This window comes from Demequina activiva, from assembly GCF_016862815.1.
Lineage (GTDB): Bacteria > Actinomycetota > Actinomycetes > Actinomycetales > Demequinaceae > Demequina > Demequina activiva.
The window spans coordinates 1-111609 of sequence record NZ_BONR01000001.1 but is presented as its reverse complement, the minus strand read 5'-3'; the positions used below and the strand labels follow the sequence as shown (position 1 = coordinate 111609).

110 protein-coding genes and 1 pseudogene are annotated in these 111609 nt (G+C 70.2%); 62 read left to right on the top strand and 49 right to left on the bottom strand.

All coding sequences use genetic code 11. From position 1 onward, the window contains the following. Window positions 1-101: 101 nt before the first annotated feature. The 4 genes from Dac01nite_RS12245 to Dac01nite_RS00535 all read right to left on the bottom strand — a co-directional run bounded on the left by Dac01nite_RS12245 (window position 102) and on the right by Dac01nite_RS00535 (window position 3409). Entirely contained in the window at window positions 102-221 is a 120-nt protein-coding gene (locus Dac01nite_RS12245) for a DUF8730 family Cys-rich protein (RefSeq protein WP_505706974.1), read from the bottom strand. 24 nt (window positions 222-245) lie between these two features. Continuing rightward, window positions 246-1073, bottom strand: coding sequence for a hypothetical protein (locus Dac01nite_RS00545; protein ID WP_203652838.1), 828 nt, complete (start codon window positions 1071-1073; stop codon window positions 246-248). A 248-nt stretch (window positions 1074-1321) separates the two neighbouring features. Then, complete coding sequence (locus tag Dac01nite_RS00540; protein WP_203652837.1) at window positions 1322-1939, bottom strand: DUF6318 family protein; 618 nt, start codon at window positions 1937-1939, stop codon at window positions 1322-1324. 129 nt (window positions 1940-2068) lie between these two features. Beyond that, window positions 2069-3409, bottom strand: coding sequence for an MFS transporter (locus Dac01nite_RS00535; protein WP_203653716.1), 1341 nt, complete (start codon window positions 3407-3409; stop codon window positions 2069-2071). 117 nt (window positions 3410-3526) lie between these two features. Between Dac01nite_RS00535 and Dac01nite_RS00530 the strand changes: the two genes are divergently transcribed. Beyond that, window positions 3527-4141, top strand: a complete 615-nt coding sequence (locus Dac01nite_RS00530; protein WP_203652836.1) for a nucleoside/nucleotide kinase family protein — start codon at window positions 3527-3529, stop codon at window positions 4139-4141. Between the two features lie 7 nt (window positions 4142-4148). Here Dac01nite_RS00530 and Dac01nite_RS00525 read toward each other — a convergent pair whose 3' ends face one another. The 4 genes from Dac01nite_RS00525 to Dac01nite_RS00510 all read right to left on the bottom strand — a co-directional run bounded on the left by Dac01nite_RS00525 (window position 4149) and on the right by Dac01nite_RS00510 (window position 6320). Continuing rightward, window positions 4149-4739 carry a short chain dehydrogenase gene (locus tag Dac01nite_RS00525; protein WP_203652835.1) on the bottom strand — a complete coding sequence of 197 codons (591 nt, stop codon included), beginning with the start codon at window positions 4737-4739 and terminating at the stop codon, window positions 4149-4151. Window positions 4740-4805: 66 nt separating this feature from the next. Beyond that, window positions 4806-5021 carry a hypothetical protein gene (locus Dac01nite_RS00520; RefSeq protein ID WP_203652834.1) on the bottom strand — a complete coding sequence of 72 codons (216 nt, stop codon included), beginning with the start codon at window positions 5019-5021 and terminating at the stop codon, window positions 4806-4808. Window positions 5022-5030: 9 nt separating this feature from the next. Beyond that, window positions 5031-5369: an ArsR/SmtB family transcription factor gene (locus Dac01nite_RS00515; RefSeq protein ID WP_203652833.1), complete on the bottom strand. Its 339-nt coding sequence runs from the start codon at window positions 5367-5369 to the stop codon at window positions 5031-5033. An 81-nt stretch (window positions 5370-5450) separates the two neighbouring features. Next, the gene (locus tag Dac01nite_RS00510; RefSeq protein WP_203652832.1) at window positions 5451-6320 is read right to left on the bottom strand and encodes an SDR family NAD(P)-dependent oxidoreductase; all 870 of its coding nucleotides are present in this window, start codon (window positions 6318-6320) and stop codon (window positions 5451-5453) included. A gap of 90 nt (window positions 6321-6410) precedes the next feature. Here Dac01nite_RS00510 and Dac01nite_RS00505 point away from each other — a divergent pair, with 90 nt between their 5' ends. From Dac01nite_RS00505 to Dac01nite_RS00495, 3 genes are all read left to right on the top strand, one after another. Further along, window positions 6411-7085, top strand: a complete 675-nt coding sequence (locus Dac01nite_RS00505) for an SDR family NAD(P)-dependent oxidoreductase (protein ID WP_203652831.1) — start codon at window positions 6411-6413, stop codon at window positions 7083-7085. A gap of 116 nt (window positions 7086-7201) precedes the next feature. Next, complete coding sequence (locus Dac01nite_RS00500; RefSeq protein ID WP_203652830.1) at window positions 7202-8332, top strand: N-acetyltransferase DgcN family protein; 1131 nt, start codon at window positions 7202-7204, stop codon at window positions 8330-8332. Continuing rightward, complete coding sequence (locus Dac01nite_RS00495) at window positions 8329-9408, top strand: alanine/ornithine racemase family PLP-dependent enzyme (protein WP_203652829.1); 1080 nt, start codon at window positions 8329-8331, stop codon at window positions 9406-9408. Before Dac01nite_RS00500 ends, Dac01nite_RS00495 begins: the two co-directional genes overlap by 4 nt. Before the next feature lie 18 nt (window positions 9409-9426). Here the strand turns inward: Dac01nite_RS00495 and Dac01nite_RS00490 are convergent, their stop codons facing one another. Next, window positions 9427-10740 (bottom strand): flavin-containing monooxygenase, encoded by a 1314-nt coding sequence (locus Dac01nite_RS00490; RefSeq protein WP_203652828.1) that lies wholly within the window; start codon window positions 10738-10740, stop codon window positions 9427-9429. Between the two features lie 139 nt (window positions 10741-10879). Here Dac01nite_RS00490 and Dac01nite_RS00485 point away from each other — a divergent pair, with 139 nt between their 5' ends. Then, window positions 10880-12097 (top strand): mechanosensitive ion channel family protein, encoded by a 1218-nt coding sequence (locus Dac01nite_RS00485; protein WP_203652827.1) that lies wholly within the window; start codon window positions 10880-10882, stop codon window positions 12095-12097. A gap of 82 nt (window positions 12098-12179) precedes the next feature. Then, window positions 12180-13136, top strand: a complete 957-nt coding sequence (locus Dac01nite_RS00480; protein ID WP_203652826.1) for a 5'-nucleotidase — start codon at window positions 12180-12182, stop codon at window positions 13134-13136. A gap of 29 nt (window positions 13137-13165) precedes the next feature. Here Dac01nite_RS00480 and Dac01nite_RS00475 read toward each other — a convergent pair whose 3' ends face one another. The 3 genes from Dac01nite_RS00475 to Dac01nite_RS00465 form a co-directional block, all read right to left on the bottom strand. Beyond that, window positions 13166-13603 carry a hypothetical protein gene (locus Dac01nite_RS00475; RefSeq protein WP_203652825.1) on the bottom strand — a complete coding sequence of 146 codons (438 nt, stop codon included), beginning with the start codon at window positions 13601-13603 and terminating at the stop codon, window positions 13166-13168. A gap of 27 nt (window positions 13604-13630) precedes the next feature. After that, a complete protein-coding gene (locus Dac01nite_RS00470) occupies window positions 13631-14299 on the bottom strand; it encodes a hypothetical protein (RefSeq protein WP_203652824.1) in 669 nt (222 codons plus the stop codon). Between the two features lie 214 nt (window positions 14300-14513). Next, window positions 14514-15941 carry a serine hydrolase domain-containing protein gene (locus Dac01nite_RS00465; RefSeq protein WP_239066503.1) on the bottom strand — a complete coding sequence of 476 codons (1428 nt, stop codon included), beginning with the start codon at window positions 15939-15941 and terminating at the stop codon, window positions 14514-14516. A gap of 201 nt (window positions 15942-16142) precedes the next feature. On the opposite strand from Dac01nite_RS00465, the gene Dac01nite_RS00460 reads away from it, so the two are divergent. Then, window positions 16143-17576, top strand: coding sequence for a DUF2252 domain-containing protein (locus tag Dac01nite_RS00460; protein WP_203652822.1), 1434 nt, complete (start codon window positions 16143-16145; stop codon window positions 17574-17576). 12 nt (window positions 17577-17588) lie between these two features. Here Dac01nite_RS00460 and Dac01nite_RS00455 read toward each other — a convergent pair whose 3' ends face one another. Beyond that, the gene (locus Dac01nite_RS00455) at window positions 17589-18038 is read right to left on the bottom strand and encodes a BLUF domain-containing protein (protein ID WP_203652821.1); all 450 of its coding nucleotides are present in this window, start codon (window positions 18036-18038) and stop codon (window positions 17589-17591) included. After that, window positions 18035-18253, bottom strand: coding sequence for a hypothetical protein (locus tag Dac01nite_RS00450; RefSeq protein WP_203652820.1), 219 nt, complete (start codon window positions 18251-18253; stop codon window positions 18035-18037). The genes Dac01nite_RS00455 and Dac01nite_RS00450 overlap by 4 nt, the downstream gene beginning before the upstream one ends. A gap of 293 nt (window positions 18254-18546) precedes the next feature. Between Dac01nite_RS00450 and Dac01nite_RS00445 the strand changes: the two genes are divergently transcribed. Beyond that, a complete protein-coding gene (locus tag Dac01nite_RS00445) occupies window positions 18547-19350 on the top strand; it encodes an endo alpha-1,4 polygalactosaminidase (protein WP_239066434.1) in 804 nt (267 codons plus the stop codon). A 57-nt stretch (window positions 19351-19407) separates the two neighbouring features. Here Dac01nite_RS00445 and Dac01nite_RS00440 read toward each other — a convergent pair whose 3' ends face one another. The 8 genes from Dac01nite_RS00440 to Dac01nite_RS00405 form a co-directional block, all read right to left on the bottom strand. After that, complete coding sequence (locus Dac01nite_RS00440) at window positions 19408-20598, bottom strand: RtcB family protein (RefSeq protein ID WP_203652818.1); 1191 nt, start codon at window positions 20596-20598, stop codon at window positions 19408-19410. A 1901-nt stretch (window positions 20599-22499) separates the two neighbouring features. Next, complete coding sequence (locus Dac01nite_RS00435; RefSeq protein ID WP_203652817.1) at window positions 22500-23546, bottom strand: sigma-70 family RNA polymerase sigma factor; 1047 nt, start codon at window positions 23544-23546, stop codon at window positions 22500-22502. A 51-nt stretch (window positions 23547-23597) separates the two neighbouring features. Continuing rightward, window positions 23598-23987: a hypothetical protein gene (locus Dac01nite_RS00430; protein ID WP_203652816.1), complete on the bottom strand. Its 390-nt coding sequence runs from the start codon at window positions 23985-23987 to the stop codon at window positions 23598-23600. Next, window positions 23984-25960: an AAA family ATPase gene (locus tag Dac01nite_RS00425; RefSeq protein ID WP_203652815.1), complete on the bottom strand. Its 1977-nt coding sequence runs from the start codon at window positions 25958-25960 to the stop codon at window positions 23984-23986. The genes Dac01nite_RS00430 and Dac01nite_RS00425 overlap by 4 nt, the downstream gene beginning before the upstream one ends. Window positions 25961-26200: 240 nt before the next feature. Continuing rightward, window positions 26201-28243, bottom strand: coding sequence for a DEAD/DEAH box helicase family protein (locus Dac01nite_RS00420; RefSeq protein ID WP_203652814.1), 2043 nt, complete (start codon window positions 28241-28243; stop codon window positions 26201-26203). 113 nt (window positions 28244-28356) lie between these two features. Next, entirely contained in the window at window positions 28357-29727 is a 1371-nt protein-coding gene (locus tag Dac01nite_RS00415; protein ID WP_203652813.1) for a DNA methyltransferase, read from the bottom strand. After that, window positions 29724-30590 carry a ParB/RepB/Spo0J family partition protein gene (locus Dac01nite_RS00410; protein ID WP_203652812.1) on the bottom strand — a complete coding sequence of 289 codons (867 nt, stop codon included), beginning with the start codon at window positions 30588-30590 and terminating at the stop codon, window positions 29724-29726. Before Dac01nite_RS00410 ends, Dac01nite_RS00415 begins: the two co-directional genes overlap by 4 nt. Then, window positions 30587-31402: a ParB/RepB/Spo0J family partition protein gene (locus Dac01nite_RS00405; RefSeq protein ID WP_239066502.1), complete on the bottom strand. Its 816-nt coding sequence runs from the start codon at window positions 31400-31402 to the stop codon at window positions 30587-30589. Before Dac01nite_RS00405 ends, Dac01nite_RS00410 begins: the two co-directional genes overlap by 4 nt. Window positions 31403-32366: 964 nt before the next feature. Here Dac01nite_RS00405 and Dac01nite_RS00400 point away from each other — a divergent pair. Together Dac01nite_RS00400 and Dac01nite_RS00395 are read left to right on the top strand one after the other, a co-directional pair. Further along, complete coding sequence (locus Dac01nite_RS00400; RefSeq protein ID WP_203652810.1) at window positions 32367-33281, top strand: M15 family metallopeptidase domain-containing protein; 915 nt, start codon at window positions 32367-32369, stop codon at window positions 33279-33281. Between the two features lie 37 nt (window positions 33282-33318). Further along, a complete protein-coding gene (locus Dac01nite_RS00395; protein ID WP_203652809.1) occupies window positions 33319-34620 on the top strand; it encodes an MFS transporter in 1302 nt (433 codons plus the stop codon). 55 nt (window positions 34621-34675) lie between these two features. Here the strand turns inward: Dac01nite_RS00395 and Dac01nite_RS00390 are convergent, their stop codons facing one another. Beyond that, window positions 34676-35248 carry a GNAT family N-acetyltransferase gene (locus Dac01nite_RS00390; protein WP_203652808.1) on the bottom strand — a complete coding sequence of 191 codons (573 nt, stop codon included), beginning with the start codon at window positions 35246-35248 and terminating at the stop codon, window positions 34676-34678. A 36-nt stretch (window positions 35249-35284) separates the two neighbouring features. Here Dac01nite_RS00390 and Dac01nite_RS00385 point away from each other — a divergent pair, with 36 nt between their 5' ends. From Dac01nite_RS00385 to Dac01nite_RS00370, 4 genes are all read left to right on the top strand, one after another. Further along, on the top strand, window positions 35285-35761 hold the full coding sequence (locus Dac01nite_RS00385; RefSeq protein WP_203652807.1) for a hypothetical protein: 477 nt from the start codon (window positions 35285-35287) through the stop codon (window positions 35759-35761). Between the two features lie 131 nt (window positions 35762-35892). After that, window positions 35893-36651: a hypothetical protein gene (locus tag Dac01nite_RS00380; protein ID WP_203652806.1), complete on the top strand. Its 759-nt coding sequence runs from the start codon at window positions 35893-35895 to the stop codon at window positions 36649-36651. A 90-nt stretch (window positions 36652-36741) separates the two neighbouring features. Beyond that, window positions 36742-37239, top strand: a complete 498-nt coding sequence (locus tag Dac01nite_RS00375) for an RNA polymerase sigma factor (protein ID WP_203652805.1) — start codon at window positions 36742-36744, stop codon at window positions 37237-37239. Beyond that, window positions 37236-38099 (top strand): hypothetical protein, encoded by an 864-nt coding sequence (locus Dac01nite_RS00370; RefSeq protein ID WP_203652804.1) that lies wholly within the window; start codon window positions 37236-37238, stop codon window positions 38097-38099. Before Dac01nite_RS00375 ends, Dac01nite_RS00370 begins: the two co-directional genes overlap by 4 nt. Window positions 38100-38163: 64 nt before the next feature. Here the strand turns inward: Dac01nite_RS00370 and Dac01nite_RS00365 are convergent, their stop codons facing one another. Beyond that, the gene (locus tag Dac01nite_RS00365; RefSeq protein WP_203652803.1) at window positions 38164-39789 is read right to left on the bottom strand and encodes a hypothetical protein; all 1626 of its coding nucleotides are present in this window, start codon (window positions 39787-39789) and stop codon (window positions 38164-38166) included. Window positions 39790-39924: 135 nt separating this feature from the next. Between Dac01nite_RS00365 and Dac01nite_RS12015 the strand changes: the two are divergent. After that, a pseudogene (locus Dac01nite_RS12015) lies at window positions 39925-41187 on the top strand (HNH endonuclease signature motif containing protein); the annotation flags it as partial. Between the two features lie 319 nt (window positions 41188-41506). Beyond that, complete coding sequence (locus Dac01nite_RS12010; RefSeq protein ID WP_239066433.1) at window positions 41507-42850, top strand: DUF2130 domain-containing protein; 1344 nt, start codon at window positions 41507-41509, stop codon at window positions 42848-42850. A 34-nt stretch (window positions 42851-42884) separates the two neighbouring features. On the opposite strand, the gene Dac01nite_RS00355 is transcribed toward Dac01nite_RS12010, so the two are convergent. Together Dac01nite_RS00355 and Dac01nite_RS00350 are read right to left on the bottom strand one after the other, a co-directional pair. Beyond that, window positions 42885-43220: a hypothetical protein gene (locus Dac01nite_RS00355; protein ID WP_203652801.1), complete on the bottom strand. Its 336-nt coding sequence runs from the start codon at window positions 43218-43220 to the stop codon at window positions 42885-42887. Window positions 43221-43312: 92 nt separating this feature from the next. After that, the gene (locus Dac01nite_RS00350; protein ID WP_203652800.1) at window positions 43313-43501 is read right to left on the bottom strand and encodes a hypothetical protein; all 189 of its coding nucleotides are present in this window, start codon (window positions 43499-43501) and stop codon (window positions 43313-43315) included. 49 nt (window positions 43502-43550) lie between these two features. Here Dac01nite_RS00350 and Dac01nite_RS00345 point away from each other — a divergent pair, with 49 nt between their 5' ends. Then, window positions 43551-44216 carry a DUF6226 family protein gene (locus Dac01nite_RS00345; protein ID WP_203652799.1) on the top strand — a complete coding sequence of 222 codons (666 nt, stop codon included), beginning with the start codon at window positions 43551-43553 and terminating at the stop codon, window positions 44214-44216. A gap of 20 nt (window positions 44217-44236) precedes the next feature. Here the strand turns inward: Dac01nite_RS00345 and Dac01nite_RS00340 are convergent, their stop codons facing one another. Beyond that, complete coding sequence (locus tag Dac01nite_RS00340) at window positions 44237-45547, bottom strand: MFS transporter (protein WP_203652798.1); 1311 nt, start codon at window positions 45545-45547, stop codon at window positions 44237-44239. Window positions 45548-45814: 267 nt separating this feature from the next. Between Dac01nite_RS00340 and Dac01nite_RS00335 the strand changes: the two genes are divergently transcribed. The 3 genes from Dac01nite_RS00335 (at window position 45815) to Dac01nite_RS00325 (ending at window position 47309) form a co-directional block, all read left to right on the top strand. Next, on the top strand, window positions 45815-46279 hold the full coding sequence (locus Dac01nite_RS00335) for a hypothetical protein (RefSeq protein ID WP_203652797.1): 465 nt from the start codon (window positions 45815-45817) through the stop codon (window positions 46277-46279). A gap of 68 nt (window positions 46280-46347) precedes the next feature. Further along, complete coding sequence (locus tag Dac01nite_RS00330; RefSeq protein WP_203652796.1) at window positions 46348-46809, top strand: hypothetical protein; 462 nt, start codon at window positions 46348-46350, stop codon at window positions 46807-46809. Beyond that, window positions 46806-47309 (top strand): aminoacyl-tRNA deacylase, encoded by a 504-nt coding sequence (locus Dac01nite_RS00325; protein ID WP_203652795.1) that lies wholly within the window; start codon window positions 46806-46808, stop codon window positions 47307-47309. The genes Dac01nite_RS00330 and Dac01nite_RS00325 overlap by 4 nt, the downstream gene beginning before the upstream one ends. Before the next feature lie 51 nt (window positions 47310-47360). Here Dac01nite_RS00325 and glsA read toward each other — a convergent pair whose 3' ends face one another. Both glsA and Dac01nite_RS00315 read right to left on the bottom strand, forming a co-directional pair. Beyond that, complete coding sequence (gene glsA, locus Dac01nite_RS00320) at window positions 47361-49157, bottom strand: glutaminase A (RefSeq protein WP_203652794.1); 1797 nt, start codon at window positions 49155-49157, stop codon at window positions 47361-47363. A 26-nt stretch (window positions 49158-49183) separates the two neighbouring features. Further along, complete coding sequence (locus Dac01nite_RS00315) at window positions 49184-49783, bottom strand: dienelactone hydrolase family protein (RefSeq protein WP_203652793.1); 600 nt, start codon at window positions 49781-49783, stop codon at window positions 49184-49186. 89 nt (window positions 49784-49872) lie between these two features. Here Dac01nite_RS00315 and Dac01nite_RS00310 point away from each other — a divergent pair, with 89 nt between their 5' ends. After that, window positions 49873-52197 (top strand): hypothetical protein, encoded by a 2325-nt coding sequence (locus Dac01nite_RS00310; RefSeq protein ID WP_203652792.1) that lies wholly within the window; start codon window positions 49873-49875, stop codon window positions 52195-52197. On the opposite strand, the gene Dac01nite_RS00305 is transcribed toward Dac01nite_RS00310, so the two are convergent. The 5 genes from Dac01nite_RS00305 to Dac01nite_RS00285 all read right to left on the bottom strand — a co-directional run bounded on the left by Dac01nite_RS00305 (window position 52194) and on the right by Dac01nite_RS00285 (window position 56090). Then, window positions 52194-53030 (bottom strand): anti-sigma factor, encoded by an 837-nt coding sequence (locus tag Dac01nite_RS00305; RefSeq protein ID WP_203652791.1) that lies wholly within the window; start codon window positions 53028-53030, stop codon window positions 52194-52196. The genes Dac01nite_RS00310 and Dac01nite_RS00305 overlap by 4 nt on opposite strands. Further along, window positions 53027-53686, bottom strand: a complete 660-nt coding sequence (locus tag Dac01nite_RS00300; RefSeq protein ID WP_239066432.1) for a sigma-70 family RNA polymerase sigma factor — start codon at window positions 53684-53686, stop codon at window positions 53027-53029. Before Dac01nite_RS00300 ends, Dac01nite_RS00305 begins: the two co-directional genes overlap by 4 nt. 18 nt (window positions 53687-53704) lie before the next feature. Continuing rightward, window positions 53705-53968 (bottom strand): hypothetical protein, encoded by a 264-nt coding sequence (locus Dac01nite_RS00295; protein WP_203652790.1) that lies wholly within the window; start codon window positions 53966-53968, stop codon window positions 53705-53707. 152 nt (window positions 53969-54120) lie between these two features. Then, window positions 54121-54270 carry a hypothetical protein gene (locus tag Dac01nite_RS00290; protein WP_203652789.1) on the bottom strand — a complete coding sequence of 50 codons (150 nt, stop codon included), beginning with the start codon at window positions 54268-54270 and terminating at the stop codon, window positions 54121-54123. A gap of 116 nt (window positions 54271-54386) precedes the next feature. Beyond that, entirely contained in the window at window positions 54387-56090 is a 1704-nt protein-coding gene (locus tag Dac01nite_RS00285) for a cytochrome c biogenesis protein DipZ (protein WP_203652788.1), read from the bottom strand. Between the two features lie 100 nt (window positions 56091-56190). On the opposite strand from Dac01nite_RS00285, the gene Dac01nite_RS00280 reads away from it, so the two are divergent. The 6 genes from Dac01nite_RS00280 (at window position 56191) to Dac01nite_RS00255 (ending at window position 60566) form a co-directional block, all read left to right on the top strand. Beyond that, a complete protein-coding gene (locus Dac01nite_RS00280; protein ID WP_203652787.1) occupies window positions 56191-57036 on the top strand; it encodes a patatin-like phospholipase family protein in 846 nt (281 codons plus the stop codon). After that, the gene (locus Dac01nite_RS00275) at window positions 57033-58151 is read left to right on the top strand and encodes a 1-acyl-sn-glycerol-3-phosphate acyltransferase (RefSeq protein WP_239066431.1); all 1119 of its coding nucleotides are present in this window, start codon (window positions 57033-57035) and stop codon (window positions 58149-58151) included. The genes Dac01nite_RS00280 and Dac01nite_RS00275 overlap by 4 nt, the downstream gene beginning before the upstream one ends. Before the next feature lie 85 nt (window positions 58152-58236). Further along, window positions 58237-58707 carry a methyltransferase family protein gene (locus Dac01nite_RS00270; protein ID WP_203652786.1) on the top strand — a complete coding sequence of 157 codons (471 nt, stop codon included), beginning with the start codon at window positions 58237-58239 and terminating at the stop codon, window positions 58705-58707. Window positions 58708-58738: 31 nt separating this feature from the next. Continuing rightward, window positions 58739-59119, top strand: coding sequence for a hypothetical protein (locus Dac01nite_RS00265; protein ID WP_203652785.1), 381 nt, complete (start codon window positions 58739-58741; stop codon window positions 59117-59119). Between the two features lie 38 nt (window positions 59120-59157). Then, window positions 59158-59913 carry an SDR family oxidoreductase gene (locus Dac01nite_RS00260; protein WP_203652784.1) on the top strand — a complete coding sequence of 252 codons (756 nt, stop codon included), beginning with the start codon at window positions 59158-59160 and terminating at the stop codon, window positions 59911-59913. 56 nt (window positions 59914-59969) lie between these two features. Further along, entirely contained in the window at window positions 59970-60566 is a 597-nt protein-coding gene (locus Dac01nite_RS00255; protein WP_203652783.1) for a helix-turn-helix domain-containing protein, read from the top strand. Here Dac01nite_RS00255 and Dac01nite_RS00250 read toward each other — a convergent pair. The 5 genes from Dac01nite_RS00250 to Dac01nite_RS00230 form a co-directional block, all read right to left on the bottom strand. Beyond that, window positions 60563-60934, bottom strand: coding sequence for a DUF1304 domain-containing protein (locus Dac01nite_RS00250; RefSeq protein WP_203652782.1), 372 nt, complete (start codon window positions 60932-60934; stop codon window positions 60563-60565). The two genes, Dac01nite_RS00255 and Dac01nite_RS00250, sit on opposite strands and share 4 nt — an antisense overlap. Window positions 60935-60962: 28 nt before the next feature. Beyond that, the gene (locus tag Dac01nite_RS00245) at window positions 60963-61280 is read right to left on the bottom strand and encodes a TM2 domain-containing protein (RefSeq protein WP_203652781.1); all 318 of its coding nucleotides are present in this window, start codon (window positions 61278-61280) and stop codon (window positions 60963-60965) included. A 103-nt stretch (window positions 61281-61383) separates the two neighbouring features. Beyond that, window positions 61384-62898: an MFS transporter gene (locus Dac01nite_RS00240; protein WP_203652780.1), complete on the bottom strand. Its 1515-nt coding sequence runs from the start codon at window positions 62896-62898 to the stop codon at window positions 61384-61386. 141 nt (window positions 62899-63039) lie between these two features. Continuing rightward, entirely contained in the window at window positions 63040-63645 is a 606-nt protein-coding gene (locus tag Dac01nite_RS00235; RefSeq protein WP_203652779.1) for a hypothetical protein, read from the bottom strand. Next, entirely contained in the window at window positions 63642-64523 is an 882-nt protein-coding gene (locus tag Dac01nite_RS00230; RefSeq protein WP_203652778.1) for a methyltransferase domain-containing protein, read from the bottom strand. The genes Dac01nite_RS00235 and Dac01nite_RS00230 overlap by 4 nt, the downstream gene beginning before the upstream one ends. Before the next feature lie 84 nt (window positions 64524-64607). Between Dac01nite_RS00230 and Dac01nite_RS00225 the strand changes: the two genes are divergently transcribed. Then, window positions 64608-66182 (top strand): FAD-dependent oxidoreductase, encoded by a 1575-nt coding sequence (locus tag Dac01nite_RS00225; protein WP_203652777.1) that lies wholly within the window; start codon window positions 64608-64610, stop codon window positions 66180-66182. A 22-nt stretch (window positions 66183-66204) separates the two neighbouring features. Here Dac01nite_RS00225 and Dac01nite_RS00220 read toward each other — a convergent pair whose 3' ends face one another. From Dac01nite_RS00220 to Dac01nite_RS00210, 3 genes are all read right to left on the bottom strand, one after another. Next, the gene (locus Dac01nite_RS00220) at window positions 66205-67434 is read right to left on the bottom strand and encodes a PQQ-dependent sugar dehydrogenase (protein ID WP_203652776.1); all 1230 of its coding nucleotides are present in this window, start codon (window positions 67432-67434) and stop codon (window positions 66205-66207) included. After that, window positions 67427-67810 (bottom strand): VOC family protein, encoded by a 384-nt coding sequence (locus tag Dac01nite_RS00215; RefSeq protein ID WP_203652775.1) that lies wholly within the window; start codon window positions 67808-67810, stop codon window positions 67427-67429. The genes Dac01nite_RS00220 and Dac01nite_RS00215 overlap by 8 nt, the downstream gene beginning before the upstream one ends. Window positions 67811-67872: 62 nt before the next feature. Next, complete coding sequence (locus tag Dac01nite_RS00210; RefSeq protein WP_203652774.1) at window positions 67873-69513, bottom strand: DUF885 domain-containing protein; 1641 nt, start codon at window positions 69511-69513, stop codon at window positions 67873-67875. A 262-nt stretch (window positions 69514-69775) separates the two neighbouring features. On the opposite strand from Dac01nite_RS00210, the gene ileS reads away from it, so the two are divergent. Further along, window positions 69776-73009 carry an isoleucine--tRNA ligase gene (gene ileS, locus Dac01nite_RS00205; RefSeq protein ID WP_203652773.1) on the top strand — a complete coding sequence of 1078 codons (3234 nt, stop codon included), beginning with the start codon at window positions 69776-69778 and terminating at the stop codon, window positions 73007-73009. Window positions 73010-73019: 10 nt separating this feature from the next. Here ileS and Dac01nite_RS00200 read toward each other — a convergent pair whose 3' ends face one another. Beyond that, a complete protein-coding gene (locus Dac01nite_RS00200) occupies window positions 73020-74183 on the bottom strand; it encodes a hypothetical protein (RefSeq protein ID WP_203652772.1) in 1164 nt (387 codons plus the stop codon). Between the two features lie 206 nt (window positions 74184-74389). Here Dac01nite_RS00200 and Dac01nite_RS00195 point away from each other — a divergent pair, with 206 nt between their 5' ends. After that, on the top strand, window positions 74390-75829 hold the full coding sequence (locus Dac01nite_RS00195; RefSeq protein ID WP_203652771.1) for a bifunctional folylpolyglutamate synthase/dihydrofolate synthase: 1440 nt from the start codon (window positions 74390-74392) through the stop codon (window positions 75827-75829). A 9-nt stretch (window positions 75830-75838) separates the two neighbouring features. Here the strand turns inward: Dac01nite_RS00195 and Dac01nite_RS00190 are convergent, their stop codons facing one another. Beyond that, window positions 75839-76492 carry a cyclase family protein gene (locus Dac01nite_RS00190; protein ID WP_203652770.1) on the bottom strand — a complete coding sequence of 218 codons (654 nt, stop codon included), beginning with the start codon at window positions 76490-76492 and terminating at the stop codon, window positions 75839-75841. Window positions 76493-76580: 88 nt separating this feature from the next. Between Dac01nite_RS00190 and Dac01nite_RS00185 the strand changes: the two genes are divergently transcribed. From Dac01nite_RS00185 to Dac01nite_RS00175, 3 genes are read left to right on the top strand one after another with little or no spacing between them, the layout of a single operon-like run. Further along, window positions 76581-77987 carry a bifunctional folylpolyglutamate synthase/dihydrofolate synthase gene (locus Dac01nite_RS00185; protein WP_203652769.1) on the top strand — a complete coding sequence of 469 codons (1407 nt, stop codon included), beginning with the start codon at window positions 76581-76583 and terminating at the stop codon, window positions 77985-77987. Continuing rightward, window positions 77984-78430 carry a DUF4233 domain-containing protein gene (locus Dac01nite_RS00180; protein WP_203652768.1) on the top strand — a complete coding sequence of 149 codons (447 nt, stop codon included), beginning with the start codon at window positions 77984-77986 and terminating at the stop codon, window positions 78428-78430. Before Dac01nite_RS00185 ends, Dac01nite_RS00180 begins: the two co-directional genes overlap by 4 nt. Further along, window positions 78427-78921 carry a hypothetical protein gene (locus tag Dac01nite_RS00175; RefSeq protein WP_203652767.1) on the top strand — a complete coding sequence of 165 codons (495 nt, stop codon included), beginning with the start codon at window positions 78427-78429 and terminating at the stop codon, window positions 78919-78921. Before Dac01nite_RS00180 ends, Dac01nite_RS00175 begins: the two co-directional genes overlap by 4 nt. Before the next feature lie 5 nt (window positions 78922-78926). On the opposite strand, the gene Dac01nite_RS00170 is transcribed toward Dac01nite_RS00175, so the two are convergent. Beyond that, window positions 78927-79433: an adenine phosphoribosyltransferase gene (locus Dac01nite_RS00170; RefSeq protein ID WP_239066430.1), complete on the bottom strand. Its 507-nt coding sequence runs from the start codon at window positions 79431-79433 to the stop codon at window positions 78927-78929. Window positions 79434-79501: 68 nt separating this feature from the next. Between Dac01nite_RS00170 and ndk the strand changes: the two genes are divergently transcribed. Both ndk and Dac01nite_RS00160 read left to right on the top strand, forming a co-directional pair. Next, window positions 79502-79924: a nucleoside-diphosphate kinase gene (ndk, locus tag Dac01nite_RS00165; RefSeq protein ID WP_203652765.1), complete on the top strand. Its 423-nt coding sequence runs from the start codon at window positions 79502-79504 to the stop codon at window positions 79922-79924. Further along, window positions 79921-80532, top strand: coding sequence for a TIGR00645 family protein (locus Dac01nite_RS00160; protein ID WP_203652764.1), 612 nt, complete (start codon window positions 79921-79923; stop codon window positions 80530-80532). The genes ndk and Dac01nite_RS00160 overlap by 4 nt, the downstream gene beginning before the upstream one ends. Window positions 80533-80562: 30 nt before the next feature. Here Dac01nite_RS00160 and Dac01nite_RS00155 read toward each other — a convergent pair whose 3' ends face one another. After that, window positions 80563-82617 (bottom strand): acyltransferase family protein, encoded by a 2055-nt coding sequence (locus Dac01nite_RS00155; RefSeq protein WP_203652763.1) that lies wholly within the window; start codon window positions 82615-82617, stop codon window positions 80563-80565. A 156-nt stretch (window positions 82618-82773) separates the two neighbouring features. Between Dac01nite_RS00155 and smc the strand changes: the two genes are divergently transcribed. After that, entirely contained in the window at window positions 82774-86334 is a 3561-nt protein-coding gene (gene smc / locus Dac01nite_RS00150; protein ID WP_203652762.1) for a chromosome segregation protein SMC, read from the top strand. A gap of 18 nt (window positions 86335-86352) precedes the next feature. Here the strand turns inward: smc and Dac01nite_RS00145 are convergent, their stop codons facing one another. Next, the gene (locus Dac01nite_RS00145) at window positions 86353-87600 is read right to left on the bottom strand and encodes a hypothetical protein (protein ID WP_203652761.1); all 1248 of its coding nucleotides are present in this window, start codon (window positions 87598-87600) and stop codon (window positions 86353-86355) included. Window positions 87601-87751: 151 nt separating this feature from the next. Between Dac01nite_RS00145 and Dac01nite_RS00140 the strand changes: the two genes are divergently transcribed. The 14 genes from Dac01nite_RS00140 (at window position 87752) to Dac01nite_RS00075 (ending at window position 100537) form a co-directional block, all read left to right on the top strand. Continuing rightward, a complete protein-coding gene (locus tag Dac01nite_RS00140; protein WP_203652760.1) occupies window positions 87752-88135 on the top strand; it encodes a hypothetical protein in 384 nt (127 codons plus the stop codon). A 73-nt stretch (window positions 88136-88208) separates the two neighbouring features. Then, entirely contained in the window at window positions 88209-89315 is a 1107-nt protein-coding gene (ftsY, locus tag Dac01nite_RS00135; protein ID WP_203652759.1) for a signal recognition particle-docking protein FtsY, read from the top strand. Beyond that, complete coding sequence (locus Dac01nite_RS00130; RefSeq protein WP_203652758.1) at window positions 89312-89671, top strand: nuclear transport factor 2 family protein; 360 nt, start codon at window positions 89312-89314, stop codon at window positions 89669-89671. Before ftsY ends, Dac01nite_RS00130 begins: the two co-directional genes overlap by 4 nt. 168 nt (window positions 89672-89839) lie before the next feature. Beyond that, window positions 89840-91096 carry an ammonium transporter gene (locus Dac01nite_RS00125; RefSeq protein WP_203652757.1) on the top strand — a complete coding sequence of 419 codons (1257 nt, stop codon included), beginning with the start codon at window positions 89840-89842 and terminating at the stop codon, window positions 91094-91096. 2 nt (window positions 91097-91098) lie between these two features. Further along, window positions 91099-91437, top strand: coding sequence for a P-II family nitrogen regulator (locus tag Dac01nite_RS00120; protein ID WP_203652756.1), 339 nt, complete (start codon window positions 91099-91101; stop codon window positions 91435-91437). Window positions 91438-91455: 18 nt separating this feature from the next. Further along, the gene (locus Dac01nite_RS00115; protein WP_203652755.1) at window positions 91456-93231 is read left to right on the top strand and encodes a [protein-PII] uridylyltransferase family protein; all 1776 of its coding nucleotides are present in this window, start codon (window positions 91456-91458) and stop codon (window positions 93229-93231) included. Between the two features lie 79 nt (window positions 93232-93310). Continuing rightward, window positions 93311-94900 (top strand): signal recognition particle protein, encoded by a 1590-nt coding sequence (gene ffh, locus Dac01nite_RS00110; protein ID WP_203652754.1) that lies wholly within the window; start codon window positions 93311-93313, stop codon window positions 94898-94900. 9 nt (window positions 94901-94909) lie between these two features. Further along, on the top strand, window positions 94910-96016 hold the full coding sequence (locus tag Dac01nite_RS00105) for an amidohydrolase family protein (protein ID WP_203652753.1): 1107 nt from the start codon (window positions 94910-94912) through the stop codon (window positions 96014-96016). A gap of 117 nt (window positions 96017-96133) precedes the next feature. Next, entirely contained in the window at window positions 96134-97489 is a 1356-nt protein-coding gene (locus Dac01nite_RS00100) for a ferredoxin reductase family protein (protein ID WP_203652752.1), read from the top strand. Window positions 97490-97493: 4 nt separating this feature from the next. Next, window positions 97494-98069 carry an FMN-binding protein gene (locus Dac01nite_RS00095; protein WP_203652751.1) on the top strand — a complete coding sequence of 192 codons (576 nt, stop codon included), beginning with the start codon at window positions 97494-97496 and terminating at the stop codon, window positions 98067-98069. After that, window positions 98066-98866, top strand: a complete 801-nt coding sequence (locus Dac01nite_RS00090; protein ID WP_203652750.1) for an FAD:protein FMN transferase — start codon at window positions 98066-98068, stop codon at window positions 98864-98866. Before Dac01nite_RS00095 ends, Dac01nite_RS00090 begins: the two co-directional genes overlap by 4 nt. A gap of 93 nt (window positions 98867-98959) precedes the next feature. After that, a complete protein-coding gene (locus Dac01nite_RS00085; RefSeq protein WP_203652749.1) occupies window positions 98960-99580 on the top strand; it encodes a hypothetical protein in 621 nt (206 codons plus the stop codon). Between the two features lie 172 nt (window positions 99581-99752). Continuing rightward, window positions 99753-100304: a 30S ribosomal protein S16 gene (gene rpsP / locus Dac01nite_RS00080; protein WP_203652748.1), complete on the top strand. Its 552-nt coding sequence runs from the start codon at window positions 99753-99755 to the stop codon at window positions 100302-100304. A gap of 2 nt (window positions 100305-100306) precedes the next feature. Then, complete coding sequence (locus tag Dac01nite_RS00075; protein WP_203652747.1) at window positions 100307-100537, top strand: KH domain-containing protein; 231 nt, start codon at window positions 100307-100309, stop codon at window positions 100535-100537. A 76-nt stretch (window positions 100538-100613) separates the two neighbouring features. On the opposite strand, the gene Dac01nite_RS00070 is transcribed toward Dac01nite_RS00075, so the two are convergent. Continuing rightward, window positions 100614-101036, bottom strand: coding sequence for a DUF7144 family membrane protein (locus Dac01nite_RS00070; RefSeq protein WP_203652746.1), 423 nt, complete (start codon window positions 101034-101036; stop codon window positions 100614-100616). Window positions 101037-101120: 84 nt separating this feature from the next. Here Dac01nite_RS00070 and rimM point away from each other — a divergent pair, with 84 nt between their 5' ends. The 11 genes from rimM to Dac01nite_RS00015 all read left to right on the top strand — a co-directional run bounded on the left by rimM (window position 101121) and on the right by Dac01nite_RS00015 (window position 109863). Next, the gene (rimM, locus tag Dac01nite_RS00065) at window positions 101121-101666 is read left to right on the top strand and encodes a ribosome maturation factor RimM (protein WP_239066429.1); all 546 of its coding nucleotides are present in this window, start codon (window positions 101121-101123) and stop codon (window positions 101664-101666) included. Further along, on the top strand, window positions 101666-102355 hold the full coding sequence (trmD, locus tag Dac01nite_RS00060; protein WP_203652745.1) for a tRNA (guanosine(37)-N1)-methyltransferase TrmD: 690 nt from the start codon (window positions 101666-101668) through the stop codon (window positions 102353-102355). The genes rimM and trmD overlap by 1 nt, the downstream gene beginning before the upstream one ends. A gap of 155 nt (window positions 102356-102510) precedes the next feature. Continuing rightward, window positions 102511-102858, top strand: coding sequence for a 50S ribosomal protein L19 (gene rplS, locus Dac01nite_RS00055; RefSeq protein ID WP_203652744.1), 348 nt, complete (start codon window positions 102511-102513; stop codon window positions 102856-102858). Between the two features lie 91 nt (window positions 102859-102949). Then, on the top strand, window positions 102950-103576 hold the full coding sequence (gene lepB, locus Dac01nite_RS00050) for a signal peptidase I (RefSeq protein WP_203652743.1): 627 nt from the start codon (window positions 102950-102952) through the stop codon (window positions 103574-103576). A gap of 3 nt (window positions 103577-103579) precedes the next feature. After that, a complete protein-coding gene (gene rnhB, locus Dac01nite_RS00045) occupies window positions 103580-104263 on the top strand; it encodes a ribonuclease HII (RefSeq protein WP_203652742.1) in 684 nt (227 codons plus the stop codon). Between the two features lie 54 nt (window positions 104264-104317). After that, window positions 104318-104644 (top strand): DUF2469 domain-containing protein, encoded by a 327-nt coding sequence (locus tag Dac01nite_RS00040; protein WP_203652741.1) that lies wholly within the window; start codon window positions 104318-104320, stop codon window positions 104642-104644. A 238-nt stretch (window positions 104645-104882) separates the two neighbouring features. Then, window positions 104883-105239: a YraN family protein gene (locus Dac01nite_RS00035; protein ID WP_203652740.1), complete on the top strand. Its 357-nt coding sequence runs from the start codon at window positions 104883-104885 to the stop codon at window positions 105237-105239. Then, window positions 105236-106753, top strand: a complete 1518-nt coding sequence (locus tag Dac01nite_RS00030) for a YifB family Mg chelatase-like AAA ATPase (RefSeq protein ID WP_203652739.1) — start codon at window positions 105236-105238, stop codon at window positions 106751-106753. The genes Dac01nite_RS00035 and Dac01nite_RS00030 overlap by 4 nt, the downstream gene beginning before the upstream one ends. Then, on the top strand, window positions 106750-107949 hold the full coding sequence (gene dprA, locus Dac01nite_RS00025) for a DNA-processing protein DprA (RefSeq protein ID WP_203652738.1): 1200 nt from the start codon (window positions 106750-106752) through the stop codon (window positions 107947-107949). The genes Dac01nite_RS00030 and dprA overlap by 4 nt, the downstream gene beginning before the upstream one ends. Window positions 107950-108084: 135 nt before the next feature. Then, window positions 108085-109023 (top strand): tyrosine recombinase XerC, encoded by a 939-nt coding sequence (locus Dac01nite_RS00020; RefSeq protein WP_203652737.1) that lies wholly within the window; start codon window positions 108085-108087, stop codon window positions 109021-109023. 9 nt (window positions 109024-109032) lie between these two features. After that, window positions 109033-109863 (top strand): FliA/WhiG family RNA polymerase sigma factor, encoded by an 831-nt coding sequence (locus tag Dac01nite_RS00015; protein WP_203652736.1) that lies wholly within the window; start codon window positions 109033-109035, stop codon window positions 109861-109863. Here the strand turns inward: Dac01nite_RS00015 and Dac01nite_RS00010 are convergent. Further along, on the bottom strand, window positions 109856-110380 hold the full coding sequence (locus tag Dac01nite_RS00010; protein WP_203652735.1) for a M23 family metallopeptidase: 525 nt from the start codon (window positions 110378-110380) through the stop codon (window positions 109856-109858). The two genes, Dac01nite_RS00015 and Dac01nite_RS00010, sit on opposite strands and share 8 nt — an antisense overlap. A gap of 358 nt (window positions 110381-110738) precedes the next feature. Between Dac01nite_RS00010 and rpsB the strand changes: the two genes are divergently transcribed. After that, on the top strand, window positions 110739-111609 hold an 871-nt coding region (gene rpsB / locus Dac01nite_RS00005; protein ID WP_203652734.1), incomplete at its 3' end, for a 30S ribosomal protein S2.

Genomic DNA, 111609 nt, shown 5'->3' with positions numbered 1-111609 from the left:
TACTCCCCGCCATGCGGGCGGTGGGGGCGGGGGAGCCGTTTCACCTGTTCCAGGATTCCTTGGAACAGGCGGATGGCCGATGCGCGGGTCCCGCCGTGCGGTCAGTTCTCGCAGGTGCAGCGGTCGCCTTCGGCGACGCCGGCGAGCGCCTCGTCGATGTGGAGGCCGCAGCCTGTCCAGGTGGCCTTGCCGCAGGCGCGACACGCGATGGGAGAGCACATGGGAGCCATTGTGGCATCACGTGCTCAGGTGCTGGACGGCTGGGTTCGCTCGCTGTCGGTCCACGTGCGGTCGTTCGCGCGGGCGTCCAGATATGCGCCGATGCGATGGTCGGGGATGAGGTGGTTGTCGATGCCGTCCGCGTCCGGGTCCGTCAACGTGAACGGGTTGTCCGAGGAGCCGCCGCTGAGGCACGTGCCCGTGGTGTCGCAGTTGACCAGGCGGGCGCGCGGGTTGAACACGTGGAGCGACTGGGGCGGCGTGGTGGTGGTCGCGGTGCCGGGCGCTGCGAGCCAGGTGCCACCGCCGTCGAGGCTGTAGTGGCCCTCCCATGTGGTGGTCACGCCCAGCTGGACGCGGTGCTCGCGGCGCTCGAACGTGACGGTCTGCGCGTTGGTCTCGATGGTGGCGGTGGCCTGGCCGGTGCCGAGCTCGGTGACGGTCCAGGCCGTGTCGATGGGGGTGGCGCGGAGCATGACGGGGGTGCCCAGGATCGTGACGCTGGCGGTCTGCGGGGCGTCGTCGATGGCGGTCGAGACGCCGAGGCCCGCGATCGCCCATCCGTAGTCCGGTGTGATGCTGATGGGTTGGGGTGCGATGGCCATCTGCTGCCATGCGGCGATGATCGCTGGCAGAAGCGGGTCAGCGGGGCATTCGTAGCCGGTGATCTGCTGCCAGGGGCCGTAGAAGGGGATGTCTGGGTCGATCACGCGTGACACCCAGAGCGGGTCGAGCGGCGTCTGGCCGGGGCACGGGTCCGTGGGAGGCACGTAGACCTCGTCGCACGAGGGGATCGCGCCGTCCCACTGGCTGTATCGCTGCATGCCGCCGGCCCGGTCCGAGTACCAGTCCATGCACAGCGGATGCCGCTGGTAGCGGTCCCGGGCTGTTGACGAGGTCGAGACAGCTCCAGTCTCCGTCCTCGGACCCCGGACCAATTCGTCATAACCTGCGCTGACGGTGTTGCCACACGTTAGGGACTGCCATGCGCCGGTGAACCCGTCCGCGTCGGGGCAGCCCTGACTGGCAGTCGACGGCGGGGAAGCCGCTAGCGTGCCAAGCGCTACTGCTAGCGCCACCCCGAATGCCTTTGCATGCATGGCTACACCGTGAGCTCCTGGGCATCGACATCGACCACAGCCCAGTGTCCAGAGTCCCAAGTCAACAAGACGGTCACGTTTGCCGACTGGGCTTCGTCAGTCGCCACGACCACGCCGTTCTCATCAAGAAACTCGCGTTGCGCTGTCTCCGATTCAAACTCGATTCGCCATAGACCGTTCTCCTGGAGACCGCCTGTGGGTAGGCCCTCGCCAAGATCCAGGTCGCCTCCGCGCACTGTGATGTTCTCGTCGACGGTCCGTGACACTAGTTCACGCAAGTTGGCGCAATAGACGCAACTCGAAGTTGCGAGTGCATCGACAACAACGCTCGAACCGTCTGCCATTGCGTCATTTGCCGCGACCAGGAAGAAGCGCGCAAACTCTTGAGCGCCTGGGAAGTCTTGCGACCGTGCCGCCTCGGGGATGGCGGCGAGGATCTCTTCCTCCGTCAGTGCGGTCGGCGTGGGACTGGGTGTTGGCGTGGGTGCGGGGGTCTCAGAGGCGGTCTCAGTGGGCGTCGGGCTCGGCGTCACCACGGGCTCTGGATCGCCATTACATCCGGCCATCACCACGGCAGCAGCCAGCGCCGCTGCTCCCACGCCCCACCCGCGTCGAATCATGCGGCGACCATATCGGGCATCCCGGGAGCGGTCTAGACCGGCCCCGCGACCTGTGGAGAAGGTGGGGGCGGGGGTGGATCGGCGTGTTCCAGGAAAAGCTGGAACAAGCGAAAGAGTCCCCCGACCCCCTCATTCGGCCTTGGGTGCGACCGGGTTGCGGATCCCCAGCCACGACACCGCGCCACCCGCCGCCATCAGCAGAGCCGTCGCCCACATGGCGCGATGGAACCCGTCGAGATCCAGCGTGCCGCCCACGATCGCCCCGATCAGCGCCACCGCCACCAGCCCCGCCACACGCGAGATCGCGTTGTTGGTCGCGGACGCGATCCCGGACCGCTCCGGCTCGATCGCCCCCAGGATCGCAGCCGTCAGCGGCGACACGGTCACCGTCAGCCCCAGCCCGAACAGCACGATTCCCGGGAAGATCTGCCACCAGTAGTTGAAGTCCTCGTCGACGGCGAGCATGAGCAGCGAACCCGCCGCCATCATCAGCGGTCCCGCCGTCATGAACAGTCGCGGCCCCAGGCGCCCCGCGAGCGCACCCACGCGGGAGGACAACAGGATCATGATCACCGTGATCGGCAGACTCGCAAGCCCGGCAGCCGTGGCCGACAGTCCCGCCTGCTCCTGCAGGTACACCGCGATCACGAACCCACTGAGCGACAACGCGCCATACACGAACGCCGTCGAGAGGTTGCCCCACGCGAAGTTGCGGACAGCGAACAGGCTCAGCGGCAGCATCGGCTGGGCGATGACCGCCTGCCGCCACAGGAAGCCGGCGAACGCGGCCACGCCGATCACCGCGGGCAGCCACACCAGAGGATCGCCCCAGCCCAGGTTCGGCTCCTCGATCAACGCGAACACCATTCCACCCAGGCCCACGACGCACAGCAGCGCCCCGAGGTAGTCCACGCTCGCATCGGGCCGGCGCACGTCCCGCTGCTCCAGCCGCACCAGCAACCACAGCGTCACGGCTACGGGAACGACGTTGACGAAGAACGCGAGGCGCCACGACGCGAGGTCCACGAACAGCCCGCCGATGATCGGCCCCGCCACGAGGGCGCCGGACGTCAGGCCCGTCCAGGTGCCGATCGCCTTGGCCTGCGCAGCGCCTCGGAAGTTCGACGTGATCAGCGCCAGCGAGCTCGGCACCAGCAGCGCGCCCGCCACGCCCTGCAGCAGGCGCGCGACGATCAGCACCGTCGCACTGGGCGCAACCGCGATGAGCACGGACGTGACCGCGAACCCGACGAGCCCCCACCGGATGACCCGGATGCGTCCGTAGGTGTCGGACACCGAGCCCGCCACCAGGATGAACGCCCCCAGCGTGATGAGGTACGCGTCCACCGTCCACTGCTGGGTGGTGATGCCGCCGCCGAGATCGTCGACGATCGCCGGCAGCGCGACATTGACGATGGTGCCGTCCAGGAAGGACACGAAGCTCGCGAGGACCGCGATCCACAGGATCAGCTTCTGCTCGCGCGGGACGTCCGTGACGCCGGGTGGACCGCTGGCAGCGGCCGATGCAGAGGTGGACACCGCTTCAGGGTACGGCCGGGTGTCGCGTGAGGTGAGAAGGTGGAGGCCGTGAGCGGATTCGATCAGGCAGTGGCGAGGGCACGCGCCCTCGCGGACACAGGCACGCGCCAGGTGCTGGGCATCGTCGGTGCGCCGGGAGCGGGAAAGTCCACCCTCGCATCAGCCCTGGCAGACGCCGTCGACGCGGTGGTGGTGCCCATGGACGGCTTCCACCTCGCGCAGCGCGAGCTCGAGAGGCTGGGGCGCGCGGACCGCAAGGGCGCACCGGACACCTTCGACGCCTCCGGCTTCGTGGCACTGCTGAGGCGACTGCAGACGGCCGATGCGCCGGTGACCTACGCACCCGAGTTCCGCCGAGAGATCGAGGAGCCCATCGCCGGAGCGATCGCGGTGCCGCGGGACGCTCCGCTCGTGATCGTCGAGGGCAACTACCTGCTGGTGGACGAGCCGCCGTGGGACCAGGTGCCGCGCCTGCTCGACGAGTGCTGGTTCGTCGAGCTCGACGAGCACGTGCGGCTCGACCGGCTCATCGCACGGCACGAGGCGCACGGGCGCACGCCCGAGCAGGCGCGAGCGTTCGCGGAAGGCTCCGATCAGGCCAATGCTGCGCTGATCGCGGGCACCCGCGAGCGCGCCGACTGGGTGATCCGCCTCACGGACTGACCAGAGCTCAGTCGAGGGCCAGCACGCGCCCGGTGAAGTTTCCCGCCACAGCCTTGAGGTAGGCGAGACCCACGGCCTCGTCCTCCACGGGCGTGAAGCCCGGGAACGCGGCGTGATGACCGGTCGAGGAGGCCAGCACGGACGGGCTCACCACATTGATGCGAATGCCGCGGGGCAGCTCCCTCGCGGCGGCGAGCACGTAGGACTCGAGGGCTCCGTTGGCCATCGATGCGGCGGCGCTCGCGGCGATGGGCTCGCGGGAGAGGATGCCGGAGGTCAGCGTGAACGAGCCGCCGTCGCGCACGTGCTCCGTGCCGAGCCGGACCACGTTCAGCTGGGAGAGCACCTTGCCGGTGAACGCGGAGGTGTAGTCCGCGGCCGCCAGGGCCGGCAGGCGCTTGAAGGGAACCGCTCCCGCCGCGACCACCACGGAGTCCACCTCGCCCACGGCGTCGAAGAGCGCCGCGATCGACTCGGCGTCCGTGATGTCGACGGCGGGGTCCGTGGAGCGCGAGGCGCCCACGATCTCGTGGCCTTCCAGTGCCGTGCGGGCGGCGGTGCCGAGCGTGCCGGAGGAGCCGATGATCAGGACGCGCATGAGTGTCTCCTGGTGGTCGAAGGTCGTACTGACTCGACGCTCAGGCGGCTGCCGGCATTCCCTGCGTCAGGCGCTGGTGGCGCGCGGCCGCTCCACGTTGTCCAGCAGGCGGCGCAGTCGCACCCGCGCGTTGCGGCGATCCGCATACGAGGTGGCGTTCTCGAGAGTCTCGTAGGCGTCGAGCACCAACGCGTTGACCACGGACGCCTCGTCGGTGCCCATGCGCTCCGCGAGCAGGCGCACGGCAGCCTCCGTCGCGGCGTTCTCGATGTGCAGAGTCATGGTCCGATTCTACTCCGGCGAGGGGCGCTCGCACCGGGCGTAGGGGCTGGCGAGCTGCGTGAGCCAGGCGTGGACGATCGCGCCCGGGAGGCGGCTCAGCCGATGCCACCGCCAGGTGCCGTCCACGACGACGTCGACCAGTCCCGCCTCCGCCAGCACCGCCAGATGCTGAGAGGCGCGGCTGCGCGAGATGCCGTGATTCACGGCGGCCGATGCGGCAAGGTCGCCTGCCGCCGCGTCGCCCACGACGAGCAGCTCGAGGAGGTGGCGGCGCACGGGGTGGGCGAGGGCGTGCAGCACCAGGTCGAGCTGAGGGTCGGCGCTGTCGATGCGCTCGATGGGGGCCATGGGGACCTCGTTCCGGCTGTTCCAGGAAAACCTGGTGCAAGCGAAACAGCACCCTCCGACATCGGCGAGCCCGTCAACCGCTCACTGAGGCCCGTCGACGAGTCGCCCGTCCTCCGTCACGAGGCCGCGGCGCTCGAGCTCGGCGAGGTAACGAGCCTGGCCGCGCTCGCCCTTGCCGCGGAACAGCGGCATCGCGCGCGGCAGCAGGTTCGGAGCCAGCAGCGCGGCGCGCACCAGCCACGACTCCGACGGCCTGGGGTAGGCCTCGAGGCGCGGCCTGTTCAGGAGAGACATCATGCAGCGGGCCACCCGCTCGGGCGTCTGCGGCGGGTCCTGGAACTGGAAGGCGTTGCCGCCATCGAGGGCCTCCTGGCGCAGCATCCGAGTGTCCGTGGCGCTCGGCAGCACCGAGCTCAGGGTGATGCCCTTGTCCCGCAGGTCCAGCGCGATCGACAGCATCGCGCCGCGCAGCCCGAACTTCGATGCCGTGTAGATGGGGGTCTCGCCTAACGGGAAGATCGCACCCAGCGACACCACCGTGATGACCCGCGGGTCCGGGGCCGCGCGCAGCAGCGGGATCGCCAGGCGGGTGAGCATCAGGGGCGCGTGGAGATTGACGGTGAGCTCGAGGTCGATGGAGTCCACCGACCGCTCGTCGAACCGCTCAGCGCTGGTCATGCCCATGGAATTGACGAGCACGTCGATGCGCCCGTGACGCTCCTCGATCTCGGACAGCACTCGCTCGACATCCGTGCGCGAGGTGAGGTCTCCGGTGACCACCCCGTGACCGGTGCCAGGAAGCGAAGCCGCCACGGCATCGGCCGCATCCGAGCGCAGGTCCACCAGCACCACCGTCGCGCCGCGCGCGGCCACCTCACGTGCGAACGCGCTGCCGATGCCGCCACCGCCACCCGTGACCACCACCACCCTGCCGTGCGCGCGGTACGTCATGGAGCCTCCTCAGCGAAGCGGATAGGGAAGATGCTAGGGCGCGGCGGGGTTACGGTCGAGGAAGCCACACCCTGTCGAAAGGACACCCTCATGCCCACACTCGCGATCATCGGCGCCGGACCCAACCTGGGAGCGGCGGTCGCCCGCCGCTTTGGACGTGAGGGCTTCTCCGTCGCGCTGATCTCCCGCGACCAGGACAAGCTGGACGGGCTGGCCGCAGAGCTGGGCGAGGACGGCGTCACGGTGCAGGGCTTCGCGGCCGATGTGCGCGATGGCGCCGCGCTCGAGCAGGCGCTCGAGCAGGCTGCCGCTGCGTTGGGCCCCATCACGGCGCTCCAGTACAGCCCTCTGCCGTCGCGCTCCTACCTGGAGCCCGTCCTGGACCTGACGCCGGAGCTCGCGCTCGAGTCGCTGCGGTTCAGCGCGCTGGGCCTCATCCACGCGGTGCGCACGGTGCTGCCAGGCATGCGAGAGGCGGGCGAGGGCTCGATCATCCTCATCAACGGCGGCACCTCCGTGAAGGCCCGCGCAGGGTTCTCGGGCACGTCCGTGGCGTTCCCCGCAGAGAGCGCGTACGGCGAGATGCTGCACGAGGCGCTCGCAGACGAGGGCATCCGCGTCACCCAGCTGGTGATCCCCGGCGCGATCCCCAAGCTGCAGATCGAGGGCGGCGTCGTGGGCGTCGCGGACCGCATCTGGGACATGCACAGCGAGGCCGGCGACTTCCGCACCATGCTCATCCCCCTCGAGGACGGTCGGGAGTGATCGCAGGCGTACACTGAGGCTCCACCACTTCTTAGTGGGGACCTCTCGTTGACACCGGCCTCCTGGCCGGAACGATCCCGGCGCCTCCTCTGAGCACTGACTCGAGGACACCACCCATGACCGGCTTCACCTCTCCCGTTGCTGACCTGCCTGAGCCCGCCCCGCTGGACACCCGTCCCACCGCGGTCATCTACTGCGAGGGGCACCTGGGCCGCATCGACGGCAAGACGGCGAACGGCCTGGTGCGCAGCAGCGAGCGGTATCGCATCGTCGCGGTGATCGACAGCACGTGCGAGGCGGCCGACGCCGGCGTCGCGCTCGGCATGGTGGCCCTGGGCATCCCCGTGGTCCCCAGCCTCGCCGCCGCGCTCGCGGAGCAGCCGGACGTGTTCATCTTCGGGCTCGCGCCGCTGTCCGGGCTCATGTCGCTCCAGGACCGATCCGCCGTGCTCGAGGCCATCGAACAGGGCATCGACGTGGTGTCGGGCCTCCACGAGTTCCTGAGCGACGACGTCGAGATCGCGCTCGCGGCCCAGCTGGTGGGGGTGGAGCTGCACGACGTGCGCCGCCCGCGCCCCACCAAGGACCTGCGCATGTTCGACGGTGCGATCGACACCGTGGACTGCGTGCGCATCGCCGTCCTGGGCACCGACGGCGCGATCGGCAAGCGCACCACCTGCACCATCCTCACCCAGGCGCTCAACGACGCCGGGATCCGCACCGTCATGGTGGGAACCGGGCAGACCGGCCTCATGCAGGGCGCCGCGTACGGCGTGGCTTTGGACGCGATCCCCGCGCAGTTTGGCGTGGGCGAGCTCGAAGGCGCGGTGGTGGCGGCGTGGGAGGAGCAGCGCCCGCAGGTGATCGTGGTCGAGGGCCAGGGCGCGCTGAGTCATCCCGCGTACCTGAGCTCGACCGTGGTGCTGCGCGCATCGCGCCCGCACGGCGTCATCATGCAGCACGCTCCCGGCCGCCGCATGCTCTCCGACTATCCCGAGGTGCCCATGCCGGCCGCGGCCAGCGAGATCGCGCTCATCGAGATGTTCGGGCGCACCCGCGTGGTGGGCGTGACCATCAACCATGAGGGCATGACCGATGCGCAGGTCACCGCGGCGATCGCGCTGTACGAGGCGCAGCTGGGGGTCGGCGTCACCGATGCGCTGTGGCGTGACCCGCGCGCGCTGGTCGCGATGGTCACGGACGCGTTCCCGCGCTTGCTGCGCGGCGCCGTCGCGGTGACCGCGTGATCTCCCCGCGCATCGAGATCGACCTGGCGGCCATCGAGCACAACGCGCGCTCGCTGGTGACGCGACTGGCCAAGCGCGGCATCGGCGTCACGGGCGTCACCAAGGCCACCCTGGGCTCCCCGGAGATCGCGAAGGCGATGCTGCGCGGCGGCGTCACCCGCATCGGCGACTCGCGCATCGAGAACCTCGAGGCGCTGCGCGACGGTGGCATCCGCGTGCCGTTGATGCTGCTGCGCGCCCCTGCGCCGGACTGGGCGGACCGCGCCGTCGCGAGCGCGTCCATCACGCTGCTGAGCGACGCGGCCGTGGTCGAGGCGCTGTCCGTGGCGGCGGGGCGACGCGCCCTCACCCACGGCGTGATCCTGATGGTCGAGCTCGGCGACCTGCGTGAGGGCGTGATGGTCGCGGACGTGCTCGACGCGGCGCGCTCGATCTCCCGCACGCGCCACGTCACCCTGGCAGGGCTGGGCACCAACCTGGCGTGCCGCAGCGGCGTGATCCCCGGCTCGGACCAGATGCAGGAGCTCTCCGCTCTCGCCACCGCCATCAGCGCGAAGTTCGGCGTCCCCGCTCCGCTCGTCACGGGCGGCAACTCCTCGAACCTGGGGTGGGCGCTGGGCCGGGCTCCCGTGGGCAACGTCAACGATCTTCGGCTGGGTGAGGCGATCCTGCTGGGGATCGACCCCCTCACCCGTGAGCCCATCGAGGGGCTGCGCACGGACGCGTTCTGCCTGGTCGCGCCCGTGATCGAGTCGCTGGACAAGCCGTCCGCGCCGTGGGGCCTGCGGGGCCAGGGCGCGTTCGGCTCGGCCCCGGCGGCGCGCGAGCGCGGAACCATCATCCAGACCATCGTCGCGCTGGGGCGTCAGGACGTGGATGCCGCGGGACTCACGCCACCGGTGGGGATGCGCGTGCTCGCCGCGAGCAGCGATCACCTGGTGATGGAGACCCCGGGCCGGCTGGTCGCGGGCGCGGAGGTGCGGTTCGGGCTGGACTACTCGGCGCTGATGCGCGCCATGACCTCGCCGTTCGTGGTGGAGCGCCTGGTCACCACGCCCGCGCCCGTGCCCGCCTGAGTCGTCAGGCGGCCGGGGTCAGGCGCCGGGCGTCAGGCTCCAGCCCATACGCCGCGCCACCGCGCGGCAGTACCGGTGCAGGGTCGCCGAGTCGACGTAGCCCTGATGGCGCGGGGAGTCGACGAACTCGATCCCGCCGCTGAGGTCCGGGCGGTCCTCGCGGATGTGGCGCTCGAAGCGCGCATACTGCGCGGGCCTGTGCTCGCGATCCCACAGGTGCGACGCGATCATCTCCGCGAGCTCCTCCATGTGGCGGTACGCGCCGGCGTTGGTCTCCACGAACCCCAGGCCGAAGAGGCCGGGCGTGCGGCCGAACGCCGTCAGGTACAGGTCCGGGTGCTGGCCCTCGCCGTAGAGCTGCTGCGCGTACGGGACGCTGTGGCGGTAGCCGGTCGCAAGCAGGATCAGGTCGACGTCCTCGCGGGTGCCATCCGTGAAGGTGACCGTCTCGCCGTCCGCCGCCGCGATGGCCGGACGCGCCGTGATGTCGCCATGCTGCAGGTGGTGCAGCAGCTGCGAGTTCAGGATGGGATGGGTCTCGAACAGGCGATGGTCCGGTGCCTGCAGCCCCAGCCGGGTGACGTCGCCGTTGATGACGCGCAGCATGCGGCCGAACACGGCCTGCTCGACGCGCATGGGCAGGGCCGGCCCGGACGCGGCGAACACATCGACGGGCATGCCGAAGATGTGCTTGGGGATGAACCAGTAGCCGCGGCGCATCGAGATCGCGGCGCTGTCCGCTGCGCGGGCCGCATCGCACGCGATGTCGCAGCCCGAGTTGCCCGCGCCCACGATCAGCACGCGCCGCCCGCGCAGCTCCTCGGCTGAGCGGTACGTGACGCTGTGGCGCACCTCGCCGGTGAAGCCGGGGACATCGATGACGTTCGGCTCCCATTGGACGCCCGATGCGGCGACGACATTGCGGTGCGAGGTGCGGCTGCCGTCCGCGTAGGTCGCGAGGTACTCGCCGGTGGCGGCGTCGCGCGAGATGGTGGTGACGGTCTGGTGGAAGCGGATGCGCTCGGTGAGGCCGTAGTGCTGGGCGAAGTCCCGCAGGTAGCTCAGAATCTGGCGGTGGCTCGGGTAGTCGGGGTAGTGCTCCGGCATGGGGAAGCCGGAGAACCCGGACAGCGTCTTCGAGCTGATGAAGTGCGCCGAGTCGTACATGGGGGAGCCCGGGTTGTCGATGTCCCAGATGCCTCCGACGTCGCCGTGCCGCTCGACGTGCGTGAAGGGGAGGTCGTGCTCGCGCAGGGCGCGCGCGGCGGCCAGGCCGGCGGGCCCGGCGCCCACGATGAGCGTGTCGCCCGGTGCGGAGGGCTGCGGTGTCATCGGACCCCTTTCTCAGCGGTGAGAGTGGCCCCATCGTAGAGGAGCCGGGGCCGCGCGCCAGCGTCGTGCGGGGCACGAAACGCAGGCGAAAAGTGCGCGGGCTAGAGTCGCCACTCACCTGTGATGGACGGAGACACGCATGCTCGGGGACTGGCTTGGAACCGCTGGCACCATCGCCATCGCTGTGGGTGCCTCGCTGGTGGTGGCTCTCGCGATCGAGGGTGTGGTGAGGCTCGTCGCGCGCCGTCAGCAGTGGGCGCGGGACCTCATGGCACGCCTGCGCCGCCCCTTCTGGCTGCTCATGGCCGTGCTGGGTGCGTGGGTGGGCACGCACGCAGCGATCCCGGAGAGCATGTGGCTGGGCGGGATCTCGCGGGCCTTCACCATCGTGGCCATCGCCTCGCTGGCGTGGCTGCTGATCGCCTCCGTGCAGTTCGTGGCGGATCTCGCGCTCGCGTTCAACCGCATCGACGTGCCGGACAACAGGGTGGCGCGCAAGCTGCACACCCAGGCGCTCATCATGAGACGTCTCGCGATCGCGCTCATCGTCGTGATCGCGATCGGCGCCGCGCTGCTCACGTTCGACTCGGTGCGCGCGCTCGGGGCGAGCGTGCTGGCCTCCGCCGGCATCGCGTCCATCGTGGCGGGACTCGCGGCGCAGTCGGTGCTCGCGAACATGTTCGCCGGGCTGCAGCTGGTGTTCTCCGACGCGCTGCGCGTGGACGACGTGATCGTGGCGGAGGGCGAGTGGGGCAAGGTGGGCGAGATCACGCTGTCCTACGTGGTGCTCGATCTGTGGGACGACCGCCGGCTCATCCTGCCCTGCACGTACTTCACGTCCACGCCGTACCAGAACTGGACCCGGCAGGGCTCCGAGCTGCTGGGCTCCGTGGAGTTCGACCTGGACTGGCGCGTCTCGCCGCAGCGCATGCGTGAGCACCTCGAGCAGGTGCTCACGCAGACGCCGCTGTACGACGGCCGCGCGAGCGTGCTGCAGGTCACCGAGGCCACGGGAGGCATGGTGCGCGTGCGCATCCTGGTGACGGCGGCCGATGCTCCCACCCTGTTCGACCTGCGCTGCTTCGTGCGCGAGGCGATGGTGCTGTGGGTGCAGGGCGAGATGCCCGATGCCGCTCCCACGCAGCGCGTGCTGGTCTCCGAGCCGGCGGCCCCCGCGAAGCGTGGGCGCAAGGAGCCGGAGACGGCGGGGGAGTCCGGGCTGTTCTCGGGCTCCGCCGAGGCCGAGCAGCGCGCCAGCCACTTCACGCATGGCACGCCGCGCGAGGGCCGGACGGAGGAGGTCCCGATGGTGACGGTCGAGCTCGCGGCGCCGGCCGAGGTGCGGACCCGGGACTGAGCGTGCGTGCCCAGGGCGAGCCCGGATAGGCTCGTGTCTCCGTCCCCACCCAGCCCGTGCATCGGCCGTCCGGAGGAATCCATTGCCCGCGTATGACCTGAGCGACCGGCTGGTGGTGGGCGTCGCGTCGAGCGCGCTGTTCGACCTGACCGAGTCCGATGCGTACTTTCGCGAGCACGGCGTGGCCGCGTACACCGAGTACCAGGACGCGCGGATGGACGAGCCGCTGCAGCCGGGCCCGGCCTTCCCGTTCATCCAGCGCCTGCTGTCGCTCAACGACCTGCGCCCGGGGGACCCGCTGGTCGAGGTGATCGTGCTGTCGCGCAACACCGCGACCACGGGCCTGCGGGTGATGCGGTCCATCGAGCGTCACGCGCTGCCGGTGACGCGGGCGTTCTTCACGCAGGGACGGTCGCCGCTGGAGTACATCGGCGCCATGGGGATGAGCCTGTTCCTCACGCAGAACCGCGAGGACGTGCTCACGGCGGTGAGGGCCGGTCACCCCGCGGGTCATGTGCTGCCCAACACCGCCGCGTACGGCGACGGCGACCGGAGCCTGCGCATCGCCTTCGACTTCGACGCGGTGCTGGCGACGGACGAGTCCGAGCGAGTGTTCCAGAGCGAGGGCATGGCCGGGTTCGTCAAGAACGAGGTCGCCAAGCGCGACGTCGCCCACGCGCCCGGGCTGCTCAAGCCGCTCGTCGAGGACCTCAACCGCATCCAGCGCATCGAGGAGCGTCTGCAGGCCGAGGACCAGGACTATGAGCCGCGACTGCGCATCGCGCTGGTCACGGCCCGCGCGGCGCCGGCGCACGAGCGCGCGGTCCAGTCGCTGCGGTCCTGGGGCGTCACGGTGAACGACGCGTTCTTCATGGGCGGCATCGAGAAGGCCAAGGTGCTCGAAGTTCTCCGGCCGCACCTGTTCTTCGACGACCAGGACGGCCACCTCACCGGCGCGCTCCAGCACGTGGCGGGCGTCCACGTGCCGTACGGCGTGGCGAACGAGACGCTGTTCGAGGCAGCAGGGGTGGAGCTCTAGGCCTTCGCGTCCGCTCCTTCGAGCGCGCCTCAGGGAGTAGGAGAGTTGAGGAGCTGGGCGGGGACGGCCTCCCAGAGGAAGCCGATGCGCTCCGGTGTCAGCAGGCCCCAGCACTCGGGCAGGTCCTCAGCCGTTCCCGTGAAGCCCATGGGTGCGAGGATCCACGCGAAGTGGCACTGCTCGGTGATGGCCGCGAGCTCCTCGGGGTGCGTGCGGATGTGCTCGAGCTCGTCGCGGTTGACGATGACCACGCACGCCTCGAGGATGCGCCGGCCATCCTGGTCGCGGCTGGCGCACAGATGCACGGTGGACTCGGCGCCGCTCGCGGCGCGCAGCGTCACTTCGCCCAAGTAGGCAGGGTCCACTCGCCAATCGGGGTGGTGCTCGATCTGCCAGCCCCACGACGCCCCACGCTTCTCGGCGAGAGCGCGGTCACGTGGCGATGATTCATCGAACGGCGAGGTCATGGGTCTCACCTTGCCATGCGTCGAGCCCTAGCCGGCAGGCTGCGCGGGCGGGCTCAGCGCCCATGGGTCCACGGGTTGCGCGGGCTCGCCGGCGACGTCCTCCTGCGGGAGGTCCAGCTCGCACCGCCCGTAGATCGCGCCTTGCGCCGCCTGCGCGCCCTCCACGGTCATGGCTTGGCGCTCAAGGGTGGTCTGCAGCTCGAACAGCTCGACCCATTCGCCGTTCAGGTCACCCCGCAGCGCCGCAGCCGCCTGCTCCTGACGAGCTGCGGCGTCCTCGGTCGCCTGGCGGCCGGTCGAGGCGAGGTAGTAGATGCCGTAGGCCTCGCGGAACTCGTCGCTCGCGCTCGCGACCACGGCGCCGTTGACCGCGCGCTGGGCCACGGCGCCGTAGTACCAGCGCTCGGGAACGCTCTCATCGTCCGCGCTGTCGATGAGGTCGCACAGGATGTCAAGGCCGCCCTCGATCACCTCGCTGGAGACGCCGGCGGCCATGCCCGGGTCCTCACGGTCGGTGACCTCGTTGGTCCACGGGTTGTAGACCATGCCGCCCTCGGTGGAGTCGTACGCGATCGCCATGCGGGTGACCGCGATGTCATAGTCGAGCTCGCCGGGCTCGGGCTCGACAGGAGCGGCGGAGGAGGAGCAGGCTGCCAGGGCGACGAGGGCGAAAGCGCTGAAGGTGACACGCAGCATGCGTCGAGCCGGCACTGTTCCCCCTATGGATCGGTGGCCTCGGGGTCAGATTAAGGCATATCGGAAGCGAGGTCCGCGCCATGGGGACGGCCGATGCGCTCCGGCTTCAGCCGCCCCAGCCCTCGGGCAGGTCCCCAGCACTGGCCCTGAAGCCCCTTCCGCTGTGCCCCAAGGCTCTCCTCAGCGCCCGAAACTCCGACCACGTCTTTGGGCACTACCTCGCGTCCTCTTTCCGACGCGGCCGGCTGTACGCGACGGCGAGCCGGGTGACCGACCACACCACGCCCATGACAGCCGTCGCTGTCATCACCAGCGCCATGTCTGGCTGGAAAACCCTGAGGGTCGGCAAGGGTGATCCCATGAGGCGAGGTACCAACCACAGGATGACGACGGCGGCGGCGATGGTCGTCAGGAGCGGGAACCAGAGGCTGAAGAGACCGCCGACGTTCGACCGCTTTGCCCGGATCGCGGTGCGGTATCGCCACGCCCATGCCACCGCCCCGAGGTAGAGCACGGGAAGGAGCGTGAGAGAAACGAAGAGCGCCTGCCGAGACAGAGGGGAGGCCTCGCCGTCGTAGTCGAGTCCCAGCGCCAGTGCGGTGATGCCGTTGCGCAGCTCGGTAGTCTCGCCGAACCCGATTCCGCTGCCGCCGTTCGTCAGCACCGCGACGCCCGCTTGGTCTGCGGGAGCCATGGTGAGCAGCGTCTCGATGCCCGGCGTGGATCCGGAGTGCCACACTGTGCCGGCGTCGTCGTCGATGAACCATCCGAGTCCGTACCAGGGCGAGGCGCCGCTGGCGGGACGCATCATGGTGGCCTTGCCCTGAGCACTGAGGATGTCGTCCTCACCGTTCATCATGGCGCTCATGTACAGCGACAGGTCGTTCGCGCTCGCGATCACTCCGCCCTGCGGTGCGTACAGGCGCTGGGTGGGACCATCAGGCACGGGGCGCTTGGTGAGGAACCACGGTGTGTGGCCGGTGGCCATCGACGGGTGGACCTCGCCGTCCGCGACGGAGCTGCTCTCCATTCCGAGCGGCATGAGGATGTGGGACTCGACGTAGCCGGCGAAGTCCTCACCGCTGACCACCTCGATCAGGCGGCCGGCGATCTGGTAGTTGGTGTTGGAGTACTCCCACCGCTCGCCCGGCGGGTATGCCGGTGCGACCTCGGTCAGCGCGTCGACCGCGCGAGCAAGATCGTCTGGTTCGCCGCTGACATCCGCATGCGAGGTGTTGCCCTGCAGGGTGGAGTACCCGCTGGTGTGGCTCAGCAGTTGGCGCACCGTGATGGCTCCTGCCGGCTGCCCGGCGAAGCCGTCCAGGTAGGTCGCGAGGGTAGTGTCGAGGGCGACGGTGCCCTCCTCGACCAATTGCATGACGGCCAACGCAGTGAAGCTCTTCGAGATCGAGCCGATCACGAAGGGAGTGTCCGCGGTCACCGCCACGTCGGTGCCCTGGCGAGTGACGCCGCGCGCATCGGCGAGGCTGGGGCTGCCCTCTTCGACCGCGGAGTACGCGAGGCCCGGAACCTTGGACTCGGGCATCGCGGTCTCGATGAACTCATCGATCTGGTCCTGAGCCGCGGCGGCGCTCGTGGCGGCGACGGTGAGACTCACGGCGAGAGCCGCGACGACGAACATGTGCCGCACGGGAATCCCCTTCGGTTGCCGGACGTGCGCATGGCCCTCCGAGCGTAGCGAAGGCCCCTGCTACGGGCAATGGTGGGAGAAGTTGTGGTCGTTGCGCGCGGGTGCACGACGTGACGTCGCCAGCCTTCAGCAGCCCCCGTGCAACGATGGGGTGGTGCCCGCCGCCTGAGCGGGGCGGAGGGGAAGCACCACATGGCCAAGGACGGGCCGCGCAGCCACCACATCCTTGCCGGCACCGACGCGGACAGCGAGCCCCAGGTGTTCGAGTCGCTGCGCAAGCGCCCCCAGGCGCGCGCCGAGCGCTACGCCATGGGGCGTTCGCTGCGCAAGGACGTGCCCCGCCGGGCGCTCGCCGAGTGGAGCGTGGACCGCGAGGATCGCGACCCCATCGGGCTCATCGAGCGCAACCACGAGGGCCGCGTGCCTGAGCTCGTGCCGGTGCGGGTGGCGCGCATGGCGGCGTCGCCGTACGGGTTCCTGCGCGGCTCCGCAGTGGTGATGGCCGATGACGTGTCCCGGCTGCCGTCCACCGGCATCACTCCGGTGGTGTGCGGGGACGCGCACCTGGGCAACGTGGGCTTCTATGCCTCGCCTGAGCGCGACCTCGTGATGGACCTGAACGACTTTGACGAGGCTCACCCGGGCGCGTGGGAGTGGGACCTGCGCCGGCTGACCGCGAGCACCTGGGTCGCGGGCCGTGAGAACGGCGCGTCCGAGAAGAAGTGCGAGGAGGCGGTGCGCACCTGCGCGCGCTCCTACCGCGAGGAGATCCGACGCCTGGCGGACGAGCCGCTGTTCGCGCGTTCCTTCGAGCGCATCGACATGCGCGGCATCGAGAAGCACGACACCGGCAAATCACTCGACACGGAACTCGCGCGCGCTGCCAAGCGGGCCCGCAAGCGCACTTCGGATCGCGCCCTGCCGCGCTTCACGTTCGAGGACGAGGGCGACCGCCGCATCGTCGAGGAGCCGCCGCTCATCACTCGTCTCCCGGACGGTGAGGCCGAGGCTCTCGCGGAGGGGCTCGACGAGTACATGCGGACCTTGGACCCGCACTGGGCGCGCCTGCTGGGCGGCTACACCCTGGTGGACGTGGCGCACAAGGTGGTGGGCGTGGGCTCGGTGGGCCTGCGCGCGTATGTGGCGCTGCTGGAGGGGTCGAGCGCGGAGGACGTGATCTTCCTGCAGCTCAAGCAGGCGCGACGTTCCGTGCTCGCGCAGTACGTGCATGGAGACGATGCGTGGCACCACCACCAGGGCCAGCGCGTGGTCGAGTACCAGCAGGCGCTGCAGACGGTGAGCGACCCGCTGCTGGGGTGGACCACCGTGGACGACCGGCAGTTCTACGTGCGCCAGTTCCGCAACATGAAGGGCTCGGTGTCGCTCGATCGCGTCTCCGCGAAGGCGCTGGCCAACTACGCGGGCATCGCGGGGCGGCTGCTGGCGAAGGGTCACGCCCGCACCAGCGGCGCGTCGATGATCGCTGGCTACCTGGGCAAGGGCAGCAACGTGGACAAGGCGATGGCGACGTTCGCGCGGGCGTACGCCGACCAGACCGAGGCCGACCACGAGGCGCTGCTGAAGGCCGTGAAGAGCGGGCGGATGGAGATCGCTGAGGGTGCCTAGGCGGTGCCTCCGTCAAACACGGGCGTGGGAACGCACGCGGAACCACATGCTCAGGGCCTGCGCGGCGTGCATGACCTCGTGCGGTTCGGTGGCGTTGTCAAGGTCGTCGAAGGTGTCGCGAAAGCCTTCTGGCAGCGGCCCCGACGGGTCGCGCATGGGTTCGAAGCCCATGGTCCACTCGGCAAACTGACGCGACGTGCTCGCACCGTCGATGAGCACTCGCAGGTCGGCGTGGCGCGGGTCTCTATCGATGCGCGCCAGCAGAGCGCGCACGCGCTGCTTGTCGCCTTCGAGGAACTGCACGAACCGCCCCGCGCGGTACAGCAGCATGCCTGTGATGCCTTGGCTCTCGTTGAACGCGCGCGCGGTGGCGAGGATGTCGGCGAGGTCGTCGTCGTCCATCTGTCGCGTGGCCGTGCTGGAGTACACCACCGCGTAGACGGGCGTGGCTTCAGCGCTCATGCGTCGACGGTCTCCGTCGAGTGGGCGATCACGGCGGACATCGCTGCGTCGAGGGTCGGGTACGAGCCGATGACCTGCGTGTGAGCATCGTGAGCCGAGTAGCCCTCGTGGTTCTTGTCGACGCACCCGAGGAAGGCTCCGGGCGTACTGGCGACATGGAAGTCCTGCTCCACGCGGGACCAGATCACCTGGTCAGCGTCCTCAGGCGACTGCATCAGATCGACTCCTTTATCGACGTCTCGTCACGGTACCTGACGAGAACGACATCGTGGTGTTCCAGGCGCCCTGCCTCACAGCATGGGCGCCCCATTCTGCGAGGAAGAACTTCCTGAGGGCGCTCTGCATTCCTCGCGCTGCGAACTGCGTGTGGTGCAGGTGGCGAACGGCCTAGTCTCGGCTGGTAAGGACAAGGTCGTGTCTGTTCTTCGTACGTCAGGACATCGCCAGTGATGCGTGGTCGGTCCGAGGTCTCTCAGGGGTGCAGCAGGTGGGAACTCTTCGTCTCTCAGTGGCGGCGAGTGCCGTGCTCGCGCTCGCGGCGTGCTCTGGGGGAGTGGAGCTGCCGCCCACTGACGGCGTGCTCGACTATCAGTTGGGCGGCGCGTACGACGAGCTTCCGGCCGATGCGGGGGCAGGGTCAGGCGGTATCGACGTCGTGGTGCGAGACGCGACTGCGCCACCTCTCGAGGGCGCCTACAACGTCTGCTACGTCAACGGCTTCCAGACCCAGCCGGGGGAGGCCGATGCGTGGCTCGCGCGCGACGAGCTGCTGCTGCGCGATGGCGACGGCTCGCCCGTGGTGGACCCCGATTGGCCCGACGAGTACGTGCTGGATCCGTCCAGCGCCGCCCAGCGCGAGGGGATCCTCCAGCTGGTGGCTCCGCTGATCGCCGGGTGCGCTGAGGCAGGGTTCGACGCGGTGGAGATCGACAACCTCGACACGTGGACGCGGTTCGACGGGCTCTCGCAGGAGGGCGCGGAGGCGCTTGCCCGCGCCTATGTGGAGCACGCGCACGAGCTCGGGTTGGCGATCGCGCAGAAGAACGCAGTTGAGGTCGCGCAGGTGGCGCGCGACGAGTGGGGCTTCGACTTCGCGGTAGTCGAGGAGTGCGCCGTGTGGGACGAGTGCGGCGCGTATCGGGAGGTCTACGGCGACTACGTGCTCCAGGTGGAGTACGCCGATGCGCTAGCTGAGACGGGGATGGCGTTCGGAGACGTGTGCTCGATGCCGGACCGGTCGCCGCTCACCGTGCTGCGCGACCGCGACCTGGTCGCGGCCGGGGAGCCGGGGTACGTGTACGAGGCCTGCTGACAGCGACTGGGCTCGCACCCTCGAGCTGGAGTGCTTGAGGGTGCGAGCCCGCTGGTGTCAGTCGCCCTTCACGTTGACGAGCTGCCGGAGCGTGTGCTGGATCTCCACCAGGTCAGCGGAGTCCGCCATGACCTGATCGATGTCCTTGTACGCCGCGGGAATCTCATCGATGAACGCGTCCGTGTCCCGGTACTCGATGCCCACCATCGAGGCCCGGAGGTCCTCCTGCGCGAACTGCCTCCGCGCCTTGGACCGCGAGTAGACCCGCCCCGCCCCGTGCGGGGAGGAGTGCATCGACACCGCGTTGCCCAGGCCGGTCACGACGTAGGAGGCCGTGCCCATCGAGCCCGGGATCAGGCCCCACTCGCCGTCGCGCGCGGAGATGGCGCCCTTCCGGGACACCCAGACCTCCTTGCCCCAGTGTCTCTCCTTGGCGGAGAAGTTGTGGTGGCAGTTGATCCGCTGCTCCTCGTCGACCGCGACCGCCGAGCCCGTGGCGGCGGACATCCACCGCTCGAACTGGTCGATCACCCGGTCCATCATCTCCTCCCTGTTCGCCAGCGCGAAGGCCTGGGCCCACAGCAGGTCAGCGATGTAGTCGTCGAACTCCGCAGTGCCCTCCACGAGGTACGCGAGGTCCCTGTCCGGCAGCGAGATCCAGTACCGCGACATCACGGTGTGGGCGACCGCGATGTGGTGCTGAGCGATCTTGTTGCCGATGCCCCGGGACCCCGAGTGCAGGAAGAACCAGATGCGATCGGCCTCGTCCGCGCTCACCTCGATGAAGTGGTTGCCGGAGCCGAGCGAGCCCAGCTGCAGCCTCCACGCCTTGGCCATCGAGTCGAACCGCGCGATCTGCTCGCTGGTGGCCGCCGCCTCGAGGGCGTCGATCCGCACCTGAGCCGAGTCGCGCATGGTCCGGTTCTTCCCTCCCGCGCTCAGCGGGATGGACCGCTCGATCTGCGACCGCAGCTCCGCGAGGTCGTGACCGGTGAGGTCCTCCCGCGTGAACTGCGTCCTCACGGCGATCATCCCGCAGCCGATGTCCACGCCCACGGCGGCCGGCATGATGGCGCCGAGGGTGGGGATCACTGAGCCGACGGTCGCGCCCAGCCCCAAGTGGGCATCGGGCATGAGCGCCAGGTGCGGGTGAATGAACGGCATGGTCGAGGTGGTGAGTGCCTGCTCCTTGGTCTGGGGATCCAGGATGGATGCCCAGTTCAGAAGCCGAGAGTTCAGCTTCTCCATGATCTTTCCTTTCGGTGGTGTGGTGATGGGTGGTGCCGGCGAGACCTGCGGATGCAGGGCCGGCGTCGTGGCGAGCAGGCGTGCGCGCGCACGAGCATGACGGCTGGCGTGAGAGTCCCGGGTGGGAGCTTCATCGCAGCGCCGCCATGTGAGCCCGCGTGAGTGCGGGCACAGCAGGGGTCAGCGCTGGGGCTGGTAGCCCTCTCGACGCACCGACGGCCGCTCATTCAGGCGGCCGCGCAGGCGGAGAGGTTCTTGGGTGCGCAGAAGGAAGCCGGCGGTGGCCGAGCTCTTGGCGTCGAGGCTCATCGCGGGTCCTTTCTGTGCTGTGTTGGCGTTCGCCGGCGGCTGCCGGCGCACGAGCATGGGACTGTACGCCTGTACCTGGGGTGTTGGCAAGGGTTTCTGTTGGAGCGGGCTAGAAATGCTTCATCATGTGCCCGACTGCACGCTCCCGTGCTGCGTCGCGCTCTCGGACGATGTATCTGTTGCCTTTCGGAGGCAGCGGAAGTGCGCGCCGGCCGGGGATTGGTTGCGTTGACCTTGAACCGACTCCTTGCCGCCTAGGTAGCGTGCTGCCCCCATGCATCGGCGCTTGCTTCGGTGTATGGGTTCGGGATACCGCTGAGCGAATGGTGAGTGTCGCGACGCATGTGAATCTAGCCGCCCCGCTTGCTAGTCCACTCGCGTGTGTGTGCTGGCTCATTTGCTGCCGCGGGTCGTCGGTGCGGGCGTTTCTGCGATCTTCAGATCGTTCCCCATGCCGGGTCTCGGACCGAGCTAGTCGAAGCCAGGCCGCTGGCGCGGCTATAGGTGTGGATCTCGGGCGGCGGTGCTCGAACCTGCACGTGGCCGATGGGCGGGTGCGTTCGCATGGCATGGGCATGTGGTCGATGTCCCATGCTGAGGACCGAGGTAGATCACGGACTCTTGTGGTCGAATGGTGGGCCAACGGCTGTGAGCGACGGCGATGCGATGTTGCACCATCACAATCGACGCCAGAGCAACCTGATTTCGATGTGTTGGCGAGTGCTCGCTCTGGCAAAGTGTCGCCGGTGCTCCTTCCTACATGTCGATAGGGTGCAGGTCCCTGCTGTCATCGTTGGAGACGACGAGGCCGCGCGAGTGCGGACTGTCCGCAATCGGCGGGCGCGAGGAGAGGCAGTGATAGACGCCGCTCACGAGATCGAGTTGTCAGAGCCCCGGAAACCCTGGCCCACCGTCTGGCAGGTCGAGTTCGCGACCCTCAAGCGGGTCAAGTACTCCGACACCGACCGGCTTTATGAGGCAGGAGGCCATCGCCCGGGTAGCCTTCGAGGCTTCCTACTACGCTGGTAGCTCGATGGTGTCAGCGCTCACCACCAGCTACGAATGAGCGTCAAGACGAATCATGGCTCTCCGCGCGGCCCTGACTCTCCGGTAGTCCCGGTCGCCGACCCTCGCGGAAGACGGACCTGAGAGGAAGCGCAACTCGTATGCCCAGGCACCTCGTAGCCGTCCTGCACAGCCCGCCGCTAGGCGATGGGTTGCTAACGCTCGGGCGAGTGAACGTTGCGCGCAATGCCCTTAATTGCGAAACAGTCTCAATCGCAAATATCTACTCGAACCCGCTTGCGAACGTAAATGCGCTACCGTATGCGGCCGACGACGGTTGGCAGCGCGCGCGGGCTCACGTCCGTCGTGAGTTGGATCGTGCCGACGCCACGGACGTATTGCTCGCGTATGGAGTACAGGCTCCGTCTGGTGCACACCGCTCCCTTTACTTACAACAACGCGCTTGGCTCAAGGAGGTGCTTCGGCAACACAGTCTGCGTGTTTGGACCTTCGGAGACAGGCCCTATCACCCGTCGCGCTGGCAACGCGTGACCTATCGCCACGAACCCGGCGCATCGATAGAGCAGCTAGCGCCCAGCCTTCTCACGCCGCTTGCGCTTTAGCTCTAGCCACGGCGATGTTGTGCCGGACGCCTTTTCCCGGAGAGCTTTGAGGATCTTGCCCTCCAACTGACGAATTCGTTCTCTCGTGACACCCCAACGGGCGCCGATCTCGTCGAGGGTCATCGGCTCATCGATATCAGGGCGAAGAGCGAAGCGACGCTCGATGATGTCACGACTGCGTTCGTCCAAACCGTCGAGCAACCACACCGCCATAAACTCACGGTCCAACGACTCATCGAGGTCCTCGAGGCACCCGTCCCAAGGCACATCTTCTTCGCGATCAAGCATTGCCTCAAACGAGGCGAGTGTTCGTGTACGTTCCGCCATCACACGAACCTCCTTTGCAAGCCCGTTGTCCTCAGAGTTAAGTGCTTCCCACACATGAACGGGAAGCCGGATTATCTGAACCTCGTTGGCGCGCCATCTTTGCACGGACTGGCGAATGTGCCAGGACACATACGTACTGAGCTTGTAGCCCCTCTGGTGGTCCCAACTCTCCAGGCCACGCATGAGGCCGATACAACCGGCCTGGAACGCGTCTTCGGCCCACACGGGACTGATTGACCTGGCAACGCCCTTGGTCCAGTGAAACACAAGGCGAAGATTGGCCAGGATCAACCAGCGCCAGGCGTCCTCGCCCTGCTCAATAAGCGTGTGGAGGTCCGCGAGTTCCTGCCGAGGCGTCGTTGAGAGATCTAGCCTCTCAAGGCGCTCCTGCGCGAGCAGTCCTGCCTCTACCCTAATCGCAGCCGTACTGGCACCCTCGTCATCAAGCGGCGGTAGCTGCTCGACCAGGCGCCCAAACCAGTCGAATCTTGGCGGCAGTGAAGCGCTGGAGTCTTCTGGCGGTGGTTCTGGCTGACGCCTCTCTCGGAGGCTGGCTGAGGGCGGCTCGCGACCAAGCACAGAATCCACTTCGTGTGTGAGGGCCGCGTCGGCGAGCGATGGGTCGGCCGCGCTCAGCGAATCAAGGAAGTCCCGTGCGTCCGCTGTCGCGCTCGACCATTGCACAGGAAAAGCCTGGTCGTCTGCAATCCCTTGAGCTCCAGTCAAGGCACACGTCTACCCGAGTTCGATCTCTGGGAGTTCGAAGATGGCCGAAAGGTCGTAGCCGCCGGTGTGCACCTTCTCCGAGATGTACGCCGTCCCCGCATTCCCGAGCTGAGCGAATAGCCGGACTGGAGCATCAGTGGGCATGTACCACCCCAGGAACTCGAGGATCGCGAGGTTCACGCTTCCCCTGTTCCACATGGTGCCGGTTGAGGGCGGAGCAGTCGACGGATCGAGGCCCTTCCTGAGTGCAAGCATAGCGGCGGCCTCGAAGGCACGAATGCTTGTGTTGAAGTAGCCCTGTCGGACCAATGACTCGAGCGCCTCCTTGTTAGCGGCAGATGGACCAAAGGTCCGCTGGTCTCCGTCCCTATCCGACGGTACGAGATCAGAGTCGCTCATGCGGGGTTCACCTCCGAACGCTTCGCACTCAGTCGATCGATCGTATACTCACGCCCAATCTTGCCGGCCAGAATGGCAGCGTCCCGGGTGGGGTCGTATTCACCTGACTGCACGAAGAGAATCACCTGACGATCGAAGGTGCCAACCCATTCGAGAATCGCGCGCCGGTGGCCGATATCGAGTCGGCCGAAGGGGGTGTCCATCACCATGGGGGCCTCGTCCACGGAGCACTCACCGAGCGCACCGATAAACGCCATCGTCAGAATCTGATTCGCACCGGCAGAGATCATGCCCTGCGCCCTGCCGTCGCGATGGAGCACCGCTAGCCGGTAGTCATCGCTGATAGACACTCCCGAATAGTCGCTCTCAGTTGTCAGCGTTCGGAACAACTGACTCGTAGCTGTCTGAACACGCTCCCGCATTGCCGAACGGAATCCGTCGTAGGACCGAGCGACGATTTCGCTACCTTCCTCCGCCATTGCTTGGAGGCGCCGCGTGTCGGGGTCTACCTCGGGCTTTTGCGCTAGCTTCACTCCGAGTCGGTTTACCTCGGCCTTGATCTGGCCCCTCTTGATCTCGAGCGGCCCCTTGAGGGAAGCGAGCCTTTGCTTGGTGCCCTTTGCCTCCAAGAGATTGCGTTCCAGGGCGTCGATCTCGACTGTGGTCCCCTGAAGCTGATCCGTCAAGTGGAGAATCTGCTGAGCGCGCCTATCGTTCTTGAGCTTCTCTCGGCGGAGATCGCGCTCCTGATCGTGCAGCCACTGCAGCGAACTAGGAGCCGTCGAGAACTTCCTTAGCCGATCACGCCGCACCCGAAGCTCATCTAGGCTGGTGCTTTCGGCGTCGTACTGGAGTGTGGCTTCAAGCTGGGCTATCTCCGCGCTTAGCTCATCCTCGTTGTGAGTGGCGACAGGCTGTCCGCAGGCAGAGCAATAGCCGCTTCCGAGTTGGCCTTCGAGCTGCTCAATCTTTATCCGTGTACGAAGCTGCTCGCGATCCACCTTCTCCGCAGCGACAATCCAGTCTTCGATATCCTGGAGATCCTCAAACAGCTTGTCAGCCATCGGCAGCCACCACTGCTGCTCTGCCCGCTCAGCGATCGACTGGCGGTAGTCCTTGATGGTGTCATGGGATGCATCGAGCTCGCGCTGCAATCCCTTGCGCTCGTGGTACGCATCCTTGACCTCGTCAAGCTTTGCAAGTTGCGCCTCGATTTCGTCGATCTCCTGTGTGAGGGCGCGCTCCCTCTTCTCGAGCTCGAGCAGGTTCTTCTCGGTGGCCTTCAGCTCATCTGCCTTCGCGCGGTAGGCCTCGCTGTCCTTGTGATGTGCCTTCTCTTTTCGTACCACCTGGTCGATTGACTTCGTGACGTCGTCGAGGACCGCATCCATGTCTCTCCAGAGATCTCCGAGAAAGGGGAGCCCCAGCGCGCGCTCGACTTGAGTCCGCACGAACCCTTGAGCTGAGGAGCGCTCTTCGCGGAGCCTCTCCTCGAAGCGACTAAGCATCTCTCCGTCGAATAGAAAGAAGTCCGAAATGTCGCGGCTCAGAATCCCATTTATGACGTCCGGGATTTGGGCAACTGGATAGGGGAGCCCGTCTCCCGGCTTCAGGTCGAGCTTCGGTACCTGGACTGTGACCTTTCCAGGCCTATCCTCCGTTGCTATGGAGGTGCGGTAGAGCGTGAACTCGGCACCGGCATGTACGAACTTCAGACGCACGCCGAACTCTGTCTCACCCGTTTCGAGTGCGTCGGTGTTGACCATGCGTCCGACGTCGAGAGGCGTGCGCCCATCCTGTTCGCGGATCTCTCCGTACAACGCCCACACGATTCCACGAAGGAGACTTGTCTTGCCTCGCATATTCTCCCCGCGGAAGAGCACCACTGGCGCATGTGGTGTGACGTCGAGCGGGATGCGGTGCTTGCCGTAGTAAGGACCCCAATTGACCAGTTCAAGCTCGGATATCTGCATCAGTCGTCCGCAACCTTATGTGCATCCTCAAGGAGCACTCTCTTGATCTCTCTTTGAATCTCGCGCCGATCACCCAGGTGATTACGCCGGTCCCAAGCGTGCGCGACTAGCTTCGACCACGCGGCCGGACTGATTTCCGCGCCCTCCGTATCCGAACGCGTCTTAAGGATGGCCACTAGCGCTTCTTCGCGCGGTGAGGGCCTCTCGAGTTGAGACACAAATCCCCCTTCGTCTGGTCTGCTAGTCTTCCTCGACATCGAGTTCACCGGATATCATGCCAGCCGGCAACAAGTCATCAAGATAGAGTTCAGGTCCGATGTTACGGGAGTCTCGGGCGAATTCTTTCGCACGGATCACCTCGCTAGGGGCAATAGCCTTCCCGTCGGTACCGATCACGATCACGTCAAATAGATGCGAGCTGTACTTCCCGGGCGAGCGACGCAGGACTCGACCGCGGCGCTGTACGTACTCGCGCGGGTTCGTCGATGACGCCAGAATAAGCGCCCGGTTGATCATCGGGATATCGATTCCCTCGTCGAGACACTTGATGGCTAGTAGAATCCCCCCACGATTCGAAAAGAAGTCCAGAGTCGCCTTGTGGTCTCCGTCGTCTTGAGAATGGTACTCAAGCAACTCGAGTCCAAGGCCCCCGAGTTGCTCGCGAACCTCGCGAAGGTGGTTCACGTCGCTGCAGTAGACCAGCCAGCGATCGCCTGTGCGGTAGTTCTTTGCGACAAGGTCACGGGCGATAGTTGCCTTGTTATGCGCACCCTTCGATATACGGGCACGCTGCCGAAGGAGGTGGAGCGCGTGCTCAGACAGATCGCCATCGTGGCGTGCAATCTCCTTCGCAACGCGTTCCGTCAACTCATCCCAAGCCACTTGCTCGTCTTCAGTCAACGCGCATGTGACGAAGTCGTAGTCGTAGGGCACGAGGACCGCAGCATCGAGCGCATCCCGGAGGGTGAACTCAGGGACGAGAATGTCACCGAAGTACTCGAAGATCGCCGCGGTGCCAGTCGGATCGCCATATCGCTGAGGCGTCGCGCTCAAGCCAAGCCTCGCGCCCGATGCGATCCTCTCCAACACACGCCTCGTATCGGGCGCCCCCACGCTGTGCACCTCATCACCGACAACGAGCAAGTGTTCGCCGCCATGCGCCAACTCGAGGAATCGGGAAGTGGCCGCCGTTTGATAGGTCGACAAGATGACGCGCTGTCCGAGGGACGAATCATCACGGGTGTAGTCCGCAAGGCGGGAGCTCCAACCGTCTCGGCCGTGGCCTGCCCCAGCTAGCAGCATTGCCGGGGCGCCCAGCATCTCGGTGATCTCAGCAGTCCACTGTCTGTGAAGCAGCTCGGAGGGGACCATTACGAGGGCAGGCTTGCCGTCCGCCGTCCACCGTCGAATGGCCTCAAGCGCTGTGCGTGTCTTGCCCCCACCAGTTGCAAACGCCACGATCCCCCGGCGACCGGCGCGCTCCCATGAGTCGAGGACCTGCGCCTGGTACGGCCTCAAAGAAATCGTCTTCGGGTGGAGCTCGGCGTCGGTCAAGGCCCTTCGGAGAGACTCTACGATCTCCGCGAGGGGCTCTGCCGGCACGTACTCACGGATCACGCGAGAGGCCTGATCGACGCTTGTCACGCGTAGATTCCGGCGCAAGCCCATCCAGGTCTCATCGAACTGATCGGAGTGCCTTGAACACCGTCGCTCTTCAGATTCGCCAAGCCACTCGGGAAAGACCTCGATTCCTTCGTGATTTGCCAGGCCAGACCAAGCAGAGGCTGTCTCGTTTGCGCTTCCGCTGAAAGAGAGGCGATTGCCCTGAGTGTCCGTGAACACACCGATCTTCTCGTGGTAGAGCCCCGAGGCTCCAACGGTTACGAACTGTACTTCGAGAACTCCAGAGTCGATCAAGGCCCGCATGCATGCGACTGCCCGGGACTGGACGTGCGTGCCGTGGGCAAGTGCGGCCAGCGATGTCGCCGCTACCTCTACTGGCGTCGGGCGATGCGATTCAGGAAGCGCTAGGACGGCTTCAGCATCAGCCTCGCTCAGATTGGGCGAACAGAGAAGACGCATTTTGCCGCCGCGCTCGACAAACTCACTGAACACTGCTGGAGCAAGCGCGAGAATCGCCGAGGAAAAGTAGCCGGCAGCGCGGTCATACTGAATGGCATGCGAGAGCGCGGGCGCATAAAACTCATGGAGCATCGAAGCGCCGCTCGTGGAGTAGTTCTCCTGAAACGTCACATCGCGGAGACATACCTCGGTGTTGCTCACACTTCTCCCAGCGCTACGTTGCCTGCAGACAGCTTACTTGGCCGGATAGTGCCAGGCTCGGTCGGACGCGCGGCTTCGCCTGCTTATCTGTGCCACAGTGTCGAGCGCGCCAGTCAGGTCTCAGTCGGCGCTCGTAGTGCGCGAAGGCGCTCGTGTGCAGCGTCAGGGCCCCCTTCCTTCCACGGCTCATCCCAGTCAACTGATGCGTTGCCGAGGTCAGGTTTGCCATCCATGTGTGTGAGGACTAGCGCGCAATCCCGACTCGTTGCCTGGCCCTTGGTATCGCCCCAGATGCGGCTTACCTTGCTTTGCTGGGGCAGCTCGTCCTCGACCAGCTCGAGCAAGCGCAGCCCAGTCTGATCTCCAATGTCATCCCACATTTGCTTGGCGAGCGGCAAAGCGTTTTCCTTGCCTGGGTCCTTCACGTCGCCGATCACCAGCACCGCGACGCCGTCACGCTTGAGAACGCGCTGTATGCCGAGGGCCGTCTTCTGCATGAAGCGGCAATACGAGGCGTACGTGTGACGATGATCGAGCACAGCGTCGAGCTGCTTCCGTCCAGCACCCTGCTCGCGACCCACTTCGTCAGTGCCGAGCAGCCATAGTCGAATCCAGTTCGACTGGGCGTAGTTGACGACCTGCAAATATGGAGGCGAGGTCAGGACTAGATCAACGGACTGTTCGGCAATCTTCGAACCCTCCAGCAAGGTGGCCGCGTCGGCGTGGTGCGCTACGCCCACTTCGTCGCCGATGTCGTCCAGATACAGACGCGCTAGCTTGTCGCGCAGCCGCTCGAATACGTCTTGGTCGAGCTTCTGTAGACCCTTCTCACGGATGTACTTTTCGACATAGGTGGGTGACATGCTGAAAGTATTGGGCATGCTAATACTCAGGTATTGACTCGTACCGTCGCGTCGCCAGCCACCGTGCATGATGCCCGCGAGCGACCCAGCGAGCATGAACTCCTCTCGGCTCCAGCTCGTGATACCCTTTTCGAGAAGGCGACCTCGGATAAAGACAAGTTGTGCCAAGGTATTGTCGTGGTAGAGCATGCGAATATCAGGCGAGACGTCGAGCGGACTTTGCCTGATCCTTTTGAATGACTGCTCAAGCTGGTCGACAAAGCCATTAGCTTGGTCCCAACTTGGCGGTGAAGTCTTCGCGCGAGACAATACATACGCGAGCGGGTTTAGGTCGTTGGCGATTGCCTTTCGGCCCTCGACGCGGGCCTGTAAAGGAGTAGTGCCACGCCCGCTGAACGGGTCCAGAACGACGTCTCCAGGACGCGAATACTGTTGAATGAACTGATGCGCGACCTTAGCGGGAAACATTCCGTGATATGAGCACATCGTATGCATCGAATGGCCCCAGCGAGCGCTGATGCTGTGCCAAAGGTCTCCCGACGATGTCGTCCCGCCGTCGATCGATCCCCGCTCGGGTGCGTCGAAGTAGGCGTCCTCGGACCAGTCTATCGGCTCGCTCAAGCCAAGTACTCCTCAAAGGACTTTGCGGCGGCGACAAGAACTGGTTCTCTCGACTTCTTCGAGACAGTAGAAAGTCGATCGCGCGCGTGGCTGAAGTCCCTATACGTCGCCTGACCGCCGGCACGTCGCAGACCAAGCTCTCGCTTGACGGCCCTCACCTCTTCACCCGCGAGATAGCACTCGGGCGGCAGGGCCGCCGTGACCATTTCGATGAACTTCAGCGGATACCGCTCAGCACGGCCCAGGCGCGCGTCGGCTGCCACGGCTGTGCTCCAAGTCTCGGGGTCTGACCCCTTCGTAAACTTCTCGCGCAGAGCGCGCTCGAGCCCATCGTCGGTCAGCCGTAGCCATGCGTATGGATTGGATGATGGAAACACGCCCACATCCATGAGCTCGACAATGCGGGTAAACAAGCCTCCTCGCTCCATGAGACGCCAGAGCCCGGTGTAGTTGCGCAGAGTTGCAGGCGACACCCCGATGTAGCGAGCAATGTCGGCCTTGCGTACGTGCTCTGCCTCGTGAAGATGCTCTACAAGGGTGGCAAGCTGGCTTGGCAACAAGTCCTGGTAGATGTCGGACTGGAACCGGATCTCGTATCGCATGTCGTAGTCGAGCGAGTAGGCAGTGACCGTCTTGAACCGCGAAGGGTCCTTTTGCCGGATCGACCGGACCGCCCTAAGTCTCAGCGCGCCGTCTATCACGAGGTATCCCCCGTCGGGTCGAGCGGCCACCTTCAGCGGCTCCGCCAGCCCAATCTCTTCGACCGACGAGCGCAAGCGCTCCTCGAAGGCCTTGGCGCTACCAGACCGCGCTAGTTCCGCACTCAACCTCAGCTGTCCGATTGGCACCTCGATGAGCTTCACTGGGAGACCACCGCGTATGAAGCGCCAGCACGTGCGAGCTCCGTCGGGAAAGCCAGTGCGACTTGGGCGAGCCGATCTTTCAAGGAGCCTCGTGGCGACTCGACGAGTGCGTTGCAGGCCCAGTGCAGGAGGGCCACCCGTGCGCCGAGTTCTGCACGTCCGAGCGACTCCAGCTCCTGCCAGCCCAACGCGACGAAGAGCGCTTCAAGTTCCTTGGGCTTGATTGACAGACCCGCGATGATCGTCAGCACGCCTTGACGCTCGGAAGGCTCGACATGCCGCGCGATCACCGCTTGCATAGCAAGGTTCACGTCCCCGGACCTCAGTGCTTCAACTTCGCCGGGAGTCGCGCCATCCAGTTGGGTGAGAAGGCGACGAACAGTGGCCGCCGAGACACCGAACCTGCCAGCGATTGCGGAGGTCTCTTCTCCCTCCGCGCGGGCGCGCTGGATGAGGAGTGCGCGGTCTACAGGACGCATTTTCAGGCGGGCGACATTCTCCACCAGAAACTGCTGGACCTTTGCGGTCTCAGCGTAGGTGTCGTCGACCACGACAGCTGGAATTGTCCTGACGCCTAGGAGACGACACGCCAGCGTGCGACCTTGTCCCTTGATCAGCAGGTAGTCACCGCTCTTGTCGGGTGCCGGGCGCACCGTAATGGGAGTCAGTACCCCGAATCGCTCGATTGACCGTTGCAGATCCCTGTGCCCGTCTCGGTCGCGCCTGCGTCCGAGTCCTTCCTCCGGGCGAATCCGAGCAACCGGTACGTCTCGGATTGGGAATGAGTGGTGATCTCGCGTCGGTCGATCCATCGATTCGAGAGGCGTCACTGCCTCGCTTACTTTCATCACCGATGCCCACCACCCCTTCGATTTGCGATGATGTGATTCTCTCAGAACCTGGCAGAGAGCTATGCATTTCTCGCGCCGCGTCCGCAGAAGCTTCCCGACACCAAGCTCCGCAGACCTCGCGAGCTGACATTAGTCGAGGGGTCGGACAGGCGCCAAGCACTCGCGCGAATCGACCCGCGAGCTCGCTCACACCGAGGCGCTCCAGTCGAGGGGACTGCGCGCGCCCAGGACGGGCGGGAGTGCCTTGGCTGGAGGCTCCGTACCCTCACACAGCGCCGCCCCGGGTCAATCACCGGAGCGGAGTGCGTCGGCGAACGCGATCACTCGCTGCATCGCGGCTTCGGGTTGCACGGCCCGCTGTACGCCTGCGTGCGGTGCGATGGCCCGCACAGCGTGCGCGAAGCCGCAGAAGGGAGTCGCCCGCGACCAACGGGCTGCGAGCGCGGCAGGGTGTCGGCGCTCGCGATGCTGCCCATCACGGGCGTGCTGGTGTTCGAGGCGGTGCTACTGGGCGATGGAAGCTTAGCTGCGCCTGGCGTGAATCTGCTGGGGACCAGCGTCGTGGGTGTTCTCACGGCATGCGGGAGCTACCGAGGGGTTATCGTGGCCGCTGGGCGACCAAGGGTGCCGCTCGACGTGCGTGCGGTCGCAGCTCCGGCAGTTCCGGGGGGTGAAAGTGACCGCATCGCCCTGTACCCTGGCCACTTCAGAAGCCGCGGGGAGCGGGCTGCAACCGCTGTCGCATCGGGCCCGCCGTCGTAAATGGCGTTGGCGTGTGGCGGCCGTATGGCGCGCCTGCAGCGCGCTCCGCGCTTCCCGCACCCGGCGCACGCGCGCGACCTCGAGGTGCTGGCGCCGGCGCGACCCCTATAGGCGTCCGCCCGCGTCCCCTCTCCCGCAGCTTGGGGTGACATACCCTGACCGCATGCCTACCGCATCGGCCTCCAGCAAGCCCGGCAACGCCGTCGCCCTGCCCGACGACTTCCGGGAGCGCGTGTTCAAGGCCATCGCCGTGCAGCGGCCCGCCGTGACCGCGTACATCAAGGAGGTTCGCCGCCGCCACCCGGAGGCGACGCCCGCCGAGGTGATGCGCATCATCGAGAAGCAGTACGTCGCCACGACTACCTCGGCGAGTGCGGCGGTGGGCGCATCGGCCGCCATTCCTGCGGTGGGAGTGCCCATCGCGATCGGCCTGGGCGTCGCGGATCTGCTGTTCTTCTACGAGACCACCGCTTTGTTCGCCCTGTCGATGGCCGAGCTTCGCGGCATCCCCATCGACGATCCCGAGCGCGCCAAGGCCGTGGTGCTGGGCGCAATGTTGAGCGAGAAGCGCAAGAGCCGCATCACCGAGCTGGTCCTGGGCGCCCTGCCCGCCGGCGCTACCGTCCACACGGCTCGCGCCACCGCGGGCAAGGTCGCCGGCGCCGCGAACCCCCAGTGGGGAGACCTGCTCGCGCAGCAGCTGCCGGACTCGGCGCTGGTGCCCGTCACGATGGTGCTCGCCAAGAACGCCCTCGCGCAGGGCGCGGTGATGGGCGGCGTGCGGATCGGCTCCAAGGCCATCCCCGTCATCGGCGCGGTCGCGGGCGGCGCGACCAGCTACTACTTCGGCTCCTCCGTGGTGAAGGCCTGCCGCGAGGGCTTCTCCGCGCCGGTGGAGGCCTGGCCCGAGTGGCTCTCCATCGATCCCGGCAGCCCGGCCGATGCGCCCGTCGAGACCCGCGCGGCGCGCGCCATGCGCTCGGCGTCCGTGAGCGCCAAGGACTTTGGCGCGAAGTCCTGGCGGCGCGTGGCGGACCGCGCATCGGCTTTCCGTAGCGGCCGGAGCGACGACGCGTAGGTCGAGGCACCCCGCGCGCACCAGCCATCATTGACCCATGCCCTCGAAACGGATCTTCAGCTTCCTGGTCGATGACGACGATGCCGACGTCCAGAGCCTGAAGCCCGACGCCCGGCCCCACATCGCCGCCAACGGCGTGCGCCAGATGGTCGCGCAGGCCCTGCAGTCCATGGGCGACCAGGTGGTCAACGCGAAGACCGTGCTGCCGTGGCTCGTCACCGCGCTGGGTGCACCCGGCGCGTTCGTCGCGTTCCTGGTCCCCATCCGCGAGTCCGGCTCGATGCTGCCGCAGGCCGCGTGGGCTCCCAAGGTCCGCCAGCGGCCGCGCCGCAAGTGGGTGTGGGTCGCGGGCGCGACAGGCCAGGCCGTCGCCACCGCTGCCATGGCGCTGGTCGCCACGACCGCCTCGGGCGTGGTCGCCGGAGTCGGCATCCTCGCCGCGCTCGCCGTGTTCGCGCTGTCGCGCTCGCTGACGTCCATCGCCAGCAAGGACGTGCTGGGCCGCACGGTCCCCAAGGGCCTGCGAGGCCAGATCAAGGGCGTGACCACCGTCGCGTCGGCCGCCGTGGCCCTCACGCTCGGTCTCGCGTTGCGCATCTGGGGCGGGGACAGCGTCAACACCGTGGTGTTGGCCGTCCTGCTGGCCGCTGCCGCGATCGCGTGGGGCGCCGCCGCATTCGTGTTCGCGACCATCCGCGAGCCCGCGGAGGAGCCAGAGCCGGAGGCAGAGGACGGCCCCAACTGGGCGGTCCAAGCGCGCGACCTGTGGCGCGAAGACAGCGTCTTCCGGCGCTTCGTGACCGCCCGTGCGCTGCTGCTGGTGTCCGCGCTGAGCCCGCCGTTCGTGGTCACGTTCGGCACGGCGCAGGGGGAGGGGAGCCTGTCCTCGCTGGGCCTGTTCGTGATCGCGCAGGGCATCGCGGGTCTGATCGGCGGGCGCATCTTCGGTCGGCTCGCGGACCGCTCCTCGCGCCGGCTGATGATCGGCGCGTCCATAGCCGCATCCGCCGTGATCCTGGCGTTCCTGGCGCTGGCGCGCGTGCCGTCGCTGGCGGAGACCGCGTGGCTCGCCACCGGGACCTACCTGCTGCTCGCGCTCGCCCACGTGGGTGCGCGCCTGGCCCGCAAGACCTACGTCGTCGACATCGCCGAGGGCGACCAGCGCACACAGTACGTCGCCGTCGCGAACACGATGATGGGCGTTCTGCTGCTGGCCGTGGGTGCGGTGACGGCGGCGCTGGCGCTGCTGGGCTCCGGCTTCGCGCTGCTGCTGCTCGCGCTGCTGGGGATCGCCGGCGCGTGGGTGGGTCGCGGCCTGCCCGAGGCCGAGCGCGCCTAGGCGACGCCGGGGCGCCCACCCAGCCCGCGCATCGGCCGGCAGCAGGCGCCTCCACTCAGCGCAGGTCCAGCCGCATCAGCACCCTCGGGAAGCCGTTCAGCACCGAGCCCGTGTCCGCCGCCTTGCGAAAGCCGGCCTTCTCGAAAGCGCGCCGAGTGCTCACATACGCCATGGTCAGGTCCACCTTCTCGCCCTGGTTGTCCACGGGGTAGCCCTCGATCGCGGGCGCTCCGCTGGCACGTGCATGCGCGACCGCGCCGTCGATGAGCGCATGGGTAAGCCCCTGTCCCCGGTGCCCGGGCCGCACGCGGATGCACCACAGCGACCACACGTCCAAATCATCCACATGCGGGATGAGCCGGTTGCGCGCGAAGCTCGTTTCCGCGCGCGGATGCACCGCCGCCCACCCCACGGGCTCGCCGTCGCCGTAGGCGATCACCCCGGGCGGCGGCTCCTGCGCGCACAGCTCGCGGACGCGCTCGGCGCGCTCGGGACCGCGCAGTGCGTTGTTCTCCTTGGAGCCGATGCGGTAGCTGAGGCAGAAGCACACGTTCGAGGTGGGCTTCTTGGGGCCCACCACCGCCGCGACGTCCTCGAACACGGTCGCGGGCCTGACCTCGATTCCCATCTGTTCAGTCTCCCTGGCGGGCGCTAGATTCGCGCTGTGACCACTCACTGGCTCCCCGGCGACTTCGAGCATCCCCTGCGCGTCGACGTCGTCGCGGGCATCCACCTGCGTCCCATCAGCCCCGATGACCTGGCGATCGACATGCCCGCCGTCATGGGCAACCAGCCGATGCTCTGGGCGAAGTACGGCGACGCGTGGGGCTGGCCGCCCGAGGACATGTCCGCCGAGGCGGACCGCGAGGACCTCGCCCGCCACGCCCGCGAGATGGTCACCCACGAATCGTTCAACTACGCGATCCTGCCCGCGGACGAGAGCGCGCTCTACGGGTGCATCTACATCGATCCGGCGGAGCCGGCCGTGGGTCCCGGCGGTCCTGTCGCGGACGTCTCGTTCTGGGTGACGGCCGATGCGCCGGCGGGGCTGGGGGACACCGTGAGGGAGTACGTGCCGGCCTGGCTCGCGCGCGAGTGGCCCTTCCAGACCGTGCGATATCCGTTCGGCGAGCTCGGCTGAGCGGCGCATCGGCCGCCCGCGGTCAGCCTGGCCCAGAAAAAACTTCGGAAACTCTGTCAACCTCCGCACCCCCGCCGTGCAACGAGGGGCAGACGCGCACCACAGCGCGTCACCCGACAGAGGAGCAGATCATGTACGAGAGCACCGACACCCAAGAGATCCCCACCATCGCCCCCACCCGTCGCCGCCGCTGGCTGGTGATCGCCGCCGTCGGCGCCGCCATCATGGGCACCGGCCTTGGCCTGGCGCTGTGGCCGCACGGCTCGTCCACCACCGACGAGCGCCTTGCCTCCGGCCTCGATGCCTCAGCGCCCGTGGCGGAGGCCTCGGCCTCCCCGGCTCCCACCGCATCGTCCGTCCGCGGCACCGAGCTGGACGAGCCCGCCGAGCCCGATGAGTCCGTCGCTCCCGCCGCCCCCGCGGCGGAGGAGCCCCCGGCCCCCGCGGAGGACGAGCCCGCGGAGCCCGAGGAGCCGGCAGAGCCGGAGGAGCCCGCAGAGCCGGCCGAGGACGAGCCGGGCCCCGCGGACAATGCCTCGCCGGTGATCGGCTGGGTCAAGACGCCTGAGGACCCCATCTACGAGCACTCGCTCTCATGCTCGCCCACCACCGCCAAGGTGCGCGCGCAGATCAGCGACAACGTGGGCGTCGTGAACCCCCGCCTCGTCTACTTCATCCCCGGAACCGGCGTGATCCAGGTGCCCATGACGCTCAACTCGTTCGGCAACTACGTCGCCGAGGTCAGCAAGGTCCCGCAGGGCTTCGTTCCCGCCGGGCAGGACTCCAAGCAGCTCTTCGTGGGCGTGGTGGCCGAGGACGCCGCCGGCAACGTCTCCGAGGATCACGGCTCGATCACCGTCACCGGCGACTCCTGCCTGAGCTTTGGCTGAGCCGCCGTGCCGCTCCCGGTCCGGCGCTCGCCGGGCCGGGAGCAGGCATGCCGGACTAGGGTGTCGTCAACGATCACGCGAGGAGTACCCATGGCACCAGTGCCAGGCGTGCGGGAGCGGGTCGCTGCGTTCGTCGCGCACGAGTACGGCAAGGTCGTCGCCGCCGTCACGCTGGCCACGCGGGACCGCGACCGTGCCGAGGATGCCGTGCAGGACGCCCTCGTTGCCGCGCTCTCCTCGGACACGCCGCCGGACAACGTCGCCGCCTGGGTCACCGTCACCGCGATCAACCACGTGCGCATGGCGCACCGGCGCTCCGGGGCGCAGGCCCGGGCCTACGCGAAGCTCCCACCGGAGCCCGAGCAGATGGACGATGCGACCGGCCAGGTGGTCGACTCCCTGACCGTCCACGACGCGGTCGCCGCGCTGCCGGACGGACAACAGCAGATCGTCACGCTCTACTACTATCTCGACACCCCGGTCGCGGACATCGCACAGGCCCTGGGGGTCACCACAGGAACCGTCAAGACGCAGTTGCACCGGGCGCGCAGCGCCTTGGGAAGCACGCTAGGGAAGGAGGCGCCATGACCGACGACGATGAGCTGCGGCGACTCTTCCAGGACGCCGAGCCTGCCCAGCAGCCCGCGGACCCCGACGCTCTGGTGGACTCCCTCATGGCACGGATCAGCGCCGCCACGGGAAGCGCCGATGCGCCGGAGACGGCGGATGCGCCGGAGACGGCCGATGCGCCGGCGGCTTCCCGGTGGCGCATCCTGGGGCTGTACGGAGCGGGCGTCGTAGCGGCAATCCTTCTCGCCGTCACCCTGTACGCGTGCGGCGCGCGCGAGGAGGCGTTGCCGCTCGTCTCGCCCAGCCCCACCGCCACCCCGTCGGCCACGCCAAGCGCGACGCCCTCGCCGTCCGTGACGCCCTCGCCGAGCGCATCGGCCGTGTCGACCCCGACGCCCAGCCCCAGCGTGACCTCCACGCCGGAGAGCGAGCCGGTGCCGCCGGAGCCGGATGCACCCGCGCCGGCGGACCCCGCGCCCCCGGACCCCGCGCCGGAGCCCGAGCCTGCTCCGCCAGCGGACGAGTCCGCGCCGCGCATCCGGCTCACCTCCACCATCGACGACATCTGGGAGGTCAACGACATGTGCGACCCCCAGACGCTCCTGATCCGCGCGACCATCGTGGACGACGTGGGCGTCACCAGCGCCGGCATCCGCTACGTCGCAGGCTCGGCTGCCCCGGCTCAGCGCCAGCTGGTGCGCGGCGTTGGCGACGAGTTCACGGCGACGGTGGGACCCATCGAGGCCGGCTCGGTCGCTGAGCAGCTCCAGCCCACGAACGTCGAGGTGGAGCTGTGGGCGCGCGACGAGGCGATGAACGTCGCCACGCTGCGGGTGACGGTGCCGGTCCGATCCGCCTGGGCCTGCGCCCCGGGGTAGTAGCTGCCCGAGGTAGCGGCCCGGGGTTGCGGTCCGGGGCCGCACGCACGCGATGGTTCGAGCGCTAGGTCACCGGCGCATCGGCCGGGCGCTGCTCGGGCTCCGCGAGCGCGCGCGGCCACCGTCGCGGCACCAGGCGAGCGGCGGCGATGGTCCCGGCCAGAGCGACCGCCGCGGCACAGGCCAGAGCCAGCGCGACGCTGAAGTCCAGCACCTGCGCCACGGTGGCGGCGGCCCCCGCGAGCGCGATGCCCGTGACGCTCGCGTAGCCCAGCACCCGCACGCACGAGGTGGTGACGATCACCGCGGCCACCGCGCACGTGGTCAGGCCCATCAGCGCGAACCCGAGGACCGGCAGGGGGGTGAGGACGTAGGCGTCGGGCGGAGGGGCGTCATCGCCGGTGGAGGTCGCGGTGGCACGCACGGCGACCACGGCCATCACGGTGCCCCCGCCCGCGAGCAGGAGCGCGGTGAGCCAGGCGCCCGTGCCGAGCCGCCGCTGTCGCGACCACACGGCTGCGAGCGCGAACACCACCGGTCCCGCGAACGCGAGCAGCACCACCAGCCCCAACGGGACCAGGTACGTGGGGTGGCCGGGGCGCTCGCCCAGCAGCGGCAGCGGCGCGGAGATGCCGTCGTATCCCGGCAGGCCGATGCGCTCCCACGTGCCGTCCGTCGCCCGCACCGCGAGGCCATCCACCCCGTTCGCGGCGTAGACCTGCATGCCGTCCTCCGAGTCGACCACGGCGACGGCGATGGTCATGATCTCCGACGCGCCCGCCTCCAGCCGTTGCGCGAGGTCCTCGAGAGCCGCATCGGACACGCGGTAGTCCTCGTCCCAGGTCGCGCCGCCGTCGCTCGACATCTCGACGCCCTGGGCGCCCTCCGCGGGGCGGAAGCAGAGGTCGCCATTCGCGCTCGAGCAGCGCACGAGCGTGCCTGCCGCCGGTGCGTCCTCGGGCTCCGGCAGCGCTTCGCGGTCGGGGTCACCCTGTCGGGATCCCTCCCAGGTTCCATCGGGCTGCAGCGTGTACCAGGCGCCTGAGAAGGAGCCGGCCTCGCGGTGGACGTCGACCGGGCCCGCCGAGCCCACTCCCGCCCACACCTGATCGCCCACCGTCTCGACGACCGTCACGGCGGACTGCTCGGGCGCGGATGTCGCGACGCTCGCGAGCACCGCGATGGGGACCAGCACCGCCGCGCGCCACCGCGTGTGGCCGTCCGTGCGTGCACCCTGCGTGTCCTGCGCGTTCTGCGTGTCCTGCGCGTCCCGGAGGCTCGCATGCGCCGTCCAGGCGGCGACCGCGAGCGCGGCGAGCGCGACCAGGTCGGTGGGGTCGCGCAGCACCGTGGACGGCCAGGTGATCGCCGTGAGCACGGCCGATGCGGTGGCGGCGCCCATGTCCGTCGCCTTGACCACGGTGAAGCCGATGCCGGTGACGGCGATCGCCGCGGGCATCAGCAGCCGCGCCGAGGCGCGCGGGACGGCCAGAGAGGCGACGGCGGCGAGCAGGGCGGGGAAGAAGATCAGGCCGGCGATGTCGGAGAGCTTGCCCGTCCACCAGGAGCCGAACTCGGCCTTGAGGACGTGATCGTTGAGCACCAGGACGGCGATGCCCGCGACGCTCGCGGGATGGGCGATCCAGCGCAGCGTCGCGGGGCGAGCGCCGCGGCCGTCCTCTGTGGTCATGAGGCGAACGTAGCGGCGCGGCGGTGCCGGCACCATGGACTGTGACCAAACCGAGATCGCATCGGTACCTGGCGTGATGTGGATGACGGGGGCCGCCGCGGCGTCCGTGTCAGACCCCTCTGGTGGGATGGATTCATGGCGACGACAGCTGATGCGAGTGCCGACTGGGACGGCGCGGTGCGCGCTGCTCTGGTGGGGCGGCGCGCGTTGACGCATGCGGGTGTGGCGGCGCTGTCGGATGATGATCTGGCCGCGATGGGTGGCGCGGTGGGGGCGGTGCGTCGGGACGTGGATCGGATGCTCGCGGTGGTCGCGGCCGAGCAGGCGGCACGGTCGCGCGTCAAAGCCCGTGAGGTGGGATTGGCGCGGCGCCGTGGTGGTGGGGATGAGCGGGGCATGGTCGCCTCCCAGACGGGTGGCTCCAGCGCGGAGGCGGGACGGCTGATCGAGGTCGGTGAGGCGTTGCGGGACGCGGAGCAAGCGACAGAGCCCTCTGGCGCTGCAGAGCCGCAGTGTCCGGTGTTTCCTGTGGTGGCGGCAGCGGTCAATGCTGGTGGGCTGAGTGCGGAGGCGGCGTCGATGATCCTGCGGATGCTGCGCCGCATCAGCGACCGGGTCGAGCCCGGGGCTCTGTCACGAGCGGAGCGCGATCTGGTGGAGGCGGCACGGTTCATGAGGATCGAACGCCTGGCAGCCCTGATCCTGCGCACCGAGGAACGCCTCGATGCTGAGCATCGCCAGCAGCGTGCCGAAGAGCGTCGGCAGCGACGGTTCCTGCGCATCGGGGAGAGTGCGGACGGGATGATCTGGTTGCGCGGACAGCTCGACCCCGACAACGGTGCCCCGCTGGTGGCGGTGATGCAGGCGATGGTGGGCCAGCACTTCCGCATCCGCAAGCAGGCCCAGGATGCTCAGAGGGCCGGCCATGCGGTGGTGGTGGATGAGCGCACCCCCGAGCAGGTCCGCGCGGACGCGATGGGAGACTTCGCCCGCCACCTGGCCTCCTGCGACGTGGACGTCCTTCCCAACACGGGCGTCACGATGATCGTGCGGTGCTCGCTGGAGGACTTGCGCACCGGACTGGGCGGCAGTGTCGACGGGCTTGGTGCCGGTCTGGATGCCGGTGCGCTGCGCCGCGCTGCCGCCGCGGCCGGGGTGATCCCGCAGGTGTTGGGCGGCACGTCGATCGTGCTGGATCAGGGACGAGCCAAGCGCGGATTCACCCCCGCCCAGAAGCTCGCCCTGGCCCACCGCGACGGCGGCTGCGCGATGTGTGGCGCGCCGCCCAGCTGGTGCGACGCCCACCACATCGTTCCCTGGTCCCACGGCGGCCCATCGGACCTGAACAACGGCGTCCTGCTGTGCGTCAGATGCCACCACGACATCCATCGCGACCACTGGATCATCGACGCCACCACCACCGACGTGTGGTTCACCCCACCACCATCCATCGATCCCGAACGGCGGCGGCGACCCGGCGGACGGAAGCTCTTCGACAGCCTCCCACCACCCCCGCCCCGCGAGTCGGCATCACAGGAACGATGCGCCATGACCGCACCCGAACCCGTCGCCGTCGGAGCAGCGGACGTCGTCGAGGAGCCTGTCGAGCACGGTCCGGGCGGTAGCCGCTGGCGCGATCCGTCCCCGGTCGAGCGGTGCCTCGCTCGCGCCCTCGCGCGTCACACCTACACTCGGGAGCGACGAGGAGGCCCCATCCATGCACGAGATCACCTGCCCCCACTGCGGCAAGGCGTTCACGGTCGACGAGGCCGGCTACGCGGACATCGTGAACCAGGTGCGGACCAAGGAGTTCGACGCGGAGCTCGAGAAGCGCCTCCACCTGGCGGACGCTGAGAAGAAGGCGGCGATCGAGCTCGCGAAGTCGCAGGCCGACGCAGAGGCTCAGAAGGCGGCCTCCGCCAAGGACTCTGAGATCCAGGACCTCAAGGCCAGGCTCGACGCCACCAGCGCGCAGCAGCAGCTCGCGGTCGCGGAGGCGCTCAAGGCCATCGAGAAGGAGCGCGATGCCCTCGCGCACCAGCTCGCGCAGGCGCAGGAGAGCTCCAAGTCCGCGGCGGAGCTCGCCGAGGCCAGGCTCAAGAGCGAGCTCCAACAGGCCGTCGCCGCCCAGGAGAAGCAGATCGCAGAGCTCCAGCACTCACTGGAGAAGTCGTCGCTGGAGAAGTCCCACGCCGAGTCCGCGCTCAAGGAGAAGTACGAGGGCGAGATCAAGTCCCGCGAGATCCAGATCAAGGATCGTGACGATGCGATCGAGCGGCTCAAGGACATGAAGGCTCGGCTGTCCACCAAGATGGTGGGCGAGACGCTCGAGCAGCACTGCGAGTACGAGTTCAACCGCCTGCGCGCCACCGCCTTCCAGAACGCGTACTTCGAGAAGGACAACGACGCATCGTCCGGCTCCAAGGGCGACTACATCTTTCGGGACCTCGACCCGGAGGGCACGGAGATCGTCTCGATCATGTTCGAGATGAAGAACGAGTCCGACACCACGGCCACCAAGCACCGCAACGAGGACTTCTTCAAGGAGCTCGACAAGGACCGCCGCGAGAAGGGCTGCGAGTACGCCGTGCTGGTCACGCTGCTCGAGCCGGACAGCGAGCTCTACAACTCGGGCATCGTGGACGTCTCGCACCGCTATCCCAAGATGTACGTGGTGCGCCCCCAGTTCTTCATCCCCATCATCACGCTGCTGCGCAACGCCGCCCAGAACTCCCTGCAGTACCGGCAGGAGCTCGCCCTGGTGCGCGCGCAGAACATCGACATCACCAACTTCGAGAGCGAGCTGGAGGACTTCAAGGATCGGTTCGGCCGCAACTGGCGTCTCGCATCCGACGGCTTCGACGAGGCGGTCAAGCGCATCGACGAGGCCATCAAGGACCTCGAGAAGACCAAGCAGGCGCTCTACAAGTCCGCGAACAACCTCCGCCTGGCGAACGACAAGGCGGAGGACCTCAGCATCAAGAAGCTCACGCGCGGCAATCCCACCATGGCCGCCAAGTTCGCGGAGCTCGAGGCAGGGGCGAGCGGCGACGAGTCCTAGCGCCGGGCCCTCCTGCGAGCGACGGTCTCGGCCCTCAGGTGCCGGAGGCGAACTCCGCGACATTGCACAGCGCGCGGCGAGCGCTGGACAGCGCGAACCTCACGGCGCGCCACCGGCCGATCCCCACCGTCCGCGCCGCGACAAGCGTCCCGACGGCCACCGCGACCACCGCGGACACCAGCACCAGCGCCGCCGCAGCCATCACCTGCGTCCACTCGAAGATCGCGGCGAACGTGACCACTGCGATCGCGACGATGGCAGCCGGCCACGACACTGTGGCCACGGTAGACGCGCGCGATGCCCGGCGAGACTTCGAGATGCGCTTGTCGATCTGCTCGTGGCTCAGATCCTTGCTACGGCGGGGCGTCACCGCAGCAGCCTATCGACAGGCACGCTCGTAGTTCAGGAATCCTTGGAACAGGAGAAACACCCTTCCCCCCTCGCCGGCGCGGCGCCAGCGAGCTAGTCGTTGCGCTCGCGCAGATCTCGCATGTCGCGCTTGAGCTGCTCGATCTCCCGGTCGCGCTTGCGCGAACGCCACAGCGCACGGGCGATCGCGACGATCCCGATGATGATCCCCACGGCGAACACGAGCATGGTGACGGTCCACCACACGTCGTAGCTCGCCGGGATCATGGGATTGAACTGCATAGAGCACAACCTAGCGCCCGCGACGGCCGGCCGCTCGTACAGTGGGTCCATGGACGCGCGTGCCGGGTACACCAGGCCCGATGTCGCGTTCCCCGAGTACCGCGACGAGTCCGGCGCCGTGATCCCGTACGGAGAGCTCTGGGGAGGGGGCAGCCCTCCGGACGACTCCTACAGTCGCCTCACCCACCCGGACCGCTTCGAGATCGCGTGGACGCATGCGCGCGCGATCGTCGATCACCTCGCCGCCACCTTCGACGTCGAGGTACAGGACGGCGTCGATCCGAGCGAGGGTCGCGTGCCCGGCCCCGAACCGCGCGTGCGAGCACACGCTCCAGGAGCGCCCGCAGCCGTGCGGCGACTCGTCCCCCGTGGACATGGCGCCCCGCTCACCGTGATCGAGACCGACCACCCCGGAGTCTTCATGTACGCCGGCGCCACCCTCGCGGCCCTGGCGCCGCACTGCGGCTGCGACGCCTGCGATCCCTCGGAGCAGGAGCTCGCCGGCGACCTCGAGGACCTCGCGTTCGCAGTCGCGTCGGGAACGGCGTCAGAAGGCGTCGAGCGACGCGGAGTGGTCTCCACCGTCTCCGGCCCCGAGGGCTCGTCTGAGGGGTGGTCGCGCGCCAGCCTCGCCGAGCGCCGTGCGGCACGCGCCGCGATGGCCCTCCACCCGCCTTTCGAGCCCTGGCCTCGCCGCGCGACTGCGCGCGACTGAGGGCCGTACGCGCTCCCGGGCTAGCGCGCGGAACGCGCCCCGCGCATCGGCCGCCGTGCCAAGGCCCGCGAGGCCTCCGGCGCCACGAGCCACACCAGCACCGCCGCCGCGAGCGTCAGCACCAGCGACGCCACCGGAAGCCACTGCGCACCCACCCACGCGAGCAGGGACGCGCCCACCACGGAGCCCACGGCGTTGCCAGCGTTGAACGTGGACGCGTAGGCGCCCACCCCGATGTCCGACTTCCACGGCGTGTGCCGCATCGCCCAGTTCACCATCGCCGCCACGAGGATCGACCACGCGAAGCCCTGCAGCACGATCATCGCGATCGCGCCCGCCTTGAACCCGCCCAGCAGCGCCAGCCCCAGCCACATGGCCGCCAGCAGACCCTGGCCCACCGCGACCGAGCGCACCGGCCATCGATCCAGGAAGCGACCCACGAGCCACATCGCGATCACTCCCACCGCCCCTCCCAGCGCGAGCAGCGCCGGCACCGAGCTCTCCGCGAAGCCGGACACGTCCACGAAGTACGGCGTGATGTAGGTCCAGGTAAGCGACATCGCCCCCGTGGTCAGCAGCGCGACCGTCAGCACCCGCAGGAAGCGCCGCAGCGACGGGAAGTCGCCGCGTGCCGCCGCGCTCGACTCGGACCCCGCGCTGGGCATGAGGATCGCGATCGCTACCGCGAGGACCACCCCCGCGACTCCCAGGGCGACGAACGGCACGCGCCAGTCGGCGCTCTGCGCGATCCACGTCGCCGCCGGCAGGCCGATCACTCCAGCACCCGACGCCCCCAGCATGAGGCGCGAGACTGAGCGCCCGCGCACCTCAGGCGCGAACATCCCCGCGGCCGCCGGCGTCACGATCGCCCAGAACAGGGCATGTCCCATGGCCGTGATGACGCGCCCGCCCATCAGCTGCGCGAAGGACCCGGCGGTCGCGACCACGACCACGCCCACCGTCCAGAACGCCATGGTCGCGCTGATGAGGGCGCGGCGCGGAAGTCGCGTGGTCAGCAGCGTCAGCGGCACGGTGGACACCATCACGACGATCGCGAACACCGTGGTCAGGTAGCCGATCGTCGACGGCGACACGTCGAGATCCGTCGCCATGCGGTTGATGAGGCCCAGCGGCGCGATCTCGTTGGTCACCACGATGAAGGCCGATGCGCCAAGGGCGACGAGGGCGGCGTTCGCGCGGCGCGGGGACACCGGAGTCGAGACGGGCGCCTCGGACGGAACCCATCCCACCTCTCCGGCCGCGGCAGCGGTCGACGTGGGGTAGACGGGGACGTCCTCGGGCGCGCGGACATCGTCTTCTGAGTGGGTCACAGGGGTGCCTTGCTCGAGAGGTTCCAACAGGTGGCACCAGTGTCCCACCTGGCCGAACGTGCGATGGCAGACCTCCGTCCCGGCGGGGCCGCTGTCCACGGGACGGCGTGCTGCTGGGCGGCGGCGATCCGGGCGTGATGGCGCAGGCGCGGCGCCTGGGCATCGCAGGTACATCACGGTTGTGCATCCCGGCGAGCGGAATACCCGCGACCCGGGTTAAGTTACGAGTGAGATGGCACTCACGTCCCGACACCCCTGGGAGGAACTGTGACGGTCGCTCACCCCTCTGTGGCGACGCTGGCACCGCCTTCGCGAGAGCGCACCCGCATCTCGCATGGCAAGGCTGCGGTCTCCGCTGCACGACAGAACCGCTTTGGCGCGTTCACCGATTCGATCGCGTTCGGAGGACGGAACCTCCAGCCGATCGCCCCCACCGCGCCACAGGCCGCACCGTCCGCGGAGGTGCGCGCCCGGCACGCGGCGCAGGCGCGCATCGGCCTCATCGCCACCTCCACGGTGATGCGGACGGCGCTGGCCGTCGCCCTCGTGGTGGGTATGTACCTGGTCATCTCGAGCGGCGCTATCGGCATCGCAGGGGAGACCTTCGCCTCCTGGTACGCCGCGACCGTCGCGCCGTACATGGCGGTCGACCTCACGCCCTCCGTGAGCGATGCCGGATCGCCGTTCGGCTTCGCAGCCGGCGTGCCGGAGATGCTCCAGCCCGTGGGCTGACGTCCGCCTTCGCGTGGACGCCGCGCGCTGGTAGCGTGCGGAAAGCAAACGAGCGAGCGGAGAGAGCGATGTTCCCAGGCCTGACACCCGAGATGTGCGAGACGGCCTGGTCGATCATCCAGCCCGCGATCCGCAAGGCGGCCGACGAAGGCGTGACCAACGGACACGTCGGCACGCTCATCGTGCTCGACCCCGTCAACCCGGACCCCCAGGCCCCCCTCTTCACCGCACACGTGGGGGAGCCCGACCCCCAGTTCCTCACGAACGTCGAGGGCAAGGTCGCCGTCACCCTCCGCACCGGCATGGACTCCTCGCGGGTGCGCCAGGACTTCCCGCACCTGTACCGCGAGGGCGACATCAAGTATCCCGGTGCCATCATTCGCGAGGGGCTCATCGTGTCCTTCTCCGGGGTCCAGGGCGAGTTCGACGAGATGATCTGCGAGTGGATGGTCGCCGCGCTGCGCGCCCTGGGCCGCAACCGCTTCTCGCGCCCCGGCGGCGCGGACGAGGCCCCAGGCGCCTACCTGTGAGCGACCAGCCGGAGGCGCCCGACACGCCCGCGATCCGGGCGCTCGAAGCATCGGGCATCGACCACGAGGTGACCGTGCACGGACCGGTGCGATCCCTCGAGGAGGCAGCGGCCGCGCGCGGGCTCGACCCGCGCCAGATCCTCAAGACCCTCGTCGTGCGACGCGGCGAGGACGACTACCTGTTCGTCCTGGTCCCCGGCGACCGCCAGATCTCCTGGCCCAAGCTCCGGGAGCACCTGGGAGTGTCGCGGCTGTCCATGCCGGACAAGGACGTCGCCAAGGACGTGACCGGATACGAGCGCGGCACCATCACGCCGTTCGGCTCCCTGCCCTCGCCGGCGGGGCAGCCATGGCCCGTGATCGCCGATGCGCTCATCGTCTCCCGCGAGGGTCCCGTCTCGATCGGTGCAGGCGCGCACGGCGCGGCAGCGACGGTGCATCCCGCCCAGCTGGTCGAGGAGCTCGACGCGACCGTCGCGGACGTGACCGAGCCCACCTGAGCCGGCCTGAGCTCGCGCGCTCACGTCCCCCGTGGCGATCGCATCGGCCGTCTAGCCCAACGTGGTGCCCGCGCGCAGCGCGCGGTCGGCCACGCGGTAGCCGTCCCGGGTCATCGCTCGCCACATCTCGAGGGCGACCTCGGGGTGGTCGGCGGTGATGGCGTCGATCGACGCGGCGCTCAGTCGCAGCACCGCGAGGTCGGTCACGGCCCGGATGCACGTCTCCTGCACGTCGTCGGTGCCGAGCGCGAGCTCGCCGAAGGACGTCCCCGGATCCATCGTGACGAGCCTGATGGGCTCCCCGTCCGGTCCCTCGACCGTCGCCTTCGCCCGGCCGGACACGATCAGATGGACGCCCGCGAAGGCGCCGCCGGCCTCGAGCACCACCTCGTCCGCGGCGAACTCGAGCGTCTCCATCTGGGCGTCGATCACCTCGCGCGCGCCCGCGGACAGGTCGCGCAGCAGCGGGTGCTCGTCGACCAGCACCTGCTCGGACGGCGGCTCGACGCCGTGACGGCGCAGCACCTCGTCCTCGGACCACCGCACGGCCGCGTCGAGGTCCTCGAACACGGGGCTCGCGGCGTCCGTGCCGGCATCGGGGTCGGGCAGCACGCCGTCCGGGTCCACGACCACCACCTCGCCGCCATCCTCGCGCAGCATGCTCCGCAGTCCCTGCAGCGTCACCCGAGCGACCTGAGCGACGTCGTCCACGCGTCGCAGGTCGAAGATCGCGAGCTCGGGCGCGTCCTCGACCACGGCTCGGACCACGTGCTCGGCGCCGGAGAAGAGCAGGTCGCCGTGCAGCTCGTAGACGATGGATCGCGTGCCGTGCTCGTCGAGCACCGCCTGATCCGCCTCGCGCAGCCGGCGGCGCGAGGACACTCGGGAGACCGGGTAGGTGGCCCGCACCGTGGTGCTCGACGCGCGCCCCACGTGCATGAGGTGCATCTCCATGTCCTCGGACATGCGCTCGCACACCGTGACCCCGCGCGTGCTGTTGCCATGAGCGTCCAGGCGCGGGGAGAACACGGCCAGGCCCACCTGCCCCGGCAGCACCGCGATGATGCCGCCGCTCACCCCGCTCTTGGCAGGCATCCCCACCGCGGAGATCCAGTCACCGGCGGAGTCGTACATGCCGCACGTCGCCATCACGCTCAGCACCCGCTCGACGTTGCGGGGCTCGAGCACGCGCGCTCCCGTCCGGGGCTGCACGCCACCGTTGGCCAGCGTGGCGGCCATCAGCGCCAGATCCCTGGTGTCGATGCTCACGGAGCACTGGCGCACGTACTGGTCGAGGGTGTCCTCGGGGTCGCCGGTGAGAACCTCGAACTCGCGCAGCATGTGCGCGATCGCACGATTGCGGTGCGCGGTGACCAGCTCCGACCGGTACACGGACTCGTCGATCTCGAGCTCGCGCCCCGCGAACTGGCCGTACCAGTCGAGCACGCGCTCGAAGCGCTCGGGTGCCGTCTCTCCCTCGACCAGCGACGCCGCGGTGATCGCGCCCGCGTTGATCATGGGGTTGCGCGGACGGCCCGTGTCGGAGGCGAGGCTGATCTCGTTGAACGCGTCACCGGAGGGCTCCACGTCGATGGACTCGTCCACCGCCGCGATGCCCCGGTCCTGCAGCGCGAGCGCATAGGTGAACGGCTTGGAGATCGACTGGATCGAGTAGCGCGCCTCGGGGTCGCCCACCGTGTACACGTGGCCGTCGACCGTGGCGAGCGCGAGGGCGAACTGGTCGGGATCCGCGTCCGCCAGCTCGGGGATGTAGGAGGCCACCTCGCCGCCCGCATCCCCGCACTGCTCGACGATGTGCTCCAGGTACCGCTGCACGGGGCTTCGCATGTGTGGACCCTAGCGCGCCGCGTGCGTCACAGCGCGACGCGCGAGGGCTCCGCACGGCCGGCGTCCAGCCTCGCGAGCCAGTCGTCGAGCCGGTCCTCGAAGAGGTCCGCGGCATCCGCGTCGTAGTCGCGCAGCGTGGGGTCCACGAACATGTGCCCCTTGTCGCGGTAGCGGTAGATCTCCGCCTCCGGGACCTCGCGCTCGAGCGCTCCCACCTCGTCCGCCGAGCACCAGTCGTCCGGGTCCGCGACGTGCACCTGCAGCGCGACGTTGCGCCGCCACGACGAGCCGTGCATCTCGGTGGTGGACGCGCCGCCCATGAGCAGGCAGCCGCGCACGCGCCGCAGGTGCTGCGCGAGGTGCTGCGCGGGCCCGGTGCCCATCGAGAAGCCGAGCACCACGTCCGCGCGTCGATGTTCGCGTGCGGCGCGCGCCGCGACCTCGAGGACGGCGTCGTGGCCGATGCGCTCGGCATGAGCGATGCCGTCGTCGAGGCTGGGGAAGGTGAGGCCGGCGTAGACGTCCGGCGTGTGGACCGTGTGACCCTCGGCCCGGAGGCGGTCCGCGAGCGAGCACAGGCCCTCGGTGAGGCCGTGCGCATGATGGAACAGCAGGATCTCCGCCATGTCTCCAGTGTGCGACGGCCGGGGCCTGCGTGCACGGTGGAAGGCTGCCGCCAGCGCATCCGTCGGTGCCCGGGTGTACGTTCGCGAGCATGGAGCCGGTCGAGGAGCTGGTGCGGACCCGGGTTCCGGACCGCACCATCGAGCTGCGGGTGCACGGTGTCTCCGGCACGCCTCCGCAGGTGCTCCTGGGCGCGTTCCCCGTTCGCGTGGAGGGCGACGCGGACGCTGGCTTCTACCGCTCGCATGACGCGGGCCACACCGGCGGCATCGCGGAGGCGTTCAGCTGGGGCGGCCTCACCTCGCGTCGGCGCCTCACGGCCCTGTGGCTGTTCCTCGCGCCGCTCGCGCTGGTGAACGTGGCCGGATGGATGAAGCCCACCCACTCGATCCAGACCCGCGAGGGCGCCGCGCAGGCGTGGCGCGATGCGGCGATCCGGCTGGTGACGGTCGTGGCGACCGTGCTGCTCTCGGCGATCGCGGTGCAGGCCGCCGCCTCCGTGCTGGGGGCGATGACGGCCGATGCGCCTCTCGCCTCGGGCCGCGGCGTCGCCGTGGTAGGTCTGGCAGCGTTGGCGCCGTTGGGTCTGCACCTGCTGGCGAAGCTGGGCGGCGCCCCCGACGATCGCGACGAGCACGACGACCCCTGGGGCCGCGCGAAGTCGCTGCGCTCGCTGGGGCTCGCGCACCTCGGCGTGGGCCTCGCCGCCGTCGCCGCGCTGGGCTGGGTGGTCACGGGGAACCTCGCGACCGCCGATGCGTGGGGCATCGCGCCGCTGGCCCTCGCCGTGGTGGCGGCGTCGCTGGGCATCCTTGCGGTGCTCGCGACCGAGGACACGGGGCCGGACCGCTCGCGCTGGACGGGCGCCGCGTCCGCAGCGCTGGGCGCGCTGTCCGTGGTGGTGGCCATGATCGCCGCCGGCCTGCGCGACAGCGCTCTCGCGGCCGCCGACGGGCTGACCGTCACGCACTTCGTCCTCGCCGCAGCGGCGGCCACGCTGCTCGCGGTCGCGCTGCTGGCGGAGACGCGCATGCCGGTGCGCGAGGCTGCCGGGTTCTCCCCAGCCTTCGCGACGCTCGGGTTCTTCATGTCGTACTCGGCCTTCGGGGCGCTGTCCTACGGCATGCTCGCGCTCGCCTCGGACCGCTCGCCCCAGGCGTTCGTGACGGACCCCGAGCCGGAGAGGATGTTCCACTTCATCGACTACTCGGCAGTGGTGCTCACGTGCGCGGTGCTGTGGACCGCCGGCCGGATCGTCGGCCAGGTGCGGCCGCTCGCACCCGGCGGCGAGCGGGGCGTCGACTCCGCGCGTCGCATCCGGGCCGCCGTCGCGCACGCCCCGGTCGAGCTGCGCCGCGCGGGCCTGGGCCTGCTCGCCGCGGCCCTGCTGCTGGTCGCCGCGGAGCTGCTGCGGATGGGGCTCCCAGACGTCGGGTGGGCGCAGCGCGTCGGCCAGCTCCTCACGGAGCCACGGCTGGTGCTGGGTGCCTTCGGCTGGCTGTTCGTGGCGTACCTGGTGGTGCGGATCTGTCGCGGCCGCCCGCTCGCGCTGGCGGGCGTCGCCGTCGCGGTCGCGGCGCTGGTGGGACTCGCCTGGCTGCTGGAGCGCGGCCGCATCGACGTGCTTGCGTGGGCCCGCCTCGACACGGAGCTGGGCGGCACGGCGGGGGTGGACCATCCGTGGGTGGCCGCCACCTCGTTCACGCTGGTCGCTGTGGTGGCGGCGCTGTTCCTGCCGGCGATCGCGGTGCTGTACTTCGTGTTCTCCGCGTCCGGCAACCGCGAGTCGCGCCGCGGCGTGGGCGTGCTGTGGGACCTCACCAACTTCTGGCCACGGCTCTACCACCCGTGGGCGCCGCCGCCCTACAGCGAGACCGCGATCCCGGCGCTCGAGACGCGGCTGCGCCACCTCCATGAGGACCACCCCAGCCACACCATCGTCCTCAGCTGCCACAGCCAGGGCGCGGTGCTCGGCTTCCCCGTGATGCGGCGCGTGCTCGCCAACGCCGAGGTCCCAGGCGCCTCGCTGCGGTTCCTCAGCTATGGCAACCTGCTCGCCGCGCACTACCAGCAGCTGTTCCCGCACCTGTTCGACGACGACCGCCTCGCCTCGCTCGACGCCGCCAACCCCGGACGGTGGATCCAGCTGTACCGCGAGACCGATCCGCTCGGCCACCCCATCGGCGCGATCGGCGGCTCGAGCCGGCTCGTGGGTCACGTGCCGCCGCGGGGCGTCGCGCACGTGCTCACGCACTCGTCCTACCACTACAGCCCGGAGTATCAGGCGGCGCTCAACGAGCTCAGCGGCGAGAGCCAGCGGGGCATGCGCGCGCCTGCACGGTCGCGCGGCACGGATGCCAAGGGCGCGCCGGGAAGCCGCCCGCGTCAGTGGTGGCGCCGGGCGACAGGCCGCTAGAGGATCACCTCGGAGACCGCCTCGGTGGTGGGCTCGTCGGACCCGCCCGGGGGCTCGCACGTGACGGCGACGGCCACGACGCCGTCCATGTCGCCGTGCATCACGGTCATGTACTCGCCGTCGTCCTCGGGCATGAACGTGGGGCCGGCCACCTTGCTGCCGTCCTCCATGATCAGCCACAGCTGATACTCGGTGCCCTTGTCCGGCATCGGAGCGGCGGCGCCCATGAGGACGAACGCGTCCATGCGGTCGGACTTCACGAGGTGCCCATTGCCGAGGTCCACGTCCATGCTGGTCGCGTCAGGGGCGGACGTCACCATCATCACGTCCTTCTCGAGCGCGACCTCGGTCGCGGCATCGTCCGCGGAGAACGCTCCAGCCATGCCCAGACCCACGGCGGCCACGGCCACCGTCGCGGCCGCTCCCGCCAGGGCAGGCATCCAGCGGCGCACGCCGCGGCGGTCACGGCGACCGGCGAGGTCGTCGTCCCTCGCGTGCGCGGCCGCGGCAGCGCTCGAGCCCTCCTCGTGGCCGGCGCCGCCGGGGGAGTCGAACGTGGCGGCGACGCGAATGGGATCGGTGCTGGGCGCCTCAGCGGCGTCCGGCGTGAGCTGAGACGTGCGCGCCACCTCGGCCATCACGCGGGAGCGCAGCGACAGCGGGGGAGCGGCGGCCTCGGCGTCGGCCAGCGCCGCGGTCGCGGCGCGGAACGCGGCCAGGTCCTCGCGGCAGTCCGTGCACTCGCGCAGGTGACGCTCCACCATGGCGCGCTCGTCGGGCTCGAGCGCGTCGACGGCGTACGCGGGCACCAGGGAGTGGATCGAGTCGGTCATCGCTCTGCTCCCATCGCGTCTCGCAGCTTGATCAGGCCATCGCGGATGCGGGCCTTCGCGGTGCCCAGCGGCACGTCCAGCGCCTGGGCGGCCTCACGGTGGGTGAAGCCCTTGAAGTAGCACAGCTCGAGCGCCTCGCGCTGGCGTTCCGTGAGGGCCTGCATGCCGGCGCGCACGCGACTGGCCTCCCACTCCTGATACAGCGTGTCGACCACCGAGTCCTGCTCCGCGGGGGCCGCCTCCTCGCGCACGCCATGGGTGTGCATGCGGGTGGTGTGGGCCTGCTCCGAGCGCACCCGGTCCACGGCCCGGCGGTGCGCGATCGTGAGGATCCACGAGCGCGCGCTGCCCAGGCCCGCGTCGAAGCGCGCGGCGCGGTGCCACACCTCGACCAGCGCCTCCTGGGCGATGTCCTCGGCCATGTCGCGATCGCGGACGATGCGCAGTGCGAGGCCGAACACGGACCCGGCGACGAGCCCGTAGAGCTGCTCGTATGCGCCGCCATCGCCGCGCGCGGTCCGCTCCAGCAGGTCGGTGAGGTCCGGGGCGGGCCCTGGCTCAGCGCCGGCGACCGCATCGCCCGAGCGCGCGTCGGGAACCGCGCGCAGGTGGCGTTCGGCGCTCATGCGGTCCTCCTCGTCGTCGCTCGGGCTCATGCAGTCAGTATCGGCCGGTCAGCTCTCGTCCTCCATGGCGTCCTCATCCTCCATCGAGTCGTCCTCCATGGAGTCCTCCTCTTCCATGGAGTCCTCCTCCATGGCGTCCTCGTCCTCCATGGAGTCCTCCTCCATCATGGCGTCCTCGGTGGGCTCCATGGTCTCCTCCATCATCTCGTCGGAGGTGTCGGAGGCGGGCTCGGTGTCGTCGCCGCAGCCGGCGAGCAGCGTTCCGGACAACAGGATGACGGCCGGGACGGCCAGGGTGCGCAGCTTCGGCATGATTCCTCCCAGATTCGTGGGACGAGCCCGGTCGAGCCCGTCACGAGTGGTTCGGGACCATGGCGGGCGCGGATGGGTCGGGCCCGGGCATGAGTGAGGGCGGCCGACCCGCTCAGTCGACCGCCCTTGTTCGGTGGTGAGGGAAGGAACGCCTAGCCGGCGTCCATCGTGGACTCCATGGTGGGCTCCATGGTCGAGTCCATGTCGTCGCCGTCATCAGCGGCGGAGTCGCCGCACCCGGCGAGGAGCACCCCGCCCAGGATGACGGCCGCAGAACCTGCTGCTGCCTTGCGAAGATCCATGTGGATTCCTCCTGAGGTAGTGAACAGAGACGGGCCACCGTGACCCGTCATGTCCATGAACGCACGGTTTGTCCGGTTCTGCCTGGCGAGACGGGCAAAATCTCCGTCAAGCCTCTTTACCCGAACGTGAAGGCATACGCCTCGATGCCCGGCGTGAACTCGAGGATCATGATGTCCTGCGTGGGCTCTCCCACGAACAGGTCGTAGAGGTCGCTGGTGCCGTCCACCTCGACCACGCGCTCGTACTCGGGGTCGTTGAGCAGCGTCACCCTGACCTCGCCCTCGCCCGCCATCACGAGGTGCACGTCCGCGGCGTAGAAGTACAGCTCGAGCCGCGCCTCCTCGCCGGCCAGCGCATGCTCCTCGTTGACGGTCCACTCGCCCTGGTAGGCGAACTGGTCGCGGGGAAGCTCCTGGTCGTAGAAGTACTGGATGGGCGTGTTGGTGCGGATGTCGTCGAGGTTGGCGGCGTAGGCGACGCGGCCGTAGCCCAGGTAGGTCTCCGGCGTGCGGCCCTGCGTGTGCCCGCCGGTGTCCGCCTCCACGGCGGCCTGCGGGGCGGCGTCGAGCAGCTGCTGGATGAGCATCTCCGTCTCCTCGTAGCGGCCCTCGCCGTAGTGCACCTGGCGCACCACGCCCTCCTGGTCGATGAGGTAGTGCGCGGGCCAGAACCGCTGGTCCCACTCGCGCCAGGTCTCGAAGTCGTTGTCGATCGCCACCGGGTACTCGATGTCGTACCGCTCGGTCGCGTCCTCGACATTGCCCACGACCTTCTCGAACGCGAACTCGGGGGAGTGGACGCCGATGATCGTCAGGCCGTCGTCGCGGTAGCGCTCGTCCCATGCGGTCAGGTAGGGGAACGTGCGCTGGCAGTTGATGCACGAGTAGGTCCAGAAGTCGATCAGGACCACCCCGCCGTCCGCGGTGAGCTCGTCGATGTCGAGGGCCTGGCCCTCAGGCGTGTTGAGCCACTCCTGGATCCCGGGCAGGTCACGCGCAGGGCCACAGTTCTGCAGCTGGTCCGGCGGCCCCTCCTCGCACTGGTCGAACGTGAGCGCGTCTCCCGAGGCGGGCTGGGCCTCCTCCCGCCCGGTGAGCACGTCGAGCTCGTCGCGCACGCTGTCGTTGTCCTCGATGGTCTCCTGGATGCTCGCCAGGGTCGACGGCACCCAGCGCTGGAGCGGCTCCGCAACGTTGGTCGCCACCACCACCGCGGTCGCGATGAGGATCACGCCGGACGCGATCCGGATGCCCTGGAGGCGTGTGCGCACCGCCTTGATGCGGCTTCCCATGGCCTGACCCGCGAGTCCGAACGCGAGCAGCGGCACCGCGATGCCCAGGCTGAACGACACCGTGAGCGCCACGAGACCCCAGCTGATGCCGTTGGTCGCCGCGAGCACCGTGATGGACGCGAGGATGGGTCCGGCGCACGGCACGAACACCAGTCCCAGCGCGAGGCCCATCACGTAGCCGTTGCCGTCCCTGTCCATCTTGAGCGGGCGGATGCGCTCGAACGGCCGCTGCAGGAGCTCGCCCAGCGGCGGGATCGCCAGCCCCAGTCCCACGATCGCGAGGATCACGATGCCCGCCCAGCGCAGCAGATCGTCCGGCAGGCCCAGCGAGCTCAGCAGCAGCCCGCCCAGGAGCGTGAAGAACGCGAAGCTGGTGACGAGTCCCGCCACCACCACGATGGGACGCCGCCGCGACGTGGCGCCGTCCTGGATCGAGCTGGTCAGGATCGCCGGCAGCACCGGCAGGACGCAGGGGCTGATGGCCGTGATGATGCCGGACACGAGGCCCACGATGGCGAGGGTGATCATGGTGAGTGTTCGGCGCGGAGGGCCCCAGGGTTGGGTCCGCTCTCCCAGGACGGCCGATGCGCGCCCCGCCCCGCGAGGGCGGCGCCACTAGCCTGGTGCCATGACAGTGGCGTTCGTGCTGGGAGGTGGCGGCGTCCGCGGCGCCGTCGAGGTGGGGATGCTGCGAGCCCTGTTCGAGACCGGGGTGACGCCAGACCTGGTGGTGGGCACGAGCATCGGCGCGATCAACGGCGCCGCGATCGCCAGCGATCCGTCCATCCGCGTGGTCGACACGCTCGAGCGCGCCTGGGCCTCGCCCACCGCATCGGTCATCTACGGCGAGTCCTGGCCGCGCCAGCTGCGCCGGCTCGCGAGGTCCAGGACCCACCTCAACGACCCCGCCCCGCTGCGCGAGCTGATCGACGAGATCCTGGGTGCCGGCGCCCGCTTCGAGGACCTCGCCGTGCCGCTGGCGGTGTGCGCGGCGAGCATCGAGCGCGCCGCCGAGCATTGGTTCGACTCGGGTCCGATCGTGGACGCGGTCATCGCCAGTGCCTCCGTGCCGGCGGCCCTGCCTCCCACGCGCATCGGCGACGAGCACTTCATCGACGGCGGCGTGGTCAACTCCATCCCGCTGGGCGAGGCGATCGACCGCGGCGCGACGGAGGTCTACGTGCTGCAGGTGGGTCGCATCGAGGAGCCTCTCGAGGTTCCCGCCAAGCCATCGGAGGTGGGACGCGTGGCCTTCGAGATCGCCCGCCGCCACCGCTTCGCGCGGGACCTGGCCGCCGTCCCCGACCACGTGGACGTCCACATCCTCCCGTACGGCGGCAAGCAGCCCGGCGACTCGAAGCTCAGCTCGTACCGCCGCATGGACCTGACGCACGCGCGCATCCAGGCGGCGTACGAGGCGTCGATGGCATACCTGGGCGGGGCCCGCACCGGCCGCACGGGGAGCGACGCATGAGCGGCGCCAGCCCCGAGGAGGTGCGCGAGCGCCGGCGCCGGCGCCGGATCTCCTGGGGCCTGCCGCCCGTGTGGGTGCGCCGCGTGGTGCTCGCGCCCCTGATCGTGCTGCTCGCGTTCTTCTGGACCCCCACCGCACTGTGGCTCGCCATCGTGATCGCCGGCGTGGTGTCCTGGGCGCTGCCGGGACGCGTGCGGATCCTCCGCGTGCTCTTCATGGCCGGCCTGTACCTGATGTGGGACGCGCTGGCGCTGATGTGGATGTTCGGGCTGTGGGTCGCGTCGGGATTCGGCTGGAGGATCCGCTCGCCTCGCTTCGAGCGCGAGCACTACCGCCTGGCCGGCGTCATGCTCGGCTCGCTGTTCCGGTGGGCGCGGCGCATCCTGCGGCTCGAGATCGACGTCGAGGACGCGGACCTGGACGCCATGGCTCCCGGCCGGCCCATCATCGTGGTGTCGCGTCACGCAGGGCCGGGGGATTCGTTCATCATCGTGGAGTCGCTCATCAACCGGTTCGACCGCGAGCCTGCGATCGTGCTCAAGGACACGCTCCAGTGGGACCCGGCTGTGGACGTGCTGCTCAACCGACTGCCCACCCGCTTCGTGTCCTCCCGCCGGCGTCGCAAGCCCGGTGCGCCGGGCGGCTCGGCGTCGGTGGGTGAGCTCGCCGCCGGGCTGGACGAGAACGACGCGCTGCTGATCTTCCCGGAGGGCGGCAATGCCACGCCCAAGCGCCGCGAGCGCCGCATCGACGAGCTGCGTCGCAGGGGTCACCACGAGCTCGCCGAGCGCGCCGAGGCCATGCCGCACGTGATGCCACCGCACGCCGGCGGGGTGCTGGCGGCGATGGAGGCGTGCCCCGACGCCGCCGTGGTGATGCTCGCGCACACCGGCCTCGAGCGGCTGTCCACGGTGCGGGACATCTGGCGCGAGCTCCCCGTGGACAAGAGGATCACCATCAAGGGCTGGCTCGCGGACGCCGACGAGATCCCCGAGGGGCGCGACGAGCGCGAGGCCTGGCTCTACGGCTGGTGGGAGCGGGTGGACGCGTGGATCGACGAGCATCAGCCGGAGCCGGCCGATGCGCAGGCGGTCCAGGTGGCCAGGCGACGCTAGCGCGGCACCGCCTCGCGCATCGGCGCCGCCGTGCGCGCTGCCGTGGGCGCCGTGGACAGCGGCGCCGGCGCGTAGCCTGTGGGTCATGAATGCGAACGCGGTGCGCGCCTGGGCGATGGTGGCGGTGCAGGGCGTGCTGTTCCTCACGGTCGCGGTGACCGCGTTCCTGCGCGACGTGGGGCCGGCCCTGTTCACCTCGCTGTGGCTGGCGCTCGCGCTGGTGCTCGTGGGATCCGCAGGCGTGATCGCCTCCGGCCGCAACCTGGGACGCTCGCTCACGCCGTCCCCCGTGCCCAACGAGGCGGGCCTGGCCGCCAGCGGCCTGTACCGGTATGCCCGCCACCCCATGTACACCGCGCTGGTGGTGATCTGCCTGGGGGTGGCCGTCGGCTCGGGCGCGCTGCTGTGCTACGTCTCCGTGGTGGTGCTCGCGGTGTTCTTCGGCTTCAAGGCGCGCATGGAGGAGCGGTACCTGCGGCGCGTGTACAACGGCTACGACGCCTACGCCGCCCGCACGGGCCGGTTCCTGCCCGGCATCGGCCGTCGCAAGGGCTGACAATCCCGCCTCGCAGAGTGACAATGTGGCTGTGGAGCGCATGCAGATCGCCATCGAGGTGGGCCCGGTGCCGACCGAGGCGGTGGCGCGTCTGGAGAGCGCCGGCCATCGCGTGCACCGCGCCGGGGATCAGTGGCGGGTGATCGTCACGACGCCCGTCATCGGCGCCAGCTCCGTGCGGGCGCAGGCGCACGTGGTCGCGCACGACGTGATCCACGACTTTGGCCTCGAGGCGCTGAGCTCCCCACCAGCGGTCGCCATCCGGGACCCCGACACCATCCTGGACCTCGCGGACACGGCGGTGATGCTCGACGGCGTGCGGCGCTCGTACGATCCCGATCCGTTGCTGCAGCCGCGGCCCCACTGGTGGCAGAGGCACATGGAGCTGGGGCTGGGGGAGCGCAAGCTCTGACGCGCGGTGCCCTGTCGCGGAGCGAATAGTCTGTCCGCATGGAGCGCAGACATGCCGTGGTGACCGGAGCATCGTCCGGGATCGGCGCCGCGACCGTTCGAACGCTCGTGCGTGAGCACGGCATGCGGGTGACCGCGGTGGCGAGGCGGGCGGACCGTCTCGCGGCGCTCGCGGAGGAGACGGGCTGCGACGTGGTCGTGGCGGACATCACGAGCGACGCGGACGTCGAGCGCCTGGCGAGCGAGATGGCGCAGCCGGTGCACGTGCTCGTGAACAACGCGGGCGGAGCGATCGGCTGGGAGCACGTGGCCGAGTCCTCGCTGGAGGCATGGTCGCGGCAGTACGAGGTGAACGTGGTGGGCACCGTCCGGGTGACGCAGGCGTTGATCCCCGCGCTAAGAGCCTCCGGCTCGGGGGACATCGTGGTCGTGACGTCGACGGCCGGGATCGAGCCCTACGAGAACGGTGCGGGCTACGTGGCCGCCAAGCACGCCGAGTCCGCCATGGTGCGCACGCTGCGCCTGGAGATGACGGGCCAGGGCGTCAGGGTGATCGAGATCGCGCCTGGGATGGTGCGCACCGACGAGTTCTCGTTGACGAGGTTCGCGGGCGATCAGGCCAGCGCGGATGCGGTCTACGCCGGCATCGAGCCGCTCGTGGCGGAGGACATCGCGGATGCGATCGGGTGGTCCGTCACAAGGCCCCACCATGTGAACGTGGACAGGCTGGTCATTCGCCCTCGGGAGCAGGGCAGCGCCACCAAGACGGTGCGCCGCGCGACCGCCCCGAACTGACCCAAATCGGGTGAATGTGCCCGATCACCTGCGGTGATCGACCTAGAATCACCTCCATGTCCAATGATCGTGCACGTCTGCTGCTGCACCCGGTGCGCATGCGTGTCGTCATCGCGCTGAGCGCGCGCGATCTCACCACTCGCCAGATCGGCACCCTGCTGACCGATGTGCCGCAGGCGTCGCTCTACCGCGCCATCGCGCAGCTGCACGAGGCGGAGCTCATCGAGGTCGCCAAGGAGGTCCGCCGCGGTGGCGCGATGGAGCGCACCTACCGGATGGTGCCCGGCGGCGCGAACGTGACGTCGAAGACCTTCACCGCGGGCAGCGAGGAGGAGTTCCTGGGCACCGTGCAGTCCTTCGCGGACGTGATCGTCAGCACCGCCGCCCGGCACCTCGCACTCGCGAACGAGACGTGGCGCGATGATCGCTACGCGCTGCGGCACGAGTCGCTGTGGATCACGGCGGACGAGCGCGAGCAGCTGGCGCAGGACTTCGCCGCCACCTATGCGAAGTACCACCACCGGGACCAGCCGCCGGACGCGCAGCTGTGGGCGCTCATGATCGCCGCGATCCCGGACCACACGGTCTCTGGCGAGGACGAGGAGGAGCTCGAGGGCGACGAGCCCGCGGACTCCGACGACGCGACGGACTAGGCCGCCAGCAGCAGGATCACCGCGACGGCGGGCAGCAGGCCCTGGACGAGCGCTCCGCGCCACAGGCGGCGCGAGGTCGCGACGAGCACCGCGGCGGCGCCCACCATGAACAGCGATGCGAACAGCGCCAGCGCCATCGCGCCGGATGCCAGCAGCATCGCTGCGCCCGTGATCGCGCCCAGTCCCAGGAACAGGTTGTAGAACCCCAGGTTCACGAACACGGGGGCCTGGATGCGCGCGGTCTCGGCGTCACGGGCGCCGAACAGCCGGTGCACGGCAGGGCGGCGGAACAGCAGGGACTCGGCCACGAAGAAGCCCACGTGGGCGAGCCCCGCCAGCATCACGAGGACGGCGGCTGCGGTGATCATGCGGTCCGCCGCGGTGAGGTCCGCTGCCTCAGGCCTTGGCGGACGCGTTGGCCTCCGCGACCAGTGCGGGCATCCGGAAGAGGTCGATCACCCACGCCACCACCACGCCCGCGATGGCCACGTAGCCCAGGATGCGCAGGAAGCCGGGATCCGTCGGGATCAGCAGCAGCACGCCCAGCAGCGCTGCGAGGAAGAAGATCGCCATGTCCTTGTACTTGCGCAGGTAGGCGCGGTGGAAGCCCAGGACCCCGAAGAAGATCGCGAGCAGGTAGGCGGTCAGGACGTACTTGGGGGCGCCGGTGGTGGCGCTGTCACGGTAGGCGGCGTTGCCAGTGTCGAAGGTCATGGGACGCACTCTAGCGACGGCCAGGGCGCGTCACCAGAGGCGCGCGCGAAACGTTATGACTCTGAGTCCCGCCAGGTGATGGGCGGGGACGGCCGATGCGCGTCTACAGTCCCGTCCGCCGGCGCCACTCGGCGCGGTGCCGGCGCAGCACGGCGGCGTCGATCGGCTTGGCGGGGCGACGCGCAGGCTCCAGGCCGCTCTCCCGCAGGGGTCGAGCAGGCCGGGCCGCGATGCGGGTGCGCACCTTGCGCGGCAGCTCCAGCAGCGTGAGGGTGCGGCGGTCCACGCCGGCGGCCACGCCAGCCGCGATGAGCGTGAGCGCGAGCGACAGCAGGGGCAGTGCGCCGGTGCCGGCCGTCGCGACCACGGCCGCTCCCAGCAGCGGCCCCAGGGCGGCGCCACCATTCATGGTCACGGTGTACGCGCCAGCGCCCATCTCGGTGCGCCACGGCGTGTGGCGCATCGCCCAGTTGAGCAGGGCGGACACGAGGACGGCCCAGCCGGCGGCCTGGATGGCCTGCGCGGCGATGGCGGACCAGCCCTGCCCGAGCGCGAGGAGACCCCAGGCGGCGGCGAGCATCGCCGTCCCCACGAGCACGGTGCGCACGGCGTATCGGGTGAGGAAGCGTCCCACCGCGAGCGTGGTGGCGACGGCGAGGGTGCCGCCGAGCGCGAACAGGGCCGGCAGCATCTGCGAGGGGAGGCCGGCGACGCCGGTGTAGAACGGCACGATGTACGTCCACGTCGCGGACATGCCCACGGTCGCGAGGAACGTCACCACCAGGACGCGGGCGAACGCCCGCCCGGAGGGAAGATCGCCCACCGTGGACCTGGCGGCCGCCGTGCCGCGGGCCGCCGGCATGGTCGCGGCGGAGGCGCCCACGAGCAGCACGCCCAGGCCACCCAGCGCCCAGTAGGGCACCTGCCAACCGAGCGAGGTGCCGGCGAAGGAGACCAGCGGGGTGCCGAGCACACCCGCGGCGGACGCGCCCAGCATGATCGCGGTGACCGTGCGTGCTCGCAGGTGCGGCGCGAACAGGCTGGCCGCGGTGGGCGCGACGATCGCCCAGAACAGCGCGTGAGCGCCCGCCGACACCACGCGGCCGGTGGTGAGCATCGCGAGGGTGTCCGCGTTGGCGGCCACCAGGACGCCCGCGCTCCACAGGGCGATCGCGCCCGTCACGGACGCGCGCCGGCTCCACCGGCGCGTCACGAGCGTGAGCGGGATCGCGGCGATCACCACGGTGAGCGCGAACGCGGTCGCGAGCAGGCCCACCGATGCGACGGGCACGCCCAGGCCGGTCGCGATGTCGCTGCTCATCGCGACCACCGACGCCTCGTTGGCGCCGAAGGCGAAGGCGGAGACCGCCAGCGTCAGCAGTGCGAGCTTGGCGCGCCGCGAGGAGATCATGAGCGACTCGATGGTCCGCGTCGCCGCGACGGGCTCCTCGAGCACCACGGCCTGCGCGCCCGTCACGAGCGGGATCGACAGCGTGGTGGGGTCCGACTCGCGATACGTGCGCTCGGGTGCGTCGTCATCCGCACCGGAGTGCGCCTGCTCGCTGGCGCGCTGCACTGGGCGCACGTCGATCTCGACGGTGCGAGCGCTGTCGCTCAAGGGTGATGCTCCTCTCCGCGGGGCTGCGGGTTCGTTGTCAGGGGACTGCACGACGACGTGCCCGGCGCGATCCCGCGGATCGGACGCCACTGGGGCCAACGGAGGGCTGGCGCGCTTTGTTCCTGGGGTGCGGCGCGGGCGTCAGGCGCGCTCGGCGGATGCCGGCTCGCCCAGGTCCGTCAGGCGCACCGGGTGCCGGTACCACCAGCGTCGCGTGATCGCGGGTACCAGGATCCCGGCGATCACGGCGATGGTGCCGATCGCCGCGACCACCACGTCGCGGGTGATCGCGATGCCCGCGATCATCCCCGCCGCTGCCATCCACGGACGCAGCAGCTCGAGCGTGCCGATCACCACCGAGTTGAGGTTGGACCGCACCTGCCACGGCGTGGTGCGCGCGAGCACGAAGCTCGCCAGCGCCACCACCGTGATGGGGCCGTAGACGGCGATGATCGCCCAGTTGGCCGTCACGTAGAGCTCCATGCGTTCGGGGCTCGACAGCGCATCGAACGCCCAGATGACGAACACCGGGCCCATGAGGGCGACGAGCGTCGCGGTGCCGCGGATCGCCCCCAGGAGCTCGGCGCGCCGGTGGTCGATCATGCCGTCGCGTCCCATGGCCGCGTGGATCCCGGCGGTGCCGCCGTGCTGGAGCACCACCACGAGCAGCGCCACCAGCACCGCCCACTCCGTCCACGCCAGCTCCCAGATGGGCCACGAGGCGATCGCGTCCACGAGGTCGTTCATCGCCGCCTCCCCACGATGGGTCGCACGATCCGGTCCGGCTGCGGCACCAGCCGCGAAGGATCCTCACAGGTGAGCTCGTAGGCCTCGCCCACGCCTGCCCGCGCCAACGGCAGGAGCGTGGACGCCGGCAACGCACGCCGCATGGACATCGCGCCGTCGTACCGGGACACCGGCTCGCGCATCCGCGTGCTGTGCAGCATCCAGGCGCCCGCACGGGTCCAGAACCCCGGCGCAGGGTCGAAGTGCGCGAAGCCGGCCACGCTCAGCTCCGCGTGCCGGGCGAAGAACGCCGGCAGCGCTGAGGCGCCGATGTGGTGCAGCACCCCCGAGGAGATCATGAGGGTGCGCGCCGGGTCCTCGATCGCGTTGCCCGGGTCCAGGGCGTCCCCGTGCACGAAGCGCACCGGGATGCTCTCCGCGCGCGCCAGCCGAGCGGCGGCATCCACCAGCAGGCCGTTGAAGTCCAGGCCCACGAACTCGACGTCCGGGCCCAGCGCGCGCGTGTGAGCGAGCACCCGGGTGTCGAAGCCCAGGCCGCAGCCCACGTCCACCACGCGGATGGTCCCCGTGGTCTCCTCGCGCAGCCGCTCGACGATGGGCGCCAGCGAGGACGCCATGGCCTGCGGCACGTGCACGAACTCGCTCAGGCGCCCGAGCTCGAGATGGACCGCCAGGAAGATGTCGTCGACGGCTTGGGTGTCGAGCGTGCCGTCGCCGCGTGCGGGGATGGCGTCCACCAGTCGCGCGGCGCGGTCCTGGCCGCGGTCGCTGAGCCGGGCGCGAGCATCGGCCTTGCGCACCGGGACGCGCTCGCCCGAGTCGGGCGCGCTGTCCCACAGCACGTCCAGCACCTCGAGCAGATCGGTCGACGTCTCCACCGTCGCGCCTCCTTGTTGCGTCGCTGGCTGAATAAACGCCACGGCCCCGGTGTTCCATGCCCAACACCAGGAGGTGAACCGCCCATGCCGATCCCAGACGCGCCCGTGGTCGTGGTGGGTGCTGGGCCCGTGGGCATGGCGACCGCGCTGGGGCTCGCGCATCACGGCGTCGAGAGCGTGCTGATCGAGAGGCGCACGGAGCCCACGGTGGGATCGAAGGCGTTCGGCGTGTGGGGTCGCACGCTCGAGATCCTCGACTCGTGGGGACTGAGCGCACCGTTGCTCGCTGCCGGGGACGCCCGCGATGCGATCGCGCCTGTCGCGATCGAGACCGGGCGGCCCATCTTCACCGTCGACTTCACCGCCCTGTCCGGCGAGAGCGCCATGCCGGGGCTGCTGCTGATCCCGCAGTCGTCCACCGAGGCGCTGCTGCGCGAGGCCGTGGCCGCCCAGCCCGCGATCACCCTGGTGCACGGCGAGGTCACCGGCGCCACGGAGGACCGCGACGGCGTCACCGTCCATGTGGCGGGCAGTGCCGGCGCCGCGGGGCGAGACGTGCGCGGAGCGTACGTGGTGGGGGCCGACGGCTCGCGATCGGCCGTGAGGGAGAGCCAGGGCTCGCGCCACCACGGCTCGATCATCGACGTCGACCTGCTGGTGTTCGACATCGAGCTCGACGAGGACGAGGATCTCGCCCCGGTGCGCATGGTGTCGCGGCGCCCCGGCCTGCTCGCGGGCCTGCGCTTCAGCTCCGGCCGGTGGCGCGTGCTCGCCTCCCGCGAGCCGTTGACGTCCGCGAGCACCACCTCGACCGACGGCCCGCCGCCGCGCAAGCCGGATCGCCCGATCGAGGAGCTCGAGGCGCTCTCGCACGAGCTGTTCGGGCCGCGCGACCTCCGGGTGGTGTGGCAGAGCCAGACCACGCTGTACCAGCAGCGGGTGCCGCACTTCCGGCTGGGGGAGAGGATCCTGCTCGCCGGCGACAGCGCGCACCTCATCTCGCCCGCCGGCGGTCAGGGCATGAACCAGGGTATCCAGGACGCCGAGTGCCTCGCGTGGTCACTCGCCGCCGCGGTGGCGGCGGAAGGGCGGGGCGACGCCCCCACGGTGGAGGCGATGCTCGACGGCTACGCGGGAGAGCGCGAGCACGCCGCGGATGTGGTGGCGCGGCGCGCCCGCATGAACTCGATGCTCGAGTTCGCGACGCCGCCGTGGATGCGACCGCTGGGCTTCCTCGCGATGCGGGTCGCCACCCGTTCGGGCTGGTTCACGAGGCTGCTCACCCGCCGCCTGTCGATGCGGGACCTGCGCTACGTGGCGCGCGATTCGCGGCGCCTGGCGGGACGCTCGCGCCTGGGGTGGGGACCCGTGGGCCGGCGCATGCCGAACGTGGTGCTCCCCGACGGCCGCCGGCTGTTCGCGCCCATCGCGGGACGCGCCGCCGTGGTGGCCGTGGCGTGCGACCCGCCTCCCGTCCCCGACGGCGTGGTCGCCGTGCGGGTGGAGCGCGCGCCGCGCGGCACGCGCCTGCGGGCCGGGTCGGTCGCGGTGGTGCGTCCCGACCGTCACATCGGCGCCGTGCTGCGCTCTCCCGGATCCGCCGCGACCGAGCAGGCGCTCGTGGACACCGTGGGCGTGGTGCCGGGTCCGCACGTGTGAGCGCCCGCGACTGCACCGCCGGTCAGGGCCCCGTCTCGAGGTCGAGGCGCATGAGGCGGTCGTCTCCCGGCGCCGGGCTGCCCCGGCCGTCGGTGTTGTTGGTCAGCACGTAGAGCTCGCCGCCGTGATCCGTCACCGCGGCGCGGATGCGACCCACGCCATCGAGCACCGTCTGGGGCTCGCCGAAGCCCGCGCCGGTCGAGTACGGCACCCAGAACAGCGCCTGGCCGCGCAGGGCGGCCACGAACACTCCCGCCTCCGTCGCAGCGATCCCGCTGGGGGACGCCGCCGAGGTGGGCTGCCACTGCGCCACCGGGTAGGTGAAGCCGTCGACGGTCTGCGCGAGCTCGGTGCCGTCCGGGGCGCCGATGAGCCCCTCGACCTCGGGCCAGCCGTAGTTGGCGCCGGGCACGATGACGTTCAGCTCGTCAGCGTCGGACTGTCCGAACTCCGAGGCGACCATGGTGCCGTCCGGCAGCCACGCGAGCCCCTGCACGTTGCGGTGTCCCATGGACCACACGAGGTCCTCGAAGGGATTGCCCTCGGGCACGGAGCCATCCGCCGGTGTCCCGTCCGCGACCACCCTGAGGATCTTGCCCGCGAGCGAGTCCCGCTCCTGCGCGAGGCGCGGCTGGGCGGCGTCGCCGGTGGCGATGTAGAGGTGGCCGTCGGGGCCGAAGGCGATGCGGCCGCCGTCGTGATTGGCGGCCTTGGGGATGCCGCTGATCACGTCCGTGGGGGCGGACAGCTCGTCGCCGTCCAGCTCCATGCGCACCACCGCGTTGCCGTCCGCGCGCGTGACGTAGGCGTAGACCACGCTCGCGTCGCCCGGGAGGGTCGTGATGCCCAGCAGCCCCGCCTCGCCGCTGGCGTCCACGACCGCGGCCAGCGCGTCCGCCCCCGGTCCCGTCAGCTCCGTCACGGCTGTGCGGTCGACGCGCTGGATCCGGCCGGCGTCGCGCTCGGTCACGAGAGCCGAGCCGTCCGGCAGGAAGTGCGCCTCCCACGGCGCGGCCAGGGCCGTCGCCACGTCCTCGACGCCGGTCACCGTCACCGAGCCGATGCGCGGGTCCACCGACGGCGCGTCCACGCCGGGCTCGTCGCCACCGGGTCCTGCGGTGATGCCGGGGAGGTCAGGCGGCGTCGCCGACGGCTCCTCAGCGGGGTCTGCATCCGCTGAGCAACCGGCGACCGCGAGCAGCATCACCACCACCGATGCGGCCGGCAGGCGGCGCGTGCCCCGCTCACTCATCGACACGCAGGATGCTCAACCAGTTCCCGGCTGGGTCCTTGAACCACGCGGTCTCCATGCCGTGCTCGCGGTCGCGTGCGATCCCGTCGTCGTCTGTCCACGGGAGCCGCTCGAGTGCCACACCCGCCTCCGTGAGCCGGGCCGCGACCTCCTCGACGTCCTCGACGGGGAACATCACGACGGTGTGCGACGCCGGCTCGTGGTCCTCCTTCTCGTAGACCAAGAACTCTGCGCCGTGCGGGAAGGTGAGCGTGAGCATGGCGCCCATCTCATGGTCCACCCTGGCGTCGATGCCGAGCACCTCGCCGTAGAAATGGGCGGCCGTCTCGACCGAGTCCGTCGAGAACGCACCGAAGGCCTTGCTGTCTCCGAGCATGGTGATCTCCTCTCTCGGTTCCAGTGTCGGCCCGGATGAGCCGCGGCGCGCGGCGGCGGCGCTCAGTCCGCCAGCACCTGCTGGCGCGCCGTGGACAGCGGGACCGATCCGTGGCGCAGGAAGCGGTCATGGAAGTCGCGGATGTCGAAGCCCGGACGCTGCTGGGCCTCGCGGCGCATGTCGAGGATCTCGAGCCGGCCGATCATGTAGGCGAGCGCCTGGCCCGGAAGCCCGATGTACCGGTGCACCTCCTGCTCGATGTGCCCGCGGTCCATGGGCGTGTGGTCGAGCATGTACTGGATGGCCTGCTCGCGCGACCAGCCCAGCGCGTGCATGCCGGTGTCGACCACCAGGCGACACGCCCGCAGCGAGTCCGCGCTCAGCATGCCCAGGCGCGACAGCGGCGAGCTGTACAGGCCCATCTCGTCCGCGAGCCGCTCGGTGTACAGCCCCCAGCCCTCCGCGTAGGCAGTCGAGTGCATCTCCCGCTGGACCTTGTGGAGCGCGGTGTTCTCCGCGTTGAGCGCGAGGTGGAGGTGGTGACCAGGGATGCCCTCGTGGAACACGATCGCCTCGAGCTCGTACGTGGACCATGCCTCGGGATGCGAGGTGTTGAAGTAGAAGGTGCCCACCTTGCCGGTCTCGAGGTCCGGCGACGAGTAGTACGCCATCGCGCCGAACGGCGTCGCCACGGCCCTGCAGGGGCTCTGAGGGATCACGGCGAACCACTCGGGCGCGGCCGCCTCCGCCTTCGCAAGCGCGCGCTCCGCGTCCGTGATCAGCGTCTGGGCGTCCGTGTACTTCATGCTCTGGTCGTCACGCAGGGCCGCGTAGATCTGCGCGATGTCCTCCGTGCCCAGCACCTCGGGGGCGATCGCGCGGTACTCGTCCTCGATCGAGGCCACCGTGTCGAGGCCGATCTGGTGGATCTCCTCGCCGGTGCGCTCGAGCAGCAGGTGCGCGTAGATCTTGTCCTGGTACGCCTGCGCGCCGCCTGGCAGGTGCACCAGGCCAGGCTTGTCGTCCGGCATGCCGCTGGCCGCAAGCGAGCGCAGCGACGCCTCGAACACCGCCAGTCCCGGCCGGACCACCTCCGCGATGATCCGGGAGCGCTCGGCCGCCCACGCTGCCCGCGCATCGGCGCCCAGCTCCGTGGGTGGTTCCTGCGCGGCGAGCCGGTCCTCGTCGCCCTCCGGGCTCGACAGGTACGTGGCGACGGCATCCGCACCCGCGGTGAGGTGGCTCGCGAGCGCCACCACGCCGTGCTCGGCCGATGCGGTCGCGACCTGGGCGATCTGCTGGAAGGCCGCGGGCATCCCACGCAGCTTCTCGAGGTAGTCCTCGCCGTGCTGGGCGGTCGTGAGCGGGTAGTTGTCGATGAAGGACATCACGAGCTCGAACGCGCCCATCTTGGGGTTGAGCAACTCGAGCTCGGTGCTCCACTGCGCGCCGCGCGCCATCGACGAGGCGGCGGCCTCGACGGCGTCCCGCAGGGCGGTCGACTGGGGATCGCCTGCGGTGTCGAACGCCGCGGCGCGCTGCGCGAACTCTTGGGCGCGCGCCACCCGGGACGCGGTGCCCGCGGGCGTGAAGTCGTCCCACTCGGCAAGGTGGTCGAGCTTGCCGTCCCACATGTGGTCCAGCGGGCTCGCAGCGAGCGTGAAGGCGTAGAAGTCGTCGGCCAGGGCAGTGAGATCGTCCATGACCCGACCCTACGACGCTGCTCCCGGCCAGCGCTGGGCCGGTACACTGTCCCCAGCAGCGTCGACCCGGCCATCACCGGCGAGCTTGCGGAAGAACGGCAGCCGCGCATCGGCCGATGCGTCTGCTCAGTAGAACCGCACGGGCAGCCCGTCACAGCGAGACAGAGCGGCACCCACAGGGTGCAAGCGGGGTGGTACCGCGCATCGGCCGCACGGCCGGGGCGTCCTCGCAGGAGTCGACGCCCGTACCACCAGAGGAATCATGAGCTCGTACCCCCTGCACCGGCCCTCCGGCGAGGTTCCCGCATCCCCGTCCTTCCCCGCGATCGAGGAGGACGTCCTCGCGCACTGGAAGGAGGACGGCACCTTCCAGGCGTCGATCGACAACCGCGCGGACGCGGACGAGTACGTCTTCTACGACGGCCCGCCCTTCGCCAACGGTCTGCCGCACTACGGCCACCTGCTGACCGGGTATGCGAAGGACGTGGTGCCGCGCTTCGAGACCATGCGCGGCAAGAAGGTCGAGCGCCGGTTCGGGTGGGACACCCACGGCCTGCCGGCGGAGCTCGAGGCGGAGCGGATCCTCGGGATCACGGACAAGTCCCAGATCGAGGAGATGGGCATCGCGGCCTTCAACAAGGCATGCCGCGACTCCGTGCTGCGCTACACCGACGAGTGGCAGGAGTACGTCACCCGTCAGGCGCGCTGGGTGGACTTCGAGAACGACTACAAGACGCTGGACCCCACCTTCATGGAGTCCGTGATCTGGGCGTTCAAGTCGCTGCACGACAAGGGCCTGGCCTACGAGGGATACCGCGTGCTGCCGTACTGCTGGCGCGACGAGACCCCGCTGTCCAACCACGAGCTGCGCATGGACGACGACGTCTATCAGATGCGCCAGGACCCTGCGCTCACGGTGCTGCTGCCGCTCGACGCCGATGCGGTGGCTGCCACCTCGCTGGGCGAGGACGTGAAGACGGCCCTCACCGGCGCATCGGCCGTGATCTGGACCACCACGCCGTGGACCCTGCCGTCCAACCTCGCGATCGCGGTGGGGCCGGACATCGAGTACGTGGTGGTCTCGCCGGTCGAGGGCGACTTCGCGGGCCGGCGCATCGTGATGGCGGCGGCGCGCGTGAGCGCCTACGCCCGCGAGCTGGGGGAGGGCGCGACCGTGGTCGCGACTCTCGCCGGCGCGGACCTGGCCGGGCTGACCTATCAGGCGCCGTTCGGCTACTTCGCGCAGTGGGAGAACGCCCACCAGGTGCTCGCGGCGGACTTCGTGTCCGTCGAGGACGGCACGGGCATCGTGCACCTCGCGCCCGGATTCGGTGAGGACGATGCGGCGGTGTGCGCGCAGGCCGGCATCGGCACCGTGGTGCCGGTGGACCCCAAGGGCCGCTTCACCAGTGAGGTGCCTGACTATGAGGGCCTGCAGGTCTTCGAGGCGAACAAGCCCATCATCGCCGGCCTCAAGGAGCGCGCCCTCGTGCTGCGCCACGAGACCTACGACCACTCGTATCCGCACTGCTGGCGCTGCCGCAACCCCCTCATCTACCGCGCGATCTCGAGCTGGTTCATCGGCGTCACCCAGTTCCGCGACCGCATGGTCGAGCTGAACGAGCAGATCACCTGGGTCCCGGAGCACATCAAGGAGGGCCAGTTCGGCAAGTGGCTCGAGGGCGCCCGCGACTGGTCCATCTCCCGCAACCGCTACTTCGGCACGCCCATCCCCGTGTGGGTGTCCGACGACCCGGCGTACCCGCGCACCGACGTCTACGGCAGCTTCGACGAGCTCGAGCGGGACTTCGGACGCCTGCCCCTGAACGAGGAGGGCCAGCCGGACCTTCACCGTCCGTACATCGACGAGCTCACCCGTCCCAACCCGGACGACCCCACCGGCCAGGCGACCATGCGTCGCATCCCGGATGTGTTCGACGTGTGGTTCGACTCGGGGTCGATGCCCTTCGCGCAGGTCCACTACCCGTTCGACAATCGCGAGTGGTTCGACACCCACCACCCGGCGGACTTCATCGTCGAGTACATCGGCCAGACCCGCGGCTGGTTCTATGTGATGCACGTGCTCGCCACCGCCCTGTTCGACCGCCCGGCCTTCACCACCTGCATCTCGCACGGCATCGTGCTGGGCTCCGACGGCCGCAAGATGAGCAAGTCCCTGCGCAACTACCCGGACGTCAACGAGGTGTTCCACCGCGATGGCTCCGACGCGATGCGCTGGTTCCTCATGCGCAGCCCCATCCTGCGCGGCGGCAACCTCGTCGTGACGGAGGAGGGCATCCGCGAGGGCGTGCGTGAGGTGATGCTGCCGCTGTGGAGCTCCTACTACTTCTTCAGCCTCTATGCCGGTGCCGCGAACGGCGGCCAGGGCTACCGTGCCTCGGCCATCCAGGACGATGCCGTGGCCGGCCTGCCCACGATGGACCGCTACGTGCTGGCCAAGACCGCCGAGCTCATGGACGCCATGGGAGCGCAGCTCGAGGTCTACGACGTGCCCGGCGCCTCGGACTCGCTGCAGGCCTTCATGGACCTGCTGACCAACTGGTACGTGCGCACGCAGCGCGACCGGTTCTGGGACGAGGACGCGGCTGCGTTCGACACCCTGTGGACCGTGCTCGAGACCGTCACCCGGGTGGCGGCGCCGCTGCTGCCGCTGCTCACCGAGGAGATCTGGCGCGGGCTCACCGGCGAGCGCTCGGTGCACCTCACGGACTATCCGGTCGCGCCCGCGGCCTGGCGCGACGAGTCGCTGGGCGGCGTCATGGACCAGGTGCGCGAGGTGGTCTCCACCGCGCACGCGCTGCGCAAGAAGGAGCAGATCCGCGTGCGTCAGCCGCTGTCCACGCTGACGGTCGCGGTGGCCTCGCCGGGGCAGCTCGAGCCCTACGCGGCACTCATCGCCGCAGAGCTCAACGTCAAGGCCGTCCAGGTCGAGACCATCGACGACTTCACTGCGGCGCATCCGGTCAAGCAGCGGCTGTCCGTGAACGCCCGCGCTGCCGGGCCTCGCATCGGCAAGGACGTGCAGGCCGCGATCACGGGCGCCAAGACCGGCGACTGGTCGTTGCTGTCCGGCGGCGACGTCGTGTCGGGCGGCATCGCGCTCATCGAGGGCGAGTTCGAGCTCGCCACCGTGATCGGCGGCGGCGCCGCGGACGCGCAGGAGGCCGCGGCGGTGCTCCCGGCGGGCGGCTTCGTGCTGCTCGACACCGCGATCACCGAGGAGCTCGAGGCCGAGGGCTACGCCCGCGACGTGATCCGCACGGTGCAGGACACCCGCAAGGCGGAAGGGCTCAACGTGTCCGACCGCATCCGGCTCACCCTGCGCGTGCCGATGGACCGCGTGGGCGCCACCGAGGCGTGGCGCGAGCTCATCGCTCGCGAGACTCTCGCGCAGGACCCGGCCACGGGCGATGCGCAGGTGGAGATCATCGCGGGCTCCGAGCTCGACGTCGCGGTCGCGAAGGTCTCGCCGTAGACGGCGGAGGCTACCGGACGATCCCGCCGCTGACGTTCAGCGAACGGCCCTTGAAGAAGATGTCGCGGTAGGGGTTGGTCCAGAACGTCTCTCGGGTGTTCGCGAACACCTTGGAGTCAGTGATGGTCAGCGACCCCGTGCGGTTGTTCGACACGTAGAAGATGCCGGAGCCACCCTCGAACGCCTTGTTGTCCCAGACCGAGGTGCGGGTGATGGCGACGTTGTCGGACGTGCCGTCGAAGTACACGCCGCCACCGTTGCCGCCGCGGCCGCTCGAGGCGCCACGGCCGGTGGCGGTGTTGTGGTAGATCTTCGAGTCGGTGATGTCCAGCGACGCGTGCAGGCTGGAGATCGCGCCGCCGTTCGCGCACCAGTTCTTCTTGAAGGTGCTGCCCGTGATGGTCACCGGCACCTCCATGCCGGTGACGCGCACCGCGCCGCCGCCGGCGTCCGAGTGGTAGGTCATGCACTTGTTGTTGTAGAACCACGAGTTCTCGATGGTGAGCTCGTTGCCGCGCATCGCGATCGCGCCGCCTCCACCGCCGCCGCCCACGCTCGCCTTGCCCGGCATTCCCTTGGTGGCGTTGCCCCGCGTGAAGCCGATGCTGCGGAAGGTGACCTCGAGGGTGTGGTCGTTCTGGCAGCTCGACGACAGCCAGCCGAACGAGGGCTCGCACGAGTTCGCGTAGTAGATGCCGCGCTCGCCGCCGCCGCTGAGCGTGATGAGCCCGCCGCCGTCGAGCGTCATCTCCTCGACCGGGATGCCTCCCTGCCACGCGTGCTTGCAGTTGTGCGTGTTGCACGTGAACAGGGTCCGGTCGAGCGCGATGGTCATGGGGGTCGAGCCGCAGTCGAACGAGATGGACCCGCCGGACCGCATCGCGTACGCGAGGGTCGCCGCCGTGCAGGACGCACGCGTGCCGTCGCCCACGACCTTGGTGTCTCCTGACACTCGCAGCACGCCGCCGGACAGATCGCGCATGGTCGTGGCGGCCTGAGCGCGGGCGGTGGTCGCGCCGGTGCTGACGGCGCTGTCGACGCCGGTGTCCACGGCGGTCGCGGCGGTCCCGGCGGCGGCGGGCACGGCGAGCAGTGCCGCGGAGGCGATCGCAAGGGCGGCGGCGACGAGCGCTCGGCGGGTGCGGACGGGGCGGGCAGCATCGGCGTTGATCATGCGCCCGACAGTAGCGGACAAACCGGACACGCGGCGGGAGAGGTGCCACGGCCGTGGCGCTCGCCCCGCTGGGGTGCCGCCACGAACCCTCGCCGCGGTCGCGCCGTTGCTTCTGTCACCCCTGGTAGATGCGGTGGTAGAGCGGCCTCTCGGCCCGGCTTCGCGGATGGTCAGCGGAGCGCCCTCGGATGCCGCACAATATCGCTGTGAATCTCCCTTCCATGGTGGGGCTGAGCCCCGCCGACGCCGAGCGTCAGATCGACGCGCTGATCTTCTCCCGCCCCACCCACGCGGACCACGACGCCAAGATGCGACGGGTCGCCGCGGCGCTCGAGCTGCTGGGCGATCCCCAGCATTCGCTGCGAGCCGTGCACATCACCGGCACCAACGGCAAGACGTCCACGAGCCGCATGATCGAGTCGCTGCTGCGCGCCCACGGCCTCAGCACGGGCCTGTTCACGTCGCCTCACCTGACGACCTTCCGGGAGCGCATCCAGCTCGACGGGCAGCCGCTGCCGCAGGACGCGCTCGTGCGCCTGTGGGAGCGCGTCGCCCCGGCGATCTCCACCGTCGACGCGCGCTCGCTCGCGGCCGGCGGGCCGCTCATGAGCTTCTTCGAGGTGCTCACCGTCCTGGGCCTGTGCGCGTACGCGGACGCGGGCGTGGACGTGGCCGTCATCGAGGTGGGCATCGGCGGTGCGCGCGATGCGACCAACGTGGTGCGCGGCGAGGTGGCCGTCCTGACCCCCATGGCCGAGGACCACTCCACCTACTTCGTGGGCGGCATCACGGGTGTGGCGACGGAGAAGTCGGGGATCATCAAGCCCGGAGCGGTCGTGGTCTCCGCCACCCAGCCGGTGGTGGCGGAGGACATCATCCGCGGGGTGGCTGCTCTGCGCGGCGCAGTGGTGCGCTGGGAGGGGCTGCACCACGACGTGATCGCGCGCGAGGCCAGCCCCGCAGGCCAGGTGGTGGCGCTGCGCACCCTGACGAGCACCCGCGACAACGTGCTGGTGCCGCTGCATGGCGACTTCCAAGCGCAGAACGCGATGATCGCGCTCGCGGCCGTCGAGGCGGCTCTCGAGCTGCGCGGCATGGGCCTGGATGACGAGGCGGTCGCGCGCGGCTTCGCCGGCTCCACGTCGCCCGGACGGCTCGAGGTCATCGCGGATCAGCCCACGGTCGTGGTCGATGCCGCCCACAACCCCCATGGCGTGACGGCGCTCGTGGGCGCGCTGGGCGAGAGCTTCGGCTTCGACTCGGTGGTGGGCGTCGTCGCGGTGCTGGCGGACAAGGACGCCGAGGGCATCCTGGCCGGGCTCGAGACGGTCCTGGACCACGTGATCGTCACCGAGACCTCCTCGCCCCGCGCGACTCCCGTCGACGAGCTCGCGGCGTCCGCGCGCGAGGTGTTCGGGTCCCACCGGGTGAGCGTGTCGCCGTCCGTGGCCGATGCTCTGGAGCGGGCGACGGCGATGGCGCTCGAGCGCGACGGTGAGGCGGGAGTGCTGGTCGCAGGCTCGATCACGCTGGTCGCGCAGGCGCGCACGCTGGTGCAGCGCGAGCACGAGGCGGAGGTCACCCAGGACGCCTCCGGCCGGCTGGCCGATGCGGGGGAGTCCTCGGCGGAGTCCGTGCCCGCGTAGGGGCTCGGCTCACGCGTCGAGCGTCGCGATCGCGCGCACGGGGGACGTGGCGAGGCCCACGAACGGCAGCGGCAGCGCCGTGAAGACGAAGCCGTGGCGGGGCAGCGCGGCGAGGTTCGCGAGGTGCTCCACGATGGGGATGCCGGCCGCGAGCAGCGCCGTGTGCACGGGTCGCGCTCCGGTCGCGGTGCCGTCGATGTTGGGGGTGTCGATCCCGACGAGCGCGCACCCGGATGCGGCGAGCAGGTCGCCCGCCTCGCCAGTCAGGTGCGGGTGGCCTGTGGCGTAGTCGCGGCTCCCGAACCGGACCGACCAGCCGGTGCGCACCAGCACCGCGCGACCCTCCAGATCGATGCCCGTGAACGCATCGGCCCCCACGGCGCCGGCGGCATCGACCACCACCCCGGGAACCCCGGCAACCCTCGCGAGGTCGATGTCCCGCGCATCGGTGCCATCGGGGAAGCGGTGCAGCGGGGCATCCATGTAGGTGCCGGTGCCGCCGATGATGTCGAGGTGGGAGAACGCGAAGGAGGTGCCCTCCTCGTACAGCGCGGCGGTGTCCGCGTGATCGCGCCACCAGCCGATGCGCGCTGCCGGTTGGCCCGGTGTGGTCACGGTGCCGTCAGCGACGGTCTGGGAGAGGTCGACGATGCGTGCGCCCATGGCGCGAGTCTAGGTCCGGGACAACCCCGTGCCCAAGTCGGTCGCGCGGCGGAGGCGCGCCTGCGCGGGTGCGTGGGACACTGTCCGCATGCCTGACCCCAGCGACCTCACGCTCGGCGGCCTCACTCCTGATGAGGCAGAGCGCGAGATCTACCAGCACATCCTGTCCCGCAACCCCGAGCACGACTTCGAGCCCACGCTCGAGCGCGTGCGCGAGGTCACCGATCTGCTCGGCAGCCCGCAGTCGGCCTTCAAGGTGGTGCACCTCACCGGCACCAACGGCAAGACGTCGACCGCGCGCATGGTGGAGTCCCTGGTGCGCGAGCACGGGCTGCGCACCGGGCTGTTCACGTCGCCGCACCTGACCTCGGTGCGCGAACGCATCCAGATCGACGGCGAGCCCATCTCGCAGGCGGACTTCATCCGCCTGTGGCAGGAGGTCGCCCCGATCATCCACATGGTCGACGCGAAGTCGATCGACGGCGGCGGCCCTCGCCTGAGCTTCTTCGAGGTGCTCGTGGTGCTGGCGTACGCCGCCTTCGCCGACGCTCCTGTGGACGTCGCCGTCGTCGAGGTCGGCATGGGAGGCGTCTGGGACGCGACCAACGTCGCGGATGGCGACGTGGCCGTGGTGTCGACCGTGAGCCTGGACCACGCGCAGTGGCTGGGAGACGACCTCGCCGGCATCGCCCGCGAGAAGGCCGGCATCATCAAGGACGGAGCGGCCGCGATCATCGCGGAGCAGTCGGACGCGGTCACCCCCGTGCTGCTGAACGCCGTCGCGGAGCGAGGCGCCCGTGCGCTGTGGGAGGGCCACGACCTCGAGGTCGTGGATCGCCAGCCCGGCGTGGGCGGTCAGCTCGTGACGCTGCGCACCCCCGCTGCGACCTACGCCGAGATCTTCGTCCCGCTGTACGGCGACTACCAGGCCCGCAACGCGCTGCTCGCGCTCGCGGCCACGGAGGCTCTGCTCGCGGACGGCGGCGAGCCGCAGGCGCTCGACGGCGAGACCGTCGAGGCCGGATTCGGCGCGGTGACCTCTCCCGGTCGCCTCGAGTCCGTGCGCACCTCGCCCATGGTCCTCGTCGACGTCGCGCACAATCCGGCCGGCATCGACGCGCTCGTGGGCGCCCTCGACGAGTCCTTCGCCTTCGAGTCCCTCGTGGGCGTCGTGGGCGTGCTCGCGGACAAGGATGCCGAGGGCATCCTCGCCGGACTCGAAGGCGTGCTCGACCACGTGGTCGTGACCGCATCGGCCTCCCCCCGCGCCATCCCCGCGCACGAGCTCGCCGAGATCGCTCGCGACGTGTTCGGGGAGGACCGGGTGAGCCAGGCGAGCGACCTTCCGGACGCGATCGACCGCGCGGTCCAGGCCGCGGAGAGCGTTCACGACATGGGCGCGGGCGTGCTCGTGGTCGGATCGGTGACCGTGGTCGCGGAGGCGCGCATCCTCATGGGCGCCGACAAGCGCAAGGGGGCGGGCCGCGCCCGATGACGGACCAGCCGCAGCCACGGGACGCCGAGGCGCCCGCCAAGCCCCAGCGCCCCGCGACGCTCGTGTTCACGCAGGCCGTGCTCGTGCTCGAGGCGTTCGCCGCCCTGTTCGCGACCCTCGTGGCGTGGAGCTTCGCGCGCAACGGGCTCATCGATGCCGCGCCCGGCTGGATGCTGGGCGGCGGCGTGGCGCTCATGCTCGCCCTCGGCTACGCGTCGGGCCAGCAGAAGAGGCGCTGGGGACGGATCCTGGGCTGGATCCTTCAGGTCCCCATGCTGCTCGCCGGGCTGATCGTTCCCGCGATCGCGGTCATCGGCGCGGTGTTCCTGGTGATCTGGATCATGGGCCTGCGCCTCGGCGGCCGCATCGACCGCGAGCGTGCCGAGCGAGACGCGGCCGCGAGCGCCGGCGACGCCGGCGGCGCCACGGAGTCCAGCCAGTGAGCACCACCAGGTCGCTCCTGCGGCGCGTGGGCGGCGCCCTCGCCGCGGGTGTCGTGGGCCTGACGATGGTGGTGTGGGCGCTCGAGCGCACGTCGCTGATCAACTTCGCGATGGTGATCGAGGGTGCCGACGTCAGCACGCCGATGCGCGTCTACGTGACGATGTTCGTGGGACTCGCGCTGGTCAACCTGTCCACGTTCTACGCCGTCCGGCAGTGGTCTGACTATCTGCGGGAGCATCCCGGCACCGCGCAGTTGCCGGTGTGGTTCCTGGTGATCCTCATCGTGCTGCCGGGAGCCGCGCTCATCACGTCCGTGGCGACGCACGCGGGCTACATCAGGGGCCTCGACTCGGTCCCGATGGACCCCAACCCCGGCTTCGTGGGCTTCCAGGTGATCATGAGCGCCCTGATCATCGTGGCGCTCGTGCTGCTGGGCGTGCGCTGGGCCCCCGGGTACAAGCGTCCCCAGGCGCGGCCCGCGACCGACTGAGCGGCTCAGGCCGGCACGCGCACCACGGACGTGACGGTGTGGCCGTCCAGCGCCTCCCGCCCGTTCAGCGCATCGAGCTCCAGCAGGAAGCTGAACTCGACGCTGGTCGCTCCGGCGCGATGGAGCATCTCCGCCACGGCTGCGGCGGTGCCGCCCGTCGCCAGCACGTCGTCGATCACGAGCACACGCTTGTTCTCGATGCCGACGGGGCTGATGACGAGGTCCGAGGCTCCGTACTCGATGGTCGCGGTGGACTCCAGGAGCACGCCGGGCATCTTGCCCTTCTTGCGCACCATCGCCATGCCCACGTCGAGCTGCTGCGCGACCACCGGCGCGAAGATGAAGCCGCGTGCGTCCACGCCCACCACGACGTCCACGGGCTCGCGTGGCATCAGCGCCGCGCACGCGGTCCTGAAGGTCGCCGCATCGCCCAGGATGGGGCTGATGTCGTAGAACAGCACTCCCGGCACGGGGAAGTCGGGGTAGGTGTCGAAGTCGTCGAGGGTGATCACGTCTACCATCCTCCCACCGGCACGGCTCTGAACCCGCGCATCGGCCGCTCGCCATTAGGCTGTCCGCCATGACGGAACGCACTCTGATCCTTGTGAAGCCCGACGGCGTCCAGCGCGGCCTGTCCGGGGAGATCCTGCGGCGCATCGAGGCCAAGGGCTACACGCTCGTGGCCGTCGAGCTGCGCCAGGCCACGCCCGAGCTGCTCGAGCAGCACTACGAGGAGCACGTGGGCAAGCCCTTCTACGAGCCGCTGGTCGAGTTCATGCTCTCCGGACCCACCCTCGCGATCGTCGCGCAGGGCGAGCGCGTGATCGAGGGCTTCCGCTCGCTCGCGGGCGTCACCGATCCCACCACCGCCGCGCCCGGCACCATCCGTGGCGACCTGGGCCGCCAGTGGCCCACGAAGGTCCTGCAGAACCTCGTGCACGGCTCGGACTCGGAGGAGTCCGCCGCGCGCGAGATCGGCATCTGGTTCCCGGGCCTCGCATGAACCGGTTCGAGGATGGGCTCGAGCGGAGCCTGTTCGCCAGCCGCTGGCTGCTCGCCCCCATGTACGTGGGGCTGCTCGCCGGACTGGTGATCGTCGCGCTCAAGTTCTTCGGCGAGCTGTGGCACCTCATCGATGACTTCTCGATGGAGCAGTCCGCGGACGAGGTCACGGTGGCCGTGCTGTCGCTCATCGACATCGCGCTGCTGGGCAACCTGATCCTGATCGTGATCTTCGCGGGCTACGAGAACTTCGTGTCCAAGATCAAGGTCGCGGAGGACTCCGAGGACCGCCCGTCGTGGATGGGCACCGTGGACTTCTCCGGGCTCAAGATGAAGCTCATCGGCTCGCTCGTCGCGATCTCCGTGATCCTCCTGCTCAAGGACTTCGTGGCGGCCGCGGATCCCGCGAAGCAGCTGGACTACGAGGCCGTCGCGTGGCGCATCGGCCTGCACTTCACGTTCGTGATCTCCGGACTGCTGTTCGCGGTCATGGACTACTGGGGAGCCAAGCGTCAGGCGCTGCTGCTGGAGACCAAGCTCAAGGCCAAGGGCCTGAACCCGGACACGCTCACCGACGAGGCGGACGTCTCGACGGCCGATGCGCGCTAGCGCGGCGCGCTCGGGCGCCACGCACTGAGGTCAGGCGGACGACGCCGGGACGGCGACGCCCACCTCGCGCGCGGCCGTCGCGAAGCGCTCGATCGCGACGGGCACCAGGGACACGGCATACGAGTTCGTGATGTGCGCGCCCGACCGGTAGATGATCACCTCGCCGATCACCGGGGCGCACTGCTGCGCCGGGCAGATGTAGTCGTTGAGGTCCACCGTGACCGTGCCGGGGACGGCGGCGGCTGCGGCCGACTGCGCCGGGATGCCGCTCGCGTCCACGGCCGCGTCGCCGGGGAACGCGCATGCCGTCGCGTCCTGCGCGTTGTCGGTGAGGCAGGTGATCGCGTCGTATCCCGATGGGGGGCGCGGGTTGTCCGCGAGCACGATCACCGGGATGCCCGCATCCGCGAGCGTCTGCCAGCGGCGGGTGAGGCCGGTGATCGCATCCTCCTCGGTCTCCGTGGCGGTGGCCTCGTTCTCCGGCAGCACCGCGACCTTCGATCCCTGCGAGGTGATCACCGCGTCGGGCTGCGACGCGAGGATCGCGTCGAGGGTCGCGTCGTTCCAGTCGCTGCACACCTGCCACGTCTGCTCGTCGCGCACGCGGCCCGAGTCGGAGAACGGGCACGAGCCCTTGGAGTACATCGTGAGCCGCCACCCGTTGGCCTTGCCCACCAGGTCGAGCGCGTCGTACCACTGCGCGAGCTTCGAGTCGCCCACGGCGACCAGATGCACGTCCGAGTCGACGTCGCCGAAGTCGCACGCCTTGGCCTCCGACTCCGTGGGCGCGGTGAAGCACTCCGCGCGGTCGTAGGACGGGATGTCCATGCCGGCGTCGGCCAGCGGCGGCCAGATCACCGGGTAGGAGTCGCGGGGCGTTCCCAGCACGCTGGCTGACGGGTCCGAGCCCAGCGCCACGGCGCCGAGGTGCGCCTGCTCGGCTCCGCCGGCGACCTCGGACGTGGTCGCCGGCGCCGCGAAGGTCGCCACCGACAGCCCTGCGACGATTCCGACGAGGCTGCACGCCGCGCCGGTGACGAGGGCAGTGGTGCTGCCCACGGACAGGCGCTCCGAGAACCGCACGGGGTTCTCGATCAGGTGGTGGCCCACCCACGCGGGGATGAAGGACAGCGCCACGAGCGCCATGCCCCACCGCGCGCCCTCCAGCCCGAACCCGTCGCGACCGGCGACCAGCACCACCCAGTGCCACAGGTACAGCGAGTAGGACAGCCCGCCGATCCACACCAGCGGCCTCCACGACAGGAGGCGCTGGAACGCCCCCGCGGGGACGATGTTCCCGGCCGCGATGATCGCTGCGGTGCCGAGCACCGGCACCAGGGCCGCCGAGCCCGGCCACCCCATCGTGTCCCGGAACGTCACGGCCGCGTAGCCGATGGCCGCGAGTCCGGTCGCTGCGAGCACGTGGCCGCTCCACGCCGGCAGGCGCCTCACCAGGGGGGTGGCGATGGCCAGCAGGGCGCCGATGCCCAGCTCCCACAGGCGGGTCGTGGTGACGAAGAACGCGCTGGGGTCCTGACGCCCCGTGAGGACCACGGACCACACGAAGGACGGGATGACGATGACGAGCAGGGCCACGCCCATGGTGGGCCGCACCAGGGAACGGCGCTTGCGCACGAGCACGAGGACCAGGATCAGCAGCAGCGGCCACGCGATGTAGAACTGCTCCTCGACGGACAGCGACCAGAAGTGCAGCACGGGGGAGGCGCCGACGTCCTGGGCCGCATAGTCGACGGATCGCCCGGCGAGAGTCCAGTTCACGACGTACAGCGCCGCCGCCGCGATGTCCACGCCGAACGTCCGCGACTCGGACACGGGCAGCACCGTCGCGGTCACGATCGCGGCGGCCACGAGCACCACGGAGGCGATGGGCAGCAGGCGCTTCGCCCTGCGCGCGTAGAAGCGCCGCAGCGAGATGGTGCCCCGCTTCTCCGCCTCCGCCACCAGCATGCCGGTGATCAGGAATCCGGAGATGACGAAGAACACGTCGACGCCCACGAAGCCACCCGGCAGGAACGTGACCCCGGCGTGGTAGACCAGCACCAGTCCGATGGCGACCGCACGCATGCCTTCGATGTCGAGCCTGAAACGGGACGAGACCGCGTGGGGCATGGGACTCCAGAGATGAGGGGACGATGCTCGGCAGACATGGTACTTCCCTCGGCGGGCACGCTCGCCGCACGCCTCGCACGGTCGACGGCCCACGTCCCCTAGGCTGACCCCGTGCATCTCAAGACGCTGACGCTGCGCGGCTTCAAGTCGTTCGCGTCCGCGACCACGCTCGAGTTCGAGCCGGGGGTCACCTGCGTGGTGGGCCCCAACGGCTCCGGCAAGTCCAATGTGGTCGACGCGCTCGCCTGGGTGATGGGCGAGCAGGGAGCGAAGACGCTGCGCGGCGGCAAGATGGACGACGTCATCTTCGCCGGCACCTCCGGCCGCGCACCGCTGGGCCGCGCGGAGGTCTCGCTCACGATCGACAACTCGGACGGCGCCCTGCCCATCGAGTACACCGAGGTGACGATCACCCGCACGCTGTTCCGCTCGGGCGGCTCGGAGTACCAGATCAACGGCTCGCCGTGCCGCCTGCTCGACATCCAGGACCTCCTGAGCGACTCCGGCCTGGGCCGCGAGATGCACGTGATCGTGGGGCAGGGGCAGCTGGACGCCGTGCTGCGCGCCACCCCCGAGGACCGCCGCCACTTCATCGAGGAGGCCGCGGGCATCCTCAAGCACCGCAAGCGCAAGGACAAGGCCCTGCGCAAGCTCGACGCGATGCAGGGCAACCTCACGCGCGTGCAGGACCTCACGGCGGAGATCCGCCGCCAGCTGGGCCCGCTGGGCAAGCAGGCCGAGGTCGCGCGTCAGGCGCAGCGCATCCAGGTCGATGTCCGCGACGCTCGCGCGCGCCTGCTCGCTGACGACCTCGCTCAGCTGACCGCGCAGCTCGAGCAGGAGCAGGCGGACGAGACGGCGCTGAACCAGCGCCGTGCCGAGGTCGAGAAGGCGCTGTCCGAGGCCCGCGCCCGCCTCGCGGACCTCGAGCGCACGGCCGCCGAGTCCACGCCTGCGCTGACCAAGGCCAACGACATCTACTACCGCCTGAGCGCGATCCGCGAGCGGCTGCGCAACCTGGCCGGTCTCGCCGAGGAGCGTCTGCGGATGCTCGGCAACGCCACGCAGGAGGCGCCTCCCACGGATCTGGTGGATCTGGACGAGCAGCTCGAGCGCGCCCGCAGCGCGAAGGCGGAGCTGGACTCCGAGGTCGCGGCGGCCGCGACCGCGCTCGAGGAGGCCGAGGCCGGCCGTCGCGAGGCCGAGCAGGTCGCCGAGGGCTCCGAGAAGCACCTCGCCAACCTGCTGCGCTCCGTCGCGGACCGCCGCGAGGGAGTCGCCCGCCTCGCGGGCGACGTCTCCGCTCGCCGCTCGAGCGTCGAGGCGGCCGAGGCGGAGATCGGCCGCCTGCGCGAGGCGCTCGCCGACGCGGAGCGCCGCGCGCACGAGGCGACCACCGAGTTCCAGCATCTCGAGCAGCAGGTCGCCTCCGTGGAGGAGGGCGAGGAGGATCTCGACGAGCAGCACGAGGCCGCCACCGAGGAGTGGGATGAGGCCAAGTCCGCCCTCGACGCGCTCAAGGACGCGCTGAACGGCGCGATGCGCGAGCGCGACACCTGGGCGGCCAAGGTCGAGGCGCTCGACATGTCGCTGGCGCGCAAGGACGGCGCCGGCGCGCTGCTGGCCTCCGGCTCCCGCTCCGTGCGCGGCACCGTCGCCGCGCTCATCGATGTCGCGGACGACGCGGAGGACGCCGTCGCTGCCGCCCTGGGCGGGCTCGCGGACGCGGTCGCCGTCGACTCGGTCGAGGACGCGGTGGACGCGATCCGCTGGCTGCGCGACGAGGACGCGGGCCGCTCATGGTTCCTCGTGGGCGACGCGGGAGCGACCGTCACCAACCCCGACGTCGCGCTGCCGGACGGCGCTGCCTGGGCGGCGGACCTGGTCTCCGGCCCGGCGGGCATCGTCGACACCGTGCGCTCGTTCCTGTCCGGGGTCGCGGTGGTGGATGACCTCGCAGCCGCACGCGCGGTCGTGTCCGCCCACCGGGACGTGGTCGCCGTCACCCGCCGGGGCGACCTGCTCGGGGCGCAGAACGCGCAGGGCGGCGCCGGGGATGCGCCCAGCGTGCTCCACATGCAGGCCGCTCTGGACGAGGCGCGGACCAAGCGCGATGCGGCCACCGGGAGCGTCGAGTCCACCACGTTCGCGATCCGCGAGGCGGAGGAGCGGGCAGCGCAGGCGCGCACGGCGTTCGAGCGCACGCTCGAGCGGCTCAACGAGTCCGACGCCCGCATGTCCGCGGTCGCCGAGCAGCTGGGCCACCTGGGCGCCTCCGCCCGTGCAGCCCGCGCCGACGCCGAGCGGCTCGAGACCCAGATCGCCGCCGCGCAGGAGCGCATGGCGACGCAGTCCGAAGAGCTCTCGAGCCTTGCGGAGCGGCTGGCCGCCGCCCAGGCCGAGCCCGAGCAGACCGAGGCGGACACCGCTCAGGCGCAGTCGCAGCGCGACGAGGACGCTCAGGCGGCCGTGGCCGCGCGTGCCCGGGAGACCGAGGCCCGCCTGGCCCTGCGCACGGCGGAGGAGCGGGCGCGTGCCCTCGCCGCGCGCGCCGAGTCGCTCGAGCGCGCGGTGGTCGCCGAGCGCGACGCCCGCGCCCGTGCCGAGGAGGCGGCCAGGCGCCGCGAGCGCCAGGCACAGGCCGCGCGCGAGGTCATCGCCGGCACGGCCGATGCGCTCGCGGCCATCGACGTGTCCGTCGCCCGGGCGGACGACGCCAGGGCGGCCGCGGAGGCCGCGCGCTCCGAACGCACGTCCGAGCTGGCGGACGTGCGCGCGCTCGTCGAGCAGCACGCCGACGAGCATCGCCGGCTGACCGACGACGTCCACCGTGACGAGGTGGCGCGCGCGCAGCAGAAGGTGCGGCTGGAGCAGCTGGAGCAGCGTGCGATCGACGATCTCAGCATGGATCCGTCGCAGCTGGTCGAGGAGTACGGCCCGCACCTGCCGGTGCCGGTCACGGACGCCGAGCCCGACCCCGACACCGGGGAGCAGCCCACCGAGCCGTTCGTGCGCTCCGCCCAGGAGAAGCGGCTGCGCACCGCCGAGCGGGCGATGGGGCAGCTGGGGCGGGTCAACCCGCTCGCGCTCGAGGAGTTCGCGGCGCTCGAGGAGCGGCACACGTTCCTGCAGACGCAGCTGAGCGACATCAAGAGGTCGCGCGAGGACCTGCTGGAGATCGTGCGGGAGATCGACGATCGCGTGGAGCGCATCTTCGTCGAGGCGTTCGCGGACACGCAGCGCGAGTTCGACCGGATCTTCCCCCGGCTGTTCCCCGGCGGCGAGGGCAAGCTGGTGCTCACCGACCCCAAGAACATGCTCGAGACCGGCATCGAGGTCGAGGCTCGCCCGGCGGGCAAGAAGGTCAAGCGACTGTCCCTCCTGTCAGGAGGCGAGCGCTCCCTCACGGCGGTGGCGATGCTCGTCGCCATCTTCAAGGCGCGCCCCAGCCCGTTCTACGTGATGGACGAGGTCGAGGCGGCGCTCGACGACGCGAATCTGGGCCGTCTGCTGGAGATCTTCACCGAGCTGCAGGAGGACAGCCAGCTCATCGTGATCACGCACCAGAAGCGCACCATGGAGATCGCCGACGCGCTCTACGGCGTGACCATGAGGGGCGACGGCGTCACCACCGTGATCTCCCAGCGTCTCAAGGACGACGACGCGGCCTGAGCGCCGGCGCCGTCGCGGCTACCGCGCCACCGCGGGCTGCACGGCGACGTCGTAGTCAGCGGCGACGCCGGTGTAGTACGTCGTGACCGCCACCAGCCACGTGCCGGCGGGCAGCACCTGGTCGATCAGCGGATCCACGTTGGCGAGCACATCGGAGTACGGGTTCTCGTCCGCGAACGCGAGACGGTACGGCGCGCCCGAGTCCTCGAAGCCGATGACCTCCAGCACCAGGTCCTGGTCGCTCAGCGTCGCCGCCTCGAGCGTGAGGCGCTGGTCGCTCGGGACCGTGACGCACACGTAGGTGCCCTCGCCGTCGACGGTGATGGCCTCGCCCGGCGCGAGCGCCGGCGCGTCCGCGCACAGCGCGGCCGTCGCGTCCGCGTGCAGGGACGTGACCTCTCCGCGGCGGAAGAGGTCCGCGTCGTCGTCCACGTAGAACTCGAATTCACCTGTGGGCAGGTCGAACCATGCGGTGGCCTCGAGCAGGTACGTGCCCGGCTCGAGATCGAGCGACATCTCGGGATCCAGGCCGATCGCATCGTCGGCGGTGCGTACCAGCGTGGGCTGCTCGCCGTGGCGGTAGACCGCGAGCTGGAGGTCCGGTGCGTCCTGATCCGATGGCTCCGCGGAGGCGAGGCCCACCTTGACGAAGCCGGCCTCCTCGATCTCGAGGCACGCGTAGTGAGCGGCCGACTCGCCTGCGGCCGCGCTCACGGTGACCGGCGCATCGTCCCTCACCGTCGGCACGTCCGCGCCGCACGCGTCCAGGGGCGGCAGCTGCGCAGCGTCGGCGGGCTCCTCCGCCGTCGCGGGGAACGTCGCCGTGTAGATCAGGAACGGGGGAGTGGCGCCTGCCGTCCCCGTCACCTCGATGACGTAGGTGCCCGGCTCGAGGGTGAGGCTCACCTCGGGGTCCCAGCCGGCCTCGCTCTGCGCCCCGCCCAGCTCCGTCCCGTCGACGTCGAGCACGGCCAGCACCACCGCATCGTCCGGTTCCAGCGCGGCCGCCCCCACGGTGACCTGGCGCCGTTCGGCGAGGACGAAGCACGTGCGCGGCTCCGGGCCCACGACCTGCTGGTCGAGCGCGATAGACTGGTCCGCGACGCCACCGCAGACGTCGCCTGCAGTCGGCGAGGCGGATCCCGCGACGGCAGCGTCGCCTGAGGGTCGCGCTGCCAGCGCGACCGCCACCACGATCCCCACGATCACGACTGCGCCCGCCACGATCCACGCCACGGCCCTCCGGCCGGTCCGAGCGTTGTCCATGGTGGGAGGGTAGCCGCTGCTGCGATGCCCGTGGCGACGACTCCCTGGCCGATCACGGGGCTCCCGTCCGGGGCCCGAACCTGAGTTGATTCTGAGTCCGATGCAGGGCCAGACTTCCGTCCGGAATGTCCCTTTCTCTAGGAGGAGCACGTTGTTCTCGTCGATCGCTGGAATGCTGTCGTTCATCGTGGTGCTCGCCGTCGTCGTGATGGTGGTCGCCGCACTCGCCGAGGGGCGTGGACGGCACGTGGCACGCCTGATCCTCGGCGTGCGCTCGCGCCAGTCCATCGAGGACGTGTTCGCACCGGCCCCGCGACAGGAGTCGGACTGGAGCCTCATCGATGAGGTCGCCTCCGTCCCCGACCGGCCGGCGCCGGGCACCCGTGCCGCCGCCTGGGCCAAGGAGACCGCCGGGCACGCCCGCGTGGTGGTGGCGGAGCAGGCCGCGGCCCTGCGCGAGCGCGGCGAGGACCTGCCGGGCGCCGCTGGCGTCGAGGCGCCGCGCACCGGTGAGCTCAGCCTCGGCGGTCGCTGAGCAGACCTGCCGGTGGTGCCGGGACCGTCTGATGGTGCCTCGCGCGCCTCTCGCGACCTGACACACTGGACTCATGGACGTCTCCTGGATCCCGGGGTCCGCTGACCTCGTCGTCGTCATCGTCGCCGGTCTCGCCGTCGTGGGAGGCGCGGGCGCAGCCCTCGCCGCTCGGCGCGGTCGGGGTGCCCAGCCCTCCCCGAAGCGTGAGTCCGGCCCGGCGTCGGCCGCGCCCACGGTCACCGCTGGGCGCGCCGATGCGCCCGAGGCGCCCGGCGCTCGCCTCGCCCGCCTGCGCGCCCGCCTGTCCGGCGGGCTCGGCGCGAGCCTGCTGGCGATCTTCTCCAAGGACTCGCTGTCGCAGGACGACTGGGACGAGCTCGAGGAGACGCTGCTGCTCGCGGACGTGGGAGCGGCGGCCACCGACGACATCCTCGCGGGGCTGCGCACGCGACTGCGCGACGAGCCCGACTCGGACCCGCGCGCGATCCTGCGCGCGGTGCTCATCGAGACCATCGATCCCGCCCTGGATCGCTCGCTCGCGCTGGGCGAGCCCGGCGGCGGCGCGCACGAGCCCATCATCGTGGTGGGCGTCAACGGCGTGGGCAAGACCACCACGGTCGGCAAGATCGCCCGCGTGCTGGTCGCCGAGGGCCGCACCGTCGTGCTGGGCGCGGCGGACACGTTCCGCGCGGCCGCCGCGGATCAGCTCGAGACCTGGGGCGCCCGGGTGGGCGTCGAGACGGTGCGATCCGACCGCGACGGAGCCGATCCCGCGTCGGTGGCCTTCGAGGCCGCCGACCGCGCCCGCGCCGAGGGAACGGACGTGCTGCTCATCGACACCGCGGGGCGACTGCAGAACAAGGCCGGGCTCATGGACGAGCTGGGCAAGATCATCCGCGTGGTCTCCAAGGTGGCCGAGCCCGTCGAGGTGCTGCTGGTGCTCGACGCCACCACCGGGCAGAACGGCCTGGCGCAGGCGCGCGTGTTCGCGGAGGTCGCGAACGTCACCGGGATCGTCCTCACCAAGCTCGACGGGACCGCCAAGGGCGGGATCGTGATCGCCGTCCAGCGGGAGCTGGGCGTCCCCGTCAAGCTCATCGGCCTGGGCGAGGGCGCGGATGACCTCGCGCCGTTCGACACCGAGCAGTTCGTGGACGGACTGCTGGGCGCGCAGGCGTGAACCTCGACGATCTGCCGGCGTCGCTCGAGCCCGCGCAGGTGGTCGAGGCCTACGACCAGGCGTGGCGCGAGGGTCACTACCCCGCCTTCCTCGCGCTCACCACGCCGCGACTGTGGGACTCGTTGGGCGTGCACTCGCGGGACGACTTCGCGGACGCCACCGCGGACTACCTCGAGGCCTCCGAGGGCCTCACGATGGCGGTCACCGCGGTGGACGTCGACGGCGACCGTGCCACGGTCGAGATCACGGAGACCTCGCTCGACGGCAGCGACCACGTGGTCGAGAAGGTGCTGCACCAGCTGCGACTGTTCGACGGCTGGTGGGAGGTCGACGCCATCCAGATCCCGGACGCCTGATCCGGACATTCCGCGTGAACCGCTCGTTCACGAATCTCGCAACGCACCTTTTACCTGAGCCGGGTTCTTGTAACCGTTCGGAAACACGGGGGCAGTTCAGGGGCAACAAACGTGCGGGAGGGTGACTCGTGACTCGCCGGAGCGGCGAGAGAATCAAGGAGAAGCAGAATGGATAGCGGCAACATTGCCTGGCTGCTGATCTCTGCATCGCTCGTGCTGCTGATGACGCCCGGTCTGGCGTTCTTCTACGGTGGCATGTCGCGGGGCAAGTCAGTTCTCAACATGATGATGATGAGCTTCGGCGCCATCGCGGTCGGCACCCTCGCGTGGGTGACGTTCGGCTACTCGATCTCGGGCGGCGGCGACACGATCAACAACATCATCGGTGACCCGCTCGGTGACTTCGGCATGATCAGCACCGTGGAGAGCGGCGACGCCATGTCGATCATCTCCGCGGGCTTCGGTGCGACGTTCGCCATCATCACGGTCGCGCTGATCTCGGGTTCGATCGCGGACCGCGCCAAGTTCGGCTCCTGGCTGGTCTTCGCGTTCCTGTGGGTCATCCTCGTCTACTCGCCCGTCGCCCACTGGGTGTGGGGCACCGGCACGGCCGGCGAGGGCTTCGACGCGCTGCTCGGCGCCGGCGGTCCGCTGTTCGCCGACCTCCCGGGTCCGTACGACTTCGCTGGCGGTACGGTCGTTCACATCAACGCTGGTGTGGCCGGCCTGGTCCTGGCACTGCTGCTGGGCGTCCGCAAGGGCTTCGGCAAGGAGCCGATGCGTCCGCACAACCTGCCGTTCGTCATGCTCGGCGCCGCGCTCCTGTGGTTCGGCTGGTTCGGCTTCAACGCCGGCTCCGCCTTCGCCGCGGACAACTGGGCTGCGACCGCGTGGGTCAACACCACCGTCGCGACCTCGCTCGCGATCCTGGGCTGGCTGCTCGTGGAGAAGATCCGCGACGGCAAGGCCACCTCGCTCGGCGCCGCCTCCGGCGTGGTCGCCGGTCTGGTCGCCATCACCCCGGCATGTGCGTCGGTCGACACCTGGGGAGCGATCGTCATCGGTCTCATCGCCGGTATCCTCTCGTCGCTCGCGGTCGGCCTCAAGTACAAGTTCGGCTATGACGACTCGCTCGACGTCGTGGGCGTGCACCTGGTCGCCGGCCTCTGGGGAACCCTGGCCATTGGCCTGGTCGCCTCCGGCGCCATCCAGGACGACCCGGGCCTGTTCTACGGCGGTGGCATCTCGCTGCTCGGCGTGCAGGCAGCCGCAGCTGGCGTCACCATCGTCTACTCGGCGATTGCTACGCTGATCATCGGACTGGCCATCAAGTACACCATCGGTTTCCGAGTGAGCGAAGAGGTCGAGGTCTCCGGCATCGACCTCTCCGAGCACGGTGAGACCGCCTACGAGGAGGCGAAGTAGCCATGAAGCTGGTCACTGCAATCATCCAGCCCCACCGTGTGGACGAGGTTCGCGCTGCTCTCGAGGCCGCTGGCGTCAAGGGCGTGACGGTCTCCGAGGCCGCCGGCTACGGACGCCAGAAGGGTCACACCGAGGTCTACCGCGGCGCGGAGTACACGGTGGACCTGGTCCCCAAGACCCGTCTCGAGGTCCTCGTGGACGACGCCGATGCCGCTTCGGTGACGGAGGCGATCGTCTCCGCCGCGCAGACCGGCAAGATCGGTGACGGCAAGGTCTGGACCGTCCCCGTGGACGACGTCGCTCGAGTTCGCACGGGCGAGCACGGCGCGGACGCTCTGTAGTCGGGACGCTCCACATCTATGACCGGCCCGAAGGGCGCTGTCCCTGACGGCCACCACGCTGAGGTCCCGCACCCCCTGGGGGTGCGGGACCTCAAGCGTGAGCGGGCGGAGCTGGCGACCCGCCTCACGCAGGAAGGCACCTCCGGCCCCGAGCGGCGCCGTCAGATCACCAAGCTGATCCTCGCGCGGCTCGCCGAGCACTGGAACGCCTCGCAGCCGTTGGCCGAGGGAGTCGCGCTGGGGGCCGTGGGCTCGGTGGGTCGCGGCGACGCCGGTCCCGCCTCGGACCTGGACCTGGTGCTGATCCACGACGGCAGGACCAACTCCTCCCAGCAGGTCGCGGATCTCGCCCAACGTCTCTGGTACCCCATCTGGGACGCCGGTCTCGAGCTCGACTACTCGATGCGCTCCATCACGGAGTGCCGCCAGGTGGCGTCCAAGGACCTGGCCGCGGCGGCCGGTCTGCTCGACCTGCACCCCGTCGCGGGCGACGCCGCTCTCACGCAGCAGGCACGGGCCGCGATCTACCAGGACTGGCGCGGCGCGGCGCGCAAGCGCCTGCCCGAGCTGCTGTCAGCGTCGCGAGCGCGCTCCGAGCGCCACGGCGAGCTCGCCTACCTGATCGAGCCGCACCTCAAGGAGGCGCGCGGCGGCTTGCGCGACCACATGAGCCTGAGCGCCCTGTCCGCGACCTGGCTTACCGACCGGCCGCACGGGTCCGTCGACGATGCGGGCGACCACCTCAAGGACGTGCGCGACGCGATCCACCTGGTGACCGGCAGGCCCGTCAACGTCCTGGGCCGTCACATCGCGGATGAGGTCGCGGAGCTCATGGGCTACGACCACGCTGACGACCTGCTCGCGTCGCTCGCGGAAGCGGGGCGCACCGTCGCCTACGCCCTGGACACCACCGAGCGCGGAGCGCGCCGCTCGCTGGAGCGCTCGGGCATCGGCTCGCGGGCCTGGCGTGCACGCAGGCGCGGCACGGCTCCCCGCCACGTCGACGTGGCCCCGGGGCTCATCGACGTCGACGGCGAGCTCGCGCTGGCGAGCGACGGCAGGCCAGAGGAGGACCCCCTGCTGCCGCTGCGTGCTGCCGCGACCGCCGCGACCACCGGGCTCACCTTCACCCCCAACCTGCTGCTGGCCCTGCAGCGCACGCCGGACCTCCCGGAGCCGTGGCCGGCCGCGGCGCGCCAGCACCTGCGCGACCTGCTGCGCGGCAGCCAGCACCTCATCCATGTGTGGGAGGCGGTCGACCTCCATGGCCTGGCAGTGCGCTGGGTGCCCGAATGGGAGGGCGTGCGCAACCGGCCTCAGCGCAGCCCGGTGCACCGCTTCACCGTCGACCGCCACATGCTCGAGGCCGTGGTCCTCGCCGGCAAGCATCGGCGGCATGTGCCCGACGGCGACCTGCTGCTGCTCACGGCGTGGCTGCACGACATCGGCAAGCGGCCCGGCGCCACGGACCACTCCCGGGATGGCGCGGCGCTGATCCCGCGCATCGGCGAGCGGCTGGGACTGTCGGAGGCCACCACCGCGGATGTGACGGTCCTGGTGCGCGAGCATCTGACGCTGGCAGGCCTGGCGACCACGGAGGACCCGGCCGACCCTGCGACCGCAGCGGCGCTGCTCGATGCGGTCGACCATCGTCAGGATCTGCTCGAGACGCTGCGCGCGCTCACGGAGGCGGATGCGAGGGCGGCCGGCCCCAAGGCCTGGACCACGTGGCGCGCGAGCCTCATCGACACGCTGATGGCGAGCGCCCGCCAGCAGCTGCGCGAGCGCCCCTGACCCAGGCCCCCTGCGCGCTGTGGGGACCGCTCGCGCGCGCCGGTAGGCTAGAGGTCACGTTTCACCCGAAGGGACATCTGTGTTCGCGAACCTCTCCGACCGCCTGACTTCCACCTTCAAGGGCCTGCGCGGCAAGGGCAGGCTCACCGAGGCGGACATCGACGGCACCATCCGCGAGATCCGTCGTGCGCTGCTCGACGCCGACGTCGCCGTGCCCGTGGTCCGCACCTTCACCGGCAACATCCGTGAGCGGGCGCTCGGCGCCGAGGTCTCGGGAGCCCTCAATCCGGGCGAGCAGGTCGTCAAGATCGTCAACGAGGAGCTCATCTCGATCCTCGGCGGCGAGTCCCGCCCGTTGCGTCACGCCAAGACCGGCCCCACGGTCATCATGCTCGCCGGTCTCCAGGGTGCCGGAAAGACCACCCTGGCCGGCAAGCTCGCGCACCATCTGAAGGGCCAGGGCCAGACGCCGCTGCTGGTCGCCGCGGACCTCCAGCGCCCCAACGCCGTGAACCAGCTGCAGGTCGTCGGCGAGCGTGCCGGCGTGCCGGTCTTCGCTCCGGAGCCCGGCGTCACCCGCGAGGGAGAGCGCCAGCGCGGCAACCCCGTGAAGGTCGCCAAGAAGGCCATGAAGGAGGCCGAGCAGCGTCAGCACTCGGTCGTGATCGTGGACACCGCCGGGCGCCTGGGCGTGGACGCCGAGCTCATGAAGCAGGCCGCGGACATCCGCAAGGCCGTCGAGCCGGACGAGGTGCTGTTCGTCATCGACTCGATGATCGGCCAGGACGCCGTCGCCACCGCGACCGCCTTCCAGGAGGGCGTCGACTTCACGGGCGTCGTGCTCACCAAGCTGGACGGCGACACCCGCGGAGGCGCGGCGCTGTCCGTGCGCGAGGTCACCGGCCGCCCCATCCTGTTCGCGTCGACCGGCGAGAAGCTCGACGACTTCGAGGTCTTCCACCCGGACCGCATGGCCGGCCGCATCCTGGACATGGGCGACATCCTCACGCTGATCGAGCAGGCCGAGAAGGCCTTCGATCAGGAGGAGGCCGCCCGGATGGCCGACAAGGTCACCAAGGGCGAGGACTTCACGCTCACCGACTTCCTGAGCCAGATGCAGCAGCTCAAGAACATGGGCTCGATGAAGAAGATGCTGGGCATGCTGCCTGGCATGGGCCAGATGCGCGAGCAGATCGAGAACTTCGACGAGCGCGAGCTGGTGCGCACCGAGGCGATCATCCAGTCCATGACGCCTGCCGAGCGCGACAACCCCAAGATCCTCAACGGGTCGCGTCGCTCGCGCATCGCTTCCGGATCCGGCATGCAGGTCTCGGACGTGAACTCGCTGGTCAAGCGCTTCGAGGACGCGCAGAAGATGATGCGCGCCATGGCCAAGGGCGGCGGGATGCCGCAGATGCCTGGCCAGGGCGGCGGTCCCGGCGCGTGGGGCGGGATGCCGGGCGGCAAGAAGTCCAAGGGCAAGCAGGCGCCCCAGCGCAAGGTCAAGGGCAAGTCGGGCAACCCCGCCAAGCGCGCCCAGCAGGAGGCCGCGGCGCGCAACCGCGCGGCGCAGCAGGCGCCTGCGGGGAGTGCGTTCGGGCTGGGCCAGCAGGAGAAGGACTTCGACCCGTCCCAGCTGGACGCGGACCTCGGCAAGTACCTGAAGTAGGGCTCGCGCGTGAGCGTCCTGCACCTGACCGGGCCCGTCCTCGTCGACGACGCGACCGTGGCCCCCGAGGCATGGGTGCTGGACGGGCGCATCACCTTCGAGCGGCCGCGTCACAGCGGCGAGGTCACGGCCGTGGCCGGCACCGTGCTGCCGGGCCTGGTGGACGTCCACTGCCATGTGGGGCTGGACTCGGGCGGCGCGACGGACCGCGACCTGGCGGTCAAGCAGGCCATCGTCGACCGTGATGCCGGCACGCTGCTGATTCGCGACGCCGGGTCGCCGCTGGACACGGCCTTCATCCACGAGCGCCCCGAGCTGCCGCGCCTGATCCGCTCCGCGCGCTTCATCGCTCGCCCCAAGCGGTACCTGCGCCACTACGCGCGCGAGATCGAGCCTCACCAGCTGCCGGCTGTCGCTGCGGAGGAGGCGCGCACGGGCGACGGCTGGGTGAAGCTCATCGGCGACTGGATCGATCGCGAGGAGGGCGACCTGTCGCCGCTGTGGACGCCCGAGCAGCTCGCCGATGCGCTGGCCGCCGTCCACGCCGAGGGTGCCAGGGCTACGGTGCACGCCTTCTCCGAGGAGGCCATCGACCCGCTGCTCGATGCCGGGATCGACTGCATCGAGCACGGCACGGGCATGACGGAGGAGCACATGCGCGTCGCCGCGCGGCGCGGCATCCCGGTGGTGCCCACGCTGCTGCAGGTCGACAACTTCGTGGGATACGCGGACGCAGGCCAGGAGCGCTTCCCGCGCTACGCGGCCCGGATGCGCGCGATGCACCAGCGCCGCCGCGAGCAGGTGCGCGCGATGCACGACGCAGGCGTGCTGCTGCTGGTGGGCACGGATGCGGGAGGCACCCTGGGGCACGGCCTGCTGCCGCTCGAGGCGGCCGCGATGGTGCAGGCCGGAGTGCCCGCGGCCGATGTGGTGGCAGCGGCCACCTGGCGGGCGCGGGCCTTCCTGGGGGTGGACACCCTGACCGAGGGCGCGAGCGCGGACCTCGTGGTGTACGGGCAGGACCCGCGCGAGGACATCCGCGCCCTCGCCGCACCCATCCACGTGGTGCTGCGCGGCGAACGAGTGTCAGGCACGGACGGAGCGCCGCCGGCCTGAGGGCGGTCGCGCCTCACCAGGGGATCTCCCGGGGATTCGCGGCAAACTCGTGACACCTCTGCACGCTGCAGGGGATACTGACCAACGGATGCGACGGACCAGACCCCGGGGAGACACGTGACGGCATCGACAGTGGTGGAGCGCTCGCAAGCCGCGCAACGGCGCAGCTGGTGGGCGGATGGACTCGAAGGCGCGGTCTGGCTCGTGTGCGCCGCAGGCATCGCGCTGATGATCGCCTCCGGCGGGCTGCTCGCCCAGAGCGCGACCGACTGGTTCTACACGCTGGGACGAGCGCTCGGCATCGTCGCGGCGGTGCTGATGATGACCCAGGTGCTGCTCGCCTCGCGGGCCCCATGGGTCGAGCGTGCGATCGGCCACGACCGCGCGATCGCGACCCACGCGCGGCTGGGCAAGCTGGCCATCATCCTGATGCTGGTGCACGCCGCGATCCTCACCACGGCATCGGGCGTGTACGACGGACGCTCTCCCGTGAGCCAGTTCCTCACGTGGCCGCAGTACGGCTGGTTCATGCTGTTCGCGCAGATCGCCCTCGCGACGTTCACGATCGTGCTGATCACGTCGCTCGCCGCCGTGCGCCTGCGATGGCCCTACGAGCGCTGGCACGCGGTCCACATGCTGGTGTACGTGGGCGTCGCGTTCGCCGTGCCGCACCAGTTTCTCGAGGGCTCGACCTTCCGCACGGGCGGGCTGTCGTGGTGGTTCTGGGCCGTGCTGTGGACCGTGAGCATCGGCTCGTTCGTGCTGTTCCGCCTTGCCCGGCCGCTGGTGCTCCTCGCGCGCCACGGCCTCACGGTCGAATCCGTCGAGCCCCGTGCGGACGGCTCCACCACGGTCACGATCGCCGGTCGCGACGTGGCGCGCCTTCGCGCGCGTGCGGGCCAGTTCTTCCTGTGGCGCTTCCTCGCACCGGGCCTGCGCGGGCAGTCCCACCCGTACTCGCTGTCCGCCGCCCCGGGGGACAGGCTGCGCATCACCGTCAAGGCCTCCGGCGACGGCTCGTCGCGCGTACGCGACCTGCAGCCCGGCACGCGCGTGCTCGCCGAGGGACCGCTGGGAGTCTTCACGCACGCCTCGCGCTCTCGCGGCCCGATCGTGATGATCTGCGCCGGCATCGGCATCACGCCCGTGCGCTCGATGCTCGAGGAGGTCACGGCGGGCGACGACGTCACGGTGATCGTGCGGGCGCGCTCGCGCGACGAGGCACCCCTGCTCGACGAGGTCGAGCAGCTGTGCACCGAGCGGGGTGCCCGGCTGCACGTGCTGCTGGGCTCGCGCGGCGGGACGTGGGGCACGCGCGAGCAGCCCGCGAGCATCGGCGATCTGGTGGAGGACCCCGCCGGCGCGGACGTGTACATCTGCGGGCCCCGCGCGTGGGCGCTCGCGGTCGAGGCAGATGCGCTGGGCGCCGGGGTGAGCCCCGACGCCGTGCATCGCGAGGAGTTCGGATGGTGAGGTCATGAGGACATCGCGCAAGCTCATCGTGGGCGGGGCATCCGCCGTGGTGCTCGCGGGCGGCTTCGTGGCCGCCCCCGCGCCCTTGAGCGACGACGTCGACGAGGTGGCCGCGGCCCCGGAGGTCGACGATGACTGCGAGATCAAGGACATCGATCCGGACAGCAACTCGGGGCGGGGCAACACCGAGGACCCCATCGAGGAGCGCGAGCGCGACGACGACTGCGACGAGCCCAGCGACGCCGGCGGCTCGACCGGCGCCGGCGCGCCTGCCGACGAGCCGGCGACGGAGGCGGGGGCCACCACGGAGACCGTGGACGGACCCGTGGTGACGAACATCCGCGGCGAGTACCAGGTGCGCCTGATCATCGACAGCGGAGTGGTGGTGGACGTGGAGTTCCCCGTCGCGGGCACCGAGGCGTCCGAGTCCAGGCGGGTCAACGAGATGGCGCTGCCGGTGCTCGAGGAGCGCATCCTCGCCGCGCAGTCAGGCGATGTGGAGTACGTCTCGGGCGCCAGCTACACGTCGCCTGCGATGGTGGAGTCCGCGCAGGCCGCGTTCGCCGACGCAGGGCTGTGAGCCAGCCGACGGCGGCCTCCGATCCGCTGGCGCGGACGGTGACCGCGATGGCGATGGACTTCACGCTGCAGGCGTGGGGGCCCGTCGATCCCGCAGCGCTCGATGCGGTCATGGAGCACGTCGCGTCCGATCTGCGCTGGGTCGACGCGGTCTTCTCGACCTACCGCGAGGACTCGTGGATCTCCCGCATCGGGCGCGGCGAGGCGCGCACGGCCGATGCGCCGCCAGCCGTCGCGGAGGTGCTCGACCTGTGCGAGCGCTTCCGTGAGGACACCGGTGGCGCGTTCGACGCGCGCACCCCCGACGGTCGCATCGACCCCACCGGCATCGTCAAGACCTGGGCGATGGAACGGGCACGCTGGCGCCTGTCGCTCGTGGGAGCCACGGGATGGATGTGGGGGTGCGCGGGCGACGTCGCGGTGAGCGGCCGCGGGCCGATCGAGGGCGGCTGGCGAGCGGGGATCGCGGACCCGCGGCACCCGCCCGGTCCGGCGACGCCGGTGGTGCGCAGGGCGCAGCTGGGAGGACGGCTGGACGCGCTGGCGACGTCCGGTCAGGGCCTCGACTCCGGCCACGTGTGGGACCCGCGCACCGGGGAGGCCGCTTCCCACTACGCCCAGGTCAGTGTGATCGGGCGCGACCTTGTGGCATGCGACGCATGGGCGACGGCGATCCTCGCTGGAGGCCGGCGCACGCTGCAGCTCGCGCAGGAGGCGGGCGTGGCCGCCCTCGCGCTGCGGGTGGTCAACGGCTCGGTGCGCGCGACGGCGAACGCCGGGTGGGCCGCGATCGAGTGAGCGCACGCGTGTCGCGTGGACTATGCGACAGCTGCTTGCATGGTCAGGCGGTTCGTGGGCTAGGGTGACCGATACACAGCCGAGGGGACATCGATGGCACCGATGAGGGATCCCCGGTGGGCGCTGACGCTCGCCGGAGGGCTGCTGGTCGCGGGCTGCGCGGCCGGCGCGGACGACGTTGCGCTCGCCTCTGCGCCCGCACCGTCAGCCACCGACCAGGCGGTCGAGGTGACGACCCTCCCCGAGGTCCCCATCAAGGACCCGCGGCTCCACGCGCTCGCCGCGATGTCCGGCCCGTTCGATGAGGACGGTGCGATGGGCGGCGGATGCGCGGTGGCGGAGGGCGAGTCCCTCGCGGATGGCGACTGGTTCGGCTACGTGATCGCCTACGCGCCCACCGCGCTCACCCTCGACATCGCGTGCGTGTACGGACCGGACAGCGAGCAGTACACCGCCTTCGCGCAGGCCGAGGACTCGGACACCCACCACTACGTGGTGGTGAACGACGTGGTGGAGGAGCGCGACGTGCGTCTCACGGCGGATACCGCGGTGTACATCGAGGCGCTCGACTGGGACCCCACGGACCCCACGCCGGCGGCTCACGCGCTCGACCCCGAGGTGGTCCACGAGCACCGCGGCGTGTGGGTGAGCGTCGTGGACGGCGACGTGGTCGCGATCGTCGAGCCGGCGGCAGACGTGCCGCCTTCGACCTGACCGCGAGCTGCGATCCAGCAGGCTTTGCTCCCGCGGGTGCTTGTCTGGCACAATAGGTCGCTGGCCGGAGCGGCCCTCTACCCGCATCGGCTATTCGTCTTGCCAGCAAGCCTCGTCTGCTTTCCCCGGACGGCGCGCGCCGGCTCATACCGAATAACAAGGAGAAGCCACCATGGCTGCAAAGATTCGACTCAAGCGCTTCGGCAAGAAGAAGGCGCCCTTCTACCGCGTGGTCGTCATGGACAGCCGCGCCAAGCGCGATGGCCGTGCCATCGAGGAGATCGGCAAGTACCACCCGCTGTCCAACCCGTCGGTCATCGAGATCGACTCCGAGCGCGCGCAGTACTGGCTGTCCGTGGGCGCCCAGCCCTCGGACCAGGTCCGCAAGCTCCTGACGCTCACCGGCGACTGGGGCACCTTCAAGGGCGAGAAGGGTGCCACGAGCACCGTCGAGCAGCCTGCGGGCAAGCTGTCGCCGGAGGACCAGATCAAGGCCACCGCCGATGCCGCAGAGAAGCTCAAGGCTGAGAAGGCCGCGGAGGCGGAGAAGGCCAAGAAGGAGGCCGACGAGGCTGCGAAGGCCGAGGCCGACGCGAAGGCCGCCGAGGAGGCCGCGTCCGCCGTCGCCGACGCCGCGCCCGCCGAGGACGCCGCCGCTGCGGCTCCCGCGTCCGACGAGGCCACCGGCCCCGCCGAGCCGGAGCCCGCCGCCGAGGACAAGTAAGCATGGTCGTCGATGCGCTGGAGTTCCTGATCAAGAGCATCGTCCGCAACCCGGAGGATGTGACGGTCACGGAGCGCTCTGGTCGTCGCGGGACCACCCTGAACGTGGTGGTCCACCCCGACGACCTGCCTCGCGTGATCGGCCGCCGCGGCCGCACCGCGACAGCCATTCGCACCGTGGTCGACGCGATCTCGCGCGACGACGTCCGGGTGAACATCGTCGACGTCGCCTAGCCGCGATGCACAGCACGAAGGCCCCGTCTCCCTGGTGGAGGCGGGGCCTTCGTGCGTCTGCTGTGACGCGACGCGCTCAGCGCTGCAGGAAGTAGGAGCTGGCCTTGCGGGTGGTGAGCATGACGATGATCAGCAGCGCCCAGGCGATGCCGATGACGGCCTGCACCACGGAGTAGCCGTCGACCATGATGAGCGCGAACACATCCGCGCCGATGCGCAGCACCATCAGCGTGAGGACCAGGAACCGCGCGAAGCGCGAGCCTCGCAGGAGGCCCACCGACACCAGGACGATGATGACGCCGAGCACGAGCGCCGTCCAGCCGTAGATGGTCGCCTCGTCCGCGGACGTGTCGACCTCCCCGAGCACGTCCGCGTCGCCCGAGGCCCACAGCCACAGTCCGCCGATGACGATCGCCGCGATCCCGTTGAGGATGGACAGCACCCCCACGAACGCCACGCCCACCGGCATGTTGCCGATGCCTTGCTTGTCCTCCGCCATGGTCGCCTCCGTCGTCGCTGGTAGACCGTGCCTCCACGCTACCGCGCTGGCGGCGCGCGCGCTGGCTGGCCGTAGGCTGGACCCATGAGCACCGGACCCATGAAGCTGACCGTCGCGCGCATCGGCCGCGCCCACGGGCTCAAGGGCGAGGTGACCGTCGAGGTTCGCACCGACATCCCCGAGGATCGCCTGGCCCCTGGCGAGGTGTACGAGACCGAGCCGGACAGCGCCGGGCCGCTCACGATCGAGAGCGTGCGCACCCAGGGCGGACGGTGGTTCCTGCGCTTCGAGGAGATCGGCAGCCGCGAGGCCGCTGACGAGGTGCGCGGCGTGGAGCTCGTGATCGACGGCGACGAATCGGACGAGGACGACGCCTGGTACGTCCACGAGCTGGTGGGCCTGACGGCGCAGCGTCCGGACGGCGAACGGATCGGCGAGGTGGTGGACCTGCTGTCGATGCCAGCGCAGGACGTGCTCGTGGTGAAGGAGCCCGGCGGTCACCGCGCGATGATCCCGTTCGTGGACGAGTTCGTCCCCGACGTCGATCTCGAGGCCGGCACCGTGACCCTGACGCCGCCCTACGGGCTGCTGTCCGGCGAGACGCCGGAGGCGACGGGGGAGACGCGCTGATGCGCATCGACGTCGTCACGATCTTCCCGGAGTTCTTCCAGGTGCTCGACGTGTCGCTGCTGGGCAAGGCTCGTCAGCGCGAGCTGGTCGACGCGAGGGTGCACCACCTGCGCGACTGGACCAGCGACGTGCACGGCACCGTGGACGACGCTCCGTTCGGCGGCGGCGCCGGCATGGTCATGAAGCCGGACGTCTGGGGCCGAGCGCTCGACGACGTCCTCGAGACCGGCGCCCACCTGGTGCTGCCGAGCCCCGCGGGAGTGCCGTTCACGCAGGCGATGGCGGCGGAGCTCGCAACGGAGCCGCAGCTGGTGTTCGCGTGCGGGCGCTACGAGGGCATCGACGCGCGGGTGCCGCAGCACTACGCCGATGCGGGGTTCCGTGTCAGCGAGGTGTCCCTGGGGGACTACGTGCTCAACGGGGGAGAGGTCGCGGCCTACGCGATGATCGAGGCGATCACGCGGCTCCTGCCCGGGTTCATGGGCAACGCGCAGTCCATCGTGGAGGAGTCTCACTCCGATGGCCTGCTCGAGTACCCGAGCTACACCCGGCCGGCGTCGTGGCGCGGGCTCGAGGTGCCCGACGTGTTGCTGAGCGGGCACCATGGGAAGGTCGCGCAGTGGCGCCACGAGCAGCAGCTCGAGCGCACCCGTGAGCGCCGCCCGGACCTGCTGCCGCCGGAGGCCTGAGTCCGGCCGGCGGCTGTGGCATAATTGCTCTTCGGTGCGCGCGGCGCTCATGCCTGCCACAGGGGGCTGAGCACAGTCCGCGACGCACAGCAACCCAGAGAAGGCCGTAAGGCAGATATCGTGCAGGACCTGTGGCGTGTGCGTTGGAGTCAGTCATGCAGAAGCTTGACCACATCACCGCGGGCCAGCTCCGCGACGACGTCCCGGACTTCCGTGCCGGCGACACCGTGAAGGTTCACGTGAAGGTCGTCGAGGGCAACCGCTCGCGCATCCAGGTTTTCCAGGGCGTCGTGATCGGCCGCCAGGGCCAGGGCATCGGCGAGACCTTCCAGGTCCGCAAGATCTCGTTCGGCGTGGGAGTGGAGCGCACCTTCCCGGTGCACGCCCCCACGATCGACCACATCGAGCTCGTCAGCCGCGGCGACGTCCGTCGCGCGAAGCTGTACTACCTCCGCGAGCGTCGCGGCAAGGCCGCGCGCATCCGCGAGAAGCGCGAGAACTGAGATCAGCGACACCACTGACGCACCGGCGGACGGCTCACAGCCGTCCGCCGGTGCTCGTCTGTGGGGCTTCACCAAGGAGCTCCTCATCATCGTGGTCAGCGCGCTCGCGCTGTCGCTGCTGCTCAAGACCTTCTTCTTCCAGTCGTTCTGGATCCCCTCGGGCTCGATGGAGCCCACGCTCCAGCTGAACGACCGCATCCTCGTCACCAAGTGGCGCCCCGAGCCGCTCGACCTGCGCCGCGGCGACATCGTGGTGTTCAAGGACACGGGCGGCTGGCTCGCTCCCGTCGACACCTCCGACGACACGCCCCTCGAGACCGCCGGCAAGACCGTCCTCACTTTCACGGGCCTGCTGCCCGAGGACGCCGGCGAGCACCTCGTCAAGCGCGTGGTGGGGCTGCCGGGCGAGACCGTCGAGTGCTGTGACGCGGACGGCTCCATCACCGTCGACGGCGAGCCGCTCGAGGAGCCCTACCTGCCTGCCGGCATCGACCCGTCGCTCACCGACTTCTCCACCACCGTCCCGGATGGCTACATCTGGGTCATGGGCGACAACCGCCCGCACAGTGCGGACTCCCGGTCGCACCAGGGCAATCCCGGCGGCGGATCCGTCCCGATCGACTCGATCGTGGGCACCGCGTTCGCGACCGTGTGGCCGCTGAACCATTTCCACGGCATCGGCAACCCCTACGACGACCCGGACACGGTCGAGGACTGAGCCGTGCCGGTCTCGCTGACGCATGAGGCAGCCCTGTGGGACGCCGGAGCGCGCGTCATCGCCGGCGTCGACGAGGTGGGCCGCGGGGCGCTTGCCGGGCCGGTCTCCGTGGGCGTGTGCGCTCTCGAGCGCTGCGACGTGTGGCCTGAGGGCCTCGCCGACTCCAAGGAGCTGTCCGTGGCGCGCCGCGATGCGATGGCCGCCGCGCTGTCGCAGTTCGGCCTCGCGCGCGCCGTGGGGCACGCGTCACCACAGGAGATCGATGCCCACGGGATCGTGGGCGCGCTGAGGCTCGCCGGGCGCCGTGCACTGGCGCGGATCGGCGAGGCAGGCGTCACCGTCGACGCCGTCCTCCTGGACGGCAAGCATGACTGGCTGACCGACCCTCAAGCGAGCCTGTTCGAGGACCCGGCCCGCGCATCGGCCGTCCTGCCGGGCCCCACCGCGCCGCCCGTCACGATGGTGATCAAGGGCGACACGCTGTGCGCCTCGATCGCGGCGGGCTCCGTGATCGCGAAGGTCGAGCGGGACGCCATCATGGCGGCCGCGCACGGCGACCATCCCGACTACGGCTGGGACGGCAACAAGGGGTACGGCGCCGCCACGCACCTCGAGGCCATCCGCAGGCTCGGCCCCTCGCCCTTGCATCGGCGCTCCTGGAGGCTGCCCGACCGCGCCGTCGGGTGAGGTGATCGGCGCGCCGATTGGCCGCATCGGCCGCATCGCGGCAATGATGGTCGGGTGAGCAGTGACGACCTCGAGAACTATGAGACCGACGCCGAGCTGGCGCTCTACCGCGAGTACCGCGACGTGGTGGGGCTGTTCCAGTACGTGGTCGAGACGGAGCGCCGCTTCTACCTGTGCAACAAGGTGGATCTGCAGGTGAAGGCCTCGGGCGGCGACGTCTACTTCGAGGTCACGATGACCGATGCGTGGGTGTGGGACGTCTACCGCTCCGCGCGGCTCGTGAAGAACGTGCGCGTGGTGACGTTCAAGGACGTCAACATCGAGGAGCTGTCGCAGGACGACGACGCGATGCCGGACATCCGGCAGCTGCGCGCCCGCTGAGGCGCGCGCCGCGAGTCCGAGGGTCGCGCACGAGCGGTGGCGCGAGCACGGCGCCGACGCTCGAACCTGAGCCTCCTCGCTGATCCGGGTCGCCGAGGCTGGGCGCCGGTGATGCTCGCCGCTGTCCACAGCCCGCCTGTCCACAGCCCGCCTGCCGACGCCCGTTGTCCACGGACGGTGCCACGCGGGCTCGCCCCGCGCGACGCCGCACCTGCACCGTTGCCAGCGGAGGTGACGGATGAACGCCAGGCAGGCAGTGGGACGGCACGGAGAGACGGTGGCGACGCGCGCCCTGGAGGAGCAGGGCTGGGAGGTGCTGGACCGCAACTGGCGGTGCGCCCGCGGCGAGCTCGACATCGTCGCGCGTGACGGCGAGACGGCGGTCGCGGTCGAGGTCAAGACGCGCCGCTCGACGGTGGCCGGCAGCGCCCTGGAGGCGGTGACCACGGACAAGGTGGCCCGACTGCGCAGACTGCTCGCCACGTGGCTCGCTCAGCAGCCGGAGACGTTCGCGCACGCCCGGGTGGACGTGATCGCGGTCACGCTGCCGGCCGCCGGTGCGGCCCGCATCGAGCACCTGAGAGGCATCGAATGATCGGGCGCACCCGCACCGTGGTGCTGGCAGGGCTCACCGGGCACGTGGTCGACGTCGAGGCGCACATCGGCTCGTCGCTGCCGGGGTTCACGATCGTGGGGCTGCCGGACACGGCGCTGTCCGAGGCGCGCGACCGGGTGCGTGCGGCGACGGCGTCCTCGGGCCTGCCCTGGCCGCAGCGCCGCATCACCGTGAACCTGTCGCCGGCGTCGCTGCCCAAGTCCGGCGCAGCCACGGATCTCGCGATCGCGGTCGCGGTCCTGGCGGCGTCTGGAGGCATCGGTGCGGACGCGCCCAGCGGCGCTGTGCATCTGGGTGAGCTCGGCCTCGACGGTCGGGTGCGCCCCATCCCCGGCGTGCTGCCCGCGGTGGTCGCTGCCGCCGATCGCGGGATCGAGCGCGTGGTGGTCCCCGCGGGAAATGCGGAGGAGGCGGCGCTGGTGCCCGGGGTGGAGGTGGTCGCCGTCACCACCCTCGCCGAGCTCGCACGACACTATGGAGCAGCCGATGCGGTGGCGGTCGCCTGCGATCCCGTCGCCGCTCCCGTGCGCGCCGCGGCGCACGCCGAGCGCGTGGATCTGGACGAGGTGCGCGGTCAGCCCGAGGCTCGGTGGGCGCTCGAGGTGGCGGCGGCAGGCGGGCATCACCTGCTCCTGTCCGGTCCCCCTGGAGCGGGCAAGACCATGCTCGCCCGGCGACTGCCCACGATCCTGCCGCCGCTGACGGACAAGGACGCGGTGACGGCGACCGCGATCCACTCGCTCGCGGGCACCCTCGATCCCAGCCGGGGCCTGCTGCGCACGGCGCCGTTCGAGGCTCCGCACCACAGCGCCTCGGCGGCGGCGATCGTGGGCGGAGGCAGCGGCCTGGCCCGGCCGGGCGCGATCTCGCGTGCTCACGCGGGAGTGCTCTTCCTCGACGAGGCTCCCGAGTTCCCGGCTCGCGTGCTGCAGACCCTGCGCCAGCCTCTCGAGCACGGCGAGGTGGTGCTGCATCGGGCGCAGGGAGCGACTCGCTACCCCTCGCGCTTCCAGTTGATCCTCGCGGCGAACCCGTGCCCGTGCGGCCACTACTACGGCAGCGGCGAGCGCTGCACCTGCACGCCGATCCAGCGGCGTCGTTACTTCGGACGCCTGTCCGGGCCGCTGCTGGACCGCGTGGACCTCCAGGTCACGGTGCTGCCGGTGCGCGGCGGCGCGGATGAGCCAGGGGAGTCGTCGGCGACGGTAGCCGCACGGGTGGCCGAGGCGCGAGCGCGAGCGCGTGCACGCCTCGCGCCGCACGGATGGGCGCTCAACGCGCACGCGTCCGGCACGTGGCTGCGCCGTCACACCCCGCGCGACGGCGCCGCGCTGGTGTGGCAGGCGCTCGATCGCGGGGTGCTCACGGCCAGGGGAGCGGACCGGGCGCTGCGCGTGGCGTGGACGGTCGCGGACCTCGCAGGAGTCGAGCAGCCGAACGCCGACCACGTCGCCCAGGCCCTCACGCTGCGATCCCGGGGAGTGGCCGCATGATCCCCGTGGACGAGGTGGGGGAGATGCGCCCGGAGGGCGAGGCGCGGGCGTGGATCCTGTGGAGCGCGATCGCGGAGCCGGCGGATGCCGCTGCGGGTGCGCTGGTGTCGGTGCTGGGGGCCTCGAAGGCTCTCGAGTGGAGCGCGCTCGCCGCGCGGGACCCGGTCTCCGCCACCGCGCGCCTGCTCGAGCTCGCCACCCCGAGGGACGTCGACGAGGCGATCCGCGCGAGCGCGCGGTGGGCGCCCCGTCTCGAGGGCGCCGACTCGCACGCGCTGCAGAGGCGCGCTCGGGCGTGCGGAGCACGGATCGTCACCCGAGAGGATGACGAGTGGCCGGCCTGCGTCGACGATCTTGGCAGCTGCGCGCCGTTCGCGCTGTGGGTGCGCGGCGCCGGCGACCTGCGATCGCTCGACGAGCGTTCGGTCGCGATCGTGGGCGCGCGCTCGGCGACCGCCTACGGCGAGCACGTCGCGGCGGGCATCGCAGGGGAGTGGTCCGGTCAGGGCGGCACCGTGGTCTCCGGCGGCGCGTACGGGATCGACGCTGCGGCGCATCGGGCGACCGTCGCGGCGGGTGGAACGACGCTCGCCATCATGGCCGGAGGGGTGGACCGCCTGTATCCGGCAGGCAACGCGGATCTGCTCGAGCGCGTGATGCGCGAGGGACTCGTGGTGAGCGAGGTCCCGCCGGGGTGGGCGCCGCACCGGTCGCGCTTCCTCACCCGCAATCGCCTCATCGCCACGGCAGGGGCCACGGTCGTGGTGGAGGCCGCGCTGAGGTCCGGAGCGCTCAGCACCGTGGCGCGGGCGCACGAGCTGGTGCGCCCGGTGGGTGCGGTCCCGGGGCCCGTCACGAGCGCCAGCTCTGCCGGCTGCCACGCGCTGCTGCGGGACGGCGCCGCGGTGCTCGTCACCTGCGGAGCGGACGTCCGCGAGCTCGTGGGCCCTCTCGAGGTGGTGGAGCCTCAAGCGATGGACGGCACGCCGCCCACACGCCTCGACTTCGCGGCGCCAGCCGATCGCGCCGCGTTCGACGCGATCGGGACGCGCACCGTCGAGGTTGCCCTCATCGCCTCGACGGCGGGCCTCGAAGCCGGTGAGCTGCGGGCGGCGTTGGGGCGACTGGAGGCGGCCCGGATGGTGGAGCGAGACCGGGGAGGGTGGAGGCGGGTGAAGGGCGTCTCGCTGTCGTGAGCGGTGCATCGCACCGTTTCGAGTCGCACCAAACAGGGACAAAACGGTACAAAAAGGGGGTGAAACGTGAGATTGATGTGACAAATGTGACAGGAGGGGTTGATTTGACTCATGTGACGGTGCCACAGTGTCACCATGTCCACGAGGGGTGAGACCGGCGAGCGCGACCTGATCGCGCACTTCGAGGGTTACCTGCGCCATCAGCGCGGGCTCTCGGAGAACACGGTGCGCGCCTATCGCGGGGATCTGCTCCACCTGGCCGCACACGCCTCCGGCGGCGAGGACGCCGGGGAGCACAGCACCGCCGTGCTCGCGGACGTCCAGCTGGCGGACCTGCGGTCCTGGCTGGCCGCCATGGCCGGCGCCGGGCTGTCGCGCACCACGATGGCGCGACGCGGCGCCGCGGTGCGGACCTTCTACGCGTGGGCCTACGACGCCGGGCACCTCGACGCCAACCCCGCGCTGCGCCTCGCGTCCGCGCGGCCGGCCTCCACCATCCCCGCCGCGATGAGCCCGGCGGACGTGATGACGCTGCTGGCCGTCGCGCAGACCCGCTGCGACGACGGCGACCCCATCCACATGCGGGACTGGGCCATCGCGGAGCTGCTGTACGCGACGGGCATGCGCGTGGGAGAGCTGGTCCGGATCGATGTCGCGCACCTCGACCTCGACGAGCGCCTGGTGCGCGTCACCGGCAAGGGCGACAAGGAGCGCGTGGTGCCGTTCGGCGTGCCGGCCGCTCGTGCCGTGCGGCAGTGGCTCGATCAGTCCCGCCCTCTGCTGGTCTCCGCCGAGACCGGCGCCGCGATGTTCCTGGGGCGCCGTGGGTCGCGCGTCGGTCAGCGCCAGGTGCGCGAGGCCATCCACTCCCTGTGCCGTGCCGCTGGCCTTCCCGACATCGCCCCGCACGCGCTGCGCCACACGGCAGCGACGCATCTGCTCACCGGAGGTTCCGATCTCCGCTCCGTCCAGGAAGTGCTCGGTCACGCCAGCCTCAACACGACCCAGCGCTACACCCACGTGTCCGCAGAACGCCTGCGGGCCACCTACCAACTCGCGCACCCGCGCGCCTAGGGAGCATCCATGTCCAGCCTGAACCCCGTGCTGTCGCAGGACACCGAGGAGCCCATGACCTTCGCGCCGCCGCGCGCGGATGCGTCGCAGCTGGACCAGTGGTGGAGCGATCTCGCTGACGACGGCGCCACCCGTCGCGACGCCCGCGACGCGCTCATCACGCACTACGCGCCGCTGGTGACCCAGGTCGCGACCCGGATGATCGGGCGTCTGCCGGACACGGTCGAGCTGGCAGACCTCGTGAGCTATGGAACGTTCGGACTCATCGACGCGGTCGAGAAGTTCGAGCCGGCCCGCGGCTTCAAGTTCGAGACCTACGCCGGCCAGCGCATCCGCGGAGCCATCATCGACGAGCTGCGCGCCGCTGACTGGGTGCCGCGGTCCGTGCGCTCCAAGGCACGCACCGTCGAGCACGCCGCTCGCACCCTCGAGCAGACCCTGATGCGCCCGGTGACGGACGAGGACATCGCGGCCCACCTGGGCTGGCACACCGCCGAGGTGCGCACGGTCCGCGCGCAGGTCGCGCTGTCGCACGTGGCGGCGCTCGATGGGATGGTGGCCGGCGGCGAGACGCGTGCGATCGACGCGGTGCTCGACAACGCTGCGCCCGAGGCGTCGCTGTCCGTCGAGGTGCGCGAGACCAGCACGCTGCTGGCCGGCGCGATCCAGAGCGTGCGCGATCGCGAGCAGGAGGTGCTGCGCCTGTACTACTTCGAGAACCTCACGCTCGCGCAGATCGGCCAGATCCTGGGCGTGACCGAGTCCCGCGTCTCGCAGATCCACTCCGGCGCCGTCAAGAAGCTCCGCGAGAACCTGATGCGCACCGGCGCCTTCATGTGACGAACGCGCCGCGGTCCCGAGGCAGCAGCCGCACCGGTCCGAACCCCGCGAGGACATCCAGCGGGTCCACGTAGCGCTCGCCCACGCGCACGCCCCAGTGCACGCAGGCGACCGGAACGCAGTGGCCCGGAGTCTGGGCCACCGTCCCGATGGGCGCCCCTGCGACCACGCGCGTGCCCACCTCGACCGTCGCGTCCACGGGCTCGAGGCTCGTGCGCGCCCCGTCGTCATGGGTGACGGTCAGCACGGGCCTGTTCACCACGATGCCCGCGAAAGTCACCGTCCCCGGCGCGGGCGCGACCACCGGCTGACCGTGAGCGGCGGCGAGGTCGATGCCGCGGTGCCCGGGAAGCCACTCGTGCACCGGGATGCGCGCGACGTCCAGCGCCAGCACGGGCGTGACCGGACTGAGGTACGGCTCCGCCGGCCTCCACTCGAGCGCCTCCGCCGGAGCGCGCACCACCAGTGCCGCCGTCAGGGCGATCGCGAGGAGCAGGGGCCAGCAGGGACGTCTCATGCGTTCAGTGGAGCCCGCGCGACGCAGCGAGGCCACCGCATCGGCCGGGCGCTGGGGACATCCACACGGCGCTCGCGTCCTGGGGACGGTCCCGTGCTTGAGGCCGGGTCCGCCCGGGGACGTCCCATCGGGTATCATCGTCCTTGCGTCTGGCATGCCCAGATGACATCGCGCGCCATTCGCGCTCACGGTTGGATCCGGGAGCGCGCCGGTGAGGCGAGGTCCGAGCTCCGCTCGGTGCCGAGCCGCGTTGGCGCCAGGGATGCCGGTCACAGGACCGGGATCGTCAACCGAACATGCGGGCTCACGCCCGCCCAAGACAAGCATGCGCTCGCGCGCGTGCAGAACAGGAACAGCCATGGCAGTCGTGACCATGCGCGAGATGCTGGACTCCGGCGTTCACTTCGGACACCAGACCAGCCGCTGGAACCCCAAGATGAAGCGCTTCATCTTCACCGAGCGCAACGGCATCTACATCATCGACCTGCAGCAGTCGCTCGCCAAGATCGACTCCGCCTTCGAGTTCGTGCGCGACACCGTCGCCCACGGCGGCACCGTGCTCTTCGTGGGCACCAAGCGCCAGGCGCAGGAGCAGATCGCCGAGCAGGCCAAGCGCGTGGGCATGCCCTTCGTGAACGAGCGCTGGCTGGGCGGCATGCTCACCAACTTCCAGACGGTCTCGAAGCGCATCACCCGCCTCAAGGAGCTCGAGGAGATCGACTTCGACGACGTCGCCGGCTCCGGTCGCACCAAGAAGGAGCTGCTGGGCCTGCGTCGCGAGAAGGACAAGCTCGACAAGACGCTGGGCGGCATCCGCGACATGGGCAAGACCCCCTCCGTCGTGTGGATCGTCGACACCAACAAGGAGCACCTCGCCGTGGACGAGGCCCGCAAGCTGGGCATCCCCGTGGTGGGCATCCTCGACTCCAACTGCGACCCCGACGAGGTCGCCTACGGCATCCCGGGCAACGACGACGCGATCCGCGCCGTCGGCCTGCTGACCCGCGTGATCGCCGATGCGGTCGCCGAGGGCCTGCGCATCCGCCACACCCCCAAGGGTGACGAGGCGGACGCCGAGGGCGAGGCAGAGCCGCTCGCCGAGTGGGAGCAGGAGCTGCTCGCCGGCGACAAGGCGGAGAAGGCCGAGGAGCCCAAGGCTGACGAGAAGGCTGACGAGAAGGCCGAGGAGCCCAAGGCTGACGAGAAGGCCGACGAGAAGGCCGAGGAGC

What these genes read in the sequence shown, in the direction of transcription:
- Dac01nite_RS12245 (WP_505706974.1), bottom strand. Translation starts at nt 221, where the DNA reads ATGTGCTCTCCCATCGCGTGTCGCGCCTGCGGCAAGGCCACCTGGACA.
- Dac01nite_RS00545 (WP_203652838.1), bottom strand. Translation starts at nt 1,073, where the DNA reads ATGGACTGGTACTCGGACCGGGCCGGCGGCATGCAGCGATACAGCCAG.
- Dac01nite_RS00540 (WP_203652837.1), bottom strand. Translation starts at nt 1,939, where the DNA reads ATGATTCGACGCGGGTGGGGCGTGGGAGCAGCGGCGCTGGCTGCTGCC.
- Dac01nite_RS00525 (WP_203652835.1), bottom strand. Translation starts at nt 4,739, where the DNA reads ATGCGCGTCCTGATCATCGGCTCCTCCGGCACGCTCGGCACCGCCGCC.
- Dac01nite_RS00520 (WP_203652834.1), bottom strand. Translation starts at nt 5,021, where the DNA reads ATGACTCTGCACATCGAGAACGCCGCGACGGAGGCTGCCGTGCGCCTG.
- Dac01nite_RS00515 (WP_203652833.1), bottom strand. Translation starts at nt 5,369, where the DNA reads ATGGCCCCCATCGAGCGCATCGACAGCGCCGACCCTCAGCTCGACCTG.
- Dac01nite_RS00510 (WP_203652832.1), bottom strand. Translation starts at nt 6,320, where the DNA reads ATGACGTACCGCGCGCACGGCAGGGTGGTGGTGGTCACGGGTGGCGGT.
- Dac01nite_RS00505 (WP_203652831.1), top strand. Translation starts at nt 6,411, where the DNA reads ATGCCCACACTCGCGATCATCGGCGCCGGACCCAACCTGGGAGCGGCG.
- Dac01nite_RS00500 (WP_203652830.1), top strand. Translation starts at nt 7,202, where the DNA reads ATGACCGGCTTCACCTCTCCCGTTGCTGACCTGCCTGAGCCCGCCCCG.
- Dac01nite_RS00490 (WP_203652828.1), bottom strand. Translation starts at nt 10,740, where the DNA reads ATGACACCGCAGCCCTCCGCACCGGGCGACACGCTCATCGTGGGCGCC.
- Dac01nite_RS00485 (WP_203652827.1), top strand. Translation starts at nt 10,880, where the DNA reads ATGCTCGGGGACTGGCTTGGAACCGCTGGCACCATCGCCATCGCTGTG.
- Dac01nite_RS00475 (WP_203652825.1), bottom strand. Translation starts at nt 13,603, where the DNA reads ATGACCTCGCCGTTCGATGAATCATCGCCACGTGACCGCGCTCTCGCC.
- Dac01nite_RS00470 (WP_203652824.1), bottom strand. Translation starts at nt 14,299, where the DNA reads ATGCTGCGTGTCACCTTCAGCGCTTTCGCCCTCGTCGCCCTGGCAGCC.
- Dac01nite_RS00465 (WP_239066503.1), bottom strand. Translation starts at nt 15,941, where the DNA reads ATGTTCGTCGTCGCGGCTCTCGCCGTGAGTCTCACCGTCGCCGCCACG.
- Dac01nite_RS00460 (WP_203652822.1), top strand. Translation starts at nt 16,143, where the DNA reads ATGGCCAAGGACGGGCCGCGCAGCCACCACATCCTTGCCGGCACCGAC.
- Dac01nite_RS00455 (WP_203652821.1), bottom strand. Translation starts at nt 18,038, where the DNA reads ATGAGCGCTGAAGCCACGCCCGTCTACGCGGTGGTGTACTCCAGCACG.
- Dac01nite_RS00450 (WP_203652820.1), bottom strand. Translation starts at nt 18,253, where the DNA reads ATGCAGTCGCCTGAGGACGCTGACCAGGTGATCTGGTCCCGCGTGGAG.
- Dac01nite_RS00440 (WP_203652818.1), bottom strand. Translation starts at nt 20,598, where the DNA reads ATGGAGAAGCTGAACTCTCGGCTTCTGAACTGGGCATCCATCCTGGAT.
- Dac01nite_RS00430 (WP_203652816.1), bottom strand. Translation starts at nt 23,987, where the DNA reads ATGAGCGACTCTGATCTCGTACCGTCGGATAGGGACGGAGACCAGCGG.
- Dac01nite_RS00425 (WP_203652815.1), bottom strand. Translation starts at nt 25,960, where the DNA reads ATGCAGATATCCGAGCTTGAACTGGTCAATTGGGGTCCTTACTACGGC.
- Dac01nite_RS00405 (WP_239066502.1), bottom strand. Translation starts at nt 31,402, where the DNA reads ATGGATCGACCGACGCGAGATCACCACTCATTCCCAATCCGAGACGTA.
- Dac01nite_RS00400 (WP_203652810.1), top strand. Translation starts at nt 32,367, where the DNA reads ATGCCTACCGCATCGGCCTCCAGCAAGCCCGGCAACGCCGTCGCCCTG.
- Dac01nite_RS00395 (WP_203652809.1), top strand. Translation starts at nt 33,319, where the DNA reads ATGCCCTCGAAACGGATCTTCAGCTTCCTGGTCGATGACGACGATGCC.
- Dac01nite_RS00390 (WP_203652808.1), bottom strand. Translation starts at nt 35,248, where the DNA reads ATGGGAATCGAGGTCAGGCCCGCGACCGTGTTCGAGGACGTCGCGGCG.
- Dac01nite_RS00380 (WP_203652806.1), top strand. Translation starts at nt 35,893, where the DNA reads ATGTACGAGAGCACCGACACCCAAGAGATCCCCACCATCGCCCCCACC.
- Dac01nite_RS00375 (WP_203652805.1), top strand. Translation starts at nt 36,742, where the DNA reads ATGGCACCAGTGCCAGGCGTGCGGGAGCGGGTCGCTGCGTTCGTCGCG.
- Dac01nite_RS00370 (WP_203652804.1), top strand. Translation starts at nt 37,236, where the DNA reads ATGACCGACGACGATGAGCTGCGGCGACTCTTCCAGGACGCCGAGCCT.
- Dac01nite_RS00365 (WP_203652803.1), bottom strand. Translation starts at nt 39,789, where the DNA reads ATGACCACAGAGGACGGCCGCGGCGCTCGCCCCGCGACGCTGCGCTGG.
- Dac01nite_RS12010 (WP_239066433.1), top strand. Translation starts at nt 41,507, where the DNA reads ATGCACGAGATCACCTGCCCCCACTGCGGCAAGGCGTTCACGGTCGAC.
- Dac01nite_RS00350 (WP_203652800.1), bottom strand. Translation starts at nt 43,501, where the DNA reads ATGCAGTTCAATCCCATGATCCCGGCGAGCTACGACGTGTGGTGGACC.
- Dac01nite_RS00345 (WP_203652799.1), top strand. Translation starts at nt 43,551, where the DNA reads ATGGACGCGCGTGCCGGGTACACCAGGCCCGATGTCGCGTTCCCCGAG.
- Dac01nite_RS00330 (WP_203652796.1), top strand. Translation starts at nt 46,348, where the DNA reads ATGTTCCCAGGCCTGACACCCGAGATGTGCGAGACGGCCTGGTCGATC.
- glsA (WP_203652794.1), bottom strand. Translation starts at nt 49,157, where the DNA reads ATGCGAAGCCCCGTGCAGCGGTACCTGGAGCACATCGTCGAGCAGTGC.
- Dac01nite_RS00315 (WP_203652793.1), bottom strand. Translation starts at nt 49,783, where the DNA reads ATGGCGGAGATCCTGCTGTTCCATCATGCGCACGGCCTCACCGAGGGC.
- Dac01nite_RS00310 (WP_203652792.1), top strand. Translation starts at nt 49,873, where the DNA reads ATGGAGCCGGTCGAGGAGCTGGTGCGGACCCGGGTTCCGGACCGCACC.
- Dac01nite_RS00305 (WP_203652791.1), bottom strand. Translation starts at nt 53,030, where the DNA reads ATGACCGACTCGATCCACTCCCTGGTGCCCGCGTACGCCGTCGACGCG.
- Dac01nite_RS00300 (WP_239066432.1), bottom strand. Translation starts at nt 53,686, where the DNA reads ATGAGCCCGAGCGACGACGAGGAGGACCGCATGAGCGCCGAACGCCAC.
- Dac01nite_RS00295 (WP_203652790.1), bottom strand. Translation starts at nt 53,968, where the DNA reads ATGCCGAAGCTGCGCACCCTGGCCGTCCCGGCCGTCATCCTGTTGTCC.
- Dac01nite_RS00290 (WP_203652789.1), bottom strand. Translation starts at nt 54,270, where the DNA reads ATGGATCTTCGCAAGGCAGCAGCAGGTTCTGCGGCCGTCATCCTGGGC.
- Dac01nite_RS00285 (WP_203652788.1), bottom strand. Translation starts at nt 56,090, where the DNA reads ATGATCACCCTCGCCATCGTGGGCCTCGTGTCCGGCATCATCACGGCC.
- Dac01nite_RS00280 (WP_203652787.1), top strand. Translation starts at nt 56,191, where the DNA reads ATGACAGTGGCGTTCGTGCTGGGAGGTGGCGGCGTCCGCGGCGCCGTC.
- Dac01nite_RS00275 (WP_239066431.1), top strand. Translation starts at nt 57,033, where the DNA reads ATGAGCGGCGCCAGCCCCGAGGAGGTGCGCGAGCGCCGGCGCCGGCGC.
- Dac01nite_RS00270 (WP_203652786.1), top strand. Translation starts at nt 58,237, where the DNA reads ATGAATGCGAACGCGGTGCGCGCCTGGGCGATGGTGGCGGTGCAGGGC.
- Dac01nite_RS00260 (WP_203652784.1), top strand. Translation starts at nt 59,158, where the DNA reads ATGGAGCGCAGACATGCCGTGGTGACCGGAGCATCGTCCGGGATCGGC.
- Dac01nite_RS00255 (WP_203652783.1), top strand. Translation starts at nt 59,970, where the DNA reads ATGTCCAATGATCGTGCACGTCTGCTGCTGCACCCGGTGCGCATGCGT.
- Dac01nite_RS00250 (WP_203652782.1), bottom strand. Translation starts at nt 60,934, where the DNA reads ATGATCACCGCAGCCGCCGTCCTCGTGATGCTGGCGGGGCTCGCCCAC.
- Dac01nite_RS00245 (WP_203652781.1), bottom strand. Translation starts at nt 61,280, where the DNA reads ATGACCTTCGACACTGGCAACGCCGCCTACCGTGACAGCGCCACCACC.
- Dac01nite_RS00235 (WP_203652779.1), bottom strand. Translation starts at nt 63,645, where the DNA reads ATGAACGACCTCGTGGACGCGATCGCCTCGTGGCCCATCTGGGAGCTG.
- Dac01nite_RS00225 (WP_203652777.1), top strand. Translation starts at nt 64,608, where the DNA reads ATGCCGATCCCAGACGCGCCCGTGGTCGTGGTGGGTGCTGGGCCCGTG.
- Dac01nite_RS00220 (WP_203652776.1), bottom strand. Translation starts at nt 67,434, where the DNA reads ATGAGTGAGCGGGGCACGCGCCGCCTGCCGGCCGCATCGGTGGTGGTG.
- Dac01nite_RS00215 (WP_203652775.1), bottom strand. Translation starts at nt 67,810, where the DNA reads ATGCTCGGAGACAGCAAGGCCTTCGGTGCGTTCTCGACGGACTCGGTC.
- Dac01nite_RS00210 (WP_203652774.1), bottom strand. Translation starts at nt 69,513, where the DNA reads ATGGACGATCTCACTGCCCTGGCCGACGACTTCTACGCCTTCACGCTC.
- ileS (WP_203652773.1), top strand. Translation starts at nt 69,776, where the DNA reads ATGAGCTCGTACCCCCTGCACCGGCCCTCCGGCGAGGTTCCCGCATCC.
- Dac01nite_RS00200 (WP_203652772.1), bottom strand. Translation starts at nt 74,183, where the DNA reads ATGATCAACGCCGATGCTGCCCGCCCCGTCCGCACCCGCCGAGCGCTC.
- Dac01nite_RS00190 (WP_203652770.1), bottom strand. Translation starts at nt 76,492, where the DNA reads ATGGGCGCACGCATCGTCGACCTCTCCCAGACCGTCGCTGACGGCACC.
- Dac01nite_RS00185 (WP_203652769.1), top strand. Translation starts at nt 76,581, where the DNA reads ATGCCTGACCCCAGCGACCTCACGCTCGGCGGCCTCACTCCTGATGAG.
- Dac01nite_RS00180 (WP_203652768.1), top strand. Translation starts at nt 77,984, where the DNA reads ATGACGGACCAGCCGCAGCCACGGGACGCCGAGGCGCCCGCCAAGCCC.
- ndk (WP_203652765.1), top strand. Translation starts at nt 79,502, where the DNA reads ATGACGGAACGCACTCTGATCCTTGTGAAGCCCGACGGCGTCCAGCGC.
- Dac01nite_RS00160 (WP_203652764.1), top strand. Translation starts at nt 79,921, where the DNA reads ATGAACCGGTTCGAGGATGGGCTCGAGCGGAGCCTGTTCGCCAGCCGC.
- Dac01nite_RS00155 (WP_203652763.1), bottom strand. Translation starts at nt 82,617, where the DNA reads ATGCGTGCGGTCGCCATCGGACTGGTGCTGGTCTACCACGCCGGGGTC.
- Dac01nite_RS00145 (WP_203652761.1), bottom strand. Translation starts at nt 87,600, where the DNA reads ATGGACAACGCTCGGACCGGCCGGAGGGCCGTGGCGTGGATCGTGGCG.
- ftsY (WP_203652759.1), top strand. Translation starts at nt 88,209, where the DNA reads ATGGACGTCTCCTGGATCCCGGGGTCCGCTGACCTCGTCGTCGTCATC.
- Dac01nite_RS00125 (WP_203652757.1), top strand. Translation starts at nt 89,840, where the DNA reads ATGGATAGCGGCAACATTGCCTGGCTGCTGATCTCTGCATCGCTCGTG.
- Dac01nite_RS00120 (WP_203652756.1), top strand. Translation starts at nt 91,099, where the DNA reads ATGAAGCTGGTCACTGCAATCATCCAGCCCCACCGTGTGGACGAGGTT.
- Dac01nite_RS00115 (WP_203652755.1), top strand. Translation starts at nt 91,456, where the DNA reads ATGACCGGCCCGAAGGGCGCTGTCCCTGACGGCCACCACGCTGAGGTC.
- Dac01nite_RS00095 (WP_203652751.1), top strand. Translation starts at nt 97,494, where the DNA reads ATGAGGACATCGCGCAAGCTCATCGTGGGCGGGGCATCCGCCGTGGTG.
- Dac01nite_RS00085 (WP_203652749.1), top strand. Translation starts at nt 98,960, where the DNA reads ATGGCACCGATGAGGGATCCCCGGTGGGCGCTGACGCTCGCCGGAGGG.
- rpsP (WP_203652748.1), top strand. Translation starts at nt 99,753, where the DNA reads ATGGCTGCAAAGATTCGACTCAAGCGCTTCGGCAAGAAGAAGGCGCCC.
- Dac01nite_RS00075 (WP_203652747.1), top strand. Translation starts at nt 100,307, where the DNA reads ATGGTCGTCGATGCGCTGGAGTTCCTGATCAAGAGCATCGTCCGCAAC.
- Dac01nite_RS00070 (WP_203652746.1), bottom strand. Translation starts at nt 101,036, where the DNA reads ATGGCGGAGGACAAGCAAGGCATCGGCAACATGCCGGTGGGCGTGGCG.
- rimM (WP_239066429.1), top strand. Translation starts at nt 101,121, where the DNA reads ATGAGCACCGGACCCATGAAGCTGACCGTCGCGCGCATCGGCCGCGCC.
- trmD (WP_203652745.1), top strand. Translation starts at nt 101,666, where the DNA reads ATGCGCATCGACGTCGTCACGATCTTCCCGGAGTTCTTCCAGGTGCTC.
- rplS (WP_203652744.1), top strand. Translation starts at nt 102,511, where the DNA reads ATGCAGAAGCTTGACCACATCACCGCGGGCCAGCTCCGCGACGACGTC.
- Dac01nite_RS00035 (WP_203652740.1), top strand. Translation starts at nt 104,883, where the DNA reads ATGAACGCCAGGCAGGCAGTGGGACGGCACGGAGAGACGGTGGCGACG.
- Dac01nite_RS00030 (WP_203652739.1), top strand. Translation starts at nt 105,236, where the DNA reads ATGATCGGGCGCACCCGCACCGTGGTGCTGGCAGGGCTCACCGGGCAC.
- dprA (WP_203652738.1), top strand. Translation starts at nt 106,750, where the DNA reads ATGATCCCCGTGGACGAGGTGGGGGAGATGCGCCCGGAGGGCGAGGCG.
- Dac01nite_RS00020 (WP_203652737.1), top strand. Translation starts at nt 108,085, where the DNA reads ATGTCCACGAGGGGTGAGACCGGCGAGCGCGACCTGATCGCGCACTTC.
- Dac01nite_RS00015 (WP_203652736.1), top strand. Translation starts at nt 109,033, where the DNA reads ATGTCCAGCCTGAACCCCGTGCTGTCGCAGGACACCGAGGAGCCCATG.
- Dac01nite_RS00010 (WP_203652735.1), bottom strand. Translation starts at nt 110,380, where the DNA reads ATGAGACGTCCCTGCTGGCCCCTGCTCCTCGCGATCGCCCTGACGGCG.